This is a genomic window from Gilliamella sp. B3172 (genome assembly GCF_026536465.1).
In the GTDB taxonomy this organism is placed as follows: domain Bacteria; phylum Pseudomonadota; class Gammaproteobacteria; order Enterobacterales; family Orbaceae; genus Gilliamella.
In genome coordinates this window covers 57,672-173,014 of record NZ_JAFNOA010000003.1, presented here as the reverse complement: position 1 = coordinate 173,014, position 115,343 = coordinate 57,672, and the positions used below count along the sequence as shown (strand labels likewise).

Sequence of the window (115,343 nt, the reverse complement as noted above, 5' to 3'; positions counted from 1 at the left end):
GATTAATAACGAACAAAATCTAATGATTCGGGTTAACGAAAGAATGAATATGTATCACATTGCGCCTCAAGATGCTGAAAAAGTCAGAGCGCAAATGGATTATCATATGTTCGTTGCTCATGCTATGGCAACCAATGATTGCCATGATTTGATCCCGGGCAGTAAAGTAGGACCGGCTGTTTCCTCAACGATGACTTATCCGGCCAGTAATAAGCCTAAAGATGTTTGGGCAGCGAAAATGAATGACAATTTCAAAACCAATTATGCCCTTGAAATGTACTGTTTTGGTGATTATCCCGGTTATTATAAAAACTATCTTAACCGCTGTGGTATCTATCCTATCACGCAAGCGGAAGATGCCGAAATTTTAAAACAGGCAAAACCCGATTTCATTGCGGTTAACTATTATCGTACGTTAGTTGCCAGCTATTTACCGGAAGATGAAGCGCATCCATTTGGTACTAAAGAGAACGATATCGATTTTAACCTTTATGGCTATTTTAAAATCGAGAAAAACCCAAATTTAACGGCGTCAACTTATGGCGCACAAATCGACCCTATGGGATTACGTTTAGTGCTTAATGAATATTATCGACAATACCGTTTACCCATGATTATTACAGAAAATGGTTTAGGTACACCCGATGTATTAACCGCTGATAATAAAGTCCACGACGATTATCGGATCGATTATATCAAAGCCCACATTTTAGCCTGCCATGATGCCATTGAAGACGGCGTTGAATTGTTTGGCTATTGTCCATGGTCAGTGATCGACTTATTAAGCTCTCATCAAGGCTTTAAAAAGCGTTATGGCTTTGTTTATGTTGATCGAGATGACCATGATTTAAAAACCCTTAATCGTATCAAAAAAGATAGTTTTTATTGGTATCAAAAAGTGATTAAGGACAATGGCATTATCGACTAGTTATTAACTAAAGAGCGATTTTATTGCCAGATGACGCTTTAAAAGCGTCATCTTTATCAAGCTAAAATCTTTCAGATTAAAACCGGCTATCTTTCCCTAGCCTAACTCAACAAATTGTTATCAAAAAACTTACTTAGGTGAATAATCAGCACCAAAATAGTGTTGGCTAATTTTTGATAATTCGCCATTTTGGATTATCTTTTGTATGGCTTGATTAATATCCTGAGTTAACTGCTGCCCTTGTGCCCCTTTACTGATAAGCAAATAGCTGTATGGGGATGCGATACGTTCAGCATCTTCTTTGCTTAGTTCAATCGTTTTAAGATTCAGCTGGTGTTCATTGATATATTGCGCCAACATGACTTTATCGATTAATTGAAAATCATACTGCCCGCTTTCAACATGTTGCAATACCGGCAATAACTCGGCTTCACTATAAACAATTTTGACCGGATTATTTGGATTTTGTTCATTATAAGACTCTAAGGCAGTGGCATAATTTAACCCCGGTGAAACTTCGGTTGATTTGCCTTTTAGATCACTAAATCCGTTAATCTGTTGATTGTTTTTTGCTACAGCAATCACATATTGATTTTTGAAAATCGGATCAGAATAGAAATACTTTTCTTTACGTTTTTCATTCATTGCGTAGTTATTGGCACCCACTTGATAACGTTGCGAATCTAACCCAGCCAAAACGGAAGGAAATTCAGTGATTTCAAAACTAATCTCGTATTGCGGTAGCTGAGCAAATACCGCTTTTACCACATCAATATCATAGCCAACCAGCTCGCCTTTATCATCTACCGTGGTAAAGGGGCTAGGTGCACCCGAGGTGCCAATAACAATCTTTTGTTTACCTGTGGTTGCAGTTGTTGAAGTTTGATTGTCACAACCGACTAACGACAATACGCCCAATAGCAATAAACCATACCATTTTTTGTAGCACATAAATAATTCCCTCGCACAACTAGATTAATTTTCTGAAAGTTGTTAAAACAATCTTTCAACTATATAAAGCCCATATTTTTCATTTCTGTTCGATGATCGGCTTGATAACGTGCCATGCCGGTTTTCATTAAATCAAACCCTAAATTACGATAAAATTCGACGGTTTGGGGATGAGTGTAAAGGATGATATTGCAGTGTTTTACTTGCTCTACCAACTTTTCAACAATCAATCGACCATACTTTTGCCCATGCAGATGTTTGGCTAACGCTACGTTATAAATTGCCGCCTGACAAATGCCGTCAGATAATGCCCGTCCAACGCCAACAACTTGCCCATTTTCCAGTAAAAAAACTACGGCATAACTTCGCTTAAATACTTGCTCTTGCGTGTTAGCATCAAGCGAACTTAAACCATAAAAGGCCAGCAGATCAGCAACCTCTTGCCAGTTGATTGCTTGACAATGTTGTTGAATCACAATATTCATTGTTGCTCCTTTCACTCCTTAAATTTCATAATCAACTTGTATTGAAGAATAATATCTGGCTAAAAAAGCTTTGGTTCTGAGTTGTTTAGGATTAGAAAACATTTGCTGAGGTGAACTATCTTCAATAATTTGTCCTTTATCTAAAAACAGTACCCGGGTGGCAATATCATGCACAAAGCTCATTTCGTGTGAGACTAAAATCATGGTAATACCCGATTTTGCAGCCATTTTGATTGTCGCCAGCACTTCACCGACCAATTCGGGATCTAAGGCCGAAGTTGGCTCATCAAGCAATAAAACTTTGGGATCCATGGCTAAAGCGCGGGCAATAGCAACCCGTTGTTGTTGTCCACCTGATAACTGCTTAGGGTAATGATAAATGCGCTCTTTTAATCCAACTTCAACCAATTTTTCATACGCTATCTGTTGAGCTTGAGCTTTCGGTAATTTTTTAACAATAATTAAACCTTCCATTACATTCTCTAAGGCATTTTTTTGCTGAAACAGATTGAATTGTTGAAATACCATAGCCGTTTGCTGACGAAATTTAACTATGTCACGCCGTTTTATCTGGCTAACGTCCAACCCGACATTATCAATCTCAATGTAACCTTGCTGCGGTTTTTCTAATAAGTTTAAACAGCGTAATAAAGTTGATTTACCGGCACCGGAAGCACCGATAATAGCGACAATTTCATGAGGTTTAATCTGAAAATTAAGGTGATCCAAAATGAGGTTTTGCGCAAATGATAATGTAAGATCTTTTACCTCAATCATAATAATTTCCCTCGACGATAACTCGGGGTATTGGCACTATCGGAAATGGTTAAGCGCTTTTCTAAATACTTAACCATTAACTCAATAATAATAGTCAATCCCCAATAAATTAAGGCTAATGAAATATAGACTTCAAAATATCGATAACTATGCCCGGCAAGCGTTTTGCCCCTACCGGTCATTTCAGTGACAGAGCAAACAAACGCCAATGAAGTCCCTTTGAGTAAACCAATCAACGTGTTACCTAAATTTGGTAAAGCAACAAGAAACGCTTCGGGAATAACAATTCGGCGCAGTAACTGGCTATAGGTCATGCCTAGCGATTGTGCTGCTTCAATTTGTCCTTTATTGACCGATTGTAATGCGGCTCGAATCGTTTCGGAATTATAAGCGGCCTCGTTTAATGAGAAGGCAATAAGTACAAATATCATCGGCGATATACCATTGACATTGTAATTAGTATCATATAGATAATTGACATACCTTAATAAAACAGGAATACCGTAAAAGCTCAAATAGAGCTGGACTAGCAAAGGCGTGCCACGGATGAACGAAACAAAAATCGCCGCCAATTGCGATAATACCGGTATTTTATGCATCTTAATGACAGCAACAACCAGCCCCAACATGACACCGAATAACATCGAAAACACGGTTATAAACAAGGTTACCGGCAAATATGCCAGTAACGTTGGAATTTGGGTGAATATTAATCCAAAATCTAAAATATTTGGCATCATCACTACCCCAGTAAATTTTATCTGTTTGAAGTAAAAATCTTATCTCTGTTATGTGGTGTGTGCCAATTACTGACATCGGGCCCCAAAGGTAAAATATCGTAAGGGTTATGCGCATTGTTACTTAAGAAATAGCCCTGTTTAATTGCATGAAAATCGGTTGTTTCACCAAAGGCTGGGATCTGATAAAGATCTCTGGCGTAAGCCCATAAATTTGGAAAATCAATGATTCGATTCCGATTGGTTTTAAATGCACTATAGTAGGCCACATCAAATCTGGCCAATGTCACATATAACCGAATATCGGCATCGGTAATTTGATCGCCAAACAGATAGCGTGATTGGCTTAAACGTTGTTCGAGTTTATCAAGCTGATTAAATACGAGGTGATAAGCCTCTTCATAGGCTTTTTGGGAACGGGCAAACCCGGCTTTATAAACGCCATTATTCACTTCATGAAATATAACATTATTTAATGCATCAATATCAGCTCGCAATTTTTCCGGATAGAGATCCGGGGCGCCAGCTTTATGAAAGGGTTTAAATTGGGTTTCCCAATAGTAGGTTAGATTAAAATAATCGTTGTTAACCACTTTGCCAGTTTTGACATCGACAACCGTTGGTACGGTCGCTCGTCCATTATATTCTGGATCGGTTTTGGCATATATTTCGGGTAGAAATCGGATACCGAGCACCGGATCAACACCATTTTTATCTAACGAAAACTCCCAACCATTTTCCGTTCTTACCGGGTTGACTTTACCGACACTGATAACATCTTCCAGCCCCAATAATTTGATAGCTATCATCTGACGATGTGCCCAAGGACAAATTGCAGCCCAAATTAAACGATAACGCCCAGCTTCCACCGGTAGCATGCCAGGCTCATTACCAAAAGGAGTATTAAAGCGGTTAGTTTGACGAACAAAAGCGCCATCTTTACTGATTTCGTTATTTTCAGTTGTTACTACTTTTCCTATTGCTATAGACATATTTTTACCCCTTCTATTTGCTACTACAAATTTGATTTATCCCACATCGGATAAGTTCAATCTAGCATCAAATATTTAGTGGATAAAATAACAAATAAGCATATTTATATAATTATCAATTATATCTATAGTAGGATTTACAACTATAAAAACAGCGTTAAATCGAAATGATTATTTCCCCAGACGTTTATACAACCTTTCCGGGCGACCAATTTTTCCATGGTTAAGTTCTACAGTTAACAACTTAGTTTGTACACAATATTCTAAATATCGTCTGGCCGTTGTTTTACTTATTTGAGCATTTGCAACAATATCATCAACCGTTAATGCTTTATCAGTTTTTAAAAACAGATCTTTTACTTTTTGTAAGGTAATCTCTTCAATACCTTTTGAATGACGATTAACATCGACAAAATCTTTAGTTTGCAAATTAAATAACTCGTCAATTCGTCTTTGATTAACATGTTTTTGTAGACTTTGGCGATATAAAAAAAGTTCAAAACGCTCTAATGAATGTTTTAACCGTTGGTATGATACCGGTTTAATTAAATAATCAAATGCGCCAAAGCGAATCGCTTTACTACACGTATCCATATCACTTGCCGCTGTAATAAAAATGACATAACTATCAAGATTGTTATTGATAATATATTCAAACAGATCAATACCTTTACCGTCCGGCAAATAATTATCGAGCAAAATTAAGGTCGGTTTTAACTTTTCGACCATAATTTTTGCCTCTTGCAAGTTAGAAGCAATCCCAATGACTTGAACTTTTGTATCTCTCTGAATAAATTCGGCATTTAATTCTGCTAAAATAGGCTCATCTTCTACAATAAGAACTTTAATGGTATTTTCTTTTATCTCATGCATAATCTCTCCTCTTTACTACTTGGGTATAAAAACTGAAAAAATGGTGCCATAAGGTTGATTATCCTCAAAGGTGATGTAACCATTTGCTTTTTTGACATACGTTGAAACAAGGTGTAATCCGATACCATGTTCGCTCGCATCTTGTGAAGTCACACCGGGTTCGAATATCGAATCTCGCATGTTTTCATCAACGCCACAACCTTGATCGCTCACCTCTATAACAACCTCATCGGTTGCATCACTCAAATATAGATGAATTGTTTTATTTCCATTCGGGTTTTTTAGCGCTGCATTAAAGGCATTATCAAGTAAGTTACCTAATATCGACATAAATTCCGTTTCGGTTATCATAACGGGTAACGTTTTTAATTGACAGGCAGGATCGAACACCAGTTTTAAGCCAATTTCATGCGCTTTAGAATATTTACCAATTAATAAACCGCACACCGCCGGTACTTGAAAATGCTTAGTTATAAAATCTAAGTTATATTGGTTATCCGCTGAGTGTAATGCTATGAATGATTGCGCTTCTTCATAACGTTCCATATAAATCAATCCTGACAACGTCGCCATCCAGTTTAAGTGCTCATGTCGGATAGCTCTTAAATTATCAACGTATTGAGTAACTTGCGTTAATTGCATACTCAAAACATTAATATCATTAAAATTACGAAAAGTAATCACCCAACCTTGAATATTATCATCAACGATTATGCGAATTCGGTTAGCAATAACATTAATATTATTAAAGTAGCATATTTGATCATGTATATCTTTGAGTTGATTATCTTTTCCATAAATAAAATCACTGGATTTGATAAAATCACATAAATCATGATTCAGTAGCTGTTCATCACTAACATTAATACCAAGCATTATTCGAGCTGACTGATTAATATTGATAATTTTATAATTAAGGTCAATGGCTATAATACCTTCAAAGATTGATTCCATAATCGATTTTTGGCTTTTGACCAGTAATGCAATCTCTTTTGGCTCTAAATTAAACATCTGTTTTTTGATCGCCCGGGCAAAACAGAGCGAAAAAATAAATAACGCAATAAACAACAATGAGCAAAAAATAATAAACGGAATAAATTGCTTTTTATGTAAAGCATAGATATCATCAATCATATAGCCCACTGAAACAATACCGATAACTTTGCCTTTATTAATAATCGGGGCTTTGCCTCGCAATGCGAGACCTAAAGAACCACGGCTGATTGTGGTACTACTATTACCATTTAATACTTCTTCATTATCATTACCAACCATGGGTGAATAGATGTCGTTATTGGCAGTATGAAACAGACGATAAGCCTTAGCATCGCCAATAACAATATAACTTGCATCACTTTGTTGGAAAATATCAGATACTAATTCAGATATTTTGTTGGTATCTTTTTGTTCAACATATTGGATCAAACTCGGAATGACAGCTAACTCTCGAGCTTGAATTTGCGCTTTATCTCCTAAACTTCGATATAAAGACGCTTCAGTTACATTCCAGATATAACTTTGTAAAAGCGCCAACACAATTAACGAAAATAGTAAAAGAGATAAAAACAATTTGTTGGTAAAAGAAAATTGTATTTTATTTCGCATTTTTATACTTAACATTTCTTAACATAACGTTTAGGAGTGTAACACAGCATTAAAAAACATAGAGCCTTTAAAACCATAAAAACCACACTTAATTTATGATTTATATCACAAAATTGAAAATAAATATTTGTCACTATATGCGCCATTCAAACAAAGCTAAAAAATCATTTTGGAGATAAAAAAAATATGGTGGATTTCAATTCAGTTGGAAAGACGCAGAATAATACAGCCGAAACTAAGAAAATTACCGAAGAACAGCCGAAAGGCTTTTGGCCTTATGGCTGGTGGAAACTTATGGATGACTACAAAATTGGTGTTATCCCGCTTCCGTTGTTTATTATAGCAGGTATTCTAATATTTACAGAAGTATTAGTTACCGGTAAGTTACCAAGCGAAATTGTCGTTATGGTGGTAACTTGTGCTTTCTTCGGTTTCTTATGTGGCGAAATTGGTAAACGTTTACCAATCGTTGGTAAAATGGGCGCAGCCGCAATTTGTGCAACGTTCATTCCATCGGCATTAGTTTACTATGGTATTTTGCCACAACCTGTTGTTGCCGCTACAACAAAGTTCTATAAAGATACCCATATTCTATACCTATACATTTGTTGTATCATCGTTGGTAGTATTATGAATATGGACAAAAAGACCTTAATTCAAGGTTTCTTGAAAATTTTCGTACCAATGGTATGCGGTGAAATTGTCGGTATGTTAGTTGGTGTTGGCGTTGGCTATTTACTTGGTTTAACACCTTTTGAAACATTCTTCTTCCTTGTATTACCTATTATGGCCGGTGGTGTTGGTGAAGGGGCGATTCCGCTTTCAATTGGTTATGCCGCTATTTTACATATGGATCAAGGCGATGCGCTAGGTCGTGTATTACCTATTGTTATGTTAGGTGGTTTAACCGGTATTATTTGTGGTGGTATCCTTAACCGCATTGGTAAAGCTTACCCGCACTTAACTGGTAATGGTCGCTTATTACCGGCATCTGAAGAAGATGCGTTAGAAACCAAAAAAGCAGCTAAAGCAGATGGCGTTATTGATGTAACAACTTTCGCTTCAGGTGTTTTACTAGCAGCGCTTCTTTACATGATTGGTATGATTGGACACAAATTAACCGGAATTCCTGCACCAGTAGGGATGCTATTTGCCGCAGTTTTTGTTAAACTAGTGTCAGGTGTTTCACCAAAAGTATTAAGTGGTTCGCAAGTAGTTTATAAGTTCTTCCAAACATCTGTAACCTATCCTATTTTATTTGCTGTAGGTGTTGCTATCACACCTTGGGAAAAAATCGTTGCAGCATTCACTATTACAAACTTGGTTGTCATTGTTTGTACAGTTGTTAGTCTCGTTACTACTGGCTTTTTTGTCGCTAAGAAATTAGGTATGTATCCTGTTGATGCAGCGGTTATTTCATGCTGTCAAAGTGGTCAAGGTGGAACAGGTGACGTTGCAATCTTAACCGCAGCAGAACGTATGGAATTAATGCCATTTGCTCAAATTGCTACTCGTATCGGTGGTGCAATTAACGTGTCAGTGTCATTACTTATTCTCGGCAATTTCTTAGTATAAATTTATATTTCAAACAACAACCTTAGTTCTGCTAAGGTTGTTCGCTTTTATGATGTTTTAACAATTAACTTAAATAGCTTTTAAGGAGTATTCATGAAGCTTGTCAGTTATCTGGTCTCTGGCAAATCAAGTTTTGGTATTCTCACTGAGAACGGCATTATTGATTTAAAAAATAAATTAGGTGACAAATATGTCGACTTAAAATCATTGCTTGCCGATGAAGCGGGTTTAGCAAATGCCAAAACTTACCTTAATGCCCCAAGTGACATAGATGAACAAGATATTACCTATTTACCTGTAATTCCTAATCCAAATAAAATTTTATGTGTAGGCATGAATTATGCGGAAAAGCGAGCAGAATTTAATGAAACCAGCTCAGCACCTACACTGTTTGTCCGTTTCCCTGATTCACAAACTGGACATAAAACAAATATTATCAAACCCGCTATTACTAACGAACTTGATTACGAAGGCGAATTGGCCATTGTAATTGGTAAAGCAGGATTCCGCATCAAACAAGAAGATGCACTATCTCATGTTGCTGGCTACAGCTGTTACATGGATGGTTCTGTGCGTGACTGGCAATATACTTGGTTTACCGCAGGTAAAAACTGGCCAAGCACCGGCGCATTTGGACCATGTTTAACTACAACCGATGAAATACCGGATCCGAAAGCATTATCGTTAACCACGTATTTAAATGGTCAAGAAATGCAACACGATTCAATTAGCAATTTAATTCACACCGTACCGGAATTAATTTCTTATATCAGTACTTTTACTAAATTATCACCGGGTGATGTCATTTTGACCGGTTCTCCTGGCGGGGTGGGTAAAAAACGTAATCCACCAGTATTTATGAAAGATGGTGATGTTATCGAAGTTGAGATCACCCATATTGGGCGTCTGACTAACTTTGTTGTTGCAGAATAAAGGTAAATGTATGTACGATTTAGTTGATTATAGTGTTGTTAATATCGCTGATTCAGCGCAGGATTATCAAGCTATTAAACAGTTACTTTCTCGTTCTGATCTGGATATTGATTCGCAAGTTACTTTATTTATGGTAGCGAGAATCAATAACAACATCATCGCTTGTGCCGGAATTGATCGTAATATTATTAAATGTGTTGCAATTGATTCTGATTATCGAGGTAATCAACTTAATCTTACTTTAATGGATCACACCATTAAATATGCCAACGAGCAGGGTTATTTTCATCTGTTTTTATACACCAAACCTGAAAATAAAGATTTCTTTAGAGGATGTGGTTTTTATCCCATTGTTGAGATATCAGATCTGGTTGTGTTAATGGAAAATACCCCTGTTGGTATCAAACAGTATTGTAAAAAATTACATGAACAGTCGGTTTCTGGCTCTAAAATTGGTAGTATTGTGATGAATGCCAACCCTTTTACCAAAGGGCATCAATATTTAATCGAATATGCAGCAAGCCAATGTGATTGGTTACATGTTTTTGTGGTCAATGAAGATGCATCGATCTTCTCATTCGAAACCCGTTTACAGCTTGTAAAAGACGGTTCTGCCCACATCAAAAATGTGACGGTACATGCAAGTTCATCCTATATTATTTCAAGAGCAACGTTCCCAACCTATTTTTTAAAAGATAAAACTAAAATCGATTATGCCTATATGGGCATCGATTTATTAATTTTCCGAAACTATATAGCACCCGCTTTGAATATTACTCATCGTTATGTGGGCACTGAGCCTTATAGCGAAGTGACTAAAGCTTATAATCAAGCGATGTGCCATTGGCTTGAAGATGCAACAGTTAGCAACTCTCCAACGGTAACCGTGGTTGAAGTTGAACGCAAGATTGAAGGCGAAGACATCATTTCAGCATCATTAGTTCGAAAATTACTATCGTTGAAAAATTATGATGAGGTGAAAAAGTTAGTACCCGCAACTACATGGAATTATCTTTCTACCCATTTGGATAATTTGAAAATTTAATTCGTTTCTAAAGGTAACAAAATGAAAATACAAAAAGAAGCCATGGCAGGAACTCTCGAATCGAGCGATTTGTTAGTAAAAGTCATGCCTAACACTGGAATCGAGGTTGTTATTAACAGTGATGTTAACAAACAATTTGGCGATCAAATTCGTGCTGTTGTCGATCAAACCTTAAGCGCATTAGGCGTAACAGATGGTTTAATTATTATCGATGACAAAGGTGCCCTCGATTGTGCGATCAAAGCTAGAGTGCAATGTGCAGTATTACGCGGTGCAGAAGAAGAGAACTTAGATTGGAGTAAATTACTATGAAAAAATTACGTCGAAGTATGTTGTTTCTTCCGGGCGCAAACGCTGCGATGTTATCGACATCTTTTGTTTATAAACCCGATTCAATCATGTTTGATCTTGAAGATGCCGTTTCAATTAAAGAAAAAGATTCAGCACGTTTATTAGTAGCACAAACTTTACGCCTACCAGTCTATAAAGAGCACGGTATTGAAACTGTTGTTCGTATTAATGCACTTAATACTCCATTTGGTTTAAAAGATTTAGAAGCTGTAGTTAGAGCTGGTGTTGATGTTGTTCGTTTACCAATGACCAACTCAGCTGAAGATATTCACGAATTAGAAGCGCACGTTGAAAGAATTGAAAAAGAGTGCGGACGTGAAGTCGGTAGCACCAAACTTATGGCAGCAATCGAATCAGCTGTTGCGGTTGTTAACGCTGTTTCAATTGCAAAATCATCACCTCGTCTAATTGGTATTGCGCTTGCGGCATTTGACTATTTAGTTGATATGCAAACTGAACGTGGTGACGGTACTGAGCTATTTTATGCTCGCTGTGCAGTATTACATGCAGCACGGGTTGCCGGTATTGATGCCTTTGATGTTGTCTACTCTAATGTTAATGATGATGAAGGCTTCTTAAAAGAAGTAAGTTTAATCAAAAAATTGGGTTATAACGGTAAATCATTAATTAATCCTAGACAAATTGACCTGCTACATAATGCTTATGCACCAACCGCAGCGGAAGTTGAAAACGCCCATAAAGTGGTTGAAGCAGCAGAAGAAGGCGAAAGAAAAGGGCTAGGTGTTGTTTCTTTAAATGGCAAAATGATTGATGCACCGATTATTGATCGTGCAAGAAAAATCATCGAGCTAGCCAAATATTCCGGTGTACGTAAAGAAATTTGATAGGATTGAAAAATGACAACTTCTATAGACAAAAAAATTGACGATTTGCTAAAACAGCATCCCGATCTTAAAAATATCACACCATTTGTTGATGCAACTGCAACCACACCTTACTTAAAAGATGAGTCTAAATATACACGTAAATTGTGTGATTCTATCGAACAAGCAATTCATAAATGTGAATTACGTGATGGGATGACAATTTCATTCCACCATGCGTTTCGTGAAGGCGATAAAGTTATCAACAAAGTCGTTGAAACAATCAGCAAATTAGGTATCAAAAACTTAACACTTGCTTCAAGCTCACTATTAAGCTGTAACTCAGCATTGATTCCACATATTGAATCGGGCGTTATTACTAAAATCTACACCTCCGGTTTACGTGGCAAATTAGCTGATGCTATTTCACATGGTTTAATGGAAAACCCGGTACATATTCACTCCCATGGTGGCCGTGTTAAACTGATTCAAAGTGGCGAAATTAATATTGATATCGCATTTTTAGCGGTTTCAACTGCCGATGAGCAAGGTAACGCAAATGGCGTATCGGGTAAATCACAATGTGGTGCGCTAGGTTATGCTATGGTTGATGCACAATTTGCCAAAAAAGTGGTATTACTGACTGAAGATATCGTCGCTTACCCGAATAATCCGGCAAGTATTCGCCAAGATCAAGTTGACTATATTGTTAAAGTTGATGAAGTGGGCGATCCAACTAAAATCAGTGTCGGTGCTGCTCGTATCACCAGTAACCCACGTGAATTAATGATTGCCCGTTATGCCGCCGATGTGATTGAACATTCAGGTTATTTTGAAGACGGATTCTCAATCCAAACCGGTTCCGGTGCATCATCAACGGCAGCTACTCGATTTTTAGAAAATCGTATGCGTGCTAAAAATATCACCGCATCATTTGCTTTAGGTGGTATCACAGCAAGTATCGTTGATCTACATGAAAAAGGTTTAGTTAAACGTTTACTAGATACCCAAAGCTTTGACGGCGCAGCTGGACAATCTTTAGGTAAAAATAAAGACCACATCGAAGTATCAACCAACGTTTACGCCAACCCTGCATCGAAAGGGGCTAGCGTTGATGAATTAGATATTGTGATCTTAAGTGCGTTAGAAATTGACCTTAACTTTAACGTTAATGTATTAACCGGCTCTGACGGTGTTATGCGTGGTGCCTCTGGTGGTCACTGTGATACAGCAGTTGGTGCAAATTTAACAATTATCGTTGCACCATTAATTCGTAGCCGTATCCCGACAGTAATTAAAAATGTGACAACCGTTGTTACACCAGGTGAAAGCGTTGATGTTCTTGTTACCGACCATGGTATCGCTGTTAACCCAGCTCGCCCGGAAATTGCTGAGCGCTTAAAAGCAGCTAATTTACCGGTCATGACGATTGAAGAGCTTTATCAACGTGCGGTATCGTTAACCGGTGAACCAAAACCAATCGAATTTAACGATAAAATCGTTGGTATTGTTCATTATCGTGACGGCTCAATCATTGATGTTGTTCGTCAAGTTAAAGACTAATTAACAATCAGTAGCATGGCAGATAATATGCCATGCTCTTATTTTTGATAGATACTATGATAATTAAATTTGATGACGGTATTCCTGTTACACTTGAGCAAATGTTAATTGCTAAAGAGCAGCGGGTAAAACACCAACAAGCGGCATTAGAGCAGTTTAATCATCCGCTTATTTGCTTAAGTTTGGTCATCCCCGGCCCAATTAAAAAAAGTAGTGGCACAAATTTATTATTTCAAGAAGCAATAAAAGCAATTAAATTATCATTAGCCAGCAAAAGTATCGTTATCAGTAATGAGCAATATTTTCATGCTAATACCGGTAGCGAAGCAATAATTAGTACAAAATATCAAGCAGATGAACTAAAACAACTCTGTATTGATATTGAAAATCATCACCCATTAGGTCGATTATGGGATATTGATGTGATTGACCCAATTACCCAACACAGTATTTCCAGAACAGTATTTGATGAACAATCAAGACAGTGTCTGATTTGTCAAGATAGTGCTAAAAATTGCAGTCGCTCGAAAAAACATAGTCTCGATGAAATTTTTGCTGTTATCGAAAACAGATTAAAAGATTACCTAAAAAGCCAATAACAAAATTATCATTCTTAGATATTAAAAAAGATTGATGAAAGTACCGTAAACTCTCACCAATCCCAATGATTAATAATGACTTAAATCGTTGCTAAGGCTTGATCTAAATCCGCAATCAAATCATTAACATCTTCCAGCCCTACAGAAATACGTAATAACTGATCTGAAATCCCAGCGGTTTTACGTGCCTGCGCACTTATTCCTGAGTGGGTCATTGTTGCCGGATGACAGACCAGACTTTCAACGCCGCCTAATGATTGCGCTAAAGTGAAGATATTCAGTGCTTTTAAAAATTTTGGCATGACATCAGCATCGCCGACTAATTCAAAACTTAATAGAGAGCCGAAGCCTTTTTGCTGTTTTTTAGCGATATCGTGACCAAGATTGGTTGGTAGTGAAGGATGAAATACTTTGGCTATTTTAGGGTGATTAACTAAAAACTCAACAACCTTTTGTGCACTGTCTTGTTGTAGCCTTACCCGTGCCGATAGCGTTCTTAACCCACGTAATAAAAGATAGCTATCAAACGATGAAGTGAGGGTACCAATATTATTTGCCCACCAAAGTACATCGGTTGCCAGTTGTTGATCTTTAAAAACTAAAATACCGGCTAATAAATCAGAGTGGCCATTTAAAAATTTAGTACAAGAGTGAGTCACAATGTCAGCGCCTAATGCTATTGGATTTTGTAATACAGGCGTCATAAACGTATTATCGACTAAAACAATTGCTCCCACTTCATGAGCTTGTCGAGTGATTTCTTGAATATCGACAACTCGCAATAAAGGATTACTTGGCGATTCAATCAAGACCAGTTTTGGCCGTAAGCTTAGTGCCTCTTTTAATGCAACCGGATCAGATTGATCAACAAATTTTGCTCTAAAATGACCTCGTTCACTCAGACTATTGAATAAACGATAACTTCCACCGTAACAATCATGTGGAGCAACGACCAGATCATTAGGTGTTAATAAAGCCACACTAACGAGATGAATTGCTGACATGCCGCAGTTTGTTAAAATTGCATCTGCGCCACCTTCTAATTGAGCAACGGTTTGTTCGACTAGTCGCCGGCTAGGATTGGATTTGCGGGCATAATCAAATTCTCTTGGTTGTGCAAACTCCTGATAGCGATAACATGTTGAAGGGGTAATGACAGGAACGACACTACCGTATTGATCATCTGTATTTAGCCCACCACGAACAGCAATCGTGCTTTGGCTTAATTTTTTAGATTGACTAGCCATAATAACATCCCTATGTAAAACTTGATTTGTCGAATAATATCAGTTGTATAAGAATAGCACAATTAACAAAGACGTCAACATGTCTAGACGTCTAAATATCTTGGTGTATAGATTGCGGCAACCTAAAAAAAAAGTTAAAATTACCCACATTATTTGTGATGTGATTTGGTGAGAGATATGATGGAATGGAACGGCGAGTATATAAGCCCTTATGCTGAACATGGCAAAAAAAGCGAGCAAGTGAAGAAAATCACAGTATCAATTCCGTTAAAAGTATTAAAAATTTTAACTGACGAACGAACAAGACGGCAAGTTAATAATTTACGTCATGCAACAAATAGTGAATTATTATGTGAAGCATTTTTACATGCTTATACCGGACAGCCTTTACCTTGTGATGAAGACTTACAAAAAGATCGTGAAGACGGTATACCAAAGCAAGCTCAAACGATGATGCGAAATTTAGGTATTGATCCTGATCTCATCGATGAGTAGTAATGGCTAAATAATTTTACACTTTTCCATAAAAGCAAAAAGGCGCATAAATAGCGCCTTTTTTATTGCAGTTTTTATTACTGCCAATTGCAATATGGAAAAATTATTTCTTTCCACCAACCATTGCAAAACGTTGTTTGAATTTATCAACACGTCCACCAGTTGCAACATCACGTTGTTTACCAGTATAGAACGGGTGGCACTCACCACATACGTCAAGATGAATATCATGACCAATAGTTGAATGAGTTTTGATTACATTACCACATGAACAAGTCGCTGTGATTGCAGTATATTCTGGATGGATACCTTCTTTCATAATAAGCCTCTAAAGTTTATTCGTATCGCTATATAAATGGCTGTAAGCAAAATCTATACACCATACGAGTGTTAAAAAACATGATAAGGTTGCGAATTATACGTCCTCTATAGGAGATAATCAAGTAATAAAAGCGTGATTAAACTGGCAATTGACCAATAGTGACTTGCAGTTCAATCTTTTCTCCATTTCGCAATACCATTATGGGGACGATTGTGCCCGGTTTCAACTCTGCAATCTGATCCATCGTGCCAACAATTGATTTTACCGGTTTATTATCCACCATGATTAAAATATCATTCGGTTCAACACCTGCCTGCAATGAAGGCCCCTCGGCATTAGTCACTAAGATGCCTAACACAATCGGTTGATCGCTTGGATTTTGAGTTGGCGCAAATTCTAAGCCGTCGATTCCGATGTAGCCACGAATCACTTTGCCATCTTGAATCAATTTATTCATTATTTTGACCGCTAATGCGGTTGGAATTGCAAAACCAATACCTTCCGGCACATCTGTTCCGACATTTTTGGCAAAAGTGAGTGTGTTAATGCCAACTAATTCACCTTTTGAGTTTACCAGTGCTCCTCCTGAATTACCGTGATTAATGGAAGCATCTGTCTGGATAAAGTTTTGCCGCCTATATGGGCTTAAGCCGTCTCGTCCGGTTGCACTTATAATACCTTGTGTTATTGTTTGCCCGATATTATAGGGATTGCCGATAGCCAATACGACATCGCCAATTTTTGGATCTCTATTAGGGTTAATCGGAATGGTTGGTATATTCGTTGCGTCAATCTTTAACACTGCAATATCAACTAACTTATCTGAGCCAACTGACAAGGCTTCAAATATTCTGCCGTCTTGCAGGGCAACAATAATTTGTTCTGCGCCGTCAACAACATGATAATTAGTCACAATGTAACCAAGATCACTCATAATCACACCGGAACCTAAAGGGGTGATTGGGCTGTCTTCAGATTGATGAGGAACCTTGTTAATTGAGCGACTATAAATATTCACCACCGCCGGCGCCGCAATTTTAACTGCATCAGAATAGCTCATTAGATCATCATAAAAAATATTACGCGGAAAGCTTGAATGTGTCCCATTTCTTAAAGAAGGAAAGATAATAAGTAAGACTATCGCTAATACTGAACCAATCAATGTTGGCCATAAAATCTTTTTGAGCATAATTATCACTATGAAAATGATGAAGGTTGATATGATTCTATCATATCTAACAGCGGGATAACATTGATGTTTTCGTCGATGCATAGCATCGACGAAATTAAGCTAACAGGTTAAGTTAGCGTAAGATGAGATAAAGTTGGCTGTCGCCTCGTACTATGTTTAACGCAATTGCAGAAGGTTTACTGTCAATAATTTTACGTAAGTCAGCAATATTATTCACACGCTCTTTATTCACGCCAAAAATGAGATCACCTTCTTTTAAACTTAAGCGCGATGCCGGAGAATTTTTCGCGATACTTTCGATGATAACGCCTTTACGACCCTTAACTTCACCATTAGTGAAAACCGCTCCGTCAAGCGCTGGGTGAAGTGATTTGGCTTCAGTTGTAGACTCATCGCTTTGTTTCAATTTCACATCAACCGACATTTCTTTACCGTCACGAATCAGTCCTAATTTTACCGTACGTCCGGCGCCGGTAGTGGCAATTTTGGCACGTAACTCAGCAAAACTATCAACCGGTTTACCGTCCATTGAAATGATAACGTCACCTGATTTGATACCAGCCTCTTTTGCCGCTGAATCATCAATGACTTCACTAACAAAGGCACCTTTTTGAACTTCAAGATCAAATGCTTTAGCAATATCAGAGGTCAATTCATTACCTTTTATGCCTAATACACCACGTTTAACTTCACCATATTCAATTAATTGAGAAGATAAACTTCTAACCATATTACTAGGAATCGCAAAGCCAATACCTACGTTACCACCGCCCGGTGCAATGATTGCAGTATTGATCCCAACTAATTCACCATTTAAGTTGACTAATGCCCCACCAGAATTACCCCGATTGATTGATGCGTCAGTTTGAATAAAGTTTTCAAAACCATTCATATTCAATCCACTACGTGCTAACGCAGAAATAATCCCCGAAGTAACTGTTTGACCAATACCAAAAGGATTACCGATAGCAACAGCATAATCACCCACTCTTAATTTGTCTGAGTCAGCTAATTTTATGGCAACTAATTTTTTGGCATCATCTATTTTCAATAAAGCGATATCACTTTGCGGATCTTTACCAATGAGTTTTGCTTTATATTCACGGCCGTCATTTAATATTACGGTGATTTCATCAGCATTATCAATAACATGGTTATTTGTTACCACATACCCTTTCTCAGCATCAATAATGACGCCCGAGCCTTGACCTGTGAATGATCTTGATTGACTATCAGGATAGCCAAAAAATCGTCTGAACTCTTCCGGCATATTAGTTTGCATTTCAGCTGTACCTTCAACCTTAATACTGACAACTGAAGGTAACACCGTTTCTAACATCGGTGCTAATGTCGGTAATTGGCTATTATCACTATTTGATAATGGAGGTAAATTAGCATAAGCACTTGGTAATGCTGCTAATCCTATCCCTAAGCTTAATGCAATTATACTTAATAATTTTTTTGGTTTTAGTAAAGAATCATTCATTGTAAAGCTCTCTCATCTTAAAAAATAGTACTTATTGTTATATATATTGCCAGATTGCTCTGGCAAAAAGGATTTTATTACCTAGGATTTGATATCGTCAGCTTTGAATAGACCCGAAGGGTTATCCGAATAGTCTTTAGGTTGTTTTTCTAAGGTTAACTCGTTATGAATATTTGAATCATTTTGGGTATCGAGTTCTATTTTAGGCATATCTTCACTTGAGATAAATTTACCGGAATTCTCCGCCATATGTTGATAAAGGCGACGGAACTCTTTTGCCATGTTATCTAAAATTTCAGCACTGTGGGAAAAGTGTTTGACGATCATCTGTTTTTGAGTGGCAAGCTCTTCTTGAGTTTGTTCTAATTCTCGTTTTGCTTTGGCATATTTACGCCCTTTCGGACTAATAACGTTCATGAAAATTATACCGATAACAAAGCCAATCACCAAACCAATGGCTAAGTATGTCATCATATCTTTGTCCATATTGCACTCCTTGTATCTTCGCGTTATTTAGTTATAAAGTCTATTTTTTTAAATTATTTTGCATGGTTAGCAAGTTTAATCAATTGTTTTTTTAGCTTATCTGGTGCCTTCTCAGCGATAGCATACAAATAGGTTGCACTTGCTACTGTCAATGTACTTGTTTTGCTATGATTTTTTTTCGAGCACTCAATTACAGGTGATGTTTCAGAACAAATATCCGGATTAATCTTGTATTGAATTGATGATAAAGACGGTAAAATCTTACTACGGATGCCGGATAATAAATTACTTTGTTCATATTTAAGTCGAGTTAACCAACTTGCTGAACTCACCTCAAGTACCAGCACACCTTGACGGTAATTAGCTATTCGATAATGTTGCTTAAATAATGAAGGAAGTAATTCATCGATAACTTGAGCCAATTTACCTAATGCAAATGTGCGTTCTTTGATCTGAGAGAGTAAAGTACCTTCAGATAAAATAGACGTTAACATTTGCGGTTCATTGCATCGCATGATTGATGTTTACCCTTACTTCTAAAAAAATTAATAAACTTATTATTGCAAAAAAATGTACGACTTAATTGAGAATAATTTACCCTATTTATTTTTAATTGTCCTGTTTAAAAGTGCTATTTACAATTTATTATGAATTTATTGTGATTTTAATATTGACCGCCCCAATAGGGCTTAATCAATCACAGAAAAAAGACAGATAAAGATTAATATTTGCCAATAAGCTATTGGTTATTACTGATAACTATCCTTATCAACTGATAAATAGCTAAGCGCCCTATTTTCTCTGATAAATAGTCTAAAAACAATGCGTTATTGCAGCAAATTAGCCATAATATGATATAAAAACTGCTAGAAGTGAATAGCATTATATTGGTTTTAATATCGTTCGATAATGAAGCTTGATAAACAGAAAAAGATGACAAAAAAATATTTTACAGCACAAAAAATATTGCGCTGTAAAATATCTAGGAAGTTAACTATTTTATAGCTTTTAGCTGAACTTTATGCGCAGGTTGATTGTTGATATAAAGCGCTCTTGTTTCACCTTTTGGCAAGCTGATAACGAGTTCTTGCCAGGCTGGTTGATATTCACCTTTAGCTTGCAAATGCAGATCAATCCTTTCATTAGTTGAATTTAATTGCCATTCAATCCACAGCCCTTTGCCGTCTTGATAAGCATAACTTTCACCATCATCTTCGAAAAAGCTACCGCTTGTTGCATTTACACCTTTAGCAGGAAAAACGTTAAATTCCCGATAATCATCCAGTTTATGATCAACATAAGCCATACGATTAGATGTCGGAATAATTGATCCGGCTTTAACTAATAACGGAAAAGACTCCAATGGTGCAGGTAATGTAATGGATTGTTTACCGGCAAACCATTGATGAGTATAAAAACAGTACCAACCCGTTTGATTATCAGGTAGATAAACCTCTCGCTCACGTTGATTCGGCTCTACCACATTAGCCACAAGCAAATATTGACCAATCATAAAATCATCAGTTTCAGCAAAGGTATTCTTATCATGCTCATGGTCTAAAAAGGTCGGTCTTAACATCGGTTCATCATTGCAATGCGCTTGCCAGAGCAAGTTGTAAAAATACGGCAATAATTGATAACGAAGACATATCATTTGACGAATAATTGGCGTGACATGGGGATACATCCATGGTTCATTGACGGTATGATCATCATTCCACGAATGAATGGTAAAACGAGGATGCATAATCCCATTTTGTACCCAACGGACAAAAAGCTCTGGCTCCGGTTTATCGCCCGAAAAGCCCCCAACATCATGCCCCACATTATAAAGACCGGACAAACTCATCCCTAATCCCATTCGAATATTGTATTTAAGGGTTTGCCAGCTAGTTCGATTATCGCCAGACCAGGTTTGAACATAACGTTGAATACCGGCGCAGCCAGAACGAGAAATTAAATAAGGACGAATATTTGGATTAAAACTTTGTTGCGCTTCGAGCGACGCACGGCACATTAGTAATGGCATCACCGGGCGAATATGCTTAATGGCAATTTCTTTTCCAAAACCATGACAACGTGCCTGATTATCCCATATTTCAAATTCATTATTATCATTCCATGTAGCATCAATGCCCATTTCAAGAAGCTGTGTTGTGACATTTTGCTTCCACCAATTATAGGTTTTTGGATTGGTCATATCTAAATGCGACCCTTCATCATCCCAAAACATAGAACGTTCCGGATCATCACTTTCCGAATCTTTAATAAATAGACCTTGTTCAGCCACTTGCTGATATTTGGGGTGATCTTGTAACAGGCACGGCTTAATATTCGCCGCTATTTTTAGCCCAGCTTCATGATAAGATTGGGTAAAAGCTTTAGGATCGGGGAACTTATCGTAGTTCCAATTAAATACATACCGCTTGCCATTGATAGAGGTATAACCGGAAGATAATTGAAATGAATCACAGGCAATACCATGTTCTTTACACAAATCAATAAAATATTGCATCTGTTGTTGGGCATCGGGAGCATCGGTATAAAACATGGTAGAGCCACTGTAACCTAAACTCCATTTAGGGCCAAAAAAGGTTTTGCCGGTCAATTGGACAAATGATTTGGTCACATCAATAATTTTAGGACCGACAAAGAAGTAATAATCAATATCGCCCGCTTCAGCCTGATAACGACGATAAGGAAGATGATAGTTATCATGCTCAGTACCCAGATCGATCCAACAACTGCTTAAATTATCGTAAAACAGTCCAAAACTGACATTATTACGATGCGTGATAGTAAAAGGAATGTGTTTATATAGCGGATCGGTATGTTTGGCGTTGTAACCCATAGCATCAAGATTTCGCATCTCAAATCGTCGGCCGGCACGATTTAGATCACCGGCTTTATCACCCAATCCATAGTAGTTTTCATCTTGATATCTGCGCTGATAATGCGCAATACCATCACCATGTGGATTAATTAAGTAAGCGCTGGTGCTTCGATCCTCGACCAACAGTTGCCATTGCCCTTCTTGATCTTTGTACTCCCAAGTAAGCGAAAGTGGTTGATTTACGGTAACGCGTAATTGTTCGGTACTGACAATCAGTTGGTTATCATTTTGAGTTAATTGGTAATGAGGTAAAGAAAATCCCTCAGTACTTAATCTATCACGCCCTTCTAGCGGTACATCTTTATTTGGTGCGATACTCCACGTTCGGTCTAATGATAAACTATCATGACGCTTGATTAACACTCGAAACAGTTTTTGTTCCAACACGTATAAGCAAAAATGGTATTTGTCATCAATTAATAGCTCAATGCAATTATGTTGTTGCTGTTTAAACTTCCATTTTTTTAATGTTTTCATCGATAACCTCAAAATCAGTATCTACTTTGGCAAAATATTTAGTCACGGCCTACCGAAATCAAATATCTTTCCTATATATCATCTCTATTATCTATATTATTTTTATTCTATTTATATTTTACAGTGGCAAAAAATAGTGGTCACTTTTTGCCAATCATGCATTGTCAAAACACGTTTAGTGACAAGCTGTTAGAACTAAAACGCAATTGCAAGCTCTTTAATCGTCCGTTTAGCGCCTTTTTGCATTAAAGTCAGATAATGTTCAGTCACTTTTTGTTTAAATAAAGGGTTATTTGGTAGATCGGTATTAAATACCGCTTTTAAGCTAAGTAACGCCTCGACCCGTTCAACCCCGTCTTTACTTGCGCCAACTAATGCCGCTATTTGTTCTAACATGGGATCACAAACTTCAATTTTATGATGATTATCATCTATTGCGCCCACATAACGCATCCAACCCGCCACACCTAATGCAAGTAATGAAAAATCAGAGTTATGCTTAATATGCCAACGAATGGAATCAAGCATACGTTGCGGTAATTTTTGTGTGCCATCCATCGCAATTTGCCAAGTTCGATGTTTAAGGGCTGGATTGCTGAATCTCTCAATCAGTTTGTTGGCATATTGGGTTAAATCGACATGATCTGGAACATGAAGCGTTGGCGCTTGTTGTTGCATCATGAGATTTAACGTGGCATTTTTGTAGTTGGCATCATTCATACAATCATTGATATGCTCATAACCGGCTAAATACCCCAAATAAGCCAGAAAAGAGTGGCTACCGTTTAACATTCTAAGTTTCATCTCTTCATACGGCACAACATCATCAACAAATTCTGCGCCAACTTCATCCCAATTGGGTCGATTCGTCACAAAATTGTCTTCTATAACCCATTGTATAAATGGCTCACAGGCAATACCGCAAGGGTCAAACATGCCGCCTAGGCTATCTTGAATCTCATTTAATGTATCAAGCGTAGCAGCAGGCACGATACGATCAACCATAGTGCATGGAAAAGTGGTGTTGTTTTCAATCCATTTAGCTAAACTAGGATCGCGCGCATTGGCTAAACCCAATATGGCTTTTTTAAGCACTAAACCATTTTCCGGCATGTTGTCACAAGACATGGCGGTGAAGGATGAAACCCCACGTTGCATCCTTCGATACAACGCTTCAACAATCACACCCGGTGCCGAACAAGGTTGTGAGGGATTAGCTAAATCGGCTTTAATTAAAGGATTATTTAAATCAAGCCCCACCCCGCCGGGTAGCATACAGTAGCCTTTTTCGGTTACGGTTAAAGAGACAATCTCAACGGTAGGATCTGCCATTTTTTGTAAAATTGCCTCGATCCCGTCAATAGGTGCTAGCAGTGATTCTTTTACGCTACCAATAATAAAAGCCTGTTTTGATGTGGCGCCTTTTTCAAGTACGGTATATAAATGGTCTTGCTGACGAATATCATTGATAAGCGCTTCGCCCCCCACAATGTTGACTTCACAAATTCCCCAATCGCTAGCACCTTTATTCAATAACCGATCAGTCAATAGCGCCTGATGCGCACGATGAAAGGCACCAAAGCCTAAATGAACAATACGGGCGACCATATCTTGCCGGTTGTATAAAGGTTTATGTTCGATTGATTGAGGAAGATTGCTTAGATTTAACATTTTGCTTACCGCACTTAACAGGTTAATGACTTTATTGGTTAGACATATTTTCACTTGTTAATAAATTTTTCATCTCTATTTTTTATTTTTTGTGATTAAAATCACATTTTTTGGTTTATTTTATAGGGAGAAGTCGCAAAACATCTATAATACAACGTCATATTGGTATTCCAATTAATCGATAAACGGTAATGTATTATTATTGGCTAAAAACAATATAAGTAGCGTATAATTATTTTCATTAAACAAGAGATTAGAATGAGGATAATAATTAATGCTAACGGTTAATCGGCTATATCGGGAAATTGGTAATGAGCTTAAATCATTATTAAAAAGCGGCATTTATAAAATTGGTGACCGATTACCGCCTGAACGAGATATTGCTGAAACATTCAATGTTAGTCGAACAGTTGTCCGCGAAGCGCTCATTATGCTTGAACTGGAAAATTTAGTGACCGTTAAAAAAGGTTCTGGCGTGTATGTAATTGGTTTACCGGATGATGAATTATCAGAAAAAGATAAAAAACTGGAAGAAGAAGATTATGGCCCGTTTGAATTGTTACAAGCCAGACAATTAATTGAAAGCAATATTGCTGCTTTTGCTGCTTCACAAATAGTCAAGTCAGATATTGTCGAACTTCGAGCGATACTGGAACAAGAAAGAAAAATATTAGAACAAGGCATTTTAGATGATTACAGTGCTGATGAAATGTTCCATATTGCCATAGCTAAAGCGACCAAAAACTCAATACTTGAAGGCTTATTGAATGATCTATGGCAAAAACGTTACGCCAGTAAAATGTGGGACCAGTTACATAGCCGAATCACTGATCATAGTTATCGCAAAAAATGGCTTTATGATCATGAAAAAATTCTGCAAGCCTTACAGGTAAAAGATGCCATGGCTGCTCGCCATGCGATGTGGCAACATTTGGAAAATGTTAAACAAACATTAATGACCGTTTCTGATAGTGAAGATCCTAATTTTGATGGTTATTTATTTGACTCTATACCGGTGACAATTGTTAACCAATAGATAATATAAAATGCGCATTGTTTTCGGTTTCTTTCACTGAGGAAAATTTGAAAAAATAAAAATCATTGAGGAGATTTTATATGGAACAAACAATGCGTTGGTTTGGCCCAAATGACCCCGTATCACTAGACGATATCAGACAAGCTGGAGCAACAGGAATTGTGACAGCTTTGCACCATATTCCAAATGGTGAGGTATGGACAGTTGAGGAGATCGAAAAACGGAAAAAACTCATTGAAGAAAAAGGCTTAATTTGGTCTGTAGTCGAAAGTATTCCTGTACATGAAGAGATTAAAACCCACTCAGGTGACGTTACTAAGCACATCGCAAATTATCAACAATCAATTCGCAACTTAGCCGCATGCGGCATTGATACTGTTTGTTACAATTTTATGCCGGTTTTAGACTGGACACGTACTGACCTTGCTTACCAATTGCCAGATGGTTCAAAAGCGCTGCGTTTTGACCAAATCGCTTTTGCGGCGTTTGATATTCATCTATTAAAGCGCCCTAACGCCGAGCAGGATTACTCAGCGCAAGACGTCATTGCCGCCAATAACTATTTTGAACAAATGACCCAAGCGGATAAAGATAAATTAGTCGCCAATATTATTGCCGGCCTACCGGGCGCCGAAGAAGGGTATTCACTTGATCAGTTCCGTGCCCACCTTGCCACTTATGATGGTATTGATAAACAAAAACTGCGTGAAAATTATGCTTATTTTTTAAAAGCGATTGTGCCGGTAGCGCAAGAAGTTGGCGTAGTATTAACTGTTCACCCCGATGATCCCCCTCGCCCCATTTTAGGTCTACCCCGTATTGTTTCAACCATTGAAGATATGCAATGGATAAAAGATACCGTCGATAGCATTCACAACGGTTTTTGTTTCTGTACCGGCTCTTATGGCGTGCGCAGCGATAATGATTTAGCCACAATGGCAGAAAAGTTTGCTGACCGTATCCACTTTATCCATTTACGTGCAACCGTACGTGAAGATAACCCGTTATCTTTCCACGAAGGTGACCATTTAGCCGGTGATGTGGATATGTATGCGGTTATCAAAGCGCTTGTTACTGAAGAGGAACGACGCAAACAAGCAGGCATTAAACGCCCGATTCCTGTTCGCCCCGATCATGGTCACCAAATGTTAGATGACCTTAAGAAAAAAACCAATCCGGGTTATTCCGGCATTGGACGCTTAAGAGGATTAGCTGAAATTCGTGGCGTAGAATACGCCATAAAGCGTGCTTTTTTTAGCTAAATCATACCAATCCAATTGATTATGCCCATGAATATGGGCATTTTCTTTACTGATTAGATGCACTTTTTATTTTAAACTTATCTAAAAATAGCGTGACATGCACGCTATTAAAAACAGTTTTTCTAACTTTACCAGTTAACAAACGATAACCTTAACTCCCTTTAGGTTTACGCTGAAATAGTAAAACGCACATGATTATCGCCCCGATAATATCTAAAAAGCCCATCGTAATAAAGAATGGCTTAAATCCAATTTTTTCAACAAATTGCCCAACGATAATGGTAAATAAGAAACTGGCAATCCAAGCCGAACTACCCCGTAAACCATTCACGGTAGACACTTCTTTTCCGTCAAAATTCTCAATAACTTGAATGGTCAACATCGCTGATAACATTTGGTGTCCCCATGCGCCTATTGCAATTAACGCTATGGCTAAATAAGGACTTTCGGCTAAAGAGGCAAAAACCATTGAAAGCATGAAAAAAGCAGCGCCAAGGTAGGTGATGCAGGCAGCATTAATTCGAGACAAACCGAAATATTTATCGAGCATACGAGAAAAATAACCGGAAGATAACCCGCCAAAATCGGCAGCTAAAAATGGGATCCAAACAAACATCGCCATTTCTTTTAATTGCATTCCACGCTCTGATAATAAGTAAAATGGCACCCAAAAGTTAACCGCTGCCCAAGCCGGCTCAGCTAAAAACGCAGGTATGGCAATGCCATAAAATTTCTTTTGCGTGACAACCTGTTTAATAGCATGCCAAACATTTTTATCTTGTTGTGCTTGACCGATATCTTGATCAGACAGAATGTATTTTCTTTCAGCATCAGTAACAAAGCGGCTTTTTGCTGGCTCACTAAAAAAGTAGAGCCAAATCCCAGCCCATATAATACCAATCGAGCCCGGAATTAAAAACGCCAACTGCCAGCCACCAAATTGATGAATAAAATAAATTAACGGCGGTGCAATCATCGCACCTAACGAAAAGCCTACCATACTCCAGCCATTGGCAATCGCACGCTCTTTTTTAGGAAACCATGAACTAATCACTTTAGCATTAGCCGGCGCAACAACTGATTCGGCGCCCCCCATAACAAAACGTAAAATGGCTAAGTGAATCCAAGCGCCTGCGCCAGCATGTAACATGCACATTAATGACCATATGATGACCATGATAGCAAAGCCGACACGCAAACCAATGACATCAACAAACCAACCCACAATCGGTTGAAAGATAGTGTAAGCCAATTGAAAGGCGCCGGTAATATAGGAGTACTCTTTAGGTGTGATTTGCAAATCATTGATAATTTCTTGCGCCATAATACCCAAAGCATTGCGGTCAACATAGTTAAGGATAACACCCGTTGCAAATAAAATGATCATTAGCCAACGGATATAACCCTTTGATTTAAATATGGCATTCATAGTAACCTCTAATTGTAAATTAATTCTCTAAAACATAAATTTGATTAAACCTCTCAAATTGGTAAACCAAATATTACAATTAATTTTGGTTACAGTATTCCAAATAAGATCATAATTGTGAAAGTGATCACAGTTTATACTATATTGGTATAACAAATCAGTCGATTTAAAATAGCAATTTAATTATCAATAAAATAAATATAATATATTCAACTCGATATAAGAAATGCTATTTGAAAAGGTGATATATAGAGTAAATAAAACCCATACTTAATTGGTAGCCTGATTTTAAAAATCAATAAAAAGAGGTGAACTTTATTCCGGTTTTGACATTCTTAGTGATTAAACGTTATACTAGAATGGATATTTTTTGTACATCTGTATCGTTTAGCCGTTTTTTAATAAACAAGTTTAAACTTAAGGGGGTGTAACGTGGGTATCTTAAATAACATTTTTTCTAAAATCTTTCCAAGCGCACAAGCCACAGTAGGTAATGCAACAGATGCGGTTAAAGATCAAGTCGGAAAAGTAACCAATTCAGTGAAAGATATATTTTCACCACATTCAGATCAAAATCAAACCAATGCAAACCAAAATCAGAATCAAGATCAATCTAATTCCGCTAATAATGCACCAATATCTAATGTAGATGTGATGTCTATTTTGGATAATTTAGCGAAAAAATTTCCTGAAAAACTTAACTGGAAAACGTCAATTGTTGATCTACTAAAACTATTAGGCATTGATAATAGTTTAGATGCACGAAAAAAATTAGCTAAAGAGCTTAACTATACCGGTAGTACTGATGATACTGCTGCGATGAATATGTGGCTTATTAAAGAAGTGATGAAAAAAATTGCCGAAAAAGGCGGAAATGTCACACACCTATTTTCTTAGTTCTAATATTATTAGCAAATTTTTAATCCACCTAGGTGATAAGGGTGGATTAAAAGTTTGTTGTCAGTCGAATTGACTTAAGCGAAATTGCTCACTTACGCTTTGAATGAATGTAACCGATTCATAGCACTTTCAACCCCGTCAGATAAGAGGATATCAGTGCAACGAACTGCTTCATCAATCGCTTTATCAATCAATTCTTGCTCCGGTTTTGACGGCTGATTTAATACAAAACCAACCACCTTATTTTTATCGCCGGGATGACCGATCCCAATTCTGAGCCGATAAAAATTTAAGTTATTGCCAAGTTTATTTGCAATATCTTTTAAACCGTTATGCCCACCATGACTACCACCAAATTTTAATTTAGCCACACCGGGGTTAAGGTCAAGTTCATCATGAGCAACTAAAATTTCTTCTGGCTTAATCTGATAAAAGTTAGCCATCGCTTGCACAGCTTTCCCACTTAAATTCATAAAAGTAGTTGGCACCAGTAAGCGCACATCATGCCCTTGAATGTTAATACGTGAAGTATAACCAAAAAATTTTGGCTCGCTTTTTAATGGTTGATTGTATCGATCCGCTAATTGATCGACATACCATGCACCAGCGTTATGGCGAGTTGCTGCGTATTCATTTCCCGGATTGGCCAATCCTACAATAAGTTTTATCGTTGTCATGATTGCTATTAACTGTATATGAGAATTTATCTGTAAAAATGCCCCATAAAGGGGCATTTGAATCAATATTTAAAAATAGGTTATTGATGAAACATTGCTGAAATTGATTCTTCGTTACTAATACGACGAATAGCTTCAGCAAGCATACCTGATAATGTTAATTGACGGACATTTTTTAACGCCTTTACTTCGGCAGTTAATGGGATTGTGTCACAAACAACTATTTCATCAATCGCCGAGCTTTTAATATTGCTAACGGCTTTGCCGGAAAAAATTGGATGAGTTGCATAAGCAAAAACTCGTTTAGCACCTCTGGCTTTCAAGGCATCAGCGGCTTTGCAAAGTGTTCCGGCAGTATCGATCATGTCATCAACTAAGATACAATCTCTATCTGCAACATCACCAATAATGTTCATCACTTCCGCTTCATTAGCTCGTTGGCGACGTTTATCGATGATAGCCATATCGGTATCATTTAACAGTTTGGCAATTGCTCGTGCTCGAACCACACCACCAATATCAGGAGATACCACAATCGGACGTTCAAAATCACGTTGTAACATATCTTCTAAGATAACCGGGCTACCGAAAACGTTATCCACCGGAACATCAAAAAAGCCTTGAATTTGTTCAGCATGAAGATCAACGGTTAATACACGGTCAACACCGACTGTAGATAAAAAGTCAGCAACAACTTTAGCGGTAATTGGTACCCGCGCAGAACGCACTCGACGATCTTGTCTTGCATAACCAAAATAAGGAATAACCGCAGTAATACGACCAGCAGATGCCCGACGCATTGCATCGATCATAACCAGTAATTCCATTAAATTATCATTAGTAGGGGCACAAGTTGATTGGATAATAAAAACGTCTTCACCACGGACATTTTCATTAATTTGGACATTTACTTCACCATCGCTAAAACGACCTACAACAATATCACCCAAAGATGTGTAAAGACGATTAGCTATACGTTTTGCTAGTTCGGGTGTGGCATTACCAGCAAAAAGCTTCATATCAGGCACGAGAAAACCTCAAGCATGTTATTATGATTACTTAAAAATCGTAATCGGTTGAATCGGAGTGATAATTATATAATCATTTACAGATTTTGCTCAACCAGATTATAAAAATTTATCAAATTTTATCAAAATTTTTTTTATCAACAATCGTAATAAATTGAAAAATCAAACGATAATATATTTTGTGAAGTAAAGATAAAATCGAGTAGAATAATTGCTGAGAATCATTAATCGTTGACTTCAATCAATTTTAAAACACAAGTAGATAACCTAATGAATGAACAAATAAACACCACTGATAATCAACAAATCAAACCTAAAAGAACGATTCGTAGCTTTGTACTACGACAAGGTCGTTTAACCAAAGGGCAAGAGCACGCTTTGACCCATTTATGGCCAATTTTTGGCATTGACTACCAAAGTGGCACCAACATTGAGTTTAATCACTCGCAACCTACAGTTTTAGAAATCGGATTTGGCATGGGCGCTTCATTAGTTGAAATGGCTAAAGCGGCACCAAGCAAAAATTTTATCGGGATTGAAGTGCACAAACCGGGAGTGGGTGCGTGTTTAATGGCAATTGAAGACAATCAATTATCTAACTTAAAAGTGATGTGTCATGATGCAGTGGAAGTGTTAGAAAATATGATTCCGGATAACTCACTGGATAAAGTACAAATATTTTTCCCCGATCCATGGCATAAAGCAAGGCACAATAAACGCCGTATCATTCAGCCCGAATTTGTTAATCTAATTAGCCAAAAATTAAAATCTGGCGGCATTTTACATTTAGCCACCGATTGGCAGCATTATGCTGAACATATGCTAGAAGTGCTGAGTAATGCCGACGCATTTACCAACCTATCACCGACGAATGACTATGTACCAAGACCTGAAGATAGACCGATTACCAAATTTGAAAAACGCGGTCAAAATTTAGGTCATGGCGTGTGGGATCTGCAATTTATCCGACAATAGTAACCTTAAGGAGCCATTATGCAAAACGAAACAATAAAGACAATTTGTCATCATCGCTCAATCCGTGCTTATCAAGCGACAGCCTTAACCCAAGCACAAATCACAGCAATTGTTAGCGCTGCACAATCGGCTTCCAGTTCTAATTTTCTCCAGTGCGGAACAATTATCCGCATTACCGATGTCGATAAACGTAAACAACTCGCCCACTACGCTGGTGATCAAAGTTATGTTACTCAAGCGCCGGAATTTTGGGTCTTTTGTGCCGACTTTAACCGGCATTTTCAGATAGATCCGAGCATACCACTTGAAAAAGCCGAACAACTGTTAGTTGGTTGTATAGACACGGCACTTATGGCACAAAATGCCGTTATAGCAGCTGAGTCTTTAGGTTTAGGTACGGTTTATATCGGTGGCTTACGCAATAATATTGATAAAGTCACTGCATTACTTGAGCTGCCTAAATACGTCCTGCCCCTGTTTGGGCTATGTCTGGGATATCCGGCGCAAGATCCACAAATTAAACCGAGATTACCGAAACAATTAATCTTTTTTGAAAATAGCTATCAACCGATCGACCGTGCATTATTAACACAGTATGATAAACAGATGCACGATTATTATGGGCATCGTGATACTAACCAAAAAGGCGGTGGCTGGAGTGACAAAATTGCTGAGACAATCGTTAAAGGACAACGAGATTTTATTTTAGATTATTTACATAGACAAGGCTGGATAAGAATATGAGGAACAATCACTACCAATTGGACAAAGTTGTAATTTTAAGCCGTCATGGTATTCGTACACCTTTGCAAAATACGCTTGAGTTTCTTGATCAAGCAACATCTTTCACATGGCCCAAATGGGATCACCCCTATGGATATTTAACCACACGCGGAGGCGCACTTGAAACCTACTTTGGTCACTATCTATCACAATGGCTTGAGCAACAAAATATCTCATTTTCGCCAGAAAATCCGCAATTATTTGTTTATGCCAACAGTTTGCAAAGAACGGTAGCAACAGCCCAATTTTTAATTATGGGTGCCTATGCTGGTCATGACATTACAATCAATCACAAATACCCGATTGAAAAAATGGATCCTATCTTTGATCCAGCTTTAGAAGATAATTCGCCCGAATTTAAGCAAGCGGTGTTAAACGATATTGAACTAGAAGACAAAACCCACGACATTTTTAAAAATTTAGCGCCTGCTTATCAGATTTTATCGGACATATTGGATTATAAAAACTCGCAATTATATGCAATTCATCAATGTGCCCTAGCCGATATTCCCCAATCACTCTATTTTGAAAAACATCAAGAGCCAGCACTACTCGGGGCTTTAGCGGTGGGTATTTGTGCTGTTGACTCATTTTTACTGCAATACTACTCCGCATTCCCCAAAGATCAAATCGCATGGGGAAGAATAGACAGTCTTGAACAATGGCAACAAATTACCCAAATTCGTAATCAATACATTAATCTCATCTGTCATACCAAAACGATAGCTGACCGTGCGGCCAACAAATTGATTAAAATGATAAATTCGTTAGTTGCCAATGATCAATATCAAGTTAGCTTGCTAGTTGGGCATGATAGTACTATCGCTTCTTTATTAGGCGCATTAGATTTTGAAAGTTATAGTCTGCCGAATCAATTTGAAACCACGCCAATTGGCGGTAAAGTGATTTTTCAACGTTTCTGTCATCGTCAAACCGGGCAATACTATTTCAAAGCGGAATATGTCTATCAAACATTTGAACAACTGCATACCGGTCAAGCACTCGATATCAATAATCCACCAGCGCACTTTGAATTGAAATTAAAAAATGCCAATTTAAATGCTGACGGTTATTACCCTTGGGCAGAGTTTGAAAAACGAATAAACATCACCAATAATCAGTAACAGTAACGATAAGATGATTTGTGCGTCTGTAATATATGACAAAGCAAGTTATCTTATCGTAAAACCTGAAAAATTAATCCAATACCGCCTGCCAACTTGTCAAGAAGTTTCAGATTTACCCTACGTTTTAGCAAAAAACAGCTATCATGTTTAAAGGATAAACACTAAACTTTGTCTTACTAACAACAACAGCGACAATTATCCACCAGCTAATCGCTCCGATTAAACTGACCCGCCCGCCTTCTATTGACCAAACTATTTTGTCATTTCAATGTTGAATTAGTGCAACATATTTGGTGAATAAACCTTTACTCACCATAAATGTAATCGATTCCAAATAACTATTGCTTACCTATCTAATCTTGATGACTTATTGTTCAATAATGGTTATTCAAACTAGAGGTAACATGATTATTTTTGATAATTTTAATTGTTTATCTAAGCTTCTCTTTAGAAAATAGCTAATAATACTAATTTAAACAATAGATTAACGACTAAAGTAATGGCTAATGTCAGGCAAACAAAAAATGTAAACGATTTCATAAAGTGTTACCTGGATCACTTTTTTTGGATTTTCTTAGTGATATTATTTACGCAATCTTATGTAGCTTTTTCTGTTTACTGAATATGTAAACGATTTCCAAATGATGAATTAATCATTTAAGGCTTAGCAAAGGAAGTTCACTATGAATCAAAAAATCAAGTCTTCATTACACAACAAGAATTATTGGGTGTTTAGTCTCTACTTCTTTCTGTACTTTTTCATTATGGGCGCTTATTGTCCATTTTTTCCTGTTTGGTTGAAAATGAATGGACTAAATGAAGCCGACACCGGTTATGTGTTTTCATTTATTTCACTATTCGCACTGTTTTTTCAGCCTTTATTTGGTTTAGTTTCCGATAAGTTGGGACTCAAAAAACATCTGCTATGGGTTATAACCTTGCTGTTAGTGTTATTTGGTCCGTTTTTTATTTTCGTACTTGGACCACTTTTAAGATTTAATGTGACACTAGGTGCCATAGCCGGCGGTTTTTATCTCGGTATGGTATTTAGTGGTGGAGCGCCAGCTATTGAAGCATTGGTTGAAAAAATCAGTCGACGCAGTGGGTTTGAATTTGGTCGCAGCCGGATGTTTGGCTGTTTTGGTTGGGCTATCTGCGCTTCATTTGTCGGTATAATGATATCGAAAGATGTCAACGCGGTATATTGGTTGTGTTCCGGCTTTGCGCTGATTTTGTTATTTTTAGTCAAAATCGCCGATCCAGCAAAAACGTCAACTACCGATGTGGTTGAACAAATGGGACTAAATAAACCCGAGCCTTTTAACCTGAAATTAGCCGTTGACTTGCTTAGCATGCGAAAAACTTGGTTTTTTATGCTATATATTGTCGGTGTTGCTTGCACTTATGATGTATTTGATCAACAATTTGCTAACTTTTTCACCTCATTTTTTTCAAGTGAACAGATAGGGCGAGAAGCCTTTGGTTATGTCACCACCCTCGGTGAATTTTTAAATGCGACTGTCATGTTTTTTGCGCCGCTTATTGTGATGAAAATTGGTAGCAAAAATACGTTGTTAGTTGCTGGCGCTATTATGTCAATTCGCATAACTGGCTCAGCCTTTGCCAGTAATGCCGTTGAAGTTGTTATTTTAAAGACCTTACATATGTTTGAAGCCCCATTATTGTTAGTTGGTGCATTTAAATATATTACTAAACACTTTCCGATTCGCTTATCGGCAACGGTTTACTTAATTGCATTTTGTTTTGCAAAACAGTTATCGATTATGTTTATGTCCACCTTTGCAGGATTAATGTATGTTAAAATTGGTTTTGAAGGAGCATACTTAGTACTTGGCTTAATTGCTTTTAGCTTTACTATAATTTCATCCTTCACCTTATCTGGACGGGGTCCATGGGATCTTTTTAGAAAACAAAAAAGTGAAGATACACAAGATTAATTGACCTTCGCTTAACTTAACTTGCATAAATAAAGGTTTGAAAATGAAAATATTAGTTACAGGCGGTTGCGGATATATAGGAAGTCACACATGCGTACAATTGATTCAATCGGGCTATACGCCTATTGTGATTGATAATTTGTTTAACAGTAAAGCATCTGTATTAGACAGAATAGAACAAATAACCGGACAGCGTGTTGATTTTTATCAAGGTGATGTGTGTGATGCAGAGCTTTTAGCTAAAATTTTCAACGAGCATAAAATACAAGCGGTTATCCATTTTGCAGGTCTAAAAGCAGTGGGCGAGTCGGTACATAAACCACTTGAGTATTATCAAAACAATGTTTACGGCAGTATCGTTTTGATGAAAGCAATGCGTGATGCGGGTGTTAAACAGTTAGTTTTTAGTTCATCAGCAACCGTATATGGTGAGCTGGCACCCGTTCCTTACGTTGAGACCTTACCACAAGGTTTACCAACCAGCCCTTATGGAAAAAGTAAATTAATGGTTGAACAATGCATCATGGATTTAGCGGTCGCTGAGCCCGATTGGTCATTGACAATCCTACGCTATTTTAACCCGGTTGGGGCGCATCCAAGCGGATTAATGGGCGAAGATCCGCTAGGTATCCCAAACAATCTTATGCCATATATTACGCAAGTTGCCATAGGTAAACGACAATCGCTAGCCGTATTTGGCAATGACTACCCAACACAAGACGGTACTTGTGTGCGTGACTTTATTCATGTCGTTGATTTAGCTGACGGTCATATTGCCGCCCTTAAAGCAGACCACAATAAAGCCGGTGTACACATTTATAACTTAGGTTCCGGCATTGGCTACAGTGTATTACAAGTTATTCAAGCTTTTGAAAAAGCATCCGGCAAGCCACTCAATTGGCATTTTGCGCCGAAACGAGCCGGCGATCTGCCAGCTTTTTGGGCTGATGCGAAGAAAGCCGAACAAATATTAGGTTGGAAAACCAAACTCACGCTTGATGACATGGTCAAAGATTCATGGCATTGGCAATCAAAAAACCCACAAGGTTACCCGGATTAATTGGGTGATCTTCAATAAAAAATTAGGCAAAATCAGATAAGAGGTACAAATGGACATTTTTAACCCGGTTGATCATCCTCATCGTCGGTATAACCCGTTGACCAATCAATGGGTACTTGTTTCGCCACATCGAGCAAAACGGCCTTGGCAAGGTCAGCAAGAGACATTAAATCAGGAGCAAAAACCAAGCTACGATCCAAATTGTTTTTTGTGCCCGGGCAATAAGCGTGTCACCGGCGATGTGAACCCTGACTATACCGGAACGTTTGTTTTTACCAATGATTTTGCTGCACTAATGGAAAATACGCCCGATTCGCCGGTAAATGACGATCCCCTCTTTCAAATGCAAAGTGCCAGGGGAACAAGTCGGGTTATCTGTTTTTCACCCGATCACAGTAAAACAATACCCGAACTTGATTTACCTGCGATTGAGGGCGTTATTAAGACATGGATTCGTCAACAACAAGAACTTAGCCAACATTTCCCGTGGGTGCAAATATTTGAAAATAAAGGCGCAGCTATGGGTTGCTCAAACCCTCATCCACATGGGCAAATTTGGGCAAATAGCTTTATACCCAATGAAATTGCACGTGAAGATCAGAACATGCGTCATTATTTTCAGAAATACCACCGCAATTTATTGGTTGATTATGTCGAAAAAGAACTTATCGCTCGTGAGCGTATTGTCGTTGAAACAGACTATTGGTTGGCGGTTGTGCCATTTTGGGCGGTATGGCCTTTTGAAACATTACTGTTACCCAAAACCCATATTCCACAACTGACTTTATTAACGAATGAACAACAAGTTGATTTAGCTATTGCACTAAAAAAATTAACCTGCCGCTATGATAACTTGTTTAACTGCTCTTTCCCTTATTCAATGGGCTGGCATGGTGCGCCATACGGAGAAAATAACGCGCAATATTGGCAATTACATGCGCATTTTTATCCCCCATTGTTACGTTCAGCTACAGTTAAAAAATTCATGGTTGGTTATGAGATGCTCGCTGAAGTACAACGAGATTTAACGCCAGAACAGGCAGCCGAAAGACTGCGTAACGTTAGTGATGTGCACTATAAAGCTCAAAAGGATAAATAGATGAAAGCATTAATCGAAAAAACCACACAAGCTTTTGAAAGTCAATTTGGATATCAACCTGATACGGTTGTGCAAGCTCCCGGACGAGTCAATTTAATTGGTGAACATACCGACTATAACGACGGCTATGTGTTACCGTGTGCGATTAATTATCAAACTGTAATCAGTTGCCACAAACGTTCAGATAATATTATACGAGTCATTGCGCTGGATTATCATCATCAACAAGATGAGTTTTCGTTAGACAAGCCAATCGAAAAGCACCCAAACTATCAATGGGCGAATTATGTACGGGGCGTAGTGAAACATTTAAAAAAATATGCCGACAATATTCATGGCGCAGACTTTGTTATCAGCGGTAATGTACCACAAGGTGCTGGCTTAAGCTCCTCAGCATCACTTGAGGTGGCGGTGGGTAAAATGTTTCAAGTGCTTTATCAACTGCCGTTAGATGGCACTAAACTTGCCTTAATCGGGCAAGGAGCCGAAAATCAGTTTGTGGGTTGTAACTGTGGCATTATGGATCAACTGATATCGGCATTAGGAGAAGCACAACATGCATTATTGATTGATTGCCGCACATTAGGGACTCATCCGGTCAGTATTCCTGACGATCTCGCTGTAGTGATTATCAATTCCAACATCAAACGGGGCTTAGTCGATAGCCAATACAACACCCGCCGTGAACAATGCGAAGCCGCCGCCGAAGCATTAGGCGTCAGGGCATTGCGTGATGCATCACTTGCTGAGTTGGAAGTCATTGAGTCAACACTTGATCCGGTGGTATTTAAACGGGCTCGCCATGTGATTACTGAAAATGAGCGTACCTTATTAGCATCACATGCGCTGGAAGTGAGGGATTACAAACTTTTATCACTACTTATGGCGCAAAGCCACAAATCGATGCGTGATGATTTTGAAATCACCGTTCCGGCAATTGATTACTTAGTTGAAATTATCCACAAAGTCATCGGCGATGAAGGTGGCGTGCGTATGACCGGCGGCGGTTTTGGCGGTTGCGTGGTTGCTTTGGTACCTAAAGATAAAGTGGACGACGTTAAAGCGGTGGTGCATAACCATTATCAGCAAAAGTTTGGCATTAAAGAAACATGCTATGTTTGCCAGCCGAGTGAAGGAGCCAGTGCAATATGTCAGTAATGCAGATTATTACTCTTACGAATAAACAAGGTATGCAAGTTAAAGTCTCGAATTGGGGCGCAACTTGGCTATCTTGTTTAGTGCCAATTAATGCCGGAGAACACCGCGAAGTATTACTTGGCTGTAAAACCTTTGAACAATATCAACAGCAAGACGCCTATTTAGGGGCAACAATTGGGCGTTATGCAAACCGAATTGCAGGCGCTGCCATTGATATAGCTGGCACCCACTATCGACTTGTTGCCAATCAAGGGGAAAACCAACTTCATGGCGGCAAGCTAGGTTTTGATAAATTGTTATGGGATATCAAAAATCAATCGGCACAAAAAGTGACTTTTAGTTTAATTTCACCTGACGGCGATCAAGGCTTTCCCGGTGAACTTAACGTCACAGTCAGTTATCATTTAACCGATGAAAATCAAGTCGTGATCGAGTTTCAAGCCACCACCAACAAAACAACACCGGTAAATTTAACCAACCATGCTTACTTTAATCTCGATGGCGAAAGCAGTAAAAATATTCTTTCCCACACATTAAAAGTCAATGCTAACTTATACTTACCGGTCGATAAACAGGGCATTCCTTGCGGTGATTTAACCGATGTCACTCAAGCGGACATGGATTTACGCCAACCAAGATTGCTATCGGATAGATTGCTTGAGAGTGAAGAAAGGCAAAAAACCGGCGGTTATGACCACGCATATCTATTAGATAAGACACAATCTATTGCTGCACAGCTCATATCCGGTGATAAAAAAATTGTGATGAATATGACCACAACTCAGCCAGCGCTACAGGTCTACACAGGCAATTTTTTGCAACATACTCCTAATCGTCACAATGGTGAGTATAACAATTTTGCCGGCGTCGCATTAGAAGCCGAATGCTTACCGGATAGTCCACATCATCCGGAGTGGGCGCAAGCTAGCTGTTTTTTGCAACCAGATCAGGCTTATCATCACCAAACAACTTTTCATTTTTTCACTTAGTAGTCGGTACCTTAATGTCACTGTGACACAAATTATGGTGGAAGTCACCGCTTCTTCCATAATTTGCTTTTTTTATTTTTAAACCTATCAATCGCCCATGCTCGCCTTATGATCTAATCGGTGTTATCACTTTCTTATGCGCCGTTTTGTCAAGAACTTTCAGAAAATATATACGTTTTAGTATAAAAATAAAAAGAAATTTACCTTACTTAACTAACAATCCTAAATAAAATTAGGTATGATATCCCCACATTTAATAATGGATAATATGACTGATGAAAAGTAAAACCTTGACCGCCGTTTTTCCCGGAACGTTCGATCCTATCACTAATGGACATATCGATCTGATAACACGAGCCTCAAAACTATTTCCTCGTCTTATTGTTGCCATTGCCCAAAGCCCCAACAAAAAAACCCTATTTACGCTAGATGAGCGGGTCAATTTAGCCTCTACAGCAAGTGAACATTTACTTAATGTTGAGGTAATTGGTTTTGAAACGTTAATGGCAAAGTTTGCTCACGAACATAATGCAACGGTCATTGTTCGAGGCGTCAGAACTACACACGATTTTGAATACGAAAGGCAACTGGCCGAAATGAACCGAGCACTTAAAGCTGATCTCGATACCCTATTTTTAATGCCGTCAATAGCGATGGGCTTTATTTCATCAACAATTGTTAAAGAAGTCGCCTACCATGGCGGGGATGTGACAAATTTAGTCCCTTTACATGTCAAAACGGCATTACTTGAACGGTTAACATAATTGTAGTTAAAATGGTCAAATTCTATACCCCAACGAAAAAAAAACTCACAGCGCAAAAACTGACAGTCACAGTTGAAAATTTAGATGCCTTCGGTCAAGGCGTGGCCAATGACAAAGGTAAAACTCTATTTGTAAAATCGGCCCTACCGGGCGAAACTGTTGATATTGTATTGACAGAAGATAAAAAAAATTACGCTAAAGCAAAAGTTATCAAATATCACAATCAAAGCAACGAACGGGTCACACCGCAGTGTCAATATTATCAGCGCTGTGGCGGGTGCGAACTGCAACATATTTCGTCGCACTTACAGCAGCATGCTAAATATCAAGCTTTGATAAAACTATTACAAAAAGAGAGTCAGGCATCATTAACATCGGTTTTAGCGCAAGCACCGCTTATTATCGCCGATCAGCCATACGGATACCGCCGGCGGGCAAGGCTATCAATTAATTTGGTTAAAGGTGAGTTGTTGGTAGGCTTCAGGCAGGCAGAATCTAATCAGATTATTAATATTCAAAACTGCCCAATTTTAGTTCCTGAGTTAGATGCGCTCATTGCTCCATTACAGATCTGCTTAAAAAATATTAAACAGCAAAAAGCACTGGGACATGTTGAATTAATAGCCCTCGACAGTGGAATTATCATGGTACTACGACATACCATGCCAATGACTGAAAAAGAGACTAATATATTAAAACAATTTGCCGATACTAATAATATTTCACTCTATTTACATGGCAAACAATTAGTGCATATAACCGGTAATACCGAACATTATTACCTTGTTAATCATTTAAAATTAACGGTTAGTCCACTCGATTTTATCCAAGTAAATAGTAAAATTAATCAAAAAATGGTTAATCAAGCGCTACAGTGGCTGGCCTTAGAACCCACAGATAATGTACTGGATCTGTTCTGTGGTATGGGTAATTTTTCGTTGCCAATGGCAAAGTTATGCAAATCTGTTACTGGCGTAGAAGGTGTTGAGGCGCTGGTTGAAAAAGCCAAATTCAACACCATATTAAATAAGAATGACATTTGTGCCCAAACACATTTTATAACAGGAAATTTAGAGGATACAGCACAATTTGCAATCTGGAGTGAATCACAATTTAGTAAAGTATTGCTCGACCCTGCCCGTGCAGGTGCTTTGAATGCTTCAGCTGAAATTGTGAAACTTGCACCATCTAAAATTGTTTATATTTCGTGTAATCCGGCGACGTTAGCAAGAGACACCAAACAATTTATTGATGCAGGATACCAAATTTCTCAAGTTGCGATATTAGATATGTTTCCTCAAACCAAGCACATTGAATCAATGTTATTGTTAACAAAGTTAGGACCGTAATTATGGTATCAATTAGAGGAGCGCACCAACAGCATGAAGAGCATTACTCTCTTGCTCAATTTGATGTTGAACTGTGGGCTAAACACGAGCTGTTATTGACCAATCAAGAATCCTATCAGAAGTTTAAAGATATTTGGGATTTCTGTTTTGAAAATAGTGCCGGATCGGCTGAGCAAACATATTGTTTTCAAAATGCGATTGAAATGGTCGAAATTTTGTCAACCTTAAATATGGATATCAATAGCCTGTGTGCCGCCCTACTGCTTCCTTTCCTTGATGCCAAAGTAATCCGCCGGGAAGATATCCCCGAAGATTTCGATCGTGAAATCATTCACATTCTTTCCAGCATTATCAAAATGAAAGATATTCGCCAATTGCGGGCGATTCGTAATGGTAATGCAACCAATGAACAAATCGATAGCATCAGACGTATGTTATTGGCAATGGTCAACGATTTCCGCAGTGTTGTTATCAAAATTGCCGAACGCATCACCTACTTACGTACGTTAATGCATGCGCCTCAAGAAGAGCAATTTCTTGCCGCTAAAGAGTGCTTTAATATTTATGCGCCACTTGCCAATCGGTTAGGTATTGGGCAACTAAAATGGGAATTAGAAGATTTTTGTTTCCGTTATTTATATCCCGATCAATATCGCTTTATCGCCTCACAATTACAAGAAAAACGCTTAGATCGTGAGCAATATATCAATCAGTTTGTTAAAAATCTTCAAGATATGATGAATCAAGACCATATTCGGGCAGAGGTTTACGGGCGACCAAAACACATCTACAGCATATGGCGAAAAATGGAACGTAAACATCTACAGTTCGACGAGCTTTACGATATCAGAGCGGTACGTATCATCTGCGATCGAATTGAAGACTGTTATAATGCATTAGGTATTGTGCATAGTCACTATAAACACATTGCCAAAGAGTTTGACGATTATGTCGCTAATCCCAAACCAAACGGGTACCAATCGATTCATACGGTGGTATATGGTCCTGAAGAAAAAACCATAGAAATTCAAATCCGAACGGAACAAATGCATAATGATGCCGAATTAGGCGTTGCGGCACATTGGAAGTACAAAGAAGGCAGTACCGATAAAATGACCGCTTACGATCAACGGATTTCTTGGTTACGTAAGCTACTCACATGGCAACAAGAGATGTCAGAAAGTGGCGAAATACAAGAAGCGGTCAGAAGCCAAATTTTTGATGATCGTGTTTACGTCTTCACCCCTAAAGGCGATGTGGTTGATTTGCCTGCTGGCTCAACCCCGCTTGATTTTGCTTACCATATTCATAGTGATGTTGGACATCGCTGTATTGGCGCCAAAGTTGGCGGACGCATTGTGCCATTTACTTACAATCTCAAAATCGGTGATCAAGTCGAAATCATCACCCAAAAACAGCCTAACCCTAGCCGTGACTGGTTAAATCCCAATACCGGTTTTGTTAACAGCAGTCGAGCCAGAGCCAAAATCCTTGCCTGGTTTAAAAAGCAAGATCGTGATAAAAATATTGCTACCGGTGAACAGATCTTATCCAATGAACTTGAGCCTTTAAATATCAGTTTAAAAAGTGTTGAAAAGATCCTCATCAATAAATATAACGCACATTCATTTAATGAAGTGCTTGCCGGTATTGGTAGTGGCGATGTCAGAATTAATCAATTAGTGAATTTTATCAATGCCCAATTTAACAAACCAACGGCGGAAGAAGAAGATGAAGCGGCTTTAAAACAGATCACCCAAAAATCAACGACGCAAGCCAAAAACATTACTAAAACTGCAAGTAAATGTGGCGAAATTATTATCGAAGGTGTGGATAATTTAATGTACACCATTGCTAACTGCTGTCGCCCGATACCCGGTGATCCGATAGTGGGATTTGTCACTCAAGGTCGAGGCATCTCCATTCACCGTGCTGATTGTGAACAACTACAAGAATTAAAAAACCATGCGCCGGAGCGGATCACCAGTGCGCAATGGAGCGGTAATCACAATTCAAGTTACACCATGATTGTCAGAATTATTGCCAATGACAGAAGTGGCTTGTTGCGGGATATCACCACCATATTAGCCAACGAAAAAGTCAATGTGCTAAGTGTTACCAGCCGCATTGAAATGAAACAGCAACTTGCAACCATTGATATGGATATGCAGATATTTAATCAAGATTCACTTAATCGAGTATTAACTAAAATTAAGCAGTTACCGGATGTGGTTGAAGCAAAACGATTACAGGGCTAAAACCTGTTTATTTGCCACAGCTTAACGTTGTGGCAACGTATTGACCTTTAACTTCTGGCTAAAATTTCAAACTGATAATCATAAGGATTTTTATCATCGGCATGATGATTTTCACAATAAACTTGCTGCCAGTTTTCTGGCTGATAATCCGGAAAATAGGTATCGCCCTTTAAATCCGCTTGAATATGGGTTAAGTACAGACGATCAACAAAAGGTAGCGACTGATTATATATATTGCCACCACCAATAATAAATGCCTCTTCGACCTGCTGCGTTTTAGCCAATGCGATAGCTTCATCAATTGATCCAACCCAACTGATATTTTCCTCATTAGCTTGGCTTTTCTCTGCCTGTCGACTAATAATGATATTATGGCGATGAGGCAAGGGTCGACCGATTGATTCAAACGTTTTACGTCCCATAATCACAGGTTTATTTAGCGTATTTTTTTTAAACCATGCTAAATCAGCAGGTAAATGCCATGGCATTTGATTATTTAAACCAATCACACGATTATCCGCCATGGCAACAATAATACTTAAAATCATACTATTTCCTTTATACACAATACCCTAAAGATTTAATACGTTTTTGCACATTTTCCGAAAACACCGTTGCACGCCATAATCGTTGACTTAACGATAGTAAAGACTCTTTTTGCCCTGAAACAATCCAATTTGCTAATTCCGTTGCAACATCCGGATAGATCGTTGGTTGAGGCGATGCAAGATTTAACCAATGTTTAAGTTTAGCATGATTTAAATTTTCCATTACCGTTGCCATATCTAAAGTTTGCAAGCACTGCGCATTATAAATTTGTTCAAATTGACCAGAAACCGGCTTAGTTAGAATTTTTTTACCCAACGCTAACGCTTCTGAAATTAGAGCAAAACCCGTATTAGAAATAATACCCGAACAGCTTAATAACGCATGCGTAAAATTATCCCGACTGAGGGTATGCATGGTGATATTCCCTTGATTTGATGATTGTTTAACATCCGGGTGAAAACAGATAAATTGATACTCTTTATACGGCGTTAAAAACTGGGTAATTTCATCTAACCCTTCAAACGGTAAATAAACAACGATTGTTCCGTTCTCAGTTGGTGCAACATCAAATGAATCAATCATTGGTGGAATCAGTTTATGCCCAAAATGAAACCAATGCAGACCTATAGGTTGAGTCACGGGCGCATAATATTTCATAATCACATTGGCAATCATGCCATACTCTTTCGGTTTAAGGTATTGGCAAACGGCCTGATTACTGATCCCTAGACACTCCCGATGTTGATTGTGAGCAGCCCAAGCACTAACCGGCTCAAAATCACTAATAATACAGTCATAATTTGAAAGATCCAGCTCACGGACATCTTTAATCAGCCGAAAAGCTCGAATTCGTTGGATTGTTTTACGAAAATTAATCTTACCATTAAGCGTTGCAAAAGAGAGACCACAAAAGGTTTTATAGTTACCAAATGCTTCCATATCAAAATAATCTTTAGCATCGCGACCACTAAAAATATAATCAACATCAGCACCAACCTTTTTCAATGCTTTAGCTAATGTTCTACAACGACTAATATGGCCATTTCCTGTGCCTTGAACACCAAAAAGAATTTTCATACCGTTATATTTCACATTTTTTTGTTATACAAATATAATAACAGAACAGTTAGTATTTATCTTACATATTTTATCTAAATATCGTTGATATTTAGCTTATTTTTTACTCAGCAAAAGACAACCAGCGCTATTGTTGTCACTATGCGAGAAAATGAATTCAATCATTTAACCTTAAAGTTCCTAAAAAAAGTACAAATTTCGCGCTTTTTTCGGTAAAATAAGCGCATATTTTGTTAGATGAATAGTGAGATTTACTATGTCATTAAGAATCAACAATAACGCTTATAATATTATTGCCCTATTGGCAATAGTATTATTTTTGTTGAGTGTTTCTGTATGGCATTTATCTAAAAATAATTTTCAATCCCCTGCTCGTTGTCATTTGGCGCATCAAACGGCTGTAAAAATAAATCAAATCGAAAGCCACTTAACTACCAGTAAATCTAATCCTAAATCAGCATTCCCAAACACCTGTCAATTAGCCAATCACTGCTTAACATGTGGTTCGCTAATAACTGACTACGTTATCTCCTTTGATTATGCCACTGAAAGCGAACAGTACCGACCAATAAAATTTATACCGGTGTATAAAGCATTTATTCCTGAGTTAAAACCACCAAAAATTGCTTAAAACGTTTTTATCTACACATAAATAAGAAGTAAGTAATTCACGATCAATAACGCAATAAAAGGCACTGCTTGTCAGGCTTTTTATCATGGTGTTTTGAAGAGAAGGTTATTGTTTAACTAAATGTATTTTAAAGGAATATTATGAAACGTCGAAATTTTATCATCAGTTTTACCGCAGCCCTAGGCGGATTAATTGCCACTAAAGCTATCGCCAAAATGAATCACTCATCGATGTCCGAAAACGTTTGTGATGTTAAATCTGATAACTGTAATACGGAGGGGGATATGCACGACCATATGAACATGAATATGAATATGAATATGAACATGAATAACAACATGCCACAAAAACTGTTATCGACTACAGCGCTACCACACGGTAAAAATTTACCCGAGTTAACTAATTTAAAAAATACCAGTACCCAAGCTGGCGTATTTGAAGCAACGCTACATTTAAAACCGGTCAAAATAGCCTTAACACCGGAAATTACCACCGAATTTTGGGCATATAATGGCATGATTCCGGGTCCGAAAATCGAAGTATTTGAAGGCGATCATGTTAAAATAACCGTTAAAAATGATCTCTCACAACCGACAACCGTTCACTGGCATGGTTTGCTTATTCCTTCAGATCAAGACGGAAATCCACAAGATGCTATTCCGGCAGGTGGCAGCCGGGTTTATGAATTTACCATACCGGAAGGCACAGCCGGGACATATTGGTATCATCCACATGGACATAATACGGTGGCAGAACAAGTCTTTCGTGGTTTAGCCGGTACCTTTATTGTGCGCAGTAAAAATGATCCGCTCGCTTCGCTACCGGAGCAACATTGGTTCTTTTCCGACTTAAAATTAACTGAAAACGGCGAAATCGCCGAAAACTCCATGACTGACTGGATGAATGGTCGGGAAGGACAATTTGTGTTAATCAATGGCGCTTACCAACCCAATATAAAAGTAGAAGGGGCTACCCGAGTCAGAATCTGGAATGCGTGTTCTGGCCGATATTTAAACCTATCAATACCGGATTGTGATGTCTTTTTAGTTGCTACCGACGGCGGTTTCATTGCCGAGCCGCATCAACTCAACAAGCCGCTATTACTTACTCCGGCAGAACGGGCTGAAGTAGTTATCGTTCCGAAAAAAACCGCCAGCCTTTATTTGCAAAACATTGGCTACGATCGTGGCAAAATGGGGAATGTACCGCCGGAACAAAACATCATTCTTTCACAGCTCCAGTTAACTCAAACGGCCAGTACCGTTCTACCGACTCATCTAAAGCATGTACCAACTTTAGGTGAAGCCGTCGCCAAAAAATCACTTGAATATACCGAAGTAATGGATAAAAGTGAGCCTCGAGGTGGTATGCTGTTTTTAATTAATGGCAAACGGCATGATATGTCACGAATCGACTTAGAAAGTAAACTTCACGATGTTGAAGAGTGGACAATTGTTAACAACTCACATATGGATCACAATTTCCATATACATGGAGCGCAATTTATTGTGCAATCTCGTGAATTAAATGGCACTAAAACTACACCCGAGTTTGTTGCCTTGAAAGATACCACTAACTTACGCCCGCACGAAACGCTTGTTATTAAAATTCAACAAAATATGCCGGGATTACGCATGTATCATTGTCATATCGTTGAACATGAAACATTAGGCATGATGGGGCAATTAATGGTGAAATAACCATCTTTCATCTTTTCTATTCAATGCCACAACGTGAATAAAAAGATGAAAATAAAAACCAATATTCAATACAGACCGCAATGGGGGATGACAATGATAAATATGGCCATCTCCCATTTTCTTAATGAGAATGATTATGTCGCCTTCATCCTAAAGCTTAACTACCTTAAAAAAAGACTACTTTGCTCATTGCTCATTGCACCTTCTGCATCAGACGAGGCAAATACGGCTAATCAACTTGCGAAATTAGTATTAAAGCATGGTAGTGAGCTGGCGTTGATATTTGCATCAGCCTATTTAACACCTACAAAAACCCGAATATAATTAGGCAAGTGTATAATATCTTATTGAATAAACGAAATTTTACTAACTTAACCTTCAACTGGCTAACGACTCAATCATAGACATTAATCGATTTCTCTTCTGCCATTAAAAGGACTCAATGACAATGCTGTAATAATTGTTTTAATTTTGGTAAAAAATGCTAGAATGTTGCCACTATGACTGTGATTAGCTATTGTAAACAACTCCACAAACGCTTAATTATCAAAACTGCATTATCGCACTTATTATTAGGTGTGATTGCTGCTGGATTTGGTTTGTACCAGCAACCGGGTTTACCTGCGCAGTCATCAATCTCACATGTTGATATTATTGCGATTGCCGCAATTGTGCAAGATCATCAAGCACCAAGTAAATCAGCATCTCAAACACTCCCCCTATCGGCAAAACGACATGCTTATGTGCAAATCAATTCGCCTATTTATGATGATTTGTCACTGAGTAAAGTGGTCCGCTTATCGCCCGATAATGCGATAAGAGCAGGTCCTATAACTACCGTTTAGCGAGTTTGAAACTCAAACAAATACTATTTTCGCAAAAAGGCGTATGCCTTATTACACCTATTAAAAAAGAATAAGAGAAAGTTTATGTTATTAAAATTATTAACAAAAGTGTTCGGTAGTCGTAATGAGCGTATCTTAAAAATGATGCGCAAACGTGTCGAAAGAATCAATGCATTAGAACCTGCAATGGAAGCGTTAACTGATGATGAGCTGAAAGCAAAAACCAATGAATTTAAACAAAAGATCGCTGACGGCACAAAATTAGATGATATTTTAGAAGAAGCCTTTGCTGTTGTTCGTGAAGCCAGTAAACGGGTATTTGGTATGCGCCATTTTGATGTCCAGCTTATTGGGGGCATGGTACTTAATGAGCGCTGTATTGCCGAAATGCGCACCGGTGAAGGTAAAACATTAACAGCAACCTTACCCGCTTACTTAAATGCCTTAACCGGCAAAGGCGTACATGTTGTTACAGTCAATGATTACTTAGCGCAACGTGATGCGGAAAACAACCGCCCATTATTTGAATTTTTAGGCTTAAGTGTTGGTATCAACCTGCCTAATCTTCCGCCACACCTAAAGCGTGAAGCCTATGATGCCGATATTACTTATGGTACCAATAACGAATATGGCTTTGACTACCTACGTGACAATATGGTGTTTAGCAAAAATGCTCGAGTTCAACGCCCATTACATTATGCGTTAGTGGATGAAGTTGACTCAATCTTAATTGATGAAGCCCGAACACCTCTCATTATCTCCGGACAGGCGGAAGATAGCTCTGATCGTTATGTCAGTGTTGATAAAATCATTCCAAGCTTAATCAGACAAGAAAAAGAAGATTCAGATCAATTCCAAGGCGACGGTGACTTTTCAATCGATGAAAAATCTCGTCAAGTCAACTTAACTGAACGTGGTTTAATTAAAGTTGAAGAGCTGCTGATCAAACAAGGTATTATGAAAAGTGATGAATCACTTTACTCACCGAGTAATATCGTGCTAATGCATCATGTCAACGCCGCCCTACGAGCACATCATTTATTTCATCGTGATGTTGATTATATTGTTAGAGATAACGAAATTATCATTGTCGATGAACATACCGGCCGAACAATGGACGGTCGCCGTTGGTCTGACGGTTTACATCAAGCGGTTGAAGCTAAAGAGCATGTAAAAATTAATAATGAAAACCAAACATTAGCCTCAATCACTTTCCAAAATTACTTCCGCCTCTATCAAAAATTAGCAGGTATGACCGGTACTGCTGATACAGAAGCGTTCGAATTTAACCAAATTTATGGTTTAGATACGATTGTTATACCAACCAATCGCCCAATGGTACGTAAAGATTATCCTGACCTGGTCTTTATGAGCGAAAAAGAAAAAATCGATGCGATTGTTGCCGATGTAAAAGCCTGTATCGAACGTGGTCAACCCGTGTTAGTGGGTACAGCTTCAATTGAAAAATCTGAGTTAGTGTCTAACGCATTTAAAAAAGCAGGTATCAAACATAATGTGTTAAATGCTAAATTCCATGCTCAAGAAGCTGAGATTATTGCCAATGCCGGTAGTAAAGGTGCTGTGACTATCGCAACCAATATGGCGGGTCGTGGTACGGATATTATGTTAGGGGGTAACTGGCAAAGTGATCTCGCTCATATTGAAAACCCAACACCGGAAGATATCGAAAAAGCCAAACAAGCATGGCAAGCAAAACATGAAGAAGTTATTGCTTTAGGCGGGCTTTATATTTTAGGTACAGAGCGCCATGAATCTCGTCGTATTGATAACCAGTTACGAGGCCGTGCTGGACGTCAAGGTGATCCGGGTGCTTCACGTTTTTATCTATCGCTTGAAGATCCATTAATGAGAATCTTTGCTTCTGAACGTGTGGGTAATATGATGCGTAAACTGGGGATGAAAGAAGGCGAAGCTATCGAACATCCGTGGGTCACTAAAGCAATCGCTAACGCTCAGAAAAAGGTTGAAAGTCGTAACTTTGATATTCGTAAGCAATTACTTGAATATGATGATGTTGCAAATGATCAACGTAAGGCTATCTATCGCCAACGAAACGAACTGTTAGACAATTCTGATATTAAAGAGACGATTGATTCAATTCGTGGTGATGTGTTTAATGCGGTTATTGATCAGTATATTCCACCACAATCGATTGAAGAGATGTGGGATGTACCTGGACTTGAAAATGCCTTAAAAACCGATTTCGATCTTGAACTACCTATCAGTAAGTGGCTCGATGAAGAGCAAAATCTTCATGAGGAAACATTGCGTGAACGCATTATGCAAATTGCCACTGACCGATATATCGAAAAAGAGAATATCGCCGGTTCTGAAGCGCTCAGAGACTTTGAAAAGAGTGTTATGTTACAAACGCTTGATACTTTGTGGAAAGAGCACTTAGCGGCAATGGATTATCTGCGTCAAGGCATCCATTTACGTGGTTATGCACAAAAAGACCCGAAACAAGAGTATAAACGTGAATCATTTAACATGTTTGCTAACATGTTAGAATCGTTAAAATATGATGTCATTGGTTATATAAGCCGGGTGCAAATTCGTTCTCAACAAGAAGTGGATGAAGCAGAGCGTCAACGTCAAGCAGAAATGGAAAGACTTATGGCAAAACAGCATGCCAACCATGAGTCTATCGGTGGTTTTAACGGTGAAAATCAAGAGCAATCACCAAGCTCATCACAACCAATTGTACGAACAGAAGCGAAAGTTGGTCGTAACGATCCTTGTCCGTGTGGCTCAGGTAAAAAATACAAACATTGTCACGGCGCTGTACAATAATTGACAAAAATTTAGTATCATCAAGCAATAATGATGTTAAAATAGTCAATTAAGTTGACAACAGAATCGAAAGGGAAAGGTTAACTTTCCCCTTTGGTTTTATTCAGACCAATAGGATTATGAAAAAACATACTGAAATTGCTATAGGTATTATTCGTTCACAAAATTGTCAAATCTTTATCACGCAACGTGGTGAAGACTCTCATCTTGCTGGTTTTTGGGAATTTCCGGGTGGAAAAATTGAAGCTGGCGAAACGCCCTATCAAACATTACAACGTGAAATAGCAGAAGAAGTCGATATCCAGATACACAATGCTCAATTTTTAAAAGTCGTCAAACACAGTTATGATGATCGTGATATCACCATTCATGCTTATCTTGTTGAAGAGTGGGACGGCGTACCCTTTGCCAAAGAGGGACAACCGAGCCGCTGGGTTGATCAAGAAGAGTTAATCGCCGATGAATTTCCTGACGCTAACCGCACCATTATTGAGATGCTAAAAAACGGGGATAAACAGATATAATTCATTCTAAACTCTGAATGCTATTATTTTTAACCCTTTTCACGGCAATTGGCTTTTATAGCTTGCTTCTCAAGCTAGAGGTGAGCTGTTCTATTTTTTAAGACAATCTTATTTTCATTTACAATATAGTTCATTCTAAACTCTGAATGCTATTATATTTTTAACCCTTTTCACGGTAATTGTCGTTTGTAGCCTGCTTTTCAAGCTAGAGGTGAGCTGTTTTATTTTTTAAGATAATCTTATTTATATCTAACGTAAATAATTAAGATGATCGATGTAATCTTTGTTCCGCTAACGCCAGAAAAACAATACCGATAATAATAAATAATGCACCGACTAAGCGTATACAGGTGATTTGTTCATCAAATACCACAACCGATACCAGCATCACGGTCACCACTTGCAGATGCGAAGCGGCAAAAGCAGGACCAACCGGCGCTTTTTTTAACAACACCATCCACGTCATAAATGCGCCTGTGTAACCAAGCATTACCACATATGCCCAGCCGTTGGTAAATATTCGCACTAACCAATCAAAACTTATTTCAAATGGCAGTGCAGCAATTGCCGTTAATTTAAAACTGGTTTGACCAAAAGTATCAAAGAAAAGCAATAAAATAAAACCGATGATATAAAATTTCTTCATTAATTAAGTCCAACTAATACCACTCCGGTTGTGATAAAAAATATACCAATAAGTCGAAAGGCGGTTAAGTGCTCTTTGAATAGTATACGCCCGGCCAGCATTACCGTAATCATATTAAAGGAACCTAATAATATACCTTGAGATAAAGGAACTTCACTCAAGAAAGCCAGCCAAAAAATAAAACCGATAAAATAGCAACCAAACCCTAGCCATAGCCAATAGTTACAAAACAGTCGATGCCAATAACCAATCCCTTGCTTATGTTTAGAGGTCATTGCTGCATATTTAAAAGCAATTTGACCTACAGTATCACAGGCGAGATTAATCAACCAAAGGGCAATAATTAATGTTGACACGATTGACAGATTCCATGAATTTCAAGCACACTGTGTTTAATTAAAAAGTGGCTTTGTTGGGCTAATTGTTTAAGTTGCTTCTCGATATCCTCGGAGTGTTTTTCAATAATTTGTTGGCATTTATCACAAATAAATAAAATTGAAATATGCTCAGGATCATGAAAATGGGGGCAAATAATATAGCTATTTGATGATTCAACTTTATGAATAAATCCGTGTTCTAATAAAAACTCAAGCGCACGATAGATAGTGGGGGGTTTTGCTTGCGGTTCACTGACTTTTAAAAGATCCAACAAATCATATGCACTCATTGCTTTATTTGCGCTTAACATGATGTCTAAAACTGTTCGACGTTGCGTTGTCAGCTTAATACCACGTTTTTTGCACAAAGTTTCAATCTTTTCAATTAGCAGATTATGCATTGGGTTCCCTTCACTTCAAATCATTATTTTTTTAGTGCTGCTCTTGCTCGTCTTATCTCTTTAGGATCATTAATGAGTGTGCGATAGATTTCAATACGGTCACCGTCGTTAAGCTGATCAGTCAGCTGACAACGTTTTCCATAAATACCGACTAAATTCTCATCTAATTTTATCCCACAGATAGATAAGATATTGGATTTTGTTATCGCTTGCAAGACATTAGTTTGTTTATCAACCGTACATTTAATGATTGTCGGATTATTTGGTAAAGCATAAACAACTTCAATCGTTATCATTTTAATATATCTGCCTTGCTCTTTGTGAAAACGCATTGACCATATTGGTCATCACCTCTTTAAAAACCGGGGTAAAGGTCAAATCTAACAACTTATTTTTAAATTCAAAATCCAAGCGAAAACTGATTTTACACCTATTTTGCTCAATAGGGGTAAATAGCCATTGTCCCGTCAAGTGCTTAAATGGCCCTTCTAACAGTGTAATATCTATCGAATTAGGTTCATTGAGCTGATTTAAAGTCGTAAACGATTTTTTAAAACCAAACTTTTCAACTTCAATAAATGCAGCAATAATATTATCTTGTTTTTTAATAATACCCGATGCGATACAATCAGGAACAAATTCGGGGTATTTAGCAATATCATTAACCAAAGCGAACATCTGCTCGACAGAGTAAGGCTCGACCACCTCGTAAAAAACTTGCGCCATAATAATAAAATTCAAATTTAAAATTAAAATTAGTGACATATAGTATCACGTAACTTTATAATAACGCACACTATGACAAAGAAAAAATCACATAAGCCGGGTTCGGCAACAATTGCATTAAACAAACGCGCACGCCATGAGTACTTTATTGAAGAGGAAATTGAGGCGGGGCTATCCCTGCAAGGCTGGGAAGTGAAATCACTACGTGCTGGCAAAGCTAACATTAGTGACAGTTACGTCCTACTTAAAGACGGCGAAGCGTGGTTATTTGGTGCAACCATTACACCTCTTAATGTGGCATCTACCCATGTAGTTTGTGAGCCAATGCGCACTCGAAAACTGCTGTTAAATCAACGGGAGTTAAACGCTTTATTTGGGAAAATCAATCGTCAAGGCTACACTGTTGTTGCCCTGTCTTTATATTGGAAAAATGCTTGGGCTAAAGTAAAAATTGGCGTGGCTAAAGGTAAGAAAGAGTACGACAAACGCACCGACATCAAAGAGCGTCAATGGCAAGTTGATAAAGCACGTATTATGAAAAATGCCAATCGCTAATCGCATGATTACCGTATTAGTTAATGTTTAATTCTTACGATAACGTATTATTTTCGGTTTAATAAACATAGCGTTATCTTTTAACTCGTTAAAATTTAATAACCGATTAACGACATTAACACAAGTGTTAACCATCGATTCAAAATCTTGCGCAATCGCATCAATCGGATAATACGAATAATCAAGATAGAGGTTATAGTCGTAAGAACATAAACAGATCTGCTTAGGATCAGCTTTTACCGCAACCAAATAATTGAGCACCTCTTGCAGTAAATTACCCGACGGCGTAAATATCGCTTTTGGCAAACGCCCTAATTTTTGATGAACACATTTGAGCAGTTCATAACCTTTATTAGGGCAATAATCATCACTTACAATCCAATCAGGCTTAACCGATAATCCGGCACGTTCAAGCCCTAGCTTAAACCCGGCAAGCCTAGCTTGAATTGAGGTAAGTTGAATGTCACAACCGATAAAATAAAATTCATCTAACCGTTTGGCATAAGGCTCAATCAAATGTGCAACTGACTGTAAAGCTTCACTGGTGATAAACGGTATTTTAGTGTTATAAAGATATCTGTCAAAAAACAGAACAGGCGTATTTTGGTTGATATCAACATAAAACTCATCACTATCTAAAGAGGTCACCACAATCATCGCATCAACTCTGCGCTCAACTAAATTTTGAGCTACTTTGATTTCAACTTCTTTATTATAGTGGCTACAGGTAATAAGTAACTGGATATTTTTTTGCCGAAATGCCGCTTCCAGATGATGCAAAAACATGGAGAAGAAGGAATTGGACATATCCGGCACAATTACCCCAACGGTATTGGTACTATTAGCTTTAATTAAATATTGACGGATATGAGATTGATTACTGTACTGCTCAGCAATCGATAACACCCGTTGTCGGGTTTGCGGAGAGATTCGATATTTTTTATCCCGTTTATTAAAAATATGACTGACGGTCGTTGCCGACACGCCAGCCAAACGAGCAATATCATTGATCTTTAATTTATTACTCGCCATACATCACCTTCAAATTAGCGTGGAGTACGCTGTTGCTTATTCAAAAATGGGGGATTGTGATTTTCTGACGGATTTTGATACCAATAAGCAACACTAGCAATATCATCACATCGTTCATACAATCTTATATCATCATTACCTATTTGTTGAAAAGCTAACTTAATGTTTTTATGAAATGCAATCGGATCGGGCAGATGCCAGCGATATAAACCATGTGAAGGTAAGCCATCATCACCAAAACCATGCACCGGATTTGAATCACCGGTTTGGAAAAAGTCACGAGTTGCATCCCGATTAGTTTGATATGGATAGCCCATAAACAGTGTTTGGAAACACTTCGCTTTAGGTCTACCTTGACTATCACGATTATGAAAAGCCCAAGCACCACCAAAATAGTCCTCTGAGCCTGTAGAGTGTTGAGTCGGATAATCGCTATCATCATCCAGATAGAATTTAAACTCACCTTCACCCCACCAATAACGCTCAAGTGCAGTTAAAGCCAGGTAAGTGCCGACATAATAACCATGTCCTTGAACGTTATCGAGTATTACGTAATCTTGCGCATAATTGGTAATGCGTTGACGGCGCCACTGGGCATGAAAATACAACGGTTGTTCAAACGGTTTAGGCATTAAAGCGTAATTGACGGTAAAAAAGAAATGTTGCAGATCAGCTTCATGCTCATTTTGAATTTCAATTCTGGCTTTCTTATTAAATGGCATTCTAAAGTAGCTGTTAAATCCACCGGTTGGATTTACCACGATTGGCAAGGAGTTAATATCACATCTAGCGCCAAAACCATTACAGAAAAAATCGCCTATCGGGCTTTCAACCGACGGCACTTTTTCATCATCCCAATAAATTCGAATCACCACATCACGTAACACAAAACTACCCCGATGTGTTCTATCCGTTAAGGTAAACCACATGTGGCGGATTTCACCCGGACCGTTAATCTCGGCAATTGTCACGGTTTGACCGGCCGGAATTGAAATGAACCCTTGCCCTTTACGGCTAGGGCCTAAAGCGCTGGCTTTCATGCAGGATTTACCTTTTTCACCCGTCATGTTTTCCGGTGAAATTGTTCGGGTTTGTTCAAAGTTAAATTGGGTTACTGAATTAAATATGTTCATTTTGCATCCTTAATATGTTTTATCAAATACTATTGATTAAATTACAAATTTTTTGCTTAATTACTTTCGTTTTCAATTTTGTCTGATTTTCTATCACGACTTAAAAAGGCCATAGCAAACAGCATGAAGCCTAAAACCACTAAACCTAAATAATTAAATGTTGTCGCTGCGCCCTCTGTGTCATAAAAATTACCCACAAAGGTAGAAAATAGTATTACGCCTACTGATCCGGCTACTTGATAACCAATTAAGAACACGGTAGCTGACAAGCGAGCATTAAAATTATTATCAATATATTTAAACACTGAGACTAAAATGGTTGAGATCTCTAAACAGTGCATAAGTTTTATGATTGAAATAATGGCAATACTTTCCACATGACCCGTTAAAAATATTCGCGTTGCCGAAATAAATGCCGCAAAGATTAAGGCATTTTTAGCTCCCACTTTGTTCACAACAAATGGCACACAAAACATTACCGCTGCTTCTAAAAAGACTTGAAATGAATTTAACATACCGTATAAACGATAACCGTCATTGACATCGGTAAATTGCTGAGTAAAAAAGACCGGGAATAATTGTTGGTCATAAATGTTGTACAAGCTGTAAGTGCCCAGTACATAAATAACAAATATCCAAAACTTTTTGAGTCCAAATACTGAAACTATTTCATTAAAACTTAATTTATCTTTCTTCTGGAATACGGCTGCCGATGATTTGCTTAAATCTGGTTTGAAATTCAGATTAAGTATCATAAAACAGATACCCACTGCTGAAGCTGCCCAAAAGTTAAGATGAGGATTAATACTAATTAATATACCGGCGATAAAGGTACCCACCGCATAGGCAATACACCCCCAAGTGCGGCATTGTCCAAATTCAAAATTAAAAGCACGGCTGATTTTTTCACAGTAAGAGTCGATTAAGCCCATACCGGCAACCCAACCAAAACCTAAGAAGAAACTACCAAAGATAACACCAACATAAAAATTGTGTCTTAATAGCGGTTCATAAACATAGATCAATGCAGGTGCGGCACAAGTTATGATGATACTTTGAAACCAAATTAGGTGTTTTTTTAAGACTAATTTATCTTGATAGACACCATAAATAATCATGATAATCAATGAGATAAAATAGTTAAAAGAATAGATAATACCCGTCTGTTTTGCCGTTAAACCAATCTCTTTACTAAGCCATATTGCATAAAAGGAAAAAACAAAACTACCTGCTGCGTAATACATAATGCTATAAAACGAAGCAAACCAATAAGTCGGTTTTTTATAAAATGCACTTGTCATAATTTATCCTTAAAAGAGTGAACCATTACAAACGAGTATGAAGAGCTAAAAATTTAGCTTTAAAAGATTTATTGGATAAATGTGATCAACATCAAAGTTATTTTGAAAGGTAATGATGATGTGCAATAAGAAATGACATCAAAGATTAAAAACAAATAAAAAACAGAAAAATATTATCCCTACCACAATCAAACAAACAATTCCTTATCTGAGTGAATTTTTTTACTACTATCAATATGCCATTTGAATGAAATAGAAGTTACTAATTCACTTGGTACCTTAATTAACATTTTCAATATTAAATTAAGATAACTAAATGAATATATTATTAAATAATTTATAAAAAGAGGTTTTTTTATGCCTAAAAAAAATAGTCGTATTCGATTCCATATAGCTATACTCATGTTATTTGCTATTGTAATTAACTATTTAGATAGAACTGTAATGTCTGCTGCTGCTCCAATTATTGCTACTGATTTAAATATTTCTCCTGAAGCAATGGGCTGGATAATGTCAGCGTTTTTCTTAAGTTATGCTCTTTGTCAAATTCCTGCTGGCTTTATTGCCGATCGTTTTGGTCAAAGGAAAACACTCGCAGGTTCAGTGACTTGGTGGTCGTTAGCAACTGGTGCAACAGCACTAGCAACTACCCCCATTGGTTTTATTTTTGCTCGGGTATTTATGGGAATTGGCGAAGCTGCTGCATATCCTTGTAACGGAGGCATTACCGCGAAATGGTTTCCCGATAGAGAACGAGGTCGTGTAACAGCATTATTTGATAGTGGCTCTCGATTTGGCACAGCATTTGCCATGCCACTGGTTGTTTGGATTATAGCTTCATTAGGATGGCATGCAGCATTTTTTATTTGTGGCGCACTAGGTCTTGTTTGGGTTATTTGGTGGTTATGTGTTTATCAAGATCCTGAACAACATCCTAGTATTAGTCCTACAGAATTGAAATATATTCGTGACGGCCAAATAAAAAAAGAAGGAATCGATAAAGTACAACCAATGAAATGGTATCAATTACTAAAATACCGTAATGTGATAGCGATGTGTATAGGCTTTTTCATGCTTAACTATGCTGTTTATTTTTTCATTACTTGGTTTCCAACTTATTTAATGAAAGAACGCGGTTTAAGTTTAACCGAAATGGGATTTTTAGCTATGCTACCACCTTTATGCGGCATAATTGGTCAATGGATTGGTGGATGGTTAACTGATTTTATCTACATTAAAACCAATAATATTAATCTAGCTAGAAAAATAAATTTAGTTGGTGGAATGTTAATTGCGACTTCCATTTCGCTTGCCGGGTTAGTTGATTCAATTACCGTAATGATGATGCTACTTTGTATTTCATATATTGGGCTTGCCTTTTCTGGTTCAGCCATTTGGTGTCTTCCTGGCGATATTGCTCCGCGAAATATGACATCTGTCTTAGGTGGTATCCAAAATACTGTCTCAAATTGTGGTGGTATTTTAGGTCCAATCGTAACGGGATATATTATTGGAGCAACAGGTTCATTTATGTATGCCCTAGTCGTTTCTGGTTGTGCTTGCGCTATTGGTGCACTTGTATATTTACTTGTATTAAAAGATATCAAACCTATTACAGCCAATCCATCTATTTAATAACTATAAATTTCGTTAGAAAATTCTATCAAAAACTTTGATAGAATTTTCAGGAAGTTAGTTTGTTATAATTAAATTACTGAGAAACGTAATATGAGTAGAAGTCAAACATTAAGACAAAATACTATTAATCAATTTATTGATTGCATCAACAATAATATATTATCTTTTCCTTTACCTTCTATTTCAATTCTAGCTGAAGCTTTCAATGTTAGTCGAACAACCATTCGCGCAGTATTAAACTATTTATGTCAAATAGGCATTTTACTGTTTGATAATAACCAATACCATTTAGCTCGTGAACCAACACAAAAGGATAAAATTGCCTGTATTTTCGAAAAAAGATCTATACAAGATAAAAAAGTTGAAACTTATTTTTACCATTTAATTAATAGTAAAAAATTATTACCGGGTGATCATTTTAATGAAATTCAACTCGCAAAAGAAATTAACGTTAGTCCCATTGTGGTTCGTGAGTTTCTGCTACGTTTTTTACATTATGGACTTATTGATAATGTTAAAAAAGGGGAATGGGAGTTAGCCACATTCGATAAAAACTATGCCGAAAAACTATATGAATTTAGAAGTGTTTTAGAAATTTTTGCACTTAAAGCATTTTTGGCCCAATCTGACAATCATATTAATTGGATAAAAGCACGAGAGTTACTACAACGGCACAAAAATCTTCAACAAAATATACAAGATGAATATAAACTTTTTTCAACACTAGACCGTGATTTCCATGAACTCATTTTATCGTGTAAAGAAAATCGTTTCTTTTTGCAATCATTTGATTTAATTTCCGTTATATTTCATTTTCATTACCAGTGGGACAGTAGTGATCTTAAAGAAAGAAATAGTATTGCTGTATCAGAACATATTGCAATTTTAACTGCAATTCTACAAAAAAACGAACCACTCGCCATTGCAGCGTTGTGTCGTCATTTAAATACAGCTAAAAGATCAATGCAAGAGTCAATTGGACGCGCATTAGCTATAAAAAACAGATAAAAAACAAAAAACTTATATATTCAACACGAAATAACTAAAAAAATACATACTACATTTTATCTTCTTCTATAGTTCTCTTTACTTACTAACAATAATTAAAGAGAACCATCATATGTCAAAACAATTAAATAGATCCAACTTCCCCGGTCCAATTTATCCTGAAAAAATACTTCAATTTGGTGAAGGAAATTTTTTAAGAGCATTTGTAGATTGGATTATTGATAATCTAAATGAAAAAACAAATTTTAATAGTGGTGTTACAATTGTTAGACCAATTGATACACATCAACCATCTCTCAACGAACAAGATGGGCTTTATACGACTATTATTCGAGGGCTGAATGAACAAGGTTGCACAATTGCTACACCGAGAATTATTTATTCAGTTAATCGAGAAATATTAATATATCAAGACTATCAATCCTATTTAGCTTGTGCAGAAAATCCTGAGTTGGAATTTATTTTTTCAAATACTACTGAAGCAGGTATTGCATTTAGTGATAAAGATAAAGCTACAGATCTACCCCCAGCAACTTTTCCTGCAAAATTAACCTGTTTTTTACACCATCGTTTTAAATTTTTTAAAGGCCAAAAAGATAAAGGCTTGATTATCATTCCATGTGAACTTATTGATTATAATGGAGAAAAACTGAAAGAATTGGTTCTGGAATATGCTAAATTATGGCAATTAGATCATGATTTTACAATATGGATCAATGAGTGTAATACCTTTTGCTCAACTTTAGTTGACCGCATTGTTACAGGCTATCCAAAAGATGAAGCAATACAACTTGAACAACAACTTGGTTATCAAGACCGTTTTTTAGATACAGCTGAGTATTTTTATCTGTTTGTTATTCAAGGTCCACAATGGTTAAAACAGAAATTAAAATTAGATCAAGTCGACCTAAATATTTTAGTTGTTGATGATATTAAACCTTATAAAGAAAGAAAAGTAGGTATTTTAAATGGTGCTCATACTGCGATGGTGCCTGTTGCTTACCTTGCTGGGTTGAAAACTGTTGGCGAAAGCATGGATGATCCGCAGATTGAAACATTTGTTAAAAATTTAATTAATCAAGAGGTGATTCCTACTTTATCTTTAGATAAAGAACAATTAGTACAATTTGCCGATGAGGTTTTAAAACGCTTTAGAAATCCATTCATTAAACACGAGTTAATGTCAATTTCATTAAATTCATTAACAAAATTTAAAACTCGACTACTGCCACAATTACTAACATATAGTCAACGATTTAACAAACCACCAAAGTATATTTCGTTTTCCTTAGCTGCTCTTATTGCTTTTTATCGTGGCCAATACCAAGGTCAAGCTATTTCATTAACTGATGATGCTCATTTACTAGAGAAGTTTAAAGAGTGGCAACCACTTTATCAAAACGACGTTAAAACACTCGTCTCTAACGTATTAAAAATGACTGACCATTGGGGACAAGATCTCAATAATGTTACCGGATTAACGGATTTAGTGACAAAAAATCTGGAAAACATTTTAGCTCAAGATATTAAAAATTATATTCCAAACAATTAAACAGCAGGAGTCAAACATATGACTAAAATGAAATATATTGTTATTCCAGAACCAGGAAAAGTTGAAGTCAAAGAAATGGAAAAACCAACCTTACAAAAGGGTGAAGCAATATTAAAAGTATTATATGGTGGTATTTGCGGTTCTGACATGGGAACGTATAAAGGAACTTTTCTCTATGCAAGCTATCCGAGAATCCCAGGTCATGAATTTTCTGCCGAAGTGGTTGAAATAGATGAGAATGATTATGGTATCAAAAAAGGAATGATTGTTACCGCCAATCCTTATTTTAACTGTGGTAAATGTTATTCTTGTCGACGCGGTTTTGTTAACTGCTGTACTGGCAATCAAACTCTTGGCGCACAACGTGATGGTATTTTCAGAGAATATTATAGTATGCCAATTGAACGTATTTATGATGGTAAAGGATTAGATGCATTAACCCTATCAATGATTGAACCATTTTGTATTAGCTATCATTCAATTCAACGAACGTCAGTAAAAAAAGGCGATAAAGTATTAGTTGTTGGTGCTGGACCTATTGGTTTATTTGCTGTCATGGCTGCAGTATTAAAAGAGGCTGACGTATATGTAAGTGACGTCATGCAATCAAGATTAGATAAAGCATTATCATTAGGTGCAAAAGGTATTATCAGAACAGATAAAGAGAATTTTGAAGAAAGAGTAAAAGAGATTACCCAAGGTGATGGTTTTGATGTTTGTATCGAATGCGTTGGATTACCACAAACTTTCCAAAATTGTATTGATGCAGCAGCTTACCGTGGTCGTGTAGGTCTAGTTGGAGTAAGTAAACAAAAATTAAATTTTGCTTTTACACTAATTCAAACTAAAGAGTTAGATATTTTTGGTTCACGTAATGCACTAAAAAAAGACTTTATCGAATTGATTGATTTAGTTAGTTCCGGAAAATGTGATGTCAAAAAAATCATTACTGACATATACGAATTGAATAATGCCGAAAATGCTTTTAAAGAAATGCGAGATGATCCAAGTAATCGACTTAAATCAGTAATAAAGATAGGTTAACTAAATAATTATCTCTCAATTATTCCGCTACTAACAAGTAGCGGAAAGTGTATTTTTAGGAAAGAGTTCATGAAAAAAATAATTAAAATCAATGGTAACGATAATGTTATTATTGCATTAGAAACATTATACCCAGGCGATAAAATAAATAGTGAGCTATTAAAAGATAATCAACAAATTACTGTTTTACAAGAAATTCCTTCAGGTCATAAAATAGCGATTAAACCGATTTTACAAGGTGAAAACATCATTAAATATGGTTTTCCCATTGGTCATGCATCGCAAACTATTCAAGTTGGTGAACACGTTCATACTCATAATGTTAAAACCAATCTTGGTGAACTTGATGAGTATGAATATGAACCTGTTGCTAGTCATATTTCATCATCACTACCGGATAGAGATGTGAATCTTTATCGCCGAAAAAATGGTGATGTTGGTATTCGTAATGAACTTTGGATTATCCCAACCGTTAGTTGCGTTAATGGTATCGCGGAACAAATTCGTAAACGATTTTTATCAGAAATAGCGAAAGACATTGAGTTAGATCACGCTTTTTTTGATGGTATCCATCTACTTTCACATCCCTATGGTTGTTCGCAATTAGGAGCAGATCATCAAACAACTAAAACTATATTACAAGATATGGTCAAACATCCTAATGCTGGTGGAGTATTAGTCATTGGTTTAGGATGTGAAAATAATCAACTCTCTGCATTCAAAGAAAGCCTTGGTGAATATGATCATGACAGAGTCCGTTTTATGATTTCACAAGAAGTGGAAGATGAAATTCAACAAGGTGTGAAGTATTTACTCGAAATATATCAAGTAATGAAATTAGATCGTCGCCAAACTGGTAAGCTTAGTGAACTTAAATTTGGACTTGAGTGTGGGGGATCCGATGGATTATCTGGCATCACAGCAAACCCATTATTAGGCAAGTTTTCTGATTATGTAATTGCCAATGGCGGAACTAGCGTTTTAACCGAAGTTCCCGAAATGTTTGGAGCAGAAACAATCCTAATGTCTCATTGTATTAATTCACAAATTTTTGAAAAAACAGTAAATATGGTAAACAATTTTAAAAGATATTTTATGACATATAATCAACCTATTTACGAAAACCCTTCTCCAGGTAATAAAGCAGGAGGAATTACAACACTTGAAGACAAATCATTGGGCTGCACCCAAAAAGCAGGTAATAGTAATGTTATTGATGTATTAGAATATGGTGAAAGACTCCAAAAATCAGGTTTAAATTTATTATCAGCTCCGGGGAATGACGCAGTTGCTACAGGTGCATTAGCTGCTGCTGGTTGTCAAATGGTATTATTTTCAACCGGAAGAGGCACCCCATATGGTGGTGTTGTACCAACTGTAAAAATTTCAACTAACTCAACACTTGCCCAAAAAAAGAAACACTGGATCGATTTTGATGCGGGGCAATTAGTTAATGGAACGCCGATGGAGAAACTTCTAGAGCAATTTATTCATTTAATTGTGCAGCTTGCAAACGGTAAACAAACCTGTAATGAAATAAATGAATTTCGTGACCTATCAATCTTTAAAAATGGAGTAACTGAATAATTTTTTTAAAGTCCAAATCTGAAAAAATAAAAAATCAACCCAATAAAATATAACAATATTTTGATAAAAATAATTTTTTCTTATCAAAGTAATGTATAAAATAAGGTCATATTGAATTAATATTAATCCATAAAAAAATAACCGCTATTTAGCGGTTATTTTCAAACACATTATTCAGTTTTAAGTCCAATTAACTGCCCATTTTGTTTGACAAATGATTGATTAACATGCACATCGGTACAATTTTTTACATAGAGTGGATCGCAAACCACATTATCAATAATGACATTATTCAATAAAACAGAGTTGGCATTTTCAATAAAAAAGCCTTTGCCTGCCTCCGGTTTGACATCTTTAAACATATCAACTTCGCCGGCTTGTGCATCTATTTGCATTGAAATGCGGATATTATCAAACGAGATATTAGCAATTGGCGATTCGGGAATCCCATATAAAAAGCCGGCATACGCCCGAACATTTTTAGCGATAATATTAGAAAAACTGATGTTATGACAAGCTGGCGTATCTTCACTTACCGGTAGTGGCTGTTTATTCCAGACAATCGGATCGTTGCCTTTTGGACCACAATAATAGTAGTAGTTCATCACAAACGGCGATAACACTTCGTCCATAACAATATTACTAAATGTGATATCGGAAATAGTACCACCACGACCACGGCGAGTTTTAAACCTTACGCCACGATCGGTTTTTTGAAAGACACAGTTACTGATAGTGATATGACGAATAGAGCCACTCATTTCACTGCCTAACACCACCGCACCATGACCATGAATCATATTACAATTGGTAATTAAAATGTTTTCACATGGGCTTTTATCCGCTGTCTGCTCTGTACCGGCTTTAATAGCAATACAATCATCGCCAACATCGATATAACAATTGGAAATTCTCACATTACGGCATGATTCGGGATTAATGCCGTCGGTATTAGGTGAATCAGCCGGATTAAGAATCGAAATATTATCCACCACCACATTATTTGATTCCATTGGATGCACTGTCCAGCTAGGTGATTGCGTTAAAAATAGTTTTTCAATCGTTATGCGCTGGCAAAAATCAAACCCAATCAAATATGGTCTTGGATAACGAAGATTTTCCCGCTGTTGACGAAAAACCTGCCACCATTTTTGCCCGTTACCATCTATCTTACCGCCACCGGTTAAGGTGACATTTTCAATACTGTGTCCATAAATACAAGGCATATAGACATCTTGCTTCACCCCTTCCCAACGTGAATTGACAATTGGATAATCGTTCACATCATCAGAAAAGCGTAATGTTGCGCCTTGCTCAATATGTAAGGTGAGATGACTACAAAGTTTAATTGCTCCAGTGTAATAGGTGCCCACTGGCACAACAATGGTTCCCCCACCCTGCTTTTCAATATGTGCGATTGCTTTTTCAAAAGCGTGGGTATTTAATGATTTTCCGTCGCCAATCGCGCCAAAATCTGTCACTGATACTCTCGTCATTATTCTGTCCTTCCTACTGTCGGTTTATAAACGACAAATTAAAAACTTAATTGCCGCTTAGCACTTATTTTATTCATAACAGGATCGGCGTTAACCAATCCCGATAACTGCTCGAATCGTTATTAATGTGATTGTTTATAACCAATATTGTTATGACCAAAACATTTTTCATAAGCAATCCCGGTTAGATCTTCTACCACTTTTTTGGTTTCTGGCGTGACATCTGCCATTTTGCCGCCATTACGAACTCGAGCAACTTCGTTAATAATAATCGAATGGGTCGCATGATCGAGTTTCATTTTCCAAGCGAAGCACGCACCAATTAAAGCCATACCAATTACACCATAAAGAATGATGCCATTTATTGCCGCAATGGCGCTTTGTGGTTGAACATGTGATTTAGATTCAAAGCCATATGCACTCAAAATAACGCCGAGGACAAATACAATAGAGGCTCGAACTAATTTACCGGCCATGGTCATGGCACCGGCATAAACGCCTTCACGGCGGCGATCGGTTACCACTTCATCAACATCAGCCAAAAAGACATAAACGCTCCATGGAATATAATATACGCCCCCTGTTCCTAATCCAAACCAGATAGTAATACCAACTACTATCCATGTGATATGCGGTAAGTTGAAATAATAGATACCCACATAACCAATCATCGACGAAATAACGATAAGCAGCGCAATGATAAATGGTTTTTTAAAGCCTTTTTTAGCGCAATACATCATAAAAAATGCTGTTGAGACCAACTGACAAATACTACTTAATGAATTCATCTCCGCCACAAATGAGCGTGGCTCACCGAGACTAAATACAATAAAATAGGTAAAGACGGCAGTAAATAACCACTCAGCCCCAAAACCAAATAGATACATACCTAAATGCGTTCTAAAGGTCTTAATTCGAAAGGTTGATAAAATGTCGATGAAAAGTTTTTTAATGGCTTGCAAAAAGCTATGTACCGATTCATCTTTGACTTGATCTTTAGGCTTTTCCCAACTATTACAATAAAGCAAAATTAACGCCGACATCATGATAAGCGCATAAGTGATACCGGTTAATAAAAAAGGGGTTGCCGATTCTTTACTGTAAAAATAGAAATAGACGCCCGGTATCGCAGCACCTAAAAAGTTAGCTACTTTACCAAACATGGCTTTAGAACCGGTTAGGTAAGTCCGTTGTGAAAAGTTTGACGTCATCTCTACAGGCAAAGTATTAAATGGAATCATAATGCTGGTATAGATGATCTCAAATAAAATATAGGTGACTAAGTAGTACCAAAAACCCATACCCTCAATCCATAACATGGGGTAAATGGTCATTAAAGGTATACCAATTAAAATAAAGAAACGACGCCGCCCAAAGCGCTGCCCGATTTTAGTTTGATAAAAATTGTCTGTGATAAAACCCATTAATGGATTAAGTATCACATCCAAATAAGTGGCAATTGAAAATATTAAGGCTGCTTGCACAACACTTAACCCACAAAAAGTGGTGTAAAAGTAGAGTAGCCATGCGCCACTTATCGCCAGCGCGCCACTACCGATTAAATTACCACTGCCGTAAGAGAATCTTACTAACCATGTAATTTTTTTCTCTTTTTTGTCATTCATAAATGATCCCTATAGTATTTAAAAAAAACAGTGCCCCCCATCAAGTCCCGAAGGACTTAATGTCACTATTAACTAACAAACAATTAATTTATGTTTAGAGGGTTACGCCACTTTTTAAAATGGCTAAATTTTTAAAGTTATTTATTTCATTGCGTGTTTTATTTCCGTTAGCAATTTGAACAATATGCTCGATAAATTCTGTTAATAATTTTTGCATTGAAACGCCTTGAATCAGTTTTCCGGCGTTAAAATCGATCCAATTGGCTTTCTTTTCGGCTAATTGGGTATTGGTGGCAATTTTGACAGTCGGCACAATGCCGCCATAAGGTGTGCCTCGCCCCGTGGTAAACAGTACCATATGACAACCCGCCGCCGATAAAGCCCCGGTCGCCACCGCATCATTACCCGGTGCACTAAGTAAATTTAGACCGGTTTTGGTTAAACGTTGCCCATATTTGAGCACATCGATAACTTCACTTCCGCCCGCTTTTTGGGTACAGCCAAGCGATTTTTCTTCAAGCGTGGTAATACCACCTGCTTTATTACCCGGAGAAGGGTTTTCATAGATAGGTTGATTGTTGGTAATAAAATATTGTTTAAAATCATTAATCATGTGCACGGTTTTATCAAAAGTCGATTCGTCAACACAGTGCGACATCAAGATATTTTCAGCGCCAAACATTTCCGGAACTTCGGTCAGCACACTTGTCCCACCATGCGCAATCACATAATCAGAAAACAGCCCAAGCATAGGATTGGCCGTAATGCCGGAAAAACCGTCTGAGCCACCACACTCTAAACCGAATTTCAGCTCGCTTAAACGCCCTGCTTCTCGCTTATCTTGCTTCATTATGGCGTAAAGTTCGGTTAAATGGACAAGCGCCGCTTCGATCTCATCGCTTTCTTGCTGCGCAATTAGAAATCGGACACGTGAAGAGTCATACTCGCCTAGATCTGCCTTAAATTCGGCAACCTGATTATTTTCGCATCCCAGCCCAATCACCAGCACCGCACCAGCGTTAGGGTGTTTGACTAAATCTTGTAAAATGATTTTGGTATTTTGATGATCTTGCCCTAATTGAGAACAGCCATAAGGGTGTTCGAGCACAGTAATGCCGTCAATGTCTAACTGATGATTCAACTGCTCACAAAACTGACTGACAATTTGCTGAGCAATACCATTAATGCAAGTAACTGTTGGGATGATCCAAAGTTCATTGCGGATACCCACTTCACCATTTTTGCGCCGATAAATTTGCACTTCTCGATCGGCAATGGCATGTAAGTTATCGCTTTTTGCTAAACTGGGTTGATATTTGTAATCATCAATATCACTCAAGTTGGTTTTTAAATTGTGTGAATGAATATGCTCACCCGCTTTAATCGGGCTGGTTGCATGCCCGATTGGTAAACCATATTTAATAATGTTTTCACCCAAGCCAATATCGTTAAGTGCAAATTTATGCCCTTGCTTTATCGGCTGTTTTAAATCGATATGATGCCCGTCGATAACAATATCTTGCTCATGCGCTTGCAAATCGGATAATGCCACAGCGACATTATCCATATTATTTATTTTTATAAATTTAATCATGATATTGCTCATTTTATTTGCTATCAGTCACACATTTTTCCATTGCCTTGCGCATACCTTGTTCGGTTATTACCGTTAAATATTGTGTTAGGGTTGATGCTAATTGAGCAATAGCCAATAAATCCTGTTCCCAATGTGCACTATCACTTAAGACTTGTTCTACTAACTGGGCTAATGTTGCTTTACCTTCTGCTACATTTTGCCAAGCTGTACTAAAGCGTGTTAGCCAAAGCGCATCATCTTGTAATGGATAGTGCTGGTTATCTCTCACACCTCGATAAAAGGCGATTAATGCGGCAAACGAGAACACCAAATGCACAGGCAATTGCCCTTTGTGTTTTTGATAGGCGATTAATTGCGGCAAGATACGGGTTTTAAATTTTGTCATGCTGTTTAAAGCAATTGACATTAGTTGATGCTCAATAAAAGGATTTTTAAATCGACTAATCACTGAATTAGCAAAATCGACCAACTCTTGATGTGGTAAATCTAACACCGGAATAATCTCATCAAAAATCGTTGTTTTGATATAAGATAAGATTTGCGGATCATTCATTGATTCACCCACCGTATCAAGACCGGCTAAGTAAGCGACCGGCACTAAAGCGGTATGTGCGCCATTTAAAATAGCCACTTTTCGCTCTTTATAAGGCTTGATATCATCCACGATTTTAATGTTCATGTTACATTGATCTAACCTTAGCGCTTGAGCCAACCACTGCGGACCTTGAATCACAAACAGATAAAAATACTCTGCCGAATCGATAAAGTCGTCTTGATAACCTAATTCTTGCTCAAGTTCATTGATTTGAGCTTTTGGGTAGCCGGGCACAATGCGATCAACTAATGTTGAGCAAAATAGATTGTCATTTTCCAGCCATGCAATAAAGTTGTCTGACAAATTCCACTGTTTAGCATATTTTAAGACTAACTTCTTCAGCGCCTCACCGTTATAATCGATTAGCTCACAAGGAATAATAATCAAGCCACTGTCTTTACTGCCGGCAAAGTGAACAAATCTTTCATATAAAAATGCGGTTAATTTAGCCGGAAAACTGCTAGCCGGTCTGTCGGTCAATTGATCACTTTCCACATAACTAATACCGGCTTCGGTAGTATTTGAAAAGATAAACTTAATATTGGGATCTTTAGCTAATTGAAGATACTCATCATATTGAGTATAGACATTGATTTCGTTATTGACTGAACGAATCATTCTAAACGCTTTTACCGCCTGATTTTGTTCATTTAAGCCACGGATTAACGTGGTATATAAACCATCTTGCGTATTTAACGAAGGTGGAAAGTCGGTATTTAATGGGCGCACAACAACCACGCCAGCGTCAAGATCGGTATTTTCGTTCAGTATATCTAATTGCCAATCTAAAAAGGCACGTAAAAAATTACCCTCGCCAAACTGAACGACTCGGGTGGTATATTTTGCGCCGGGAAAATCATTTCTATTTAATTTTTTCATTACTATTATTGCTCTTATTTTAATTTCACTCGTTTGGATGATCGTTTGTTAATTGAGCTCGATACCAAAATAGTTTTTGGCATTATCAAAGCTAATGTTTTTCACCATTTGACCTAATAACTCGATATCACGAGGTGCTTCGCCGTCTTCGACCCAACGACCAACCATACGACACAAAATACGTCTAAAATATTCATGACGAGTATAAGAAAGGAAACTACGACTATCGGTTAACATACCGACAAAACGACTTAATAAGCCTAGCTGGGCTAATTGAGTCATTTGACGAATCATGCCGTCTTTCTGATCATTGAACCACCAACCGGAACCAAATTGCATCTTGCCGGCAACGCCTTCACCTTGAAAATTACCAATCATGGTGCCAAGAACTTCGTTATCAGAAGGGTTTAAACAATATAAAATCGTTTTTGGTAATGCATTTTCTTTCGCTTGTGCATCCAACAATCGAGAAAGTGGCTGGGCGACAGGGGAATCATTGATTGAATCAAAGCCGATATCGGCGCCCATTAAGTTAAACATGCGAGTATTGTTATTGCGCAATGCGCCGATATGGTACTGTTGTACCCACTCACGCTTGTTATATTCAAAACCTAAAAAGATAAGCACAGCGGTTTTAAATTGTGCGACCTCTTTTGCACTTAGCTCACTACCGGCAAGGCGCTTAGTTAAAATCGCATCGAGCTCTGTTTCGCTCGCTTGCTCATAAACCACCGTATCAAGGGCATGATCGGATACTTTACAGCCGTGAGCGGCAAAATGGTCCATACGTTTTGAGAGCGCTTGGCAAAGTGATTGGAAGCTTGAAATAGCCACATCGGCCACGGCGGATAGTTTTTCCATATAAGCAGCAAAAAATGGCGAATCGATATTAAACGCTTTGTCCGGACGCCAGCTCGGTAACACTTTAATGGTAAACGAACTATCTTGCGCAATTGTTTTATGGTGGGCTAAATCATCGATAGGATCATCAGTTGTGCCAACCATTTTAACGTTCATTTTTTCCATAATGCCACGTGCGGAAAATGCTTTTGTTTCAAGCATAGCATTACATTGATTCCAAATTGTTTCAGCCGTTGCAGGGGAAAGTAAGAGATTATCAATGCCAAACGGACGTCGAAGCTCTAAATGTGTCCAGTGGTATAACGGATTACCAATGGTATGTGGCACAGTTTGCGCCCACGCTTTAAATTTTTCAAAATCGCTAACATCACTGCCGGTACAATATTTTTCAGCAACACCATTAGTGCGCATTGCTCGCCATTTATAATGATCGCCTTTCAACCAGATGTCATACAAGTTTTTGAATTGATAATTTTGAGCGATCTGCTCCGGTGGTAAATGGCAATGATAGTCAAAAATAGGTTGATCAGCAGCATAATCATGATAAAGCTGACGAGAAAACTCAGTATCCAGTAAAAAATCTTCGGTTAAAAAGCGCATATTTATCTCCAAAAACAGGGTTTAGCAATTCGATTGCCAATCGATTATATGATTGGCAATTTGATTTAATTAGTTATTGATTAGTTGTTGGGGCTTTTAAAATTGTCCACACCGCTACCGCAGCTAAAAGATCAAGACAAGTTAAAATCACAAACAACGGACTAAAACCGACCGTGTCGGCAAGTGCCCCAACAATCAAAGCAAAAATCGTACTAGCAAGCCATGCTGCCATACCGGTAAATCCATTAGCGGTGGCAACTTCGTTCCGACCAAAAACATCTGATGACAGGGTAATTAGGGCACCGGATAAAGTTTGGTGAGCAAAGCCGCCAATACAAAATAAAATGATAGCGATATAAGGATCGGAGAACAGCCCCATAAGGCCTGGCGCAATCATCAATACAGCGCCGACAGTGACCACACATTTACGTGAATTCACTAAGCTGACATTAAAATGTTTTTGAAAAAACGGCGACATATACCCGCCTAAAATACAGCCTAAATCGGCAAATAACATTGGCAACCAAGTAAAAATCGCAATCTGTTTTAAATCAAAATGATAAACGGTGTACATAAATAAAGGGATCCATGCATTAAATGTTCCCCATGCCGGTTCGGCTAAAAAACGAGGTAAGGCAATCCCCCAAAAGCGGCTGGTGGTGAGAATTTTTTTAGCGGGTAACTTTTCTTTATTGGATGTTTGATGACCAGCTTCTTGACCGGATAATATATATTTTTGCTCTTCAGCTGATAGATATTTTTGTTCGGTTGGGTGTCGATAAAGAGCAAACCAAAATAGCCCCCAAATAAAACTTAATAAACCACAAATAATAAAGGCTAACTGCCAACTGTGTAAGAAAATTGCGCCGGCAACCAATGGTGGGGCTATCATTGCCCCGACGGATGAACCTAAATTAAACCAGCCAACGGCAATCGATCTTTCTTTAGCCGGAAACCATTCACTTGTCGCTTTTAAGCCGGCTGGAATCATTGCCGCTTCAGCAGCACCGACAGCGCCACGTGTTATAGCCAGCCCAAGCCATCCGGTTGAAAAGGCGGTGCTGATGCAAAATACCGACCATAATAAGGCAAAAACCGCATAACCAACGCGTGTCCCTAACAAATCCAAAACATATCCGGCAACCGGTTGCATTACCGTATAGCAAGCTGAATATGCAGCAACAACATACGAATATTGTTGGGTGGTTAACCCCATAACATCTTTAAGAACTGGAGCGGCAACCGCAATCGAGTTTCGAGTTAAATAGCCAAGTATAGTTCCAATCGTAACTAAAGCTATCATATACCAACGCAGATTTTTTATGGTTTTTAACATCTTTACTACTCCTAAATCGACAAACATTCTGGCGCATATTAACATGTATGACAACTAAAAAAGTTGACATACATCACAGATTTTAATGATAACCTTAATATTTAAACGGTTATTTTTTTATTAAAATCGTTCAACAACATACTGTTTATTCGAAAAAATTCAGGCAATATTATTTAACTCTAACCGATTAGATGTTATTTTAAGATCCTTGATAACTTAAACCTTTTAGCAAGATAATTATGACCCAAGAACAAAACGAACATCAGCGGCTCTATCAAGTTATTGCCAGCGAGCTTAAAAAGCGAATAATCAATGGTGATTACCCTGTCGGCAGCAAACTGCCGTCGGAAAGATTGATATGTGAAGAGCTTAAAGTAAGTCGTTCAGTTGTGCGAGAAGCAATTATCATGTTGGAAGTGGAAGGTTATGTCGATGCACGTAAAGGGTCTGGCATACATGTAATAGCCAACACAGTACAGACTGATATGTTACCACCGTCACAAGGGTTAAACTTCTCAACCACAGGTCCCTTTGAACTGTTGCAAGCTCGTCAACTGATAGAGAGTAATATTGCTGAATTTGCCGCAACGCAGATCACCAAAGATGATATTGTTAAGCTGTTAGAAATCCAGCACAATGCGAAAAAAGAAGATCACTACCGTGACTCCAACTGGGATTTAAAATTTCACACCCAAATCGCCATGATAACGCGCAATACTGCTTTGATAACCATTGTTGAAGAGGCATGGCGGCAACGGATGTTAAATCCGTTATGGAAAAAGCTACATGAACATGTACAACAACAAGATATTGATAGCTGGTGGGATGAACATGATAAGATTTTAGAAGCACTGATTAACCGTGATCCTAAAGCGGCCAAATTAGCCATGTGGCAACATCTGGAGAACACCAAAAAAATGTTATTTGATGCAGCAAGTGAGGATTTTGAAACCAAACGAGATCACTATCTGTTTTCCGATAACCCTGTTGTGAGTATTAATGAAAAAGATCATTAAACGGTGACAGTGAGTGTATCAAATAGCCATTTTAATTGATTAAATGAATAAAACATCATTTAGCTTTAAGTTGGGGCTGTTTGTTAGCACTCGCCCCAAATGTTTAATTTAGTCAGCATTAGCTAGTTATTACCATTAACGCTGATCATCAACTGTGACACCGCCAGGCACAACAAGTTTAAATTTATCCGCATTAACTATCCCTAAAGTTTGGTTAGATAAATCATAAAAACTGCGTTGTCCGTCTTCTTCAATAACGGTGAAGTTAGAAACCATACCGGTCGGCAATACCGAAATAATAAAATCTTTTTTTGAACCATCGATTGCTTTTAAGGTAAATGAATCTTGCTTGCGTTTCACTTGATAGGAATCCCAAATCGCATTATGGCTATCGGTGAGTAGTAACATTAAACGATTATCGACCGAATTTTTTAAATTCAACAAGGTAACTTGTTGGACTGCAGGAGTATATATCCACATATTTTTACCGTCGGAAATAACGATTGTTTCATCCGGTTCTGTCATTGTCCAATTGAAAGAATAAGGTCTGTTTACCCATAATTCACCTTTACCGTCTTGTACCGGTTTATTATCGGCGGTTGTCACCTTTTGCGTAAATCGGGCAGAAAATCCGTCAATTTTATTTAACCGTTGTTGTAATAATTCCTTATCGCCTGCAAATGCCGACACACTAACGAATAACCCTATTAAGAATAAAAACTTTTTCATAAACAATCCTTCTATTTTCGATCCGGTATTAATGGTTAACTCATAAACAACTGCTGAATAAGCTCAAAATATTACCGTTTTTCTGTCAGTGGGGAAAGATATTTTCTTTTCTTTTTTCACTTATCTAATAACAGGTATATAATAGTTTTCATTTAACCAATTGGGATCACTCTTTGCCATGCCTAGTATGTCTTTTGAATTTACTCACGATGAATTTCAGCCATTAGCGGCTCGAATGCGTCCACGTAATTTATCTGAATATATTGGTCAAACTCAGCTGTTAGGCAAGGATAAGCCATTGCGTCAAGCCATTGAAGCTGGGCATTTGCACTCAATGATTCTTTGGGGACCACCGGGCACCGGTAAAACGACACTGGCAGAGATTATTGCTCACCATGCCAATGCTAAAGTAGAACGCATTTCAGCGGTGACATCGGGAATTAAAGATATCCGTGAAGCGATCTCACGTGCCCAAATTAACCAGCAAGCAGGCATACGCACGATTTTATTTGTGGATGAAGTTCACCGTTTTAATAAAAGTCAGCAAGATGCCTTTTTACCTTATGTTGAAAATGGCACTGTTACTTTTATTGGGGCAACAACAGAAAATCCGTCATTTGAATTAAATTCAGCACTCTTATCACGAGCAAGAGTGTACTTACTCAAATCGTTGACCAATGAAGATATCGAACAGATTTTACAACAAGCGATGGATGATCCTGAGCGTGGCTATGGCAATCGTCAAATTGTTTTACCGCAAGAGACTAAACAGCAAATTGCTGAATTTGTCGGCGGTGATGCAAGGCGAGCACTTAATACGTTGGAACTATTGGTTGATATGTCTAACGGTCAAGCGCTCACCACCGATTTACTCAAACAAGTTATTGGCGAACGCAGCGCCAGATTTGATAATCAAGGCGATCGTTATTATGATTTGATATCGGCAGTGCACAAATCCATTCGAGGCTCATCGCCCGATGCTGCGCTTTATTGGTATGCCAGAATCATTTCAGCAGGCGGTGACCCGCTGTATGTGGCACGTCGCCTATTAGCGATAGCCTCAGAAGATGTCGGTAATGCCGATCCTAGGGCGATGCAAGTTGCCCTTGCCGCTTGGGACTGCTTTACCCGTGTTGGACCAGCGGAGGGCGAACGTGCTATAGCGCAAGCGATTGTCTATTTAGCCTGTGCCCCAAAAAGTAATGCGGTATACCTGGCGTTTAAACAGGCAATGCAAGATGCGCAATCGAAACCCGATTATGATGTGCCGGAACATTTACGTAATGCACCAACAAAATTAATGAAAGAGTTAGGTTATGGCGATCAATATCGCTATGCTCATGACGAACCAAATGCTTTCGCTGCCGGTGAGAATTACTTTCCACCCGAACTTGCCGATCGTAAATATTATCACCCCACAACTCGCGGGGCAGAAAAGAGTTATACGGAAAAACTGGCATGGTTAGATGCCCAAAATCAAGCTAGCTTAAATCAACGGTATAAATCATCTAAAAAGTAATCACCGTGTTTTTAATATAAAGTTAACACCGGTAATAATAACCGGTGTTATATTGTTTAAAACCACAATAATAAACAGTCGAATACTAAAAGTCAGTCTGAACAATAAACATTAACAACAGCACGATATTGAACTTATTGCCAAACACGATAAGCCAGTTGTTTATCAAAAAAGAATCAACAAACGGCAACAAGTTTAAATGATAAAATGACCGTTTGCTATTCATAGGTATTTCTTATCAATATAGTTTTCGAATTTTTACTGTGCCAACCTACCTTTGTTATTTAATTGAATAATAAACAACATTGGAGCACGGTTAGCGCTAAAGCCTTTTTTTTAATTAAAAAACGGTACGTTATTGATGAATATATACACTATATATAGTAATTAAATGATTAATAGGCACTATATATTGTATATTTTGATAATTATCAACTATTATAACCCATACAAAAATTTCACAATCAAACTGGATGGAAAATGAACAAATCAATACTTGTCACTAAGCGGGATGGCCAAAAAGAACCTATCAATCTGGATAAAATTCATAAAGTGATTACCTGGGCGGCTGAAGGATTAGATAATGTGTCGGTTTCTCAAGTCGAATTGCGTTCCCATATTCAATTTTATGACGGCATTAGGACTTCTGATATTCATGAAACCATTATCCGAGCCGCTGCTGATTTGATTTCACAAGATGCGCCGGATTATCAATATTTAGCTGCTCGCTTAGCCATTTTTCATCTACGTAAAAAAGCGTATAACCAATTCACACCACCACCACTTTATGAGCACGTCAAAAAACTGGTTGCCAGCGAACGTTACGACAAACACTTACTGGAAGATTATAGCCAGGAAGAGTTTGAACAAATGGATAAGATCATCGACCATTGGCGTGATATGACCTTCTCTTATGCCGCTGTAAAACAGTTAGAAGGTAAATACTTAGTTCAAAATCGGGTAACCGGTGAAATTTATGAAAGTGCCCAGTTTTTATATATTTTAGTGGCGGCCTGTTTATTTGCTAATTACCCTAAAGAAACCCGCCTTAGTTACATTCAGCGTTTTTATGATGCGGTTTCGACATTCAAAATCTCGCTCCCTACTCCGATTATGGCAGGAGTACGTACCCCAACCCGTCAATTTAGCTCGTGTGTTTTAATTGAGTGTGATGATAGCTTAGATTCCATTAATGCGACCGCTAGCGCCATTGTAAAATATGTGTCTCAGCGTGCCGGAATTGGCATTAATGCCGGGCGTATTCGTGCGTTAGGCAGTTCAATTCGTGGTGGTGAAGCTTTCCACACAGGTTGTATTCCTTTTTACAAATATTTCCAAACCGCAGTGAAATCTTGTTCACAAGGCGGCGTACGTGGTGGCGCAGCGACGGTGTTTTACCCTATCTGGCATTTAGAAGTTGAAAGTTTACTGGTTTTACGTAACAACCGTGGCGTTGAAGAAAACCGTGTTCGTCATTTAGATTATGGCGTGCAAATTAATAAACTGATGTATCAGCGTTTAATCAAAAACGAAAATATCACGCTGTTTAGCCCGTCTGATGTGCCGGGTCTGTATGATGCATTTTTTGCCGATCAAGCAAAATTTGAAACGCTTTATCATCAATATGAACAAGATGTCAATATTCGCAAGCGAGTAGTAAAAGCGGTCGAGCTGTTTGCTTTATTAATGCAAGAACGTGCTTCAACCGGGCGAATTTATATCCAAAATGTCGACCATTGTAATACGCACAGCCCGTTCAATGCACAACTGGCGCCAGTTCATCAATCAAATTTATGTATGGAAATTGCGTTGCCAACCAAACCGCTGAATAATGTCAACGATGAAAATGGTGAAATTGCCCTATGTACACTATCCGCCTTTAATCTGGGTAAAATTGATTCACTTGATGACTTTGAAGAGCTTGCTGATTTAGCGGTGCGTGCCCTTGATTCATTACTTGATTATCAGGATTACCCTGTTCCTGCGGCGAAAAACTCCTCCCTTAATCGTCGCACTTTAGGCATCGGTGTCATTAACTATGCTTACTATCTGGCTAAACATGGTGTTAAGTATTCTGACGGCAGCGCCAATAATTTAACGCACCGCACCTTTGAAGCGATGCAGTACTATCTACTTAAAGCGTCGAATAACTTAGCTAAAGAAAAGGGAGCCTGCCCGTTATTTAATCAGACTACTTATTCACAAGGTATTTTACCTATTGATACTTATAAACAAGATTTAGATACCTTAACTAAAGAGCCATTACATTATGATTGGGAGTCACTGCGTGAATCAATAAAAACCCACGGTTTACGCAACTCAACCCTATCGGCTTTAATGCCTTCGGAAACCTCGTCACAAATTTCCAATGCGACCAACGGCATTGAGCCGCCACGTGGTTTTGTCAGCGTAAAAGCCTCAAAAGACGGGATTTTAAAACAGGTTGTGCCTGACTATAAAGATCTGCAAAACTTTTATGAATTACTCTGGCAAATTCCAAATAATACCGGTTATTTACAGTTAGTGGGCATTATGCAGAAATTTATCGATCAATCGATTTCAGCTAATACTAACTACGATCCGACTAAATTCCCGAATGATAAAGTACCGATGAAACAGCTGTTAGCTGATTTATTGACGGCTTATAAATACGGGGTTAAAACACTTTACTATCACAACACCCGTGACGGTGCTGAAGATGTTCAAGGTGATATTGCACTTACTGAAAGTGATGACGGTTGTGCTGGTGGCGCCTGTAAGATTTAGTCTAACGCTATAAAAAATAGCCATTTAATCATTGTATTGGGGAAACGGATACTTTCCCCTGATGTTGCCCTCTTTTCACTGTCGAAAGGTGGCGGTAAAAATAACTAAAAATCAGTTAGGAGTTTTGTTATGAGTATGAATTACAGTACCTTTTCGCATGTGCATAATGATCAACTTAAAGAGCCGATGTTTCTTGGACAACCTGTTAATGTTGCACGTTACGATCAACAAAAATATGAGATGTTCGAAAAACTTATCGAAAAACAACTTTCATTCTTTTGGCGACCGGAGGAAGTCGACATTTCGCAAGATCGTATCGACTATGCGGCGCTACCGGAACATGAAAAACATATATTTATCAGTAATTTAAAATATCAAACCTTACTTGATTCCATTCAAGGCCGTAGTCCGAATGTGGCTTTATTGCCTCTTATCTCGATCCCCGAACTTGAAACATGGGTTGAGACATGGTCATTTTCTGAAACTATCCACTCTCGCTCTTACACGCATATTATTCGTAATATTGTCAACGATCCGTCAGTGGTATTTGACGATATTGTGACGAATAAAGAGATTCAAAAACGTGCCGGTGACATTGCAGGATATTATGATGATTTAATTAGCTATGCCAGCTATTACAACTTATTTGGTGAAGGCAAGCACACAATTAACAATCGCACGGTAACAATCGACCTACGTGAACTTAAACGTCGACTATACCTGTGCTTAATGAGCGTCAATGCCCTTGAAGCGATTCGCTTTTATGTCAGCTTTGCTTGCTCATTTGCATTTGCTGAACGGGAGTTAATGGAAGGTAATGCCAAAATTATCAAACTTATCGCCCGTGACGAAGCACTACACTTAACTGGCACCCAATTTATGATTAACACCTTACGCAGTGGCGAAGACGATCCGGAAATGGCGGAAATTGCCAAAGAGTGTGAACAAGATTGTTATGATCTCTTCTTACAAGCCGCCAATCAAGAAAAAGAGTGGGCATCGTATCTATTTGAAGGTGGCTCAATGATTGGTTTAAACAAAGATATCTTATGCCAATATGTCGAGTATATCACCAATATCCGCATGCAAGCAGTCGGATTAAAATTACCGTACGAAGTAAAATCCAACCCAATTCCATGGATCAACAACTGGCTAGTATCAGACAATGTCCAAGTTGCCCCACAAGAAGCTGAAATGAGCTCGTACTTAGTGGGTCAAATTGATTCTGAAATCAATGAAGATGATTTAAGCGATTTCAAATTATAGTTTTATACTTAAACGTAGGTATTTTCTGAAACTTCTTGTCAAAAGGAACAAAAAATTGTTCCTTTTTTATCATCTATACAGATTTATTGAGGTCATTTTTACCCTAACGGTAGCTTGACAGTTACTAAAAATCAGGTAACGTTATCATCATCCCATTGTCTTGATCAATTTGACAACTATGACTGATGCCCATTTGAATTACCCGATTTCTCCGCTCGATTTTACTGATGAGCAGATAAATATTAGCTATCTTAAACAGCAACTCGATGACTTTCAGCAATGGTCTGTTGATCAGTTTAAACAACAAGTTGATATCGATGACTTAGTGCATTTACGCAGTGCATTTATTGATAAGCTGCTTGAGCGTTTATGGCGATATTATCAAATTCCCGAACAAACTCCTTCACTGTTTAAAAAAAATCGGATTGCATTAATTGCGGTTGGTGGTTATGGCCGCTCAGAACTACATCCGCTATCTGACATCGATATTTTAATCTTAAGCGACCAAGCACTAAGTAAAGAGCTGGAAAACCAAATAGGTCATTTAGTGCGTTTACTTTGGGATCTGCATTTAGATATCGGGCATAGCGTCAGAACGTTAAAAACCTGCCTGCAAGAAGCGAAAAACGATATCACAATTATGACCAACTTAATCGAATCAAGATTAATTGTCGGTAGTCAATCGCTATCAGATGAGCTAAGCGCACAGATTTTTAGCGATAAAATCTGGCCTTCGGCGGCGTTTTATCGGGCAAAAGTTGCCGAACAAAAAGAGCGCCATAAACAGTATCACAGCACCACCTATAATCTTGAACCGGATTTAAAAAATAGCCCAGGCGGTTTGCGTGATATGCAAATTATTCAATGGATAGCAATTCGCCATTATGGTGATCAGTTTTTGCAGAAAGTGGCTAACTTTGACTACTTAACGCCCGAAGATATCGAAGAGTTTAAAACGTGCCGTAAATTTTTATGGCGAATGCGTTTTGCGTTGCATAGCGTGATAAATCGTTATGATAACCGCCTGCTGTTTGACCGCCAACTGAGCATTGCTAATTTGCTAGGTTATAAAGGCGAAGGCAATACACCGGTTGAAAAGATGATGCACGACTACTATCGTGTAGCGCATAATATTACCGAATTAAATCAAATGCTGTTACAGCTTTTTGATGAATCGATTTTAGCCCAACACGCCAATAATAAACCTTATGATATCGATGACTATTTTCAAGTTCGGGAGAATTTAATCGACGTCAAAAATGATAATATTTTCAACGACGATCCGGTCATGATTATGCAACTGTTTTATACCATGTTGCTTAATCCACAAGTTACCGGACTTTATTCAAACACCATTAGACAATTACGCTCAGCCAGACGGCACTTAACTTCGCTACTTTGTGAAGAGGCAAAAGCTAGAGCGCTGTTTATGCAAATAATTAAACACCCGGATGCCATTAAAAAGGCGATATTGCCCATGCACCAATATGGCATATTAACGGTTTATATACCGGGTTGGAAACACATTGCCGGTATGATGCAGTTTGATCTGTTTCATGCCTATACGGTGGATGAACATACAATTCGCCTGTTACTGGAGCTTGATAGCTTCAAAACACAAGCCGGTCAACTCAAGCACCCCAATAGTTCAGCCGTGCTAGCCAAATTATCCAAACCGGAACTGTTAATCATAACCGGTTTATTTCACGATATTGGTAAAGGGCACCATGGCGATCATTCAGAGATCGGCGCCAAACTGGTAGAAAAATTCTGCCATTTACATCAATTAGAGGCAAAAGATACCGATCTGATTATCTGGCTGGTGCGTTACCACTTATTAATGTCTGTCACCGCGCAAAATCGAGACTTACAAGACCCCGATGTTATCCGTGCTTTTGTGCAATTGGTGAAAAGCAAACGCCGTTTGCAATACCTACTTTGCTTAACGGTTGCCGATGTGTGTGCCACCAATGAAACGTTATGGAATAGCTGGAAACAGAGCTTACTACGTGAGCTGTATTTAACCGCTAAACGCTCGTTTGATACCGGCATTCACCAAATACCTCAGCAACGTAGTATTGCAAGGCAACATAAGCAAGATGCATTAACCATGCTGCTTGGGCAACACTTTTCTGAGCCTGCAATCAATGATCTTTGGCAAGATTATCGGGTCGACTACTTTTTGCGTTACAGTACCGAACAGATCGTGTGGCACGCGCAAATTTTGTTAAACCATGATTTAAACCAAACCTTGGTATCAATCAATCCGGCGCCTTATCATGGCGGAACTGAAATTATTATCTACTCGCCTGATAGACCTTATCTGTTTGCAACTGCTTGCAATACGCTCAGTAAACTTAACTTAAATATTCATGATGCCTTAATTATCACCAACAAAAAAGGCTTTGCCCTCGACACCTTTATCGTCTTAGAGCCGAACGGGCAAACGGTACAAAAAAATCGGCATCAAGATATCATCACCGCACTTGAAAAGGCATTACAACAACCGGTTTATAAAGGGGTAAGGATCAAACCACCAAAACAAAGATTGCGATCGTTTTCAATCCCAACGCAAGTTAACTTTTTATCAGCGTTTAATGATAGCCAAACCTATATGGAGCTGATCGCCCTTGATAAACCCGGCTTGCTTGCTTGCGTCGGTGAAGTGTTTGCCAATTTAGATTTGTCATTAAGTAGTGCTAAAATTGCCACCATTGGTGAACATATCGAAGATTTGTTTATCTTAACCGATAAACACAATAAAGCGCTTGATGATAAAACTTGCCATGATTTACGTGAATCTATCATCAATGCGATTGATTCAATAAGCTAGTTAACAAATAAAGATATTATTTATGCAATTTTTTATCATTTTATTCCCTATTTTTTGTATTTTTATTGTCGGCTTTATCGCCCAAAAAATCTTAAAATTTGATGTGGCTAATCTGTCTAAAATGTCACTGTATGTGCTTTCGCCTTTTTTGGCATTTAAAACTTTCTACACCCATACCCTCACCACTGATTATCTATTTTATGTGATGTATATCTTTGGGCTTTGCCTGTCATTAGTGGCGATTGTCTCGATTTGGTCGGTAATAATGAAATATTCGACCAAAGAGCGGTGTGCGATGATTTTAAGTTCATGTTTTATGAATAATGGCAATTATGGTACGCCGGTACTATTGGTCTTTTTTGGCGCGGTTGGCTTTGATTTAGGCGTGATTATGATGGTGTTACAACAATTTGTGATGAGCACCGTGGGTATCTATTATGCCGCTAAAGGTAGTTCTCGTAGCGATATCGTCAGTCAAAAAGATGTGATTAATAAAGTTATCCGCATGCCTGTGGCTTATGGAGCACTTTTGGGGATTATTTTTCAGCTGTGTCATATTCCATTATCCAAATCGATTATGACCTCAATTAATATGATTGGTGATTCATCCATTGTGGTGATTATGATTATTTTAGGTATGCAGCTTGCTAAGATACACATTAAACAACTCGATTATCCTAAACTGTCGTTTTCGTTAATCACCCGTATGGTCATTTCGCCGATTGTGGCAAGCATAATGGTCTATTATTTACCGATTTTACCGGTTTATAAGCAAGTATTAGTGGTATTAGCCGCAATGCCAAGTGCCGCCAACACGACATTAATGTCAGTACAATTTGATACGCACCCTGAGTTGGTCTCCAGTGCGACGCTGGTCAGCACGTTATTGAGCTTAATTACACTGCCGATTGTGTTATCGTTAGTGGGGGCGCCAGTTCCGGTATAGTAAAAGTGCGCTTAACTAAAGTCCGTTAAGCGCACCAGCGTCATTTTAAAAGCCATTTTTAGTATAAACATCATCGGGATTTGGGCCAGTGCGATAATTTTGATTTAAACAGTTGATTTTACGCATCTCATCAGCCGTTAACTCAAAATCATAAATATTAGCATTTTCAGCAATCCGATCGGGGTGTGATGATTTTGGAATGACGATATAGCCATTTTGTAAATGCCAGCGTAAAGTGACTTGCGACACCGATTTATTATACCGATCGCCAATATTCACCAAAAGCGGATCACTCAATACTTTATTGCGAGCTAAAGGTGACCAAGCTTCAATGGCGATATCATGCTGGTGCAAATAGCGGACTAAATCAATTTGCGTTAAATAAGGGTGGATCTCAATTTGATTAATCATAGGTTTGATATTAGCTTGACTGGCTAAAAGTTCTAAATGCGAAATATGAAAATTACAGACACCAATTGCCCTGACACGCTTTTCTTCATAAAGTTTTTCAAACGCTCGCCACGTTTCAAAAAAGGTACTATTAAGTGGCCAGTGCACTAAAAACAGATCAAGATAATCAAGTTGGAGATCTTTTAAGGTTTGTTCATAACCGGCTAAGGTTTTTTCATATCCTTGATTTTGATTGCTGATTTTGGAGGTGATAAATAAATCTTTTCGGTCAACACCACATTGCTTAATCGCCTGCCCAAGCTGTTTTTCATTTTGATAAAGCTCAGCAGTATCGAATGAACGGTACCCAACCTTAGTGGCAGTGTTTACCGCCTTTATTACCTGATCTAAATCGGTTAATTTATAGGTACCAAAACCAAGCTGCTGCATGGCAACATTGTTGCCCAAATCTATTTTAGTATTGATAGATAAATTCATTGCCCGCTCCTTTACCCATTATTTTATAACTTAATTAATTATAACGACATGATAGATATATTCAATGAATTAAACTTAATAGCGCTATGCCTCCCCTCGCCACTCTTTTTCAAACTGGTTAACGAACTGAAGCATAAACTCGTGCCGCTGTTTTGCTAGCTGTTTTGCTGTGGTTGTATTGAGCATATCTTTCAGTAAAAAAAGCTTTTCATAAAAATGATTGATGACGGTGTTAGGTTGTTTGTAGTTATCTTCGTTAAGTTGCGTTCGGGGTGATATGGCAGGATTGTGCATAATATTATGTCTGTTACCACCATAATAAAAAGTTCGACCAATACCAATTGCGCCAATGGCGTCTAAACGATCAGCATCTTGAACAATCTGCCCTTCGAGTGATAATTTTTTTACTGAACTTAAGTTTTTTCGATAAGACATATTTTCGATAATATCGAAAATCTGATTGATTTGTGTTTGTGTTAAGTTTAGCGAAAATAAATAATCCCGCAATTCACTCACCGCTTGATTAACATCAGCAGCCACTTTTTCGTCAATCACATCATGTAAATAGGCGCTCAATATCACGATAAAAGCATCGGCGTTAGATTCGTTAATCAAGATTGTCTGTGCCAAGCTGACAACTCGCTCAATATGCGCAATATCATGCCCGGAAAAATCGTGGGCTAACTTTTGCGCAACATAGGATTGCACCGCTACTATCACAGATTGTTGTTGGTCGTTTATTCGGGCAGCTAATTTTGTATTCATAAGTTTATAAAAATGATAACGGTTAAATATTCGGTTGGATTAACTTTATAAAAGCAACAAATCGTGAGCGATAAATTAAGGAAATTATCGCATTGTTGACTCAATAGACACCATTTACAGTTTATTAAATAAATTTAAGCAAATTATAGCAAACTGTAACCTATCGCTAAAAGCCTTATCATTGAATAATATTAAGCTAATAATAGGCTAATTGGACAAATGAAAATAATACGTAAAATTCAGATTTAACAATAAAACCGCACAATAAATAAACAATAACCATTAAAAACCGACAGTAATTAATGTTTTTTTTATATTTTCTTTAATTTTCCCTTGATTGTTTTCATCAATAGCGAGCGTTAGAATGCCAAACCTAAATTTCATCGAAGCAGATTTTTGGAGTTGATTAAGTGAAAATTTCAGCGCGTAAAGTTTTGCCATGGCAATTGATAGAAGACTTCACTCGCTATCGTCAATTTTTAGCTTTACTTCTAGCCTTATCTATTTTTTTTATTGCGTTAATCGTTTGTTGGGAACTGTTAAAAACAATTAATCTGCAAGATATCAAAAACGCTTTTGATAAGCTTTCATTTCGCGCGGTGCTGTTTGCCTGTCTGTCAGCGATGGGGAGTTATATTATGCTGATATGCTATGAATGGTCAGCCGCTCGTTATGCCGGCGTGGATTTGAAACGATCAACTATTGCAGTCGGTGGCATTTGTGCATCAGCCATAGGCAATGCCGTTGGGTTATCGGCGTTATCCGGCGGTGCAATCCGTTGCCGGCTCTATTTTAAGTATGGTTTAACCACCATTGATGTTGCCAGAATGTCAATTTTCGTCACTTTGTCGTTAGGTTTTACCTTACCACTGCTCGCCGCCGTTGCAGCATTAATTCACCCCCGCGACACCATGTTAGCTTTGCATTTGTCGGCGGGACAGGTTTGGCTTATTGCTGGTGGCGTTGTTGGGCTTTATGCCGGGCTGTTACTCTATTTATATTGTCATCGACTAACCCAAAGACCAAATCCAGATAGCCAATTATTTCAATTTTTACACTGGTCAATCCGCCTGCCTAACTTAAAGCTGGCAAGTTGTCAGTTTCTCATCACATTATTTGATGTCCTATTAGCCGGAGCCATTCTCTACTTTCTTATCCCCAATCAGCCCAACTTTATCACCTTTATTATGATCTATATTATTGCATTAGTCGCTGGGGTATTAAGTCATGTTCCCGGTGGTGTTGGGATATTTGAAGCCATTATGTTAGCGGCATTTTCATCACAAATTGGCGCAGCGCAATTAACCGTTGCACTCATCATTTATCGAATTATTTATATCCTTTTACCACTGATTCCGGCCGGTATTTTGTTGTTAATTAACGAAGGCAAACAATTTTTAACCGCTCCGCAAGTTGACGAAAACGAAACCGGCATTGCCGCAGCCATTATGGCGGTTTTAGTCTTTGTTGCCGGCGTGGTGATGATGTTTTCCAGCATCATCCCCGGGTACAATCATCCATTTGTCACCACCCTCATCCCAAATAAAGTGGTCAACCTTGCCCACTTAAGCGCCAGTTTAATCGGTGTACTGTGTTTACTGCTGGCAATGGGGCTACGTCGCAGACTATATAGCGCTTGGAACGTGTCGATTATTTTATTGGTTTTAGGTAGCTGTTGCTCGCTGTTAAGTGGACTGCATTGGATTGAAACCAGTTTTTTATCTGCTATAACCTTATTGTTGATTAAGTTTAGAACGACCTTTTATCGTAAAAGCCGATTGCGAGTTTTACCTTATTCATTGAAATCCTTTGCAATCTGTTTTTGTTTGATTGCTCTGTTGGTTTGGTTGACACTATTTATCTACCAAAACGCGCCTTACAACCAATCTTTGTGGTGGCAATTTGAGTTAGATAGTCACGCACCTCGAGGATTAAAAATGGCGTTAGCAAGCTTTATTTTACTCACTTGTATTATGCTCTATTGGCTATTTCGACCTTCGTTACCGGTTATCAATCTGCCGAAGCAAGAGGAGTTAAATAAAGCTTATCAAATCATCCTCAATTCCAAACAGCCGGAAGGTTTGCTTGCCATGAATGCCGATAAATCGCTGTTATTTAACCAAACACAAACCGCTTTTATCATGTATGCCAAACGTAGACGAAGCATGGTTGCCCTTTACGATCCTATTGGTGATAGTGGTGAGCGAGCTGAGTTAATTTGGGCTTTTCGGGATTTATGCGATCAACATCATTTACGGCCGGTATTTTACCACGTTAAAGCGGCCAACTTACCTTTTTATATGGATATCGGCTTGCAAGCGATTAAACTGGGGGAAGAGGCTTTAGTTAATTTAGCTGAATTTGACTTAACCTCAAAAGGCTATAAAGATCTGCGTTACACATGGAATCGTGGTCAGCGTGACGGGCTAAGTCTTAAATTTTATGCACCGGGCACTGCTCCGTTAGATGAGTTAAAAACCGTGTCGGATGCCTGGCTGAGCAATAAGCATACCAAAGAGAAAAAATTCTCGTTAGGCTCTTTTTCTAAACAATATTTAGATCGTTTCACCATTGCCACCATTGAGTATCAAGGGCGCATTATTGCCTTTGTAAACTTACTTGAAACTGACCAACATTACTCAGCAAGCATCGATTTAATGCGAGTTGTGCAAGATATTCCAAAACTGACTATGGAATTTTTAATGGTTGGCTTGATTTTGCATTATCAACAAAAAGGATTTAAATATTTTAGTTTAGGCATGGTACCGCTGGCCGGAATGCAACGGCGCCGAGGCGCACCGATAATCCAACGATTAGGCGCATTAGTCTTTCGCCGTGGTGGACGCTTTTATAACTTTCAAGGATTAAGGCGATTCAAAGATAAGTTTGCCACACATTGGGAGCCACGTTATATGGCTGTTCCGACCGGGCTCGATCCTTTAGTTGCCCTTATTGATACCACCATACTGATTTCAGGTGGTATTACCGGATTAAAAAAAGGTAAGAAGTCATAATATGAAAAAGACATTACGCTATATTTTACTGTTTTTGATGCTGGTGCTCATTACGTTACTTGTCTTTGCTGGTCTGTATTATTATAAAAAACGGCAAAGCGCTTCAGTCAATACAATAACCATTGACTCGAATTTTTCAGTATTATCAGCAACACCGAAAACATCAGCGGAAGCCGCTGCTATCATTGTTGCTACCGAAGAAAACCATTTCAGCGCTCAACAGCTGCTTAATTTATCTAAAAGCACGGGGGCAAAACTGGTACAATTTGAATTAAAACCAAATGCCAGTTGCCTTGAGCAGCAAAACCGCTTTGATCAAGCTAAAAAAATCCTTAACGAGAGCCACTATGTGGTCGCCGGTATGCAAGAAGGCGCAGCGTTTGCCTATCGGTGGTTAACTAAGCAACCAAATGATAATGCCAAAGCGCTATCAATTGAGTTCACACTAGACCATAAAGATTGTGATGCCCCATTACCCTCTCAAGCCAGCCATGGCAGTTGGCAGGTGATTTGGAACAACCCACCCGATGAAGCTGTGGCAGTGTTTCCTCGTGAACAAAAAAAGATTAATGTCACAACGTCTATTGGTGAGTATCAGGCCTCGCCGGTTGAGTTATTAAGTTTACATTTATCATCGATTTTATATGGTGAGCATGAACAATTGCCGGTCATTGAATTGCCCGCTAAAGATAAACAAGCTCACCCGGAAACCGTCACTTTCTACTATTCCGGTGACGGTGGTTGGCGGGATTTAGACAAAGTATCCGCCGAATATATGGCGTCAAATGGTTATTCGGTGGTTGGCGTTGATGCATTAAAACTATTTTGGCAACATCGTTCAGTCGAGCGCAGTAGTAAAGATTTAGCCTATTTAATGCAACAATATCGTGATAAATGGGGCACGAAGCGCTTTGTACTGGCTGGCTATTCGTTCGGCGGTGATATCTTACCGGCACTTTATAATCGCTTATCCCCACAAGATCAACAAGCCGTACAAGCTTTGGTTTTGATCGCCTTTTCCAAAGATGCTAACTTTGAAATTGAGATCAGCGGCTGGCTAGGACAATCCGGTCAAGAGATGAAAACAGCACCGGAAGTCGCCAAAATTCCGGCTAATAAACTCTTTTGCATCTATGGCGAGGAAGAACAAGACGAAACCGGATGTCTGCAACCACAAATGAAAGGCGAAGCGGTCGAACTCCCCGGCGGTCACCATTTTGATAATAACTACCCCCACCTCGGGCAAATCATTATGGATGCAATCGATAAACGCATAACGCCTTAATATACAGTAAAAAGGGGCACAAGCCCCTTGTAGTCACTTATTTGATTGATTAGATCAATGCTTACTGAATCTGAATTTTCCTTCCGATAACAACACCCCAATAAGGGTTGATAACGTACCGATAGCGGCTATCCATGTAAAAGGCTCATTTAACATCACAACTGCGGCAATAATGGTCAAAATTGGCACTAAATACAGATAGATACTAATTTTTACAGCACCAACTAATTTCACTGCATAATTCCAGGAAGCAAAACAGATCGCCGAAGCCCCTACACCTAAAAATAGGATATTAAAAAGATTAGCTGAGTGCGTGAAGCGATCAAGTCCCCATTTAAAATCAAACAGATATAACGCCGGGAGCATCATCACTAAACCATAGAAAAAAAATCGTCGTGTTAATAAAATTGTATTGTATCCATAATGACTGCATTTTTTGGTTAAGATTGAATAACATGCCCAAAACAAACAGGCACCGACCGCAAGCAGATCACCCAAAGGATTAAGCGACAACACATATTTACCATTCAAGCTGATTAATCCAACACCCAAAATAGCAAATAAACACCCGATATAAAATCGCTTCGCTGGCCGTTCAGTTCTTAAAAAGAAGATCGATAAAAGTGCGGTAAACACGGGCGCTAATGTTGTGATCACTCCGACGTTTGAAGCGGTGGTATAAGTTAAGGCAATATTCTCACATAAAAAATAACAAGTTACACCACAAAACCCGGCGCACAAAAACATCAGTTCTTGCTTAAATCCTTGCCAAGCAAATATCCGTGGCGCCAAAACCCAAAGCATTAAGTAACCCAACCCAAACCGGTAAAATAAAATTTCAATGGGTTTAAAATCGATCAACAGTACTTTTGTGGCAATAAAGGTAGTTCCCCAAAGAAACACGGTCATCAAAGCAATTAGATGTCCTTTGGTTTGGCTGGAAAATAACATAGAAATTCTCTTAACTTACAGTCGATATGGCGGGCAAGCGCTTATTCTAATCATTAACATTAAAATTTTTTCAAGCCCTTGATAAAAATAACAATGATACTACTTTATTCATAGCTGTCAAAATTGGACAGATAGTGTTAGTTATCAAGCTATGGCACAAGATGCAAAGCCTTAAAAGATTAAAACTTAAAGCGAAAATAGCAACGTTGATTAAAAAGAGCATGGACGCCTAAAGGCAAACGACAGGCAAAAAAAATCCACTCAAAAATGAGTGGAGGGCAAAAAAATGAATTAACGTAATCTGATAATATAGACAACGGTAATAACAAAAAGTTCCAACTTATTTTAAAAAATTTATAATATTTATTAAAAAATATTATAACTAGTTGATTTATAATGGTTATTATTTTTTAATTTTTTAAAAAAAATAAAATTTCTCTAGCTATTTAACAAAAAACCCGGCTTAAACTGTCATACAAAAAAATAAATAATTAAATCCCGACATCAACAAGTATTAAGTTTTTTACTAAAACGTAGGGTATTTCTGAAACTTCTTGACAAGATTGGGGGCTAGCTTTATTTGAAATAGTAGGTTTCTGTCCTGATAGAATGTCAATGTTTATCAATGCACCGTCTTTAATTTAAAGCTTATTGGATTGGTGCCCAACTTATATTAACGCTGTGCAGGTGACAACCTTAATCCTGTCGCTAAAGTGTGGTAGATAAGATTTTTAGCACAGCAAAAGACGAAAAACCAACTGAAAACGGGGCTTATCTAAATTTAGGTTAACTTGTATTCCCCCTTGAATTGACCTATAATGCCCCGATATTGTTAGTTAATAACAAATCACAATTGGGGCTGATTCTGGATTCGACGGGATTTGCGAAACCCAAGGTGCATGCCGAGGTGCGGTAGGCCTCGTAAATAAACCGCAAAAAAATAGTCGCAAACGACGAAAACTACGCACTAGCAGCTTAATAACCTGCATAGAGCCTTCTCTCCCTAGCCTCCGCTCGTAGGACGGGGATAAAGAGGAGTCAAACCCAAACGAGATCGTGTGGAAGCCTTGCTTGGGGCGGAAGCATTAAACTGAATCAAGCTAGTCTATCGGTAGCGTGTTTGTCCGCAGCAGGTAGGCGAAATTTAAAGACAAACTACGCATGTAGTACCAAGGATGTAGAGATTTCGGACGCGGGTTCAACTCCCGCCAGCTCCACCACTATTTTTTATAAAACAAATCAGTTAAATAATAAAATAGTGTTTATTCAGCCAATTAATCAGCTTCTTCTCTTACAATATTTTAATTGCTTCTAATATGTTGGAAAACTCTTTGTTTTGCATAATCATGCATAGTTGATTTGTACTCACCCATATAACGCCAAAACCTGTAACAATTGGGGCACTATATCACCAAATGTTTCATAGCCCAAAGCAATACTTTTTAGCCTTAATTAAACAACCGGCTAGCTCAATTAGGTGACCTATTTTTTCTTTCCTTTCTCATATGTGCCCTTTTAAAAATAAAAAAGCCGCATTAGGCGGCTATTTATCAGTATTAAACTGAAAAGTTACAAATATCATTTTTTAAGATGTGCTTTTAATAAATCAGCACCTACATCCTTTAAAATAGATTGAGCTTGACTAAATCCCTTTAATTTCTATTACATAGGGTACTATTGTGGAATTTATGCTAACTTAGTACCGCTTGCAGTTATTCTTAATTTTCGCATCTAAGGATACGCGCAAATCGCATCGATTGATATAAATCGATCAACAAGGTTAAGCGCACCGTCATCTATTGTGACAAGATAAAGATAATTTCCAGAACCTTTATCACTTGTTTGAACCCATTTACTCTGGTAATCAAAGCTGTTAATTAGGTTATACTCCTTTAGGTTGCCCGATTTACTCATGAAACCGGCACCGATATTACGTTGGAAGTAACTACCAAATGATTAAAGGATATTGGCATTTTACTTTATATATCAAATAATTATCAACTACGAGCCAAGTTACAATTTATTCTTCTTATATTTTAAAATCACCTCTGCCAGCTTATCATCTTCTGCATACAAATAAGCTAACGGTATATCTAAAGCTTCAGCTAATCTTCCGGCAGTATCTAAACTCGCTTCATGAATCCCTTGTTCATATCTATTAATACGAGTACTTGCGACAAATTCATCTATACCTGCCAATTTGCCTAGTTCTTTTTGCGATAAACCACGCTCAAGTCTAATATGCTTTAGTCTTAAGCAAAATATAGAACGATATTTGTTTGTGATCTTCATGTAGCCCTCTGAGAAGAATTGCCTAAGGTTACGCTAATCGTAGATTTTATATATATCCCATACTACGCATTACGTAATTTAATGTACAAATAGTTGAGTGAAATGACTACAAGGATTGCAAATAAAACCATTAATAAGTTTTCAAATTCTTTTAACCAATCATCAGATATAACAGAGATTTCATCGTACTCAACAGCAAAATGAATAATATATAAATATTTACAAAGTGCTCTATTACCTTACGGCAACATAGCAATCATACCCTGACCCATATAGACACTAAAAGGTAGAAGTTATTACAAAATAGCCTTGTTAAAATTATTCAACGTTTATTATCATTTACTGATGAGCTGATATGCTCATATTTGATTACCATATTATTTAATTTTTCTAACAACAGTTTCAGGATTGAGAGAAAGTAATCGAGCAATATGCACAAACGTCATCACATCTAATCGGCGCTCTCCACTTTAAACGTTGGCAATAATAAATTGTGGTCGATTTAATGCTGGTGCTAGTTTTTCCTGGTTTATGTTTTGCTTAATTCAATGTATGAAGACAAGCTTATATTGTTCTAAATAAATGGATGTCATCACAATTATGAAGCCGTTAAACTCACAAACGCATTAGGCTTTTGTTTTTTTAGCTTGTTATATTGAATAATAAAATCGGCTAATTCATCATCTTCAGCATAAAAATAAGCGCTAGGTACATCAAGAACTTTTGCAAGACGTTTAACAAGCGTAAAATCTGGTGAATGAACTTCATTTTCATAAGAACTAATACGGGAACTTGCTGATTCTTCGTCTAATCCTGCTTTCACTCCAAGTTCAGTTTGTGTCAGATCTGCATTGATTCTAGCTATTTTTAATCGCTTACCAATCATGATAATTGCTGCTCATCTTATATAGTTTTGATTAATAATTATCCTCTTCTGCGATTTAAATTTCGTAATGGAATACTTTAATAAATCATGTATAACTTGAATTTTGGTTTTAATTTAATCATAATTAAAGTTTCTCATTAATAATTCATGTATTTGATGATTTCAGGAGGTGTTATGAATAGCAAAAAAGACTGGCATCCTGCCGATATTATTGCAGCATTGAAAAAGAAAGGAACAACGCTATCTGCGTTATCTAGACAATCAGGCTACACGCCTTCAACACTAGCTAACGCACTTGCACGGCCATGGACAAAAGGTGAAATGATTATTGCTAATGCTTTAGGTGTAGAGGCTAAACGGATTTGGCCCTCTCGTTATAAAAAGAAAATTCGGGTATTGCGAATTAAAAGATGTGAATAGCAACAGAGGAATATCTATATACACAAACAACCTCAGTGTTTGCTAAAAAGCCTGACTCCGGTAGAATATCGAAATCAGGCCTTACAAGCCGCTTAACAAAAGAGTCCAACTTTATGGGGTCACTTCACAACTGCGTTTTTTTTCAAAATTCAACGAATAAGCATTCTTTTGCTATAAAAACAAACTTTTATTTATTTTATAAGCAACTACCTTGCACAGATATATTTTAAAGAAGCTTTAGTGATCGCTTTCCCTAAAACCCCTATCTTATTTTAATCAACAATAATCCTTCCATGTAATGGCTGAATTGGGCGATTATTATCATGGTGCATAATCGAATGGAATTTTTCGATTTGTTCTTCTGAGGCATGGCTTTGTTGTTCTAACACGATCCACCTTACTCCTTCTGTACATGGTGGTGTTGTTAATGATCCGCTAAAACGGTAATAACTTAATTCTTTTGGGAATAACGCCTTAATATCAACTGCGTTGGCTAAAACGTCTGTATTTCCTGATTCTGTCGGCATTTGTTGCCATGCTTTTGCTAATTCTGAATTGGCTTCACCTTTATTAAACATTAATGCAATTACTGCCAATTCATCATCTTGGTTTTTATAAACAAAGTGTGCTGCCATTGGAAAATATTTGCCTTTAATGGTGTTTTCACTCGGCGTATGGAAATGAAATTGTTGTAATGTGAAAATTTCATCGTCTAGTTCTAATTGGTTATTTCCGGAAACATCGATCTCAATAGTATGGCCGTTATTAATGATATTTTGCTGGCCGGCTTCAAAAGTAAGTTTGAGTTCGCTATGCTCTGTTTTTAAAACATGATCGATATTGATTGGCGATTGATTTTTACCATTTTCACAAGTTGAATATTCCGGTGAGAGTTTTCCCCAGTTTTCTGGTTTTTCCTGCCCTTCATACCCCCAGTGAGGGTGATGTTCGGCTGCGGCACAAGATAAGCTTGTTGCCATAAACATTGCGATAATTGCGTTATATTTCATGCTACACTTCAAAGAGAATAATAATTTAGTGTATAAATTGTATACCTCATCGATGAAAATGTCTTGATGAATTATATATTTTTTGCCTCTTTACCTAAATAACACAACTTGAACTTATATTTAGTACTATTCTCGTCTATTTGCAATGATTTAACTATGATTGATAGTTTATAGATGATTGTTTTATTTCATAGATATGAACAAATCCTATCAGGATATCAAATTTGAAAAGCTTTTTTATTTAAAGTAATGGTCTAAAAAAGTGATAAAAAAAGGGCTATTAAGCCCTTTTTATTCTGTATAAATCATAAACAATTAGAAGTTATAACGTATACCAGCTAATAAATCAACAGAACTTAGCTTTCCACTAGCTTTGAAATGAAAATCATCATAACTACGTTTTAAAGTAAGTTTACCCGCATCGACATAACGAGCAGTGAAGTCGATATCTAAATTATCTGAGACTTTATAAGCAACACCAGCAGCAACATTCCATGCAAATTTAGTTTTTGATCTAGAGAATTGTATGTAATCTGCTTCATCATCAAATTCATATCTTTCATCATATCTATGTTCTAATTTTGCAAAAGCAAGACCAATACCCGCTCCCACAAATGGCGTAAATGATGTGCCTGTTTCAATATCATAATAACCATTAAGCATTAAAGTATTCATGCGAGCTTTAGTTCTTTGGGTTGTATGATATAAATCATCGTCTTCATCATAATAACTTTTATGTTTTTTATCATCTAAGTTACCACGTAAAGTAAATGATAACTCTGCTCTGAAAGGAAGATCAAAAGCTGGTTTGAAGTTATAACCAATATTTAATGAGCCAGCGAGTTTGCCATCACTAATTGAACCGATTTTATAACTTTCGCTCCAGTAGTCATATCCATCATCATAGCTATAGCTATCTTTAAGGCTACTAGCTTTTAAAATACTTGAACCTAATTGACCACCTACATAAATACCAGATGTTTGAGCATGAGCAAAACTTGAGAAGCAAGCGATTGCCGTTAAGGCGATGAGTGTTTTTTTCATATTAAATTTCCTTTTTTAAGTTGTTGCACTTATCCATTGAAACAAAAGTTTAACTAAGTAGTGACAAAAACACAATAAATTAATCATTAATGTTATTTATTTAACTTAATCTTTTTAGCTATTTTACTTATATATACCAGGAAAACACCGCTCAGAAAACGCATAAAAAAACACAAGGACTCAAACAATTCGAATAAAGAAACTCAAATTTATTATTTTATAAGTTCATTTATACTAAATTGAGCATAAAGGACACTATATTTATGTAAAAACCAATGAACCCTCGTTTATTTCCATAATTAAATTCTTATAAAAATCATCGAATTGTTTATAAAAATAATTCAATAAAATGAGATAGAATGAGTGTAAAATTTAATCAATAATGTTATATTTGCCTAAAATTTGATAATGATTGAATTGAGGAGTTTAACTTAGTCAATCATATCCGTTAGTTGTTCCTTGTTAATAAAATAATAGAAATAAATAAATTAGTTATAAATAATATTTAAAAACAAATAGAACAAATGGATCAAAGAATTTATAAAATATCATCAACAAAGTTCTAATCGATAAGATAGATAGAAAAATGAAAAATAAAATAATTTACTTTTTTATTATTGTATTGCTATGTAGTTGTAGTAATAAACAATCAAATAAAGAAAATTCGGAAGTTGGTTTCTTTAATGAAAAAAAGAATATAAATGAAACGGCTAAAACAATGTCACCCATTATGAAAGATAATTTCGGAAATACTTATATTTTAAATATTTTCGATGTTTTTTCACAGAAATTAATTTTGCAATCCGAAGTTTTTTTTATAGATTATCTAGATACCTATGATCAAGTATTTGAAATCTCTTTGATAAATAAATTGGATTATGTCATTGTCGAAATACAAAACAGAATTGGTGTTAGCGCCTATGAGCTATTCATTCGAGAAAGAAATAATAAGTTGGAAATTTTCAAACAAACTGGTTGGGATCGTATATCTTATAAATTTGAAATAGCAAAAGATGATTATGATAATACAAATGCAAATTTGATCTGCTTAAGTCAAGATATAAAACCAATAAATGGCATCATAAAAATCCCTGATGATTTAAATTTGGCCAATGAAAATACAAAAGACTGCTTTGCCTGCCCACAACAATATACTACTGAAGAGTGTTTACAAAAAAAACAAGCGGGTGAAAAATTTAATTGGAAACAATAAGAGGATAGAGATATCACATATTTCTAATCCATGAAATGAATTAAATGAGAAACACATCATCAAAACAACCACAAGAATGTTGACTTGATAATGTTGTTCTTATTCATTGCTATTATTTATATTAAAACAAAAAATTAGTTTTAGATAGTATTAACAGCACGATTTAATGGGAAGAGGAAATAAACTTAAAATGAGAATATTATTACTCATTCTATTGTCTTTGGCTAACGTAGCATGCAGTCAAAAAATAGAAAATCAACAAGCCGTCAATCATCCCGCCCCCATAGAATATGGTGACGTAGCAACTAATGTTTTAGATCCTTTAGATATTTCTTCTCCTAAGATAATTTCGCAATCTGATTGGCATTTATTAGGTCAATCTGGCTATGCCTATAAACTAAAAATTAACAATCAGGAAGAATTAATCTTCTTAAATTATGATAAAGATTTCAGACTCTATTCAGAACCAAGGCTAAGTAAAAATGGTCTTATATCTAAAATCGAAGGATATGAAGACGAATATACCGGTATTGAATCGTTTGACATTAAAATATCTGAAAATAAACATTATGTAAAAATGGATGCTATTAGCAAAGGTTATGTTGAAATATCAGACAATGAGCGATGGCTATACGAAAACTATCAATGTGTCATTATCGATATCAAAAAATCAAAAGTCGTTTGGTCTGGGGTAGAAAGGTGTGACGGTGAGTGGAAAGATGATCAATGGATTAGTAATGAACAAGTCGAATTTGATGGTGAATAAAGTTTAAGTTCGAAAGAAAAATAAACAGAGATAAAAACATGAAAATTTTAAAAGATGAATAAATTTAAAAAGAATTTATATAAAAAAATAGTGCTCATAAAACAGACCCTCATTACCATTTGCATCAGAATGAAAATGAATATAATCAGAATTATATGGAGATAATCCTAAAATGATAAAATACTTTTCCTTATATATTTTTTTATTTATGTTATGTAGTTTCACAACAAATTGTGAAGCTAATAGCATAAAAAAGATTCCAATAAGCTTTATAGAAAAAGAAAGTAACGCACAAGAATTTAGTCATATGAAAAAAATTTATGACCCAATGATTGAAAAAAATGATAAAAGATTCATAAAAAAAGAAGAATATCTAAATGTAAATAATAAAATTTATACAAATAATTTAAATGATAATGAACTCATGAAAATTTATGACTATTATGGCTATTGGAAGCCCTTGAATAGCGATATTATTACAGTTTCATATTATGAGGATAGCGAAGTTAAAATTCAGGATAACAATAATAATACAACTACTTTACAAGCAATACCTTATATAAATAAGGCCCAAACGCATTTTACTACCTTTTACATAGATTATGAACAATCAAAATCTATTATAGATTTATATGAGATTGAAAATAATCATATCAAGCATATTTTTTGTTTCGAAACAGAAAAATGGATTATTTGGGATTTGGCTTGGAATGACAATATTTTATACATAAAAGTAACTGATACTATTTGGAACGGAAAAGGTTTTTATAGTACTGATTATAAATATAAAAAATTAATTATTGAAAAAATCAACTAACTTACTGATAAAAATTAGAACGCAAATTTGTGGATAAAGAAATTTATGAATTGAATTAAAGATTGTGTAGTAAACAAACAATTATTATGCTTATCACCCTCATAAATATGAACGGTGGTAAGTAAACCGATATAAATGAGTAAATTAAAAAGAATAATCATTCAAAACTAATCCTTATTAATGGCGGTAGTTTTTTTAAAATTTAATAACAAGAGTCCGTTAACAAAGGATATATAACTAGAGTATTTTTTATGATGATATCCCTAAATAATAAATTCATTATCACTACCCTATTAAGCCTTTTTTTATTCAGCTGTAACCCCGCTAAACAAGGAAATAAAAGTCTTCGCTCGCTCGATTCAATTCAAATAGGATATCAAGCGGTAATACTTATATCGAAAGATCGGGGCAAAAGTTGTGAAGAGTTAACGCTTCCCGAACAAAATGTATTATGGTTGTACCATAGCCACGATTATTCAATTATATAAGGAATTATTGTAATGAAAAAAAATTACCTTTTACTTTTAGTTATTTTTCTATGTTCTTGTCAAGGCATAAAATCACAGGATTCCTCAGATTCGAAAAAGAAGAATTCAATTCCCGTAATTACTTTACCTTTCGGAACTAAAAAGTTAATTGACGTCCAATTCCCAGCAAATTGGAAAACATACGATTATCCAAGCAATACATGGTATAAAACACCTATAGATTTAGCTTATAATAATTCAGATTTATTTTACGATGTTTACAAAAATAAAAATCGAGATTTAAAACCTACCGATAGTATTACTTATACTTATACTTATACTAATGCTAATATGCCTAATATCTATTATGATTACTTTTTTCCTTATCAGTTTATAAAAAAACAAACAGATATACTTTACAATTTTGAAGAAATTTTATATCCATTATGGAAAATTAATTTGTCAAACAACCAATCTCTAATAATGCTTTTTAGTCAAGGTTATAGTGATCAAATTGAACCATATACAATTTACTTCCAAAAAATGCAATTAATGGTTGTAGATAATCACGGAAACAAATTAGATTCTATGAATGCTTATCTGGATACTAATAGGGGATACGATCTTAAAACAAAACGCCTGTATATTGACAGAAAAGGAATTATTCATATTAAATACTTTGATTATGATGTTGAAGACGTCAACTTTTTTCGTTATGAAAAATTTCAAATTTCGCCTGAAGGCAAATTTATTCGATATTACGACCAAAACGGATTTTTCCAAAATGAAGAAGAACAAGGGTTAGTCGAAAATCATACCCGTGAAGGTTTGTGGATTGAGATGAAGCCGAATGGTTATTATACTTATCCTCTCGGTTATACTTATCTTGAAGCAAATTACCAAAAAGGATTACCGATTGGAATTTGGAAGTTTTATAAATTAGATTATCAAAAGAAACCTGACAGTTCTATCGATCTATCTTCTGGTAAAAAAGGCAAACTTTTGTACACAGAAACCTATAAAGACGGTGAGCTTGTCGAACGCAAATTTGTGGATAAAGAAATTGATGAATTGAAGTAACGATAGTATATTAAACACACAATTATTTTGCTTATCACCCTCATAATTATGAACGGTGATAAGTAAACCGATATAAATGAGTAAATTAAAAAGAATAATCATTCAAAACTAATCCTTATAATGGCTGTTGGTTTTATTTGAAACTTAATAACAAGAGTCCGTTAACAAAGGATATGTAACTAGAGTATTTTTTATGATGATATCTCTAAATAATAAATTCATTATCACTACCCTATTAAACCTTTTTTATTCAGCTGTAACCCCGTTAAAAAGGAAATATGAAATGGATAGCCAAATACGATTTTAATCAACTATACCAATTAACCGATCAAGCAACTGCCTTAGACCCAATGTCTGCTTTTCGTTTTGAAGATTTTATAGCCCCTAATGAAAACACCATTATTTTAATAGGAAATAAAGATCTTAACTCCTTTGATTCAAGCCATATAGGAGATCAAACCGTAATACTTATATCGAAAGATCGGGGCAAAAGTTATCAAGAGTTAACGCTTCCCGAACAAGAGATGAGATGGATTGACACCAGCAATGATTATTCATTAGTAGAAGCTCAAAATAGATTACCCGATAACAGTAAAAAAATTTCCCAATATCTTTTAGATAATAATAATTTAAAATTGGTTAAAATAGATGAATATACTTCTGATGCTAAAATCAATTATGAAAATTTTAATGGTAAATATGTCATATATTCCAATCGAGGCAATTTAAAACTGATTAATTTATTGAATCGAGAAGAAGAATACCCCTTGCCAGACGATTTAAACAATCAGCCATTTTATTTAACCTCGCAGGATAACATTCTAACTTTACACAAAAAATCAGATCATTAGTTATGACCCTAAAACCTAAAACCTAAAACCTAAAACCTAAAACCAACAAATCATCAAAAGTTTTAAAAACAACTACGATATCTTACTATATCAAGATGACACTTTTATTTTGGGTAAAGCTAACCTGTTAAAAACGTCTGCAACTTTTTATAATGAAGAGGAAAAAGAGTTATATACACTTGATTCAAAAAATGTGAACTTTTACCGATATAAAAATTTTGTATGCGACTATAAACCCTTATCATCTATTTATCCGTCGAACCGATACTCATATGACTATGGACAAACTTGCTATAAGTATGAGTTAAAAGGCATGTTTACTGCTTCTAGACCTGTCGGATTTTATAAGGATAAGTTTATCATTTTAGATGCCACATTTTATGATAAAATGAGACAGATGCAGAGGTGGAAGGCTTTTAATCGGTGAGTTTGAAAAATAGGACGATGTTAAACACGCTTAGTATAATATAATTATTTTTGATTTAATTTATCTATTAATCATACATATTTTATTGGTATCATGAGCAATTGATGGAAATGTAAAAGTCCCCAATGGTTTAGAAGAAAGAAGTTTACAGAAATATTAAAAGGTATAATGAAATATAATGAGTGTATTAATGAAAAATAAAGGAATCTTTTTTATTCTAATAATGATATTAATTTTTCCTTGTCAAGGACAAGTTAAAAATGTTTATAGTAAACAAAAGATTCAAAATGAGAGCGAAGCTAATATTATTAAAAATAATATTTTTCATATTCAATTTGATAATGCAGGGGAAGTCCATAAAAATTTAGTATCGGATCAACCGTATGATCATTTTATAATTCAAATAGAACAAGGAAATATAAAATTTAAAGAAAACTATAAATTATTAATTAGTAACTATGGTGATAGAAATGATTTAACATTTACTTTGACAAAAGTAAGTAAAAAAGAATATACCTTAGAAATTATACAAGAAACTAGACATTTAACGGTTGATAAATTCATCTTTGAAAAGGATAAAAACAACTTATTAGAATTAATATCCATGGAACAAATCCAATCGGGAAATACTATTCAAATCTGTAAATATAGTATGTCAAGAAAGAAAGGAAATGAAATTAATTTAATCATAGATTCAATTAATGATCCTCAATGTTTCAACGTTAAAAATAAATAATATTAAAAGTTAGATACATAAACAAAAAATAAGTCTACAACCCAAAATGAAAAAAGGAGCAACCTTGCCGGGCAATAAACAATCACAACCCAATCAACCCGACAACAAGTTATTACAACCTCAAACCGATTCCTATTCAGCCAAGCCTAATCAAATTGTCTATGATTTGTTACATCAATCTGATTTTCAGATTAATGTAGCGGATACCATTTTGCAAAAAAAGTAAATGTCGCGAATAAACCTAATGAATATACCTATTTAAAATTAAATCAAGCCTCTTTGGATGACAAAATTTATCTGGTTGCCAAATGTTACGGTACTCCCCGAAAAGGTAAATTAGTGCTCAGTCTTAGGGAAATTGAAAATACCGATACTACCCAAAACCTGTATTCAAATAACCCAGTTCCTTTTTAGTCAATGGAGAAGAAAAAACAGAAATGGAATACACGGTAGAGGGCTCCATTACCTATACCAAGAAAATAGTAAAAACGCTGTTAAAGTTGCCAATAATAAAGAAGCGATCTATTTTCGCTGTGATATAGCTAATAATAACAAAGCGGATTATTTTATTTCTATTCATGCAGATGGCTTAACCAATTTTACTTCCGGCGCGCATGTTATCTATTATGAAGGAGATAAAAAAGGGCTAGAATTAGCTAATGATATTTTTAGTTGTTATACTGTTGTCAATATAGGAAAGAAACACCCTGATGCTAGAAATAATGTAGGAGTTCTTGAGGTAAAAAATCAAACGAAATATAAAGTTTTAATTGAGTTTGGTTATATTACACCCCCAAAAGATGCAAAAAGTATTTAGGACAATATGGACTTAATAGCAGAGCAACTTGCTCAAGGGTTAGAAATCAACATTAAATAACGTTTTAGGAATAAAATGAAAAAATTACTAATGGTGTCTATTTTTTTTGGTGGCATTTTGGCATGTGTTCAACACATTGAAGCAAAAAAGATTTCGGAAGCTACCCCTTCACATTCAGTACAAATTAAAGAATCCAATACTCCGGAGGGTTTTCTACGGTATGAATATTATATCAATGGCAATAAAGCAGCGGATTATATAAAAACTTACTATACTAAAGGCGGTCAATTAGAATCTGTGTATTATATGTCATCATATCAACGAGACGGCATTTCTTCTCAAGGATTTTACCCAGATGGAAAACTAAAATTCATCCGCTATGTAAGAGATGAAGTCAAAAAAGGAGATGTATTATATGTTATTTATTATCCTAATGGACAAATAAATCTTATAGAAACAATAGTTACTGACTCTTTAGAATTACCCAAACTCACTACTATTTACTTTGAAAATGGCGTTAAGCAATATGAAGGGTTTATGGATATGTATAATGCTACCACAATACCTGTAGGATTATGGAAAACATACGATGAAAAAGGCGATTTAATCGAAACCACCTATTATCATCCTGATGAATTAGGCAAAGACTATAAAATCGTAACTCAATATAAGAATGGAAAAGTTGTTTCAAAGAAAATTTACAATTTTGATGATTTATATGAGACTGAGTTAAAAGAGCTTTCCACCATACCGAATAATACTTATTCAGTAAATATTTATAGTGAGTTGCCCTATACGAACGAGCTTTCTTTTGGTAAAGAAGAACTGATATCAACACATTTTCCTAAAAAATGGACAACCCAATTTTGGCAAGAAAAATTTGAAAGAAATAACAGTAGGATACAACGTAATTATGATTCAGTATTTTTTTATTTGAGTAAATATTCAAATGATTATTTATATCCAGAATTATATTTAAACCCTCAATTAACAATTCTTAAAGACAGATTTTATGAATCTGAAATGAGTAATCTTTACTATGATAAACTACCACATTTTTTTGATAAAAATATAAAAAAAGATAATTATCTTTCACCAGTAAGCAAAATAAATATTAATGATAAAAATCTAAATCTATTTCTATTAACATCTTCTCATACAACACTTGAAGACAAGCCAGTTTATAATAGTGAATACGAGCCTTATAATTATTCTAGAATGGATTTAATCACAACAGATAGTACTAACACTATCGATAAATTAAATGTTTATTATTCTTTATCATGGGTAATTAATGGTTATAGAAAATTATTTTTCATAGATAAGAACAATATTATTCATATTAAATATTTTGAAGGAGATGAAGAGGATACGCATTTTATCCGTTATGAAAAATTCCAAATTTCGCCTGAAGGCAAATTTATTCGATATTACGACCAAAATGGACTTTTCCAAAACGAAGAAGAGCAAGGATTAGTTGAAAATCATACCCGTGAAGGTTTGTGGATTGAGAAGAAGCCGAATAGTTATTATACTTACCTTTATACTTACCTTGAAGCAAATTACCAAAAAGGGTTACCAGATGGAATTTGGAAGTTTTATAAATTAGATTACCAAGAGATGCTAGATGGATCTGCTGATCTATCTTCTGCTAAAAAGGGCAAACTTTTGTACACAGAAACCTATAAAGACGGTGAGCTTATCGAACGCAAATTTGTGGATAAAGAAATTTTAGATGATGGCTTATATCACCATAAGGAAATTTCTTCCTCCATGTACTAGTGAATGTTTGGTGTTCTTCTTTTGTTAATACAATAGAAAGCATCTCTCCGGTTTTTTGGGAGGATTGAAAATATTTGTAAATCTTTTTTCAATAAGATGATGAACTTGAGGATCTTTTCCTTTAACTAATGCCTTTAATTACTAGTAAGATTTTATCCCATATCTTTCTATGAATTTGAATATTCCACTCAAGCAATGCTTAGCATTATGTATCAGCCAAGCGAGTTTGCCGACAAAGTAGGTGTGCCAGCCTTCAACTTCAAAATTATAAACTTCTTTCTTAGTATAAAGATAGTTTTACCCTTTTACACGATACCATTTTTTATTTTTGGTTTGTATGTGATATTATTCGGTGGGGTCGGCGGCATCTTTCCAGCCTTCTTTGGTGTAAAAAGGGTGTTCGGCGGTAGTTTCAATGGTTTCGCCTTCCAGCTCTATTTGTACGGTGGTGTCTGTCTCTTAGCGGATAATGACGTTACTTTTTAGGCTTATTTTTCCACTGGTTTGGTTTTGAGACAATCACAGATCGCCCTCTCGTATTTGTTCTATTTTTTTATGCCTTACTGCGTGTGAACAAGCGTTCCGATAGGTTTGGCAGAGTTTTCCGGTGTAAACTCAGGTGTTCAAAATCATTATGATCATGAACATTGGGGATTTAATATAGATTTTATACATACTACTATTTAATTAGGAAAATAATGAAAACGATAGCTATACTTTTACTCATTAGCTTTTTGACTTCTTGTGCTTATGCGCATAAAGAGGAAAAAATAAGCATAAACTCTAGCAAAGTCATTATGTTAGACCATGATCCTGTTTTAATGCAGTTAGGCAGTAAAAAATTAGCATTAAAAGGATTAAACCCAGAAGACTTTTCACTGGTACAAAAAGGTAAGACGCTTTTTATCATTAAAAAGCTGTATCTGGGTATAGATGATCTCCAAATTGAATTTATAGATAACAAGGATCAAGATTTCCTATTAACTGGTGAAATAGAATATGTGGTTTCTCAAGACTTAATTGATGATATTGATAAGGGAAATGTATTTTTACCATTTTCTTTTAAAGAAGATATACTGCTACATAACAATAAAGGTAAATTTATTTTATCAACAGCGATTAAAACTACACCACAGCTAGAAGCCATTTGCCAAGAAAGATATTTTGATGAGATCCGGAAAGAGTCTTATTTGGTTCAAAAACAGTTCTATCAGAATGAAATAATCGATAACCCAGAAAAATATAAGGATTGTTGCCCTGAGTATATTGAATATGCAAAAAAGTTTTTATCTAAAAAAGAGCGTGATTTTCACTCATTACAAAGCCTGTTTGTTGAATTTACCTATAAAAAAATAACGTTAAACATGGGTGATGGTTATCATATCGTCTTTAATAATATTAGTGATTTTGTTCCTGAATAAAAATGAGTGATTATGCGGATTGTATTAGTTTAACTAAATAACAAAATAGAAATAAAATACATACCGAATATAATATTCATTTATCTATTTCTAACTTTAGATAAATCGCTAATATCTATGTACACAAAAAAGGCAAACTTTTGTACACAGAAAGCTATAAAGACGGTGAGCTTGTCGAACGCAAATTTGTGGATAATGAAATTGATGAAATGAAGTAATGATAGTGTAGTAAACAATATAAAAAAATAAACATAACAACTTAATCATCCTATAATGGAAAACTAAAGCCTTCCGACAGAAAATATAAAATCCTCTAAGGATCAAATTGAACTAGTAGATTCCTATACAGCCAACCCCAACCAAATTGTTTATGATTTGTAACATCAATCTGATTTTGACATTATTGATTTATAAATAAATAGAGATGTATAGATATGAGATAAAGTGGAAAGTTGGCTCCTCCAACTGGACTTGAACCAGTGACATACGGATTAACAGTCCGCCGTTCTACCGACTGAACTATGGAGGAACACTCAACGGGGAGAATATTAACCATCAAAGGCTGCTGTGTCAATCGTTAATACACTAAATATAACCAACTGCTCACCTTATAAACAAATCACGCGATTTATATGCTATTATTAGCACTCTTTAGCTTAATATTGTTGATAAATTAATGAAAAAAAATATATGTGTTTTTTGTGGTGCCAGTGAGGGCACGTCTCCGGAATATAGTTTAGCCGCTGAACAATTAGGCAAAACCATTGCCAATCAAAACAGACGTTTGATCTACGGCGGTGGCAATAAAGGTTTAATGGGAATTATTGCTAATGCGGTCTTAGCCAATGGTGGTGAAGTTATTGGCGTTATTCCCGAACGTTTAGTACAAGCTGAGACAGCGCACCACGGTATTACCCGTTTAGAAGTCGTCGAAAATATGCATCAACGTAAAGCCAGGCTTTCTGAGCTAGCTGACGGTTTTATCGCTATGCCGGGCGGAACAGGCACGCTCGAAGAAGTTTTTGAAGTTTGGACGGGTATGCAAATAGGTTATCACGAAAAGCCGGTTGCTTTGTTTAATGTGAGCGGATTTTGGCAATCATTATTAAACTTTCTGGAACATTCAGTTAATGAGGGCTTTATTCGGGATAGTTTTTATCAAACATTGATTGTGAGCGATAATAACGAGTTAATACTCAAACGTATGGATGAGTTTGTACCTAAAGATTTGCAGCGTTGGGTAAAAAAATAAAAGCTAATAACCGGAATAAAAAAACGCCATCATTTGACGGCGTTTTTAGTATTTTATTTCTGTTAAGCAGCTTGAGGATTTTCATTCACCGATTCGGGTGCTTTAATTAATGCATAAGCAATACCTGCAATAAGTGAACCGACAACAATTGATAATAAATATCCAACAACTGGTTTCACAACCCCAGGTATTGCCAAAGCAAATAATCCACCATGTGGAGTCATTAGCGTTGAGCCAAATGCTAATGCCATACCACCAGTGATTGCTCCACCAATAATACAACAAGGGATTACACGTAGCGGATCACGCGCTGCAAAAGGAATCGCTCCTTCAGAGATAAAGCATAAGCCTAAAACTAGAGACGCTTTACCACTTTCTTGTTCTGCTTTAGCAAATTTTTTGCGGGCAATAAGTGTGGCAATTCCCATCGCTAATGGTGGTACCATACCGCCAGCCATAACTGCCGCCATAGGTGCATAAACTTGTGAAGAGATTAAACCTGTACCGAATGCATACGCAACTTTATTGATTGGTCCGCCCATATCAGTACACATCATACCGCCTAAAATCGCACCTAAAATAACAGCATTACCAGTACCCATTGAGTTAAGCCATGATGCAACATTCCGCATCAACCATGAGACTGGCTCACCAACGACAAATTGCATAACAAGTCCGGTTGCCAGCGTAGCAAGCAACGGTACAATTAAGATTGGTTTGAGTGCTTCCATACTTTGTGGTAATGGTAAATATTTGGCGATGATCATAGATATATAACCCGCAAAATAACCAATAATAATACCACCTAGGAAACCAGCTCCCGTTGATACTGCAAGCAAACCACCAACAAGCCCCGGAGCAAGACCCGGTCGGTCAGCGATCGAGTAAGAGATATAGCCGGCAAGTAAAGGCACCATTAACGAGAAGGCTAAACCACCAATTTCAGCTAAATGAGGTTCACCGACAAGTTTTTGGACACCATCTTGCATTTCAAATGACCCAAAGGCAAAAGAGAGTGCAATAATCAATCCGCCCGCAACTACCATTGGTAACATATAAGAAACCCCGGTTAAAAGATGTTGATAGACACCTTTTTTCTCATTGCTTGATTTTCCGGATGAGGCACCCGCCGAAGGTTGATAAACCGTCGCTTCTTCAAATGCTTTATCTAACTCTTGAGCAGTCTTTTTAAGAGCTGGACCAGTCTTAGTTCGGTATAGTTTTTTACCGGCAAATTTACTGAGATCGACATCGATATCGCAAGCGGCAATCACAACATCAGCCGCAGCGATCTCTTCTGGCGTTAATTCATTACCGACACCCACAGAACCACGGGTTTCTACTTTACACCACCAACCACGTTTTTTGGCTTCTTCTTCGATCGCTTCAGCTGCCATAAAGGTATGAGCAACACCGGTTGGACAAGCTGTGACCGCAACAATACGTTTTACACCAGTATCTGACTTAGACGCTGGTGCTGCTGAAGTTGATTGTTGGTAAACGCTCGCTTTAGTCGGCGCATCATTTAAAATCTGTTTAGGGTTAGCAAAGATTTCATTTAAATCTTCCACCACATAAACTTTTTTGCCTATCACAGACTGATCATCGATATCACCACCACCAACAGCAACAATGACATCAGCAGATTGAGCATTTTCTGCGATTTTTAAATTTAATGAATTGGCAGCTAAAGCTAGTTCTGCTTTAGCCAAACGTCCGTTAACCGGACCAGAATGACTACCTTCAACTATATATATATTCATGAATACTCCTATCCCGCAATTATTTCAATTTTTGAAAGCATGTTAGTGACTGCTTGACGGTCAGATATACCAACTCCTGCTTGTCCAACTGATAAAGCGGCAACACTTGATGCAAATACTAAGGTGTCTTTAATGGATTGATTAGTCATCAGACCATACATTAAACCACCAACCATAGAATCACCAGCACCAACAGTGCTAACTACCTGACATTTAGGCGGTTTTGCCAACCATGCTTCGTGTTTTGTTACCCATAAAGCACCTTTACTTCCTAGTGAAATTACCACGTTCTCAACACCGCCATCAATAAGTTCCATGGCAGCTGTTTTGATTTCCGGTAGGGTGGTTAATTTCCGTCCTACCCACATTTCTAATTCTTTATCATTAGGTTTAATTAACCATGGTTTGGCTTTTAAACCGGCAACCAAAGCATCTCTTGAGCTATCAAACACAATTTTTGGACAAATGGCTTTGACTTGTTTCATCCAATCAGTGAACTTATCAAGCGAAACGCCCGCTGGCAAACTACCACTGATTGCCACCATATCGATATCTTTCAACCATTCAAGCGAGCTTTTCACAAACAGTTGCCAGTCATTTTCGCTGATAGTAAAGCCGGAAAAATTAAGATCCGTCACTTCACTATTTTCTTCGGTCAATTTAACATTGATACGAGTACGGCCTTCAATCGTTTGGAATTTGTCGACCACATTTAAGGATTTGAATAACAAATTAAAGCCATCACGATTTTCTTTACCTAAAAAGCCACCAACGGTCAATTTAACATCTAAATCAGATAATACTTTAGCGACATTAATGCCTTTGCCAGCGGCAAGTAAAGCATTAGTTTGAACAAGGTTCACATCACCAAGTTCCACTTTGGGACAAAATCCCAAAAGATCATAAGCGGGATTTAAGGTAATAGTTGCAACACGATATGTCATCACTAAACGCCCTCGCCTAAACCACTTTCAATTGCTTGACCAATTGCATCAAGGGCTTGTTGGGCATCATCACCCACAGCGGTAAATCTTAATCGGCTACCTTTTTTAGCACCCAAAGCGACAATTTTCATAAGACTGGTTGCGCTAACCGCTTCACCTTTACCGTCGAGATTTGCCACTGTAACTTTGCTGTTAAACTCTTTGACAAGTTTAACCAGTACTGACGAAGGACGGGTATGTAAACCGTTTTCATTTGGTACAATAAAATCACGCGTTAACGTTTCACCACTGGTTTCAGTCGTGGTTGCTTGATTTTGACTAACGGCTGATTCTGCTTGAGTATTATCACAAGCAACCCCTTCACCACCTGCTACCAGAAGATGATTAAGCGTATCAATATTAGCCGACAATAGTTGATCCAATTTTTGGTTAAAGGTCAACGTTGCAATATTAGCAATAATTTCACACACGCTATCATCAGTTGCTGACATTGTGATTAATAATTTTACAGGGTTACCGTCTTGACTCAGATCACTGACTGTGCGACTAATTGCAATCGCATTTTTTAAGTTACCTTCTTTGCTATCATTTAACCAAACACCACTGCCTAAATAATTAGGTTTGTTATCAAGCACATTGGCAATAAAAGATGCATTAACGGCATTTTGTTGTTTTAAGCGTGAAGCATTTAATGCTTGTAATGTCGCTAGGCTGTCGGCGGTAATATCTAATAAGACACAATCATGATTAATACTAATTTGGCTATCTTGTGAACTCTCTTTACCGGTCAAAATGGCAATCGCATCATCGGCAGATTGAATATTTTTAATTCGTTCTTCAACACCGTCAGCACCCAGAACATGAGTCAGTTGACGCAATAGTTCGAGATGTTCATCAGAACTTGCCGCAATACCAATAGCTAAGTAAGCCTTTTCACCATCATCGCCCCATACAACACCTTCAGGGAAACAAAACACTTGTACGCCTGTTTTTTTAACTAAATGGCGGGTTTTAGTTGTACCATGAGGAATAGCAATACCGATACCCAGATAAGTTGCAGCTTGCTCTTCCCGTTCAAGCATACCATTAACATACCCTTCTTCCACATAACCGGCGTTAGTTAAGGCTGCTGCAATTTGTTTTATTGCTTCTGTTTTATTGGGTGCTTGTTCATTTAAATGAATATTTTCTTTAACTAAATGAAACATATAATAAATACCTCGGGGTTAAAATGTTAGATCTACTAAAATAACTCAGTAATTCTAAATCCATAATTGAATCATATTGAATCGTTTCAGCAATAATGAATACAAACTTATTAATTATCAAATATTTTATTTCTATTAATAATTAATCTGTGATCTAGATCTGATTTTTGTTAAAAATTCAAACAGCTTTTAATTCTTAAAGCTACCATCCCGACTAAAGCTACCACGATAGATTAACCGTCTTGGTATAACAGTAGTACCCGGTTGGTACTGTTTTTTCTGTAAACTATTTAATAATAACTCAATAGTTACTTTGGATACTGCTTTATGATCTTGAGAAAGCGCTATCACTTTACAAGGTAAAAAATCCAGTAATTCATTATCGCCAAATGTTGCAATAGTTAAATTTTCTGGTAGATGACCTAACTTTTTCAATATCGCATCAATTGCGCCTTGCAGTAATGAAAAAGAGGTTGAAAAAATACCATCTGGTATCTTATTTGTTTCCAGCCAGCGACTAAATGTTAGCGCTGCGTCGTGCCGACTATAATTATTTACGCATAAAAAATCAACCCTATTACAGTGGTCTTGCGTAATATCTTTAAAACCTGCCATACGAAGCTGGCTTACAGATAAATTTGGTGATGCGCCAATATAAACAATATTACCCTTCACAAATTGATTAAATGTTTGCGCTAACATCTTTGAATCTTCTTTATCAGCCCCAACAATATTTCTAAAGTGGTCTGCCGATAATGTTCTATCGAGCGCAAATAATGGCATTTCATTATTTTGCCAGTCATCATAAAAAGTATAATCATCATCAGACACGAAAGCAGATGAGATGACTAAGGCATCAACACGGCGTTGTCTAAGGTGTTTAACACACTCTTTTTCAATTTCAGGATTATCTTCCGAACATGAAAGCAGTAGCTGATAACCCTCTTTTCGAACAAGTTGCTCTAGATAATTTGCTATTCGGGTATAACTATTATTTTCTAAATCGGGAATAATGATACCAATTGTGCGTGTTTTACCTGCTCTTAATCCTGCCGCTACCGCATTAGGTTGATAGTTATGCTCTTTTACAACCGCCATAACTTTTTCAATGGTTTTATCACTTACCCGATACTTCTTTGCTTTTCCATTAATTACATAGCTGGCAGTTGTTCTTGATACACCTGCTAGCAAAGCAATTTGTTCTAATTTCATTAAACTTTCTCAATCAAAAAACTGTTAGTAATTTAACCTAAATCAACTTACATTGTAAACATCGACCGTATTGTTTATGCGATGATTGGCAATGTTAACAAACAAAAAATAGTGTCGATATTACAAATGGTTACTTTAACCAACACCTAAGATAATTGATCAAATTAACTAATAATAGATAGCAATATTTTGATCATGCACATTCTCAATTTTAACGGGAGTATCAAAGATCTCTTCTAATATCGCCGCATCCATAATCTGTTTTGGCTCGCCTTGATAAATCAATTTGCCCTCTTTCATCGCTAAAATATAGTCTGAATAAACCGATGCAAAATTGATATCATGAATAACAATCACAATGGTTTTACCCAGCTCATCAGCCGCTCGCCGTAACTGTTTCATCATCGAAACTGCGTGTTTCATATCAAGATTGTTTAGCGGTTCATCAAGCAAAACATACTCCGTATCT

At 37.0% G+C, this 115,343-nt stretch carries 102 protein-coding genes, 1 tRNA gene and 1 other RNA gene (2 of these 104 cut by a window edge); 56 read left to right on the top strand and 48 right to left on the bottom strand.

Annotated elements, in window-relative coordinates; translation table 11 throughout:
* Window positions 1-928, top strand: partial view of a glycoside hydrolase family 1 protein gene (locus tag J3U37_RS05455; protein ID WP_267373697.1) — the 3' portion only. The gene continues 476 nt to the left of window position 1, outside the view; 928 of the gene's 1,404 nt are visible here — the last part of the coding sequence; its start codon lies beyond the left edge, outside the window; it ends in the stop codon at window positions 926-928.
* Between the two features lie 129 nt (window positions 929-1,057).
* Here J3U37_RS05455 and J3U37_RS05450 read toward each other — a convergent pair whose 3' ends face one another.
* From J3U37_RS05450 to J3U37_RS05420, 7 genes are all read right to left on the bottom strand, one after another.
* Complete coding sequence (locus tag J3U37_RS05450; RefSeq protein ID WP_267335518.1) at window positions 1,058-1,879, bottom strand: transporter substrate-binding domain-containing protein; 822 nt, start codon at window positions 1,877-1,879, stop codon at window positions 1,058-1,060.
* A gap of 59 nt (window positions 1,880-1,938) precedes the next feature.
* Complete coding sequence (locus J3U37_RS05445; protein ID WP_220218983.1) at window positions 1,939-2,364, bottom strand: GNAT family N-acetyltransferase; 426 nt, start codon at window positions 2,362-2,364, stop codon at window positions 1,939-1,941.
* Between the two features lie 18 nt (window positions 2,365-2,382).
* Window positions 2,383-3,141, bottom strand: coding sequence for an amino acid ABC transporter ATP-binding protein (locus J3U37_RS05440; protein ID WP_220218982.1), 759 nt, complete (start codon window positions 3,139-3,141; stop codon window positions 2,383-2,385).
* Window positions 3,138-3,878, bottom strand: a complete 741-nt coding sequence (locus J3U37_RS05435; protein WP_220218981.1) for an amino acid ABC transporter permease — start codon at window positions 3,876-3,878, stop codon at window positions 3,138-3,140. The genes J3U37_RS05440 and J3U37_RS05435 overlap by 4 nt, the downstream gene beginning before the upstream one ends.
* A 20-nt stretch (window positions 3,879-3,898) precedes the next feature.
* Window positions 3,899-4,870, bottom strand: a complete 972-nt coding sequence (locus J3U37_RS05430; RefSeq protein ID WP_220218980.1) for a glutathione S-transferase family protein — start codon at window positions 4,868-4,870, stop codon at window positions 3,899-3,901.
* A 171-nt stretch (window positions 4,871-5,041) separates the two neighbouring features.
* Entirely contained in the window at window positions 5,042-5,734 is a 693-nt protein-coding gene (locus J3U37_RS05425; RefSeq protein WP_370634049.1) for a response regulator, read from the bottom strand.
* A 24-nt stretch (window positions 5,735-5,758) separates the two neighbouring features.
* A complete protein-coding gene (locus J3U37_RS05420; protein ID WP_267373695.1) occupies window positions 5,759-7,348 on the bottom strand; it encodes an ATP-binding protein in 1,590 nt (529 codons plus the stop codon).
* Between the two features lie 186 nt (window positions 7,349-7,534).
* Between J3U37_RS05420 and J3U37_RS05415 the strand changes: the two genes are divergently transcribed.
* The 7 genes from J3U37_RS05415 to citX all read left to right on the top strand — a co-directional run bounded on the left by J3U37_RS05415 (window position 7,535) and on the right by citX (window position 14,238).
* Complete coding sequence (locus J3U37_RS05415) at window positions 7,535-8,923, top strand: 2-hydroxycarboxylate transporter family protein (RefSeq protein ID WP_220218977.1); 1,389 nt, start codon at window positions 7,535-7,537, stop codon at window positions 8,921-8,923.
* Window positions 8,924-9,016: 93 nt separating this feature from the next.
* Window positions 9,017-9,856, top strand: coding sequence for a fumarylacetoacetate hydrolase family protein (locus J3U37_RS05410; protein WP_220218976.1), 840 nt, complete (start codon window positions 9,017-9,019; stop codon window positions 9,854-9,856).
* 10 nt (window positions 9,857-9,866) lie between these two features.
* Window positions 9,867-10,901: a [citrate (pro-3S)-lyase] ligase gene (citC, locus tag J3U37_RS05405; RefSeq protein ID WP_267373693.1), complete on the top strand. Its 1,035-nt coding sequence runs from the start codon at window positions 9,867-9,869 to the stop codon at window positions 10,899-10,901.
* A gap of 21 nt (window positions 10,902-10,922) precedes the next feature.
* The gene (gene citD, locus J3U37_RS05400; RefSeq protein WP_220218974.1) at window positions 10,923-11,213 is read left to right on the top strand and encodes a citrate lyase acyl carrier protein; all 291 of its coding nucleotides are present in this window, start codon (window positions 10,923-10,925) and stop codon (window positions 11,211-11,213) included.
* Window positions 11,210-12,097 (top strand): citrate (pro-3S)-lyase subunit beta, encoded by an 888-nt coding sequence (gene citE / locus J3U37_RS05395; RefSeq protein WP_220218973.1) that lies wholly within the window; start codon window positions 11,210-11,212, stop codon window positions 12,095-12,097. Before citD ends, citE begins: the two co-directional genes overlap by 4 nt.
* Before the next feature lie 12 nt (window positions 12,098-12,109).
* Entirely contained in the window at window positions 12,110-13,639 is a 1,530-nt protein-coding gene (citF, locus tag J3U37_RS05390) for a citrate lyase subunit alpha (RefSeq protein ID WP_220218972.1), read from the top strand.
* A gap of 56 nt (window positions 13,640-13,695) precedes the next feature.
* Window positions 13,696-14,238 (top strand): citrate lyase holo-[acyl-carrier protein] synthase, encoded by a 543-nt coding sequence (citX, locus tag J3U37_RS05385; protein ID WP_267373691.1) that lies wholly within the window; start codon window positions 13,696-13,698, stop codon window positions 14,236-14,238.
* Between the two features lie 80 nt (window positions 14,239-14,318).
* Here citX and metB read toward each other — a convergent pair whose 3' ends face one another.
* Window positions 14,319-15,485 carry a cystathionine gamma-synthase gene (gene metB / locus J3U37_RS05380; RefSeq protein WP_267373688.1) on the bottom strand — a complete coding sequence of 389 codons (1,167 nt, stop codon included), beginning with the start codon at window positions 15,483-15,485 and terminating at the stop codon, window positions 14,319-14,321.
* Window positions 15,486-15,662: 177 nt separating this feature from the next.
* On the opposite strand from metB, the gene metJ reads away from it, so the two are divergent.
* Window positions 15,663-15,980, top strand: coding sequence for a met regulon transcriptional regulator MetJ (gene metJ / locus J3U37_RS05375; protein ID WP_220218969.1), 318 nt, complete (start codon window positions 15,663-15,665; stop codon window positions 15,978-15,980).
* Between the two features lie 103 nt (window positions 15,981-16,083).
* On the opposite strand, the gene rpmE is transcribed toward metJ, so the two are convergent.
* The 7 genes from rpmE to J3U37_RS05340 all read right to left on the bottom strand — a co-directional run bounded on the left by rpmE (window position 16,084) and on the right by J3U37_RS05340 (window position 24,507).
* Window positions 16,084-16,299, bottom strand: coding sequence for a 50S ribosomal protein L31 (rpmE, locus tag J3U37_RS05370; RefSeq protein WP_065557564.1), 216 nt, complete (start codon window positions 16,297-16,299; stop codon window positions 16,084-16,086).
* Window positions 16,300-16,438: 139 nt separating this feature from the next.
* Window positions 16,439-17,491 carry an outer membrane-stress sensor serine endopeptidase DegS gene (gene degS / locus J3U37_RS05365; protein ID WP_220218968.1) on the bottom strand — a complete coding sequence of 351 codons (1,053 nt, stop codon included), beginning with the start codon at window positions 17,489-17,491 and terminating at the stop codon, window positions 16,439-16,441.
* Between the two features lie 115 nt (window positions 17,492-17,606).
* On the bottom strand, window positions 17,607-18,980 hold the full coding sequence (locus J3U37_RS05360; protein ID WP_324170095.1) for a Do family serine endopeptidase: 1,374 nt from the start codon (window positions 18,978-18,980) through the stop codon (window positions 17,607-17,609).
* An 81-nt stretch (window positions 18,981-19,061) separates the two neighbouring features.
* Entirely contained in the window at window positions 19,062-19,466 is a 405-nt protein-coding gene (locus J3U37_RS05355) for a YhcB family protein (protein ID WP_220218966.1), read from the bottom strand.
* Between the two features lie 53 nt (window positions 19,467-19,519).
* The gene (locus J3U37_RS05350) at window positions 19,520-19,960 is read right to left on the bottom strand and encodes a DUF721 domain-containing protein (protein ID WP_220218965.1); all 441 of its coding nucleotides are present in this window, start codon (window positions 19,958-19,960) and stop codon (window positions 19,520-19,522) included.
* A gap of 500 nt (window positions 19,961-20,460) precedes the next feature.
* Window positions 20,461-22,836, bottom strand: a complete 2,376-nt coding sequence (locus J3U37_RS05345) for a glycoside hydrolase family 31 protein (RefSeq protein WP_267373686.1) — start codon at window positions 22,834-22,836, stop codon at window positions 20,461-20,463.
* A gap of 195 nt (window positions 22,837-23,031) precedes the next feature.
* Entirely contained in the window at window positions 23,032-24,507 is a 1,476-nt protein-coding gene (locus tag J3U37_RS05340) for a mannitol dehydrogenase family protein (RefSeq protein ID WP_267373684.1), read from the bottom strand.
* Window positions 24,508-24,781: 274 nt separating this feature from the next.
* Here J3U37_RS05340 and J3U37_RS05335 point away from each other — a divergent pair, with 274 nt between their 5' ends.
* Window positions 24,782-25,543 (top strand): GntR family transcriptional regulator, encoded by a 762-nt coding sequence (locus J3U37_RS05335; protein ID WP_267373682.1) that lies wholly within the window; start codon window positions 24,782-24,784, stop codon window positions 25,541-25,543.
* 80 nt (window positions 25,544-25,623) lie between these two features.
* Window positions 25,624-26,805 carry a mannonate dehydratase gene (gene uxuA / locus J3U37_RS05330; protein ID WP_267373679.1) on the top strand — a complete coding sequence of 394 codons (1,182 nt, stop codon included), beginning with the start codon at window positions 25,624-25,626 and terminating at the stop codon, window positions 26,803-26,805.
* 151 nt (window positions 26,806-26,956) lie between these two features.
* On the opposite strand, the gene J3U37_RS05325 is transcribed toward uxuA, so the two are convergent.
* Window positions 26,957-28,234: an MFS transporter gene (locus J3U37_RS05325; RefSeq protein WP_267373677.1), complete on the bottom strand. Its 1,278-nt coding sequence runs from the start codon at window positions 28,232-28,234 to the stop codon at window positions 26,957-26,959.
* Window positions 28,235-28,666: 432 nt separating this feature from the next.
* Here J3U37_RS05325 and J3U37_RS05320 point away from each other — a divergent pair, with 432 nt between their 5' ends.
* Window positions 28,667-29,131, top strand: a complete 465-nt coding sequence (locus tag J3U37_RS05320; RefSeq protein ID WP_220218959.1) for a DUF3597 domain-containing protein — start codon at window positions 28,667-28,669, stop codon at window positions 29,129-29,131.
* A 95-nt stretch (window positions 29,132-29,226) separates the two neighbouring features.
* On the opposite strand, the gene pth is transcribed toward J3U37_RS05320, so the two are convergent.
* Together pth and J3U37_RS05310 are read right to left on the bottom strand one after the other, a co-directional pair.
* On the bottom strand, window positions 29,227-29,811 hold the full coding sequence (gene pth / locus J3U37_RS05315; protein WP_324099744.1) for an aminoacyl-tRNA hydrolase: 585 nt from the start codon (window positions 29,809-29,811) through the stop codon (window positions 29,227-29,229).
* A gap of 80 nt (window positions 29,812-29,891) precedes the next feature.
* Window positions 29,892-30,839: a ribose-phosphate pyrophosphokinase gene (locus J3U37_RS05310; RefSeq protein WP_220218958.1), complete on the bottom strand. Its 948-nt coding sequence runs from the start codon at window positions 30,837-30,839 to the stop codon at window positions 29,892-29,894.
* A 270-nt stretch (window positions 30,840-31,109) separates the two neighbouring features.
* Between J3U37_RS05310 and trmB the strand changes: the two genes are divergently transcribed.
* From trmB to relA, 11 genes are all read left to right on the top strand, one after another.
* Window positions 31,110-31,814 carry a tRNA (guanosine(46)-N7)-methyltransferase TrmB gene (gene trmB, locus J3U37_RS05305; protein WP_267373674.1) on the top strand — a complete coding sequence of 235 codons (705 nt, stop codon included), beginning with the start codon at window positions 31,110-31,112 and terminating at the stop codon, window positions 31,812-31,814.
* A gap of 18 nt (window positions 31,815-31,832) precedes the next feature.
* Window positions 31,833-32,558 (top strand): oxygen-insensitive NADPH nitroreductase, encoded by a 726-nt coding sequence (gene nfsA, locus J3U37_RS05300; RefSeq protein ID WP_267373672.1) that lies wholly within the window; start codon window positions 31,833-31,835, stop codon window positions 32,556-32,558.
* Window positions 32,555-33,721: a histidine-type phosphatase gene (locus J3U37_RS05295; protein WP_267373670.1), complete on the top strand. Its 1,167-nt coding sequence runs from the start codon at window positions 32,555-32,557 to the stop codon at window positions 33,719-33,721. Before nfsA ends, J3U37_RS05295 begins: the two co-directional genes overlap by 4 nt.
* Before the next feature lie 686 nt (window positions 33,722-34,407).
* Window positions 34,408-35,682: an MFS transporter gene (locus J3U37_RS05290; RefSeq protein WP_267373667.1), complete on the top strand. Its 1,275-nt coding sequence runs from the start codon at window positions 34,408-34,410 to the stop codon at window positions 35,680-35,682.
* Window positions 35,683-35,725: 43 nt separating this feature from the next.
* Window positions 35,726-36,742, top strand: a complete 1,017-nt coding sequence (gene galE, locus J3U37_RS05285; RefSeq protein WP_220218952.1) for a UDP-glucose 4-epimerase GalE — start codon at window positions 35,726-35,728, stop codon at window positions 36,740-36,742.
* A gap of 49 nt (window positions 36,743-36,791) precedes the next feature.
* The gene (gene galT / locus J3U37_RS05280) at window positions 36,792-37,841 is read left to right on the top strand and encodes a galactose-1-phosphate uridylyltransferase (RefSeq protein WP_267373665.1); all 1,050 of its coding nucleotides are present in this window, start codon (window positions 36,792-36,794) and stop codon (window positions 37,839-37,841) included.
* On the top strand, window positions 37,842-38,999 hold the full coding sequence (gene galK, locus J3U37_RS05275) for a galactokinase (RefSeq protein WP_267373663.1): 1,158 nt from the start codon (window positions 37,842-37,844) through the stop codon (window positions 38,997-38,999).
* Window positions 38,990-39,988, top strand: coding sequence for a galactose-1-epimerase (galM, locus tag J3U37_RS05270; RefSeq protein ID WP_220218949.1), 999 nt, complete (start codon window positions 38,990-38,992; stop codon window positions 39,986-39,988). Before galK ends, galM begins: the two co-directional genes overlap by 10 nt.
* Before the next feature lie 275 nt (window positions 39,989-40,263).
* Window positions 40,264-40,752 (top strand): pantetheine-phosphate adenylyltransferase, encoded by a 489-nt coding sequence (gene coaD, locus J3U37_RS05265; protein ID WP_220218948.1) that lies wholly within the window; start codon window positions 40,264-40,266, stop codon window positions 40,750-40,752.
* A gap of 11 nt (window positions 40,753-40,763) precedes the next feature.
* Window positions 40,764-42,101, top strand: coding sequence for a 23S rRNA (uracil(1939)-C(5))-methyltransferase RlmD (rlmD, locus tag J3U37_RS05260; RefSeq protein ID WP_267373661.1), 1,338 nt, complete (start codon window positions 40,764-40,766; stop codon window positions 42,099-42,101).
* Window positions 42,102-42,103: 2 nt separating this feature from the next.
* Entirely contained in the window at window positions 42,104-44,359 is a 2,256-nt protein-coding gene (relA, locus tag J3U37_RS05255) for a GTP diphosphokinase (RefSeq protein WP_267328653.1), read from the top strand.
* A gap of 47 nt (window positions 44,360-44,406) precedes the next feature.
* Here the strand turns inward: relA and folA are convergent, their stop codons facing one another.
* Window positions 44,407-44,907: a type 3 dihydrofolate reductase gene (gene folA, locus J3U37_RS05250; RefSeq protein WP_220218945.1), complete on the bottom strand. Its 501-nt coding sequence runs from the start codon at window positions 44,905-44,907 to the stop codon at window positions 44,407-44,409.
* 10 nt (window positions 44,908-44,917) lie between these two features.
* Window positions 44,918-45,985: an MJ1255/VC2487 family glycosyltransferase gene (locus tag J3U37_RS05245; RefSeq protein WP_267328654.1), complete on the bottom strand. Its 1,068-nt coding sequence runs from the start codon at window positions 45,983-45,985 to the stop codon at window positions 44,918-44,920.
* 256 nt (window positions 45,986-46,241) lie between these two features.
* Here J3U37_RS05245 and J3U37_RS05240 point away from each other — a divergent pair, with 256 nt between their 5' ends.
* The 6 genes from J3U37_RS05240 to mutT all read left to right on the top strand — a co-directional run bounded on the left by J3U37_RS05240 (window position 46,242) and on the right by mutT (window position 52,499).
* The gene (locus tag J3U37_RS05240; RefSeq protein WP_267373659.1) at window positions 46,242-46,616 is read left to right on the top strand and encodes a hypothetical protein; all 375 of its coding nucleotides are present in this window, start codon (window positions 46,242-46,244) and stop codon (window positions 46,614-46,616) included.
* 140 nt (window positions 46,617-46,756) lie between these two features.
* Window positions 46,757-48,316, top strand: a complete 1,560-nt coding sequence (locus tag J3U37_RS05235; RefSeq protein ID WP_267373657.1) for a multicopper oxidase family protein — start codon at window positions 46,757-46,759, stop codon at window positions 48,314-48,316.
* Window positions 48,317-48,409: 93 nt separating this feature from the next.
* Window positions 48,410-48,640 (top strand): hypothetical protein, encoded by a 231-nt coding sequence (locus tag J3U37_RS05230; RefSeq protein ID WP_267373655.1) that lies wholly within the window; start codon window positions 48,410-48,412, stop codon window positions 48,638-48,640.
* 176 nt (window positions 48,641-48,816) lie between these two features.
* A complete protein-coding gene (locus J3U37_RS05225; protein WP_267328657.1) occupies window positions 48,817-49,161 on the top strand; it encodes a hypothetical protein in 345 nt (114 codons plus the stop codon).
* 84 nt (window positions 49,162-49,245) lie between these two features.
* Complete coding sequence (secA, locus tag J3U37_RS05220) at window positions 49,246-51,975, top strand: preprotein translocase subunit SecA (RefSeq protein ID WP_324170092.1); 2,730 nt, start codon at window positions 49,246-49,248, stop codon at window positions 51,973-51,975.
* Window positions 51,976-52,094: 119 nt separating this feature from the next.
* Window positions 52,095-52,499, top strand: coding sequence for an 8-oxo-dGTP diphosphatase MutT (mutT, locus tag J3U37_RS05210; protein ID WP_220218940.1), 405 nt, complete (start codon window positions 52,095-52,097; stop codon window positions 52,497-52,499).
* A gap of 262 nt (window positions 52,500-52,761) precedes the next feature.
* On the opposite strand, the gene J3U37_RS05205 is transcribed toward mutT, so the two are convergent.
* Genes J3U37_RS05205 through J3U37_RS05185 form a run of 5 tightly spaced genes read right to left on the bottom strand, consistent with a single transcriptional unit; the run spans window position 52,762 to window position 54,688 of the window.
* Window positions 52,762-53,145: an EamA family transporter gene (locus J3U37_RS05205; RefSeq protein WP_267335554.1), complete on the bottom strand. Its 384-nt coding sequence runs from the start codon at window positions 53,143-53,145 to the stop codon at window positions 52,762-52,764.
* Entirely contained in the window at window positions 53,145-53,501 is a 357-nt protein-coding gene (locus J3U37_RS05200) for an EamA family transporter (protein WP_267328659.1), read from the bottom strand. The genes J3U37_RS05205 and J3U37_RS05200 overlap by 1 nt, the downstream gene beginning before the upstream one ends.
* Entirely contained in the window at window positions 53,489-53,923 is a 435-nt protein-coding gene (zur, locus tag J3U37_RS05195; RefSeq protein ID WP_220218937.1) for a zinc uptake transcriptional repressor Zur, read from the bottom strand. The genes J3U37_RS05200 and zur overlap by 13 nt, the downstream gene beginning before the upstream one ends.
* 23 nt (window positions 53,924-53,946) lie before the next feature.
* On the bottom strand, window positions 53,947-54,225 hold the full coding sequence (locus J3U37_RS05190) for an RnfH family protein (protein ID WP_366518654.1): 279 nt from the start codon (window positions 54,223-54,225) through the stop codon (window positions 53,947-53,949).
* Window positions 54,221-54,688 (bottom strand): type II toxin-antitoxin system RatA family toxin, encoded by a 468-nt coding sequence (locus tag J3U37_RS05185; RefSeq protein WP_220218935.1) that lies wholly within the window; start codon window positions 54,686-54,688, stop codon window positions 54,221-54,223. Before J3U37_RS05185 ends, J3U37_RS05190 begins: the two co-directional genes overlap by 5 nt.
* A gap of 33 nt (window positions 54,689-54,721) precedes the next feature.
* Here J3U37_RS05185 and smpB point away from each other — a divergent pair, with 33 nt between their 5' ends.
* Entirely contained in the window at window positions 54,722-55,204 is a 483-nt protein-coding gene (gene smpB / locus J3U37_RS05180) for an SsrA-binding protein SmpB (protein WP_220218934.1), read from the top strand.
* A 27-nt stretch (window positions 55,205-55,231) separates the two neighbouring features.
* On the opposite strand, the gene J3U37_RS05175 is transcribed toward smpB, so the two are convergent.
* From J3U37_RS05175 to J3U37_RS05165, 3 genes are read right to left on the bottom strand one after another with little or no spacing between them, the layout of a single operon-like run.
* Window positions 55,232-56,236: a LacI family DNA-binding transcriptional regulator gene (locus J3U37_RS05175; RefSeq protein ID WP_267328661.1), complete on the bottom strand. Its 1,005-nt coding sequence runs from the start codon at window positions 56,234-56,236 to the stop codon at window positions 55,232-55,234.
* 14 nt (window positions 56,237-56,250) lie between these two features.
* Window positions 56,251-57,369 carry a glycoside hydrolase family 172 protein gene (locus J3U37_RS05170; RefSeq protein ID WP_220218932.1) on the bottom strand — a complete coding sequence of 373 codons (1,119 nt, stop codon included), beginning with the start codon at window positions 57,367-57,369 and terminating at the stop codon, window positions 56,251-56,253.
* Window positions 57,370-57,425: 56 nt separating this feature from the next.
* Window positions 57,426-58,670, bottom strand: coding sequence for an oligosaccharide MFS transporter (locus tag J3U37_RS05165; RefSeq protein ID WP_220218931.1), 1,245 nt, complete (start codon window positions 58,668-58,670; stop codon window positions 57,426-57,428).
* 357 nt (window positions 58,671-59,027) lie between these two features.
* Between J3U37_RS05165 and J3U37_RS05160 the strand changes: the two genes are divergently transcribed.
* From J3U37_RS05160 to J3U37_RS05140, 5 genes are all read left to right on the top strand, one after another.
* Window positions 59,028-60,305, top strand: a complete 1,278-nt coding sequence (locus tag J3U37_RS05160; RefSeq protein WP_267373653.1) for an MFS transporter — start codon at window positions 59,028-59,030, stop codon at window positions 60,303-60,305.
* Between the two features lie 93 nt (window positions 60,306-60,398).
* Window positions 60,399-61,316 (top strand): GntR family transcriptional regulator, encoded by a 918-nt coding sequence (locus J3U37_RS05155; RefSeq protein WP_267373652.1) that lies wholly within the window; start codon window positions 60,399-60,401, stop codon window positions 61,314-61,316.
* Window positions 61,317-61,428: 112 nt separating this feature from the next.
* Window positions 61,429-62,868: a tagaturonate reductase gene (locus J3U37_RS05150; RefSeq protein ID WP_267373651.1), complete on the top strand. Its 1,440-nt coding sequence runs from the start codon at window positions 61,429-61,431 to the stop codon at window positions 62,866-62,868.
* Between the two features lie 27 nt (window positions 62,869-62,895).
* A complete protein-coding gene (locus tag J3U37_RS05145) occupies window positions 62,896-63,912 on the top strand; it encodes a zinc-binding alcohol dehydrogenase family protein (RefSeq protein WP_416379989.1) in 1,017 nt (338 codons plus the stop codon).
* A 69-nt stretch (window positions 63,913-63,981) separates the two neighbouring features.
* Window positions 63,982-65,499, top strand: a complete 1,518-nt coding sequence (locus J3U37_RS05140) for a UxaA family hydrolase (RefSeq protein WP_267373647.1) — start codon at window positions 63,982-63,984, stop codon at window positions 65,497-65,499.
* 170 nt (window positions 65,500-65,669) lie between these two features.
* Here J3U37_RS05140 and J3U37_RS05135 read toward each other — a convergent pair whose 3' ends face one another.
* From J3U37_RS05135 to J3U37_RS05110, 6 genes are all read right to left on the bottom strand, one after another.
* Complete coding sequence (locus tag J3U37_RS05135; protein ID WP_267373644.1) at window positions 65,670-66,995, bottom strand: glycoside hydrolase family 28 protein; 1,326 nt, start codon at window positions 66,993-66,995, stop codon at window positions 65,670-65,672.
* 122 nt (window positions 66,996-67,117) lie between these two features.
* Entirely contained in the window at window positions 67,118-68,620 is a 1,503-nt protein-coding gene (locus J3U37_RS05130) for an MFS transporter (protein ID WP_267373642.1), read from the bottom strand.
* Window positions 68,621-68,714: 94 nt separating this feature from the next.
* Window positions 68,715-70,214: an altronate dehydratase family protein gene (locus tag J3U37_RS05125; protein WP_324170091.1), complete on the bottom strand. Its 1,500-nt coding sequence runs from the start codon at window positions 70,212-70,214 to the stop codon at window positions 68,715-68,717.
* Window positions 70,215-70,227: 13 nt separating this feature from the next.
* Window positions 70,228-71,691, bottom strand: a complete 1,464-nt coding sequence (locus J3U37_RS05120; protein WP_267373640.1) for a tagaturonate reductase — start codon at window positions 71,689-71,691, stop codon at window positions 70,228-70,230.
* A gap of 48 nt (window positions 71,692-71,739) precedes the next feature.
* Complete coding sequence (gene uxaC / locus J3U37_RS05115; RefSeq protein WP_267328670.1) at window positions 71,740-73,152, bottom strand: glucuronate isomerase; 1,413 nt, start codon at window positions 73,150-73,152, stop codon at window positions 71,740-71,742.
* Window positions 73,153-73,225: 73 nt separating this feature from the next.
* Complete coding sequence (locus tag J3U37_RS05110) at window positions 73,226-74,488, bottom strand: MFS transporter (RefSeq protein ID WP_220218921.1); 1,263 nt, start codon at window positions 74,486-74,488, stop codon at window positions 73,226-73,228.
* A 239-nt stretch (window positions 74,489-74,727) separates the two neighbouring features.
* Here J3U37_RS05110 and exuR point away from each other — a divergent pair, with 239 nt between their 5' ends.
* Window positions 74,728-75,504 (top strand): transcriptional regulator ExuR, encoded by a 777-nt coding sequence (gene exuR / locus J3U37_RS05105; RefSeq protein ID WP_267328671.1) that lies wholly within the window; start codon window positions 74,728-74,730, stop codon window positions 75,502-75,504.
* 135 nt (window positions 75,505-75,639) lie between these two features.
* Here exuR and lolA read toward each other — a convergent pair whose 3' ends face one another.
* Window positions 75,640-76,233 carry an outer membrane lipoprotein chaperone LolA gene (lolA, locus tag J3U37_RS05100; RefSeq protein WP_267373637.1) on the bottom strand — a complete coding sequence of 198 codons (594 nt, stop codon included), beginning with the start codon at window positions 76,231-76,233 and terminating at the stop codon, window positions 75,640-75,642.
* Window positions 76,234-76,411: 178 nt separating this feature from the next.
* On the opposite strand from lolA, the gene J3U37_RS05095 reads away from it, so the two are divergent.
* The 5 genes from J3U37_RS05095 (at window position 76,412) to J3U37_RS05075 (ending at window position 85,563) form a co-directional block, all read left to right on the top strand.
* Window positions 76,412-77,752 carry a replication-associated recombination protein A gene (locus tag J3U37_RS05095; RefSeq protein WP_267328673.1) on the top strand — a complete coding sequence of 447 codons (1,341 nt, stop codon included), beginning with the start codon at window positions 76,412-76,414 and terminating at the stop codon, window positions 77,750-77,752.
* A 480-nt stretch (window positions 77,753-78,232) separates the two neighbouring features.
* Window positions 78,233-80,518: a class 1a ribonucleoside-diphosphate reductase subunit alpha gene (nrdA, locus tag J3U37_RS05090; protein WP_267373634.1), complete on the top strand. Its 2,286-nt coding sequence runs from the start codon at window positions 78,233-78,235 to the stop codon at window positions 80,516-80,518.
* A gap of 135 nt (window positions 80,519-80,653) precedes the next feature.
* Window positions 80,654-81,784, top strand: a complete 1,131-nt coding sequence (gene nrdB / locus J3U37_RS05085; protein WP_366518653.1) for a class Ia ribonucleoside-diphosphate reductase subunit beta — start codon at window positions 80,654-80,656, stop codon at window positions 81,782-81,784.
* 178 nt (window positions 81,785-81,962) lie between these two features.
* Window positions 81,963-84,617, top strand: coding sequence for a bifunctional uridylyltransferase/uridylyl-removing protein GlnD (gene glnD, locus J3U37_RS05080; RefSeq protein WP_220218915.1), 2,655 nt, complete (start codon window positions 81,963-81,965; stop codon window positions 84,615-84,617).
* A gap of 22 nt (window positions 84,618-84,639) precedes the next feature.
* Window positions 84,640-85,563 (top strand): AEC family transporter, encoded by a 924-nt coding sequence (locus J3U37_RS05075; RefSeq protein WP_220218914.1) that lies wholly within the window; start codon window positions 84,640-84,642, stop codon window positions 85,561-85,563.
* Window positions 85,564-85,608: 45 nt separating this feature from the next.
* Here J3U37_RS05075 and J3U37_RS05070 read toward each other — a convergent pair whose 3' ends face one another.
* Window positions 85,609-86,451: an aldo/keto reductase gene (locus J3U37_RS05070; protein ID WP_220218913.1), complete on the bottom strand. Its 843-nt coding sequence runs from the start codon at window positions 86,449-86,451 to the stop codon at window positions 85,609-85,611.
* Window positions 86,452-86,535: 84 nt separating this feature from the next.
* Window positions 86,536-87,216 carry an HD domain-containing protein gene (locus J3U37_RS05065; protein WP_267373632.1) on the bottom strand — a complete coding sequence of 227 codons (681 nt, stop codon included), beginning with the start codon at window positions 87,214-87,216 and terminating at the stop codon, window positions 86,536-86,538.
* A 410-nt stretch (window positions 87,217-87,626) separates the two neighbouring features.
* Between J3U37_RS05065 and mprF the strand changes: the two genes are divergently transcribed.
* Window positions 87,627-90,230 (top strand): bifunctional lysylphosphatidylglycerol flippase/synthetase MprF, encoded by a 2,604-nt coding sequence (gene mprF, locus J3U37_RS05060; protein WP_267373630.1) that lies wholly within the window; start codon window positions 87,627-87,629, stop codon window positions 90,228-90,230.
* Window position 90,231: 1 nt separating this feature from the next.
* Entirely contained in the window at window positions 90,232-91,515 is a 1,284-nt protein-coding gene (locus J3U37_RS05055) for a virulence factor family protein (RefSeq protein ID WP_267373627.1), read from the top strand.
* 54 nt (window positions 91,516-91,569) lie between these two features.
* Here J3U37_RS05055 and J3U37_RS05050 read toward each other — a convergent pair whose 3' ends face one another.
* Window positions 91,570-92,466, bottom strand: coding sequence for a DMT family transporter (locus tag J3U37_RS05050; protein WP_267373624.1), 897 nt, complete (start codon window positions 92,464-92,466; stop codon window positions 91,570-91,572).
* Window positions 92,467-93,321: 855 nt separating this feature from the next.
* Between J3U37_RS05050 and ssrA the strand changes: the two genes are divergently transcribed.
* Window positions 93,322-93,686, top strand: a transfer-messenger RNA (tmRNA) gene (gene ssrA / locus J3U37_RS05045).
* A gap of 793 nt (window positions 93,687-94,479) precedes the next feature.
* Here ssrA and J3U37_RS05040 read toward each other — a convergent pair.
* Window positions 94,480-94,758: a helix-turn-helix domain-containing protein gene (locus J3U37_RS05040; protein WP_267373622.1), complete on the bottom strand. Its 279-nt coding sequence runs from the start codon at window positions 94,756-94,758 to the stop codon at window positions 94,480-94,482.
* 598 nt (window positions 94,759-95,356) lie between these two features.
* The gene (locus J3U37_RS05035) at window positions 95,357-95,644 is read right to left on the bottom strand and encodes a helix-turn-helix domain-containing protein (RefSeq protein WP_065563680.1); all 288 of its coding nucleotides are present in this window, start codon (window positions 95,642-95,644) and stop codon (window positions 95,357-95,359) included.
* 174 nt (window positions 95,645-95,818) lie between these two features.
* Here J3U37_RS05035 and J3U37_RS05030 point away from each other — a divergent pair, with 174 nt between their 5' ends.
* Complete coding sequence (locus tag J3U37_RS05030; RefSeq protein ID WP_267373620.1) at window positions 95,819-96,064, top strand: helix-turn-helix domain-containing protein; 246 nt, start codon at window positions 95,819-95,821, stop codon at window positions 96,062-96,064.
* Between the two features lie 272 nt (window positions 96,065-96,336).
* On the opposite strand, the gene J3U37_RS05025 is transcribed toward J3U37_RS05030, so the two are convergent.
* Window positions 96,337-97,074, bottom strand: a complete 738-nt coding sequence (locus tag J3U37_RS05025) for a carbonic anhydrase (RefSeq protein WP_267373617.1) — start codon at window positions 97,072-97,074, stop codon at window positions 96,337-96,339.
* Between the two features lie 315 nt (window positions 97,075-97,389).
* Window positions 97,390-98,118, bottom strand: a complete 729-nt coding sequence (locus J3U37_RS05020) for an outer membrane protein (protein WP_267373615.1) — start codon at window positions 98,116-98,118, stop codon at window positions 97,390-97,392.
* A gap of 586 nt (window positions 98,119-98,704) precedes the next feature.
* Here J3U37_RS05020 and J3U37_RS05015 point away from each other — a divergent pair.
* The 10 genes from J3U37_RS05015 to J3U37_RS04970 all read left to right on the top strand — a co-directional run bounded on the left by J3U37_RS05015 (window position 98,705) and on the right by J3U37_RS04970 (window position 108,495).
* Window positions 98,705-99,331, top strand: coding sequence for a hypothetical protein (locus J3U37_RS05015; RefSeq protein WP_267373613.1), 627 nt, complete (start codon window positions 98,705-98,707; stop codon window positions 99,329-99,331).
* A 190-nt stretch (window positions 99,332-99,521) separates the two neighbouring features.
* Window positions 99,522-100,097 carry a hypothetical protein gene (locus tag J3U37_RS05010; protein WP_267373611.1) on the top strand — a complete coding sequence of 192 codons (576 nt, stop codon included), beginning with the start codon at window positions 99,522-99,524 and terminating at the stop codon, window positions 100,095-100,097.
* A 172-nt stretch (window positions 100,098-100,269) separates the two neighbouring features.
* Window positions 100,270-100,914 (top strand): hypothetical protein, encoded by a 645-nt coding sequence (locus J3U37_RS05005; RefSeq protein WP_267373609.1) that lies wholly within the window; start codon window positions 100,270-100,272, stop codon window positions 100,912-100,914.
* Window positions 100,915-101,414: 500 nt separating this feature from the next.
* Window positions 101,415-102,461, top strand: coding sequence for a hypothetical protein (locus J3U37_RS05000; protein WP_267373607.1), 1,047 nt, complete (start codon window positions 101,415-101,417; stop codon window positions 102,459-102,461).
* 278 nt (window positions 102,462-102,739) lie between these two features.
* Window positions 102,740-103,312 carry a hypothetical protein gene (locus tag J3U37_RS04995; RefSeq protein WP_267373604.1) on the top strand — a complete coding sequence of 191 codons (573 nt, stop codon included), beginning with the start codon at window positions 102,740-102,742 and terminating at the stop codon, window positions 103,310-103,312.
* 617 nt (window positions 103,313-103,929) lie between these two features.
* A complete protein-coding gene (locus J3U37_RS04990; protein ID WP_267337949.1) occupies window positions 103,930-104,475 on the top strand; it encodes a hypothetical protein in 546 nt (181 codons plus the stop codon).
* A 46-nt stretch (window positions 104,476-104,521) separates the two neighbouring features.
* Complete coding sequence (locus J3U37_RS04985) at window positions 104,522-104,701, top strand: hypothetical protein (protein ID WP_267373602.1); 180 nt, start codon at window positions 104,522-104,524, stop codon at window positions 104,699-104,701.
* Between the two features lie 132 nt (window positions 104,702-104,833).
* On the top strand, window positions 104,834-105,292 hold the full coding sequence (locus tag J3U37_RS04980; protein WP_267373599.1) for an N-acetylmuramoyl-L-alanine amidase: 459 nt from the start codon (window positions 104,834-104,836) through the stop codon (window positions 105,290-105,292).
* A 75-nt stretch (window positions 105,293-105,367) separates the two neighbouring features.
* Window positions 105,368-107,074 carry a toxin-antitoxin system YwqK family antitoxin gene (locus J3U37_RS04975; RefSeq protein ID WP_267373596.1) on the top strand — a complete coding sequence of 569 codons (1,707 nt, stop codon included), beginning with the start codon at window positions 105,368-105,370 and terminating at the stop codon, window positions 107,072-107,074.
* Window positions 107,075-107,772: 698 nt separating this feature from the next.
* Complete coding sequence (locus J3U37_RS04970; protein ID WP_267373594.1) at window positions 107,773-108,495, top strand: hypothetical protein; 723 nt, start codon at window positions 107,773-107,775, stop codon at window positions 108,493-108,495.
* A gap of 453 nt (window positions 108,496-108,948) precedes the next feature.
* Here J3U37_RS04970 and J3U37_RS04965 read toward each other — a convergent pair.
* Window positions 108,949-109,024: transfer RNA gene (locus J3U37_RS04965), tRNA-Asn, on the bottom strand.
* Window positions 109,025-109,171: 147 nt separating this feature from the next.
* Between J3U37_RS04965 and J3U37_RS04960 the strand changes: the two genes are divergently transcribed.
* Window positions 109,172-109,747: a TIGR00730 family Rossman fold protein gene (locus tag J3U37_RS04960; RefSeq protein ID WP_267373592.1), complete on the top strand. Its 576-nt coding sequence runs from the start codon at window positions 109,172-109,174 to the stop codon at window positions 109,745-109,747.
* A 62-nt stretch (window positions 109,748-109,809) separates the two neighbouring features.
* Here J3U37_RS04960 and fruA read toward each other — a convergent pair whose 3' ends face one another.
* The 5 genes from fruA to J3U37_RS04935 form a co-directional block, all read right to left on the bottom strand.
* Window positions 109,810-111,510 (bottom strand): PTS fructose transporter subunit IIBC, encoded by a 1,701-nt coding sequence (gene fruA / locus J3U37_RS04955; RefSeq protein WP_267373589.1) that lies wholly within the window; start codon window positions 111,508-111,510, stop codon window positions 109,810-109,812.
* A gap of 8 nt (window positions 111,511-111,518) precedes the next feature.
* Complete coding sequence (fruK, locus tag J3U37_RS04950; protein WP_220218888.1) at window positions 111,519-112,454, bottom strand: 1-phosphofructokinase; 936 nt, start codon at window positions 112,452-112,454, stop codon at window positions 111,519-111,521.
* 2 nt (window positions 112,455-112,456) lie between these two features.
* Window positions 112,457-113,662, bottom strand: coding sequence for a fused PTS fructose transporter subunit IIA/HPr protein (gene fruB, locus J3U37_RS04945; protein ID WP_267373587.1), 1,206 nt, complete (start codon window positions 113,660-113,662; stop codon window positions 112,457-112,459).
* A gap of 189 nt (window positions 113,663-113,851) precedes the next feature.
* Window positions 113,852-114,874, bottom strand: a complete 1,023-nt coding sequence (gene cra, locus J3U37_RS04940; RefSeq protein WP_267329420.1) for a catabolite repressor/activator — start codon at window positions 114,872-114,874, stop codon at window positions 113,852-113,854.
* Between the two features lie 168 nt (window positions 114,875-115,042).
* On the bottom strand, window positions 115,043-115,343 hold the 3' end of the coding sequence (locus J3U37_RS04935; RefSeq protein ID WP_267373585.1) for an ABC transporter ATP-binding protein. Its footprint extends 455 nt past the window's final position; 301 of the gene's 756 nt are visible here — the last part of the coding sequence; the start codon falls outside the window, past its right edge; the stop codon is at window positions 115,043-115,045.

Excerpts from the sequence above, each read along its gene's own strand:
- J3U37_RS04960 (WP_267373592.1), top strand. The coding sequence starts at position 109,172 with ATGAAAAAAAATATATGTGTTTTTTGTGGTGCCAGTGAGGGCACGTCT.
- uxuA (WP_267373679.1), top strand. The coding sequence starts at position 25,624 with ATGGAACAAACAATGCGTTGGTTTGGCCCAAATGACCCCGTATCACTA.
- pth (WP_324099744.1), bottom strand. The coding sequence starts at position 29,811 with ATGACAACGATAAAACTTATTGTAGGATTGGCCAATCCGGGAAATGAA.
- J3U37_RS05360 (WP_324170095.1), bottom strand. The coding sequence starts at position 18,980 with ATGAATGATTCTTTACTAAAACCAAAAAAATTATTAAGTATAATTGCA.
- J3U37_RS05000 (WP_267373607.1), top strand. The coding sequence starts at position 101,415 with ATGAAAAAAAATTACCTTTTACTTTTAGTTATTTTTCTATGTTCTTGT.
- J3U37_RS05150 (WP_267373651.1), top strand. The coding sequence starts at position 61,429 with ATGTCAAAACAATTAAATAGATCCAACTTCCCCGGTCCAATTTATCCT.
- J3U37_RS05350 (WP_220218965.1), bottom strand. The coding sequence starts at position 19,960 with ATGTTAACGTCTATTTTATCTGAAGGTACTTTACTCTCTCAGATCAAA.
- J3U37_RS05020 (WP_267373615.1), bottom strand. The coding sequence starts at position 98,118 with ATGAAAAAAACACTCATCGCCTTAACGGCAATCGCTTGCTTCTCAAGT.
- J3U37_RS05030 (WP_267373620.1), top strand. The coding sequence starts at position 95,819 with ATGAATAGCAAAAAAGACTGGCATCCTGCCGATATTATTGCAGCATTG.
- nfsA (WP_267373672.1), top strand. The coding sequence starts at position 31,833 with ATGCAAAACGAAACAATAAAGACAATTTGTCATCATCGCTCAATCCGT.
- fruK (WP_220218888.1), bottom strand. The coding sequence starts at position 112,454 with ATGACATATCGTGTTGCAACTATTACCTTAAATCCCGCTTATGATCTT.
- J3U37_RS05415 (WP_220218977.1), top strand. The coding sequence starts at position 7,535 with ATGGTGGATTTCAATTCAGTTGGAAAGACGCAGAATAATACAGCCGAA.
- secA (WP_324170092.1), top strand. The coding sequence starts at position 49,246 with ATGTTATTAAAATTATTAACAAAAGTGTTCGGTAGTCGTAATGAGCGT.
- J3U37_RS05140 (WP_267373647.1), top strand. The coding sequence starts at position 63,982 with ATGAAAAAAATAATTAAAATCAATGGTAACGATAATGTTATTATTGCA.
- exuR (WP_267328671.1), top strand. The coding sequence starts at position 74,728 with ATGACCCAAGAACAAAACGAACATCAGCGGCTCTATCAAGTTATTGCC.
- J3U37_RS05015 (WP_267373613.1), top strand. The coding sequence starts at position 98,705 with ATGAAAAATAAAATAATTTACTTTTTTATTATTGTATTGCTATGTAGT.
- J3U37_RS05110 (WP_220218921.1), bottom strand. The coding sequence starts at position 74,488 with ATGTTAAAAACCATAAAAAATCTGCGTTGGTATATGATAGCTTTAGTT.
- J3U37_RS05235 (WP_267373657.1), top strand. The coding sequence starts at position 46,757 with ATGAAACGTCGAAATTTTATCATCAGTTTTACCGCAGCCCTAGGCGGA.
- trmB (WP_267373674.1), top strand. The coding sequence starts at position 31,110 with ATGAATGAACAAATAAACACCACTGATAATCAACAAATCAAACCTAAA.
- J3U37_RS04985 (WP_267373602.1), top strand. The coding sequence starts at position 104,522 with ATGAAAAAAGGAGCAACCTTGCCGGGCAATAAACAATCACAACCCAAT.
- citX (WP_267373691.1), top strand. The coding sequence starts at position 13,696 with ATGATAATTAAATTTGATGACGGTATTCCTGTTACACTTGAGCAAATG.
- J3U37_RS05205 (WP_267335554.1), bottom strand. The coding sequence starts at position 53,145 with ATGAAGAAATTTTATATCATCGGTTTTATTTTATTGCTTTTCTTTGAT.
- J3U37_RS05410 (WP_220218976.1), top strand. The coding sequence starts at position 9,017 with ATGAAGCTTGTCAGTTATCTGGTCTCTGGCAAATCAAGTTTTGGTATT.
- J3U37_RS05130 (WP_267373642.1), bottom strand. The coding sequence starts at position 68,620 with ATGAATGACAAAAAAGAGAAAAAAATTACATGGTTAGTAAGATTCTCT.
- J3U37_RS05040 (WP_267373622.1), bottom strand. The coding sequence starts at position 94,758 with ATGAAGATCACAAACAAATATCGTTCTATATTTTGCTTAAGACTAAAG.
- J3U37_RS05435 (WP_220218981.1), bottom strand. The coding sequence starts at position 3,878 with ATGCCAAATATTTTAGATTTTGGATTAATATTCACCCAAATTCCAACG.
- J3U37_RS05155 (WP_267373652.1), top strand. The coding sequence starts at position 60,399 with ATGAGTAGAAGTCAAACATTAAGACAAAATACTATTAATCAATTTATT.
- degS (WP_220218968.1), bottom strand. The coding sequence starts at position 17,491 with ATGCTCAAAAAGATTTTATGGCCAACATTGATTGGTTCAGTATTAGCG.
- J3U37_RS05440 (WP_220218982.1), bottom strand. The coding sequence starts at position 3,141 with ATGATTGAGGTAAAAGATCTTACATTATCATTTGCGCAAAACCTCATT.
- coaD (WP_220218948.1), top strand. The coding sequence starts at position 40,264 with ATGAAAAGTAAAACCTTGACCGCCGTTTTTCCCGGAACGTTCGATCCT.
- fruA (WP_267373589.1), bottom strand. The coding sequence starts at position 111,510 with ATGAATATATATATAGTTGAAGGTAGTCATTCTGGTCCGGTTAACGGA.
- J3U37_RS05095 (WP_267328673.1), top strand. The coding sequence starts at position 76,412 with ATGCCTAGTATGTCTTTTGAATTTACTCACGATGAATTTCAGCCATTA.
- citE (WP_220218973.1), top strand. The coding sequence starts at position 11,210 with ATGAAAAAATTACGTCGAAGTATGTTGTTTCTTCCGGGCGCAAACGCT.
- lolA (WP_267373637.1), bottom strand. The coding sequence starts at position 76,233 with ATGAAAAAGTTTTTATTCTTAATAGGGTTATTCGTTAGTGTGTCGGCA.
- cra (WP_267329420.1), bottom strand. The coding sequence starts at position 114,874 with ATGAAATTAGAACAAATTGCTTTGCTAGCAGGTGTATCAAGAACAACT.
- J3U37_RS05025 (WP_267373617.1), bottom strand. The coding sequence starts at position 97,074 with ATGAAATATAACGCAATTATCGCAATGTTTATGGCAACAAGCTTATCT.
- citD (WP_220218974.1), top strand. The coding sequence starts at position 10,923 with ATGAAAATACAAAAAGAAGCCATGGCAGGAACTCTCGAATCGAGCGAT.
- metJ (WP_220218969.1), top strand. The coding sequence starts at position 15,663 with ATGATGGAATGGAACGGCGAGTATATAAGCCCTTATGCTGAACATGGC.
- J3U37_RS05420 (WP_267373695.1), bottom strand. The coding sequence starts at position 7,348 with ATGCGAAATAAAATACAATTTTCTTTTACCAACAAATTGTTTTTATCT.
- citC (WP_267373693.1), top strand. The coding sequence starts at position 9,867 with ATGTACGATTTAGTTGATTATAGTGTTGTTAATATCGCTGATTCAGCG.
- nrdB (WP_366518653.1), top strand. The coding sequence starts at position 80,654 with ATGAATTACAGTACCTTTTCGCATGTGCATAATGATCAACTTAAAGAG.
- J3U37_RS05160 (WP_267373653.1), top strand. The coding sequence starts at position 59,028 with ATGCCTAAAAAAAATAGTCGTATTCGATTCCATATAGCTATACTCATG.
- J3U37_RS05005 (WP_267373609.1), top strand. The coding sequence starts at position 100,270 with ATGATAAAATACTTTTCCTTATATATTTTTTTATTTATGTTATGTAGT.
- J3U37_RS05340 (WP_267373684.1), bottom strand. The coding sequence starts at position 24,507 with ATGTTAAATCTAAGCAATCTTCCTCAATCAATCGAACATAAACCTTTA.
- galE (WP_220218952.1), top strand. The coding sequence starts at position 35,726 with ATGAAAATATTAGTTACAGGCGGTTGCGGATATATAGGAAGTCACACA.
- J3U37_RS05445 (WP_220218983.1), bottom strand. The coding sequence starts at position 2,364 with ATGAATATTGTGATTCAACAACATTGTCAAGCAATCAACTGGCAAGAG.
- J3U37_RS05295 (WP_267373670.1), top strand. The coding sequence starts at position 32,555 with ATGAGGAACAATCACTACCAATTGGACAAAGTTGTAATTTTAAGCCGT.
- J3U37_RS05175 (WP_267328661.1), bottom strand. The coding sequence starts at position 56,236 with ATGGCGAGTAATAAATTAAAGATCAATGATATTGCTCGTTTGGCTGGC.
- J3U37_RS05125 (WP_324170091.1), bottom strand. The coding sequence starts at position 70,214 with ATGATTAAATTTATAAAAATAAATAATATGGATAATGTCGCTGTGGCA.
- galT (WP_267373665.1), top strand. The coding sequence starts at position 36,792 with ATGGACATTTTTAACCCGGTTGATCATCCTCATCGTCGGTATAACCCG.
- J3U37_RS05010 (WP_267373611.1), top strand. The coding sequence starts at position 99,522 with ATGAGAATATTATTACTCATTCTATTGTCTTTGGCTAACGTAGCATGC.
- mutT (WP_220218940.1), top strand. The coding sequence starts at position 52,095 with ATGAAAAAACATACTGAAATTGCTATAGGTATTATTCGTTCACAAAAT.
- J3U37_RS05170 (WP_220218932.1), bottom strand. The coding sequence starts at position 57,369 with ATGAACATATTTAATTCAGTAACCCAATTTAACTTTGAACAAACCCGA.
- nrdA (WP_267373634.1), top strand. The coding sequence starts at position 78,233 with ATGAACAAATCAATACTTGTCACTAAGCGGGATGGCCAAAAAGAACCT.
- fruB (WP_267373587.1), bottom strand. The coding sequence starts at position 113,662 with ATGTTTCATTTAGTTAAAGAAAATATTCATTTAAATGAACAAGCACCC.
- folA (WP_220218945.1), bottom strand. The coding sequence starts at position 44,907 with ATGATTTTAAGTATTATTGTTGCCATGGCGGATAATCGTGTGATTGGT.
- J3U37_RS05070 (WP_220218913.1), bottom strand. The coding sequence starts at position 86,451 with ATGAATTTATCTATCAATACTAAAATAGATTTGGGCAACAATGTTGCC.
- J3U37_RS04990 (WP_267337949.1), top strand. The coding sequence starts at position 103,930 with ATGAAAAATAAAGGAATCTTTTTTATTCTAATAATGATATTAATTTTT.
- J3U37_RS05120 (WP_267373640.1), bottom strand. The coding sequence starts at position 71,691 with ATGAAAAAATTAAATAGAAATGATTTTCCCGGCGCAAAATATACCACC.
- J3U37_RS05065 (WP_267373632.1), bottom strand. The coding sequence starts at position 87,216 with ATGAATACAAAATTAGCTGCCCGAATAAACGACCAACAACAATCTGTG.
- J3U37_RS05145 (WP_416379989.1), top strand. The coding sequence starts at position 62,896 with ATGAAATATATTGTTATTCCAGAACCAGGAAAAGTTGAAGTCAAAGAA.
- J3U37_RS05055 (WP_267373627.1), top strand. The coding sequence starts at position 90,232 with ATGAAAAAGACATTACGCTATATTTTACTGTTTTTGATGCTGGTGCTC.
- J3U37_RS05325 (WP_267373677.1), bottom strand. The coding sequence starts at position 28,234 with ATGAATGCCATATTTAAATCAAAGGGTTATATCCGTTGGCTAATGATC.
- J3U37_RS05230 (WP_267373655.1), top strand. The coding sequence starts at position 48,410 with ATGATAAATATGGCCATCTCCCATTTTCTTAATGAGAATGATTATGTC.
- J3U37_RS05335 (WP_267373682.1), top strand. The coding sequence starts at position 24,782 with ATGCTAACGGTTAATCGGCTATATCGGGAAATTGGTAATGAGCTTAAA.
- J3U37_RS04970 (WP_267373594.1), top strand. The coding sequence starts at position 107,773 with ATGAAAACGATAGCTATACTTTTACTCATTAGCTTTTTGACTTCTTGT.
- metB (WP_267373688.1), bottom strand. The coding sequence starts at position 15,485 with ATGGCTAGTCAATCTAAAAAATTAAGCCAAAGCACGATTGCTGTTCGT.
- glnD (WP_220218915.1), top strand. The coding sequence starts at position 81,963 with ATGACTGATGCCCATTTGAATTACCCGATTTCTCCGCTCGATTTTACT.
- J3U37_RS05225 (WP_267328657.1), top strand. The coding sequence starts at position 48,817 with ATGACTGTGATTAGCTATTGTAAACAACTCCACAAACGCTTAATTATC.
- J3U37_RS05355 (WP_220218966.1), bottom strand. The coding sequence starts at position 19,466 with ATGGACAAAGATATGATGACATACTTAGCCATTGGTTTGGTGATTGGC.
- J3U37_RS05050 (WP_267373624.1), bottom strand. The coding sequence starts at position 92,466 with ATGTTATTTTCCAGCCAAACCAAAGGACATCTAATTGCTTTGATGACC.
- rlmD (WP_267373661.1), top strand. The coding sequence starts at position 40,764 with ATGGTCAAATTCTATACCCCAACGAAAAAAAAACTCACAGCGCAAAAA.
- J3U37_RS05035 (WP_065563680.1), bottom strand. The coding sequence starts at position 95,644 with ATGATTGGTAAGCGATTAAAAATAGCTAGAATCAATGCAGATCTGACA.
- uxaC (WP_267328670.1), bottom strand. The coding sequence starts at position 73,152 with ATGCGCTTTTTAACCGAAGATTTTTTACTGGATACTGAGTTTTCTCGT.
- J3U37_RS04995 (WP_267373604.1), top strand. The coding sequence starts at position 102,740 with ATGAAATGGATAGCCAAATACGATTTTAATCAACTATACCAATTAACC.
- galK (WP_267373663.1), top strand. The coding sequence starts at position 37,842 with ATGAAAGCATTAATCGAAAAAACCACACAAGCTTTTGAAAGTCAATTT.
- J3U37_RS05185 (WP_220218935.1), bottom strand. The coding sequence starts at position 54,688 with ATGTCACTAATTTTAATTTTAAATTTGAATTTTATTATTATGGCGCAA.
- J3U37_RS04975 (WP_267373596.1), top strand. The coding sequence starts at position 105,368 with ATGAAAAAATTACTAATGGTGTCTATTTTTTTTGGTGGCATTTTGGCA.
- rpmE (WP_065557564.1), bottom strand. The coding sequence starts at position 16,299 with ATGAAAGAAGGTATCCATCCAGAATATACTGCAATCACAGCGACTTGT.
- relA (WP_267328653.1), top strand. The coding sequence starts at position 42,104 with ATGGTATCAATTAGAGGAGCGCACCAACAGCATGAAGAGCATTACTCT.
- J3U37_RS05430 (WP_220218980.1), bottom strand. The coding sequence starts at position 4,870 with ATGTCTATAGCAATAGGAAAAGTAGTAACAACTGAAAATAACGAAATC.
- J3U37_RS05345 (WP_267373686.1), bottom strand. The coding sequence starts at position 22,836 with ATGAAAACATTAAAAAAATGGAAGTTTAAACAGCAACAACATAATTGC.
- J3U37_RS05135 (WP_267373644.1), bottom strand. The coding sequence starts at position 66,995 with ATGACGAGAGTATCAGTGACAGATTTTGGCGCGATTGGCGACGGAAAA.
- J3U37_RS05240 (WP_267373659.1), top strand. The coding sequence starts at position 46,242 with ATGTCATTAAGAATCAACAATAACGCTTATAATATTATTGCCCTATTG.
- galM (WP_220218949.1), top strand. The coding sequence starts at position 38,990 with ATGTCAGTAATGCAGATTATTACTCTTACGAATAAACAAGGTATGCAA.
- citF (WP_220218972.1), top strand. The coding sequence starts at position 12,110 with ATGACAACTTCTATAGACAAAAAAATTGACGATTTGCTAAAACAGCAT.
- J3U37_RS05245 (WP_267328654.1), bottom strand. The coding sequence starts at position 45,985 with ATGAAAATTCTTTTTGGTGTTCAAGGCACAGGAAATGGCCATATTAGT.
- J3U37_RS05075 (WP_220218914.1), top strand. The coding sequence starts at position 84,640 with ATGCAATTTTTTATCATTTTATTCCCTATTTTTTGTATTTTTATTGTC.
- J3U37_RS05165 (WP_220218931.1), bottom strand. The coding sequence starts at position 58,670 with ATGACAAGTGCATTTTATAAAAAACCGACTTATTGGTTTGCTTCGTTT.
- zur (WP_220218937.1), bottom strand. The coding sequence starts at position 53,923 with ATGCATAATCTGCTAATTGAAAAGATTGAAACTTTGTGCAAAAAACGT.
- J3U37_RS05450 (WP_267335518.1), bottom strand. The coding sequence starts at position 1,879 with ATGTGCTACAAAAAATGGTATGGTTTATTGCTATTGGGCGTATTGTCG.
- J3U37_RS05290 (WP_267373667.1), top strand. The coding sequence starts at position 34,408 with ATGAATCAAAAAATCAAGTCTTCATTACACAACAAGAATTATTGGGTG.
- smpB (WP_220218934.1), top strand. The coding sequence starts at position 54,722 with ATGACAAAGAAAAAATCACATAAGCCGGGTTCGGCAACAATTGCATTA.